Consider the following 108,669-nt stretch of genomic DNA (forward strand, 5'->3'; position numbering starts at 1 on the left):
CGCATGTTGCTGCGCAAGGACGTCGATCTCCTGCGGGACGCAAAGATCACGGAAGTCCAGCAGGCCGACGATCTGATCGTGCTGGGGCTTGAGGACAAGGATCCCGACGCGCCGGGGAAGATCAAGCTCTACCTGGCGACCAAGCCGAGCATGGAATTGAAAGAATGGGTGACCACCGACGCGCAGGGGCTGAACACGCGTGTCGAGCTCTCGGGACTTGAAAAAAGCGACGACCTAGATAGTAATTTGTTTAAAATTCAAGCACTTGGACCGCATCGTACGACGCCGAATTGACGATTTCCGTGGTGAATCAGTGTGTTGCGTATTTGCCCCGAGGCAATGCGCAACCTGTGGATATTGTTAGCCGCCACTTCACATTTTCGTGAAGGGCTTGCGCGGCCTCTATTGAATTTTCAGGCTTTGCGCTTAACTTACAGACATGCAGGTGGCGTCACCCTGTATTCGGTAGTGCCCCCCGTCTAGCCGAAGACGCCGCCTCTGGTATCGGTTTCCCTCCCGGTACCGAGCGCGTAAAGCGCATCGCGCCCAGTCCCTCCCCCCGGGACTGGGCGCACTCTTTTCTGGCCCATCCCATGGTCCGGGATTTTTGAGAGCGGGCGCATTCATGGCACAGCGCGCGCGCCTCCGCTTTGCTTAAAAGCAAGTCGCGAATTTAATGCTTTCGTAGCGGTCACGGAGCCTGACAGCAATGAATCGACGGCGAGCAAGTCGTCGGCTAGCGTGTGCAGGCGCTTCAGAATAAGCGACGAAAAGTGCGCCGCCATATCGACATCCTGCTGCATCAACTCGTGCATCCTCTCACGAGCGATTTTCAATGCTTTGACTTGATCTCGTGCAACGATTGTTGTCGGATGGATGACTTCGATCAGCATTGCGAGTTCTGCAACCAGCGATCCTTCGGGCAGAAATTCGTCGCGGGTTTTCTTCCGATCGACGGCGCGTCGAACGCAAGTTCCGGAGACGATCAGAATTGCAGCGTCGGCCGATTGACCCTCTGCTGCGATGACATCCCCGTTACGATAGACGATGCGTTCCGCATGGCGGGCGATTTCGCTGATCTGCAGCGGCTTGAGATCGCGAAAGAGCGGTAACGACAAAAACGGTCTGACGAGGGCGTCGATGGCCATCGGTCCAATTCGCAAGATAAACAGTTCATAACGGGACCGATATGCGACGCGCCCATGCCGCCGGTGCAGGCAGCAACACCTTCTAATACACGAGTCTCGCTATCACTGAACATCGATACGCAAGCCAACAGGCATGTGCCTGTGGATGGGTGGAACGATGCAACGGAGCGCTGTTTCTTGTTTTAAGGCGCCAGTTTGTAGCCGCCGCTTTCGGTGATCAAAAGCTCGGCGTTTGACGGGTCTTTTTCGATTTTCTGACGCAACCTGTAGATGTGCGTTTCAAGCGTGTGAGTCGTAACGCCGGCGTTGTAGCCCCAGACTTCGTGAAGAAGCACATCGCGCGAAACGACCTTGTCGCCCGAGCGATAGAGGTATTTGAGAATCGATGTTTCTTTCTCGGTCAGACGAATCTTGCTTCCCGACTGGTCGATCAAAAGTTTGGATGCCGGCTTGAACGTGTACGGGCCGATCGCGAAGACGGCATCCTCGCTTTGCTCGTGCTGGCGGAGCTGCGCGCGAATTCGTGCCAGAAGCACTGCGAATTTGAATGGTTTCAAAACGTAGTCGTTGGCGCCCGCATCAAGCCCCAGGATCTGATCGGCATCTGATGTATTTCCGGTCAGCATCACGATGGGTGTCTTGTAGCCGGACTTGCGCAAGAGCTTCACGGCCTCGCGACCATCCATGTCGGGCAATCCCACATCGAAGACCACCAGATCGAAACGTCCGTTTCGTGCGGCCTCCATGCCCTTGCTCGCGGTGCCGGCTTCATAGACCTCGAATTCGTCGTGCAGCACGAGCTGATCTTTTAAGGATGTACGCAAATCATCATCGTCATCGACGAGGAGGACCTTTCGGGCCGTGCTCATGGAGAATGGCTCCAGCATGATTGGACAGCATAAGAGGCGCAGAAGACTAGCATCGCGCGCTGGGGCAACATAGGCTTTGGTGGCAAACAGACAAGAGGAATGGGTGGTTCCCCATGTTGCCAGCAGCGCCGATACAACGACGTCGGTCGTCGGCAAAGCTCGTTGTCCGGGCATTGAACGCCGCGTCGCAACGGGGATACCTCGTGTTCGGGCCTTTTCGCGTACCGTGCGCGCTTGGGCGGGGCGGCGTCAAAGCGCTTAAGCGCGAAGGAGATATGGCAACGCCGCGGGGAAGGTTTCGCCTACGCGGCGTTGTCTATAATTCAGATAGAGGCACTCGCCCAAGGACGGCGCTCATGCTGCGCCGGCTCCGCAGAACCGACGGCTGGTGTGACACTCCGTCCGATCGAAATTACAATCGGTTCGTCTCGCTCCCTTATCCGAAAAGCGCGGAACGCCTTTGGCGCGAGGATGCCGTGTACGATATCATTATCGTACTCGGCTACAATGACGTGCCGCGCATCAGAAATCGCGGCAGCGCTATCTTCATACATCTTGCGCGACCGGGCTTTCTCCCGACAGAGGGATGTGTCGCGTTACGCGGCGGCGATTTACTGCGCGTGCTTCAAGCTGCAACGCGCCGGAGCGAAATCATCATCGAAATTTGAGGGCGCCATAAAAAGGCCCGGCAGCAGGTCTGTGCCGGGCCAAGTTGAGCACGTCCGGGTGGAGACTCGTGCTCGGGAGACGGTGGGTGAATCACTCGCAGCTCGCCCGAGCCGCGAGTGATCTTGGTCCTCAGTAGTGGTAAGCGCTTTCACCGTGATCGGTGATGTCGAGTCCTTCGCGCTCTCGGTCTTCCGACGGACGGAGGCCGACGACGATGTCAACCAGCTTGAAGAGGATCGCCGAACCGATGCCGCTCCACACGAGGGTCATGCACACCGCCTTGAACTGCGCCAGCATCTGCGCCGCCATGTCGTAAGTGCCAGCAACCATTTCGCCAGGCTTCGATACGTAATCGGCAATGCCGGCGCCACCCCAGTCGGGGTTGACCAGCAGACCGGTTGCCAGCGCGCCGACGATGCCGCCGATGCAGTGGACGCCGAAGACGTCCAAGCTGTCGTCATAGCCGAGAGCACCTTTGATCGCCGAGCAGAAGAGGAAACAGATCGGGCTGACGACCAAGCCGAGCACGATCGATCCCATCACGCCGGAAAAACCGCAGGCCGGTGTGATCGCGACAAGACCCGCCACAACGCCCGAGGCGAGGCCGAGGGCCGAGGGTTTACCCTTAGAGATCCATTCGACGATCATCCAGGACAGAGCCGCAGCTGCGGTTGCGATGAAGGTGTTGATGAACACTTGCCCCGCAAACTGGTTCGCCTCAAGGCCCGAACCGACGTTGAAGCCGAACCAACCGACCCACAGAAGGGCAGCACCGATCATGCAGTTGACCAGCGAGTGCGGCGGCATCGCCTCTTTTCCGTAGCCGATGCGCTTGCCGAGAATCAGCGCACCTACCAAGCCCGCGATACCGGCATTGATGTGCACGACGGTGCCGCCGGCGAAGTCAAGCGCGCCCCATTTGAAGGAAATGCCAGCGTCGTTCATGACGGCGTCGAAGGCAGCTTGCGCCTGGGCCTTCGTGTCGGAAGTTGCCGCGGCGAGGGCCTTTGCGGCGTTTCCGAAAGCATCCGGGCCACCCCAGTACCAGACCATGTGCGCAATCGGGAAATAGATGAAGGTCACCCAAAGCGCCATGAACAGAAGCATGGCGGAGAATTTCAAGCGCTCGGCAACGGCACCGAGGATCAGGGCTGGCGTAATGCAGGCGAAGGTCATCTGGAAGACGATGTAGACGTATTCCGGAATGTAGACGCCATTGGAGAATGTTCCGGCGACGCTATTCGCATTCACGCCCCGCAAAAAGGCTTTCGAGAAGCCGCCGACGAAATCATTGAGCGCGCCGCCGTTCGTGAAGGCCAATGAGTAGCCGTAGAACACCCAGATGAGCGCGACGAGGCAGAGCGTCGCGAGAACCTGCATGAACATCGACAGCATGTTCTTGGTTCGCACGAGTCCGCCGTAGAAAAGCGCCAGACCGGGAACGGTCATCAGCAGCACGAGGATGGACGCGATATACATGAATGCCGTGTCCGCCTTATTCGGCACGGGCGGCGTTGGAGCCGCGGTCTGGGCGAGTGCCGGATCGATAAGAAGCGCCGTCGCGCCGAGGGCTCCCAGGACCCCCGCGTACTGCGCTAAAGTTCGAAACTCCATGTTGTGTGCTCCCTGATTGAAGGAAAACGAAGTCGGGTTTGAAAATTCGCCTAGAGCGCGTCGTTGTCGGATTCGCCGGTACGGATGCGAACGGTGTGCTCGATGGAGGACACGAAGATTTTGCCGTCGCCGATTTGTCCGGTCTTGGCGGAGCGCTGGATGGCCGCGATGGCCTTGTCCACCTGGGCGGCGGGCACGACGACCTCGATCTTGATTTTTGGCAGGAAACTGACGGCGTACTCGGCGCCGCGGTAGATTTCGGTGTGGCCCTTCTGGCGCCCGTAGCCTTTGACTTCGGTCACCGTCATGCCCTCGAGACCAAGATCCGTTAAAGCCGAACGGACCTCCTCGAGCTTGAACGGCTTAATGACAGCAGTGATGAGCTTCATGGGTGCGCCCTCTCCTCTCCAACCGGATGTCTCGCGAGCCTGCTCGCCGCCACGCCGCGGCGAAGATGTCGAAAAGAGGAGTCAAGACGCGTGCCAATTTGGACGCTGGTGCTCAACGCATTGATTATTTGAGATAAAATTTGATCAGGCGCTTGCTGGACAACATCTGCGCTCGATCAATACGCATAAAATTTGTGCACTGAATAATGTTTGCCTACTATTTAATCTGAAAGGCGGTTTCTCGCGGCCGCATCAAGCCTTCCTGTACGGTCGACGCAACGAGGCGGCCTTGCCGATCGAAGATGGCGCCGCGACAGTAGCCTCGCGCACCGGAGGCACTCGGGCTGTCTTGGACGTAGAGCAGCCAGTCGTCGGCCCGGAACGGGCGATGGAACCACATCGCATGATCGAGGCTCGCGAGCTGGATGTCGCTGTCGAACAGGACCTTGCCGTGCGCGATCAGCGCCGTGTCGAGAAGCGTAAAGTCCGAGGCATAGGCGAGAATGGCTTGGTTGAGATGCGGGCTGTCCGGCAGCCTGCCGTTGGCACGCAGCCAGATTGCTTGGGCGGGCGTTTGCGGTTTGCGGCTCGCATAGCGCGAGGCATCGACGATGCGTACGTCGATCGGGTGCTCGCGGCGCCAGTAGGTGCGCATGTTTTCGGGCAAGTTGGCCATTACGCCGCTCATCAGCTCCTTGGCGCTCGGGAGCGATTCCGGCGGCGGCATGTCCGGCATCGTCGATTGGTGATCGTAGCCGTCTTCGGCCTTATGAAACGAGGCGCTCATCGAGAAAATGGCACGGCCATGCTGGATGGCGCGCACGCGCCGCGTCGTAAAACTCCCACCGTCGCGGATGCGCTCGACGTCGTAAATGATCTCCCGTTCGGGGTCGCCAGCGAGAAGAAAGTAGCCATGGAGCGAGTGGATCGGCCGCGCCGGATCGACGGTTAATGCGGCTGCGGCAAGCGACTGACCGAGCACGAGGCCGCCATAGACGCGCTGCCAGCCTTCGTTGGAGCGGGGGCCGCGGAATAGGTTGTCCTCCAGCGGCTCCGGTGTCAGCGTCGCGATCAAGTTCTCAAGAGCCGTGGGAGCCGCGGACATAGCTGTCATAGGGAGATTTCTCGGATCGTTTGCTAAAGGTGCAGACAGGCGCAGACAATCAGGCATCGGGCGGCCTAAGTTCTCACGCATAGCCTGAAAAGCAAGTTGGGGTAATGCCGCGCGATGAACGGCCGGAAAACAGCACAGAAATTCGATATCGCGGTCGCGGGCGGCAGCTTCGCCGGGCTCGCTTTTGTGCGGGGGCTGGTGCAGGCGCTGGGTCCGGACTTGCGCATCGCCATCATTGACCGGGCGGCTCCTCGTAGCGCTGTGCCGAACGATACCCGGGCGTTTGCGATTTGGGCCGGTGCCAAAGCTGTGCTTCAGAGCCTCGGCGTCTGGGAGGCCATTGCATCCGAAGCTCAGCCGATGACGTCGATCGAGATTTCGGATTCGGCTTTGTCCGATGGCATTAGGCCAACCCGTCTCACGTATGACGCGCTGACTGACGAGGGCGAACCTGCTGCCTACATGGTTCCTGCTGCGGTTTTAAGCGCGGCGCTCTTCAATTCGATTAAAGACGAACCGTCCGTGACTTGGATCGCGCCCGCGGAAGCTGAGAGTTTGACACTCGGCGAGCACGCGGCGGAAGTCGCGCTTCGCGATGGTTCGCTTATCAGCGCGTCACTCGTCGTTGCGGCCGACGGCAAGACATCGAAACTCCGCGATGCGGCCGGGATCAAGACGCTTCGGCGCTCCTATGATCAGACTGGTATTGTAACGACGGTCAAGTTCAGCGAACCGCATAACGGCGTCGCGATTCAACACTTCCTGCCCGGTGGGCCGTTTGCGATCCTGCCTCTCAAGGGCAATCGCGCATGCATCACGTGGAGTGCGGCGCGCGAAGAAGCGGCGCGCGTCATGGCGCTCGATGACGATGGCTTTCTTGCGGAACTCGATCTCAGGATTGGCGGGCGTTTCGGGTCGATCGCTCTCGATGGTCCGCGGCAGTCGTGGCCGCTCGATATCGTCATTCCGCGCGAGCTGGTCGCGTCCCGTTTCGCGTTGATCGGCGATGCGGCGCATGGCGTTCATCCGATCGCGGGGCAAGGCGTCAATCTCGCTTTTCGTGATGCGGCGGCTCTTATCGAGGTGATCGCCGATGCCGCGCGGCTTGGGCTCGATATCGGCGCTGGACCGCATCTCGAAATCTATCAGCGCTGGCGGCGGTTCGATTCGCTCATGTCGGCTTCGGTCTACGACGGGCTCAATCGTGTCTTTGGCGTTGACGACATCGTGATTCGGGCGGGCCGGGGTGCTGCGCTCGGAGCGCTCGATCACGTCGCGAGCGTCAAGAAGTTGATCCTTGCCGAGGCCGCCGGGCTGACGGGTGAGCTTCCGAAGCTCGCACGCGGTCAGCCAGTTTAACTCAGTCCCGATCCGGTTCGCCGGGCTCGGCGTCCTCGTTTTCATCGCCCGTCGAGGGTGGCCGTTTGATGATGACGGTGCGTGTCATGAGGTCGATCTGCGGCACCCATTGATCCTCAAAGGGAATGAATTCGCTCGAACCTGCAAGCGGCTTCAATTCGAGAAGATCGCCGGCGCCGAAGTTTTGAACGGAAACGATCTCGCCCAAATGCGCGCCGTCTTCGGCGAGAGCTTCGAGGCCGATCAGATCGGCGTGGTAGAATTCGGACGTGTCCGTTTCCGGCAACCGGGTGCGTGCAACGAAGAGCTTCGTGCCGCGCAAAGCCTCTGCGGTTGTCCGATCCGAAATTCCTGCGATGCGCGCGACCACGCCTTTGTCCGTTACGCGAACGACGGTGAGCGAGAATGCGCGTGCCCCCGTCGCGTCGGTCAGCGGCCCATAGCCCGCGATTGCTTCGGGCGTTGCCGTATAGGTCCGCACTAGGATGTCACCGCGAATGCCGTGCACGCCGGAGATTTCGCCGAGCAACACACGGCGGGTCTGTTCGTCTTTTGCCATCGGGTTCTGATGCCGCGCCTGGGCCGTTACGGCAAGGGGCCGAGATACGTTATCTTCACAGCGACGGTCTTGCGTCCGATGAGAATTTTGGTGTGCTGGCTTCGCGCCGTTGGGTCGATCTCGCCGGAGATCGAAACGATGCTCTGCATATCCACGGTCGTTCCGCAGCGAGGCTTCACTCTCGGCGGCGTCTCGTAGATTGCGTCGAGGAACCCTTTTCGGACGGTGTGCTTGGCATAAAGGCGAAGCCGCCCCTTGTAGATCCGTCCGCGGGCGTCTGCTCCGAACAGACGGCCGGATCGACAAACCAGGAGCGCGTGGCCCTCCGAACCGATCGGTTGCCTCTGCCGGTGTAAAACGATCTCGTAGAGTCCGTCCGCGTACATGGCCCTTACGGATTTGTATCATTTCAAATACAGCTTTTGGTCGGGTCCAAATCTCGGGCCAGTGAGATCGGCAACACAAAGCCTCCCGAGCAGATGCGCGGAAGGCTTTGGAAATTGGCTTGACGTTAATGGTTTAAGCGGCGTCGCCCTGCGCGCCCTCTGCAGCCTTCGCCTTTTCGGCGGCCGCGGCGGCGCGTTCCTGGGCCTTCTTCTTCGGCTTGGCCTTTTCCGGATTGTTGGATGGTGTCCGCTTGGCGAGGCCCTTCGCGTCAAGCAAGCGCAGCACGCGATCCGTCGGCTGAGCGCCGACACCGAGCCAATGCTTCACGCGCTCGTCGTTGAGCTTCACGCGGTTCGGGTCATCCTTCTTCAGCATCGGATCGAACGTGCCGATCTGCTCGATGTAGCGGCCGTCACGCGGGCTCACGCTATGGGCGACAACCACGTAATAGTAGGGCCGCTTCTTGGCGCCGCCGCGCGAGAGGCGAATCTTTACCGACATGTTTCCGTTCTCCTATGCGTTCGAAAAAGTGTGTTTTGAGAAGTCATCGTTTCTTTCCGGGGAGCCCCGGGAATTTCGGCATTCCACCACCCAAACCCGGCAGACCTTTCGGAAGACCGCCGCCAAGGCCCGGTAGACCTCGACCGAGACCGGGCAAGGAGCTGCCGGAAACGCCGGCCGTGCCCTTGGCGATCTGCTCTTTGAGATCGGCCGGAAGCTGTTCGAGTGCTTTCGGGTCGAGCTTTGCGAGTTCTGCTTGCATGGATTGGAGTTCGGCTTCGGACGGACCACCGCCCGTGCGGCCAAGAAATTTGTTCAGCATGCCGCCGTTGCGGCCCATCGTCTTCATCATATCCGCCATCTGGCGGTGCATCTTCAGAAGCTTGTTGATGTCCTCGACCTTGGTGCCCGAACCCGAGGCGATACGGCGTTTGCGCTTGGCGTCGAGCACCTTCGGATTGCGGCGCTCCTTCGGCGTCATCGACGAGATAATGGCGCGCTGATGCGCGAGGCTTTTATCGAGGCCGGCCTCGTTGATCTGGCCCTTGATCTTGGCGACACCCGGCAACATGCCGAGCACACCGCCCATGCCGCCGAGCTTCTGCATCTGCTTCAATTGTTCGGAGAGATCTTCGAGGTCGAACGACCCCTTCTTCATCTTCTCCGCGATCTTCGTCGCCTTCTCGACGTCGATCGTCTGCGCGGCCTTCTCGACGAGCGAGACGACGTCGCCCATGCCGAGAATTCGGGAGGCAATGCGGCCCGGATGGAAGTCTTCGAGCGCGTCCCACTTTTCGCCGACGCCGATGAGCTTGATCGGTTTGCCGGTGACGGCGCGCATCGACAGTGCGGCGCCGCCACGGCCGTCGCCGTCGGCGCGTGTCAGCACGATGCCGGTGACGCCGATGCGGCCATCGAAGGCTTTCGCCGTGTTGACGGCGTCCTGGCCAGTCAGGGAGTCGGCGACAAGCAAAGTTTCATGCGGATGGATCGCGGCTTTGACGTCGCGGACTTCGTCCATCAGCTCTTCGTCGACGGTGACGCGGCCGGCGGTGTCGTAGATGATGACGTCGTAGCCGCCGAGCTTTGCTGCATCTTCGGCGCGACGCGCGATCTGCAGCGGCGTCTGTCCGGCAATGATGGGGAGGGTTGCGACGTTCGTCTGCTCGCCCAGCACGCGGAGCTGTTCTTGTGCGGCGGGTCGGCGCGTGTCGAGCGACGCCATCAAAACTTTCTTGCGATCGCGATTCGTCAGGCGATAGGCGATCTTGGCGGTCGTCGTCGTCTTACCGGAGCCTTGCAGGCCGACCATCAGGATGCCGACCGGCGGCGCCGCGTGCAGGTCGATCGGCTGGGCGTCGGAGCCGAGCATCGCGACGAGTTCGTCGTTGACGATCTTGACGACCATCTGGCCGGGCGTAACGGAGCGCAGCACCTCTGCGCCGACGGCTTTCGTCTTCACCTTCTCGGTGAAGTCCTTGACGACATCGAGTGCAACATCAGCCTCGAGAAGGGCGCGGCGAACCTCGCGCATCGCCTCGACGACGTCACTCTCGGTCAGAGCGCCGCGGCGGGTGAGCTTGTCGAGGACGCCGGAAAGGCGATCTGAGAGCGATTGAAACATTCAGCCTTGTTTGCCGTTCTTCCTACTACTCGACGTGATGTGGGAACGCCCGCGCAAAGCACAAACGCACCCGGGAGCGCAACGCGCTGCCGGGTGTTAACCCCCCTGCCTCCCGGAGTTACCCATGTGCAGGGCGGCGGCTCTGAGGTCAGGGCCGTCGGAATGGCGGGTGTATGGGGGAAGGTGCTGCTAAAGTCAACCTGGAAGCCCATATCCTGTCTCGGACGCCAACGCTGCCCGTAAGAATGGCGGGTGGTGCGGCGAAATTACTCGAAGCTCGGGGAGGGGTTATTGCAATGGACATCAAGCGAAGCGGATCTCAGCCGTCAGCGGCAGGATCGGCGGACTATTTCACCGGCTCAGTCCGTATCGATCCGCTCTTCCAGGCGCCAAATCCGGCAAGGGTCGTCGGCGCCAGCGTGACATTCGAGCCTGGCGCGCGGACTGCGTGGCACACCCATCCGCTCGGTCAAACCCTGATCGTTACTGCCGGTTGCGGCTGGGTGCAGCGTGACGGCGGGCCGGTCGAAGAAATCCGGCCGGGCGACGTCGTCTGGTTTGCGCCGGGCGAGAAGCATTGGCATGGGGCAACATCCAAGACGGGAATAACGCATTTTGCCATTCATGAGGCACTGGACGGTAAAACGGTCGAGTGGATGGAAAAGGTCAGTGACGACCAATATCGGCGCTGAGCTGGCCCGACAGGGAGTAGCAGCGAACTAGAACCGGTATCCGTACCTGACGCCGATGCGGTCGAGGCCTTCGTTATACTTTTGCGTGTAGGCATTCGAGGTGTGCTCGAAATAGACCGACAGGTCGTTGTGCGCGTCGAGGTGGTAACCGATCTCTATCGGAATATGGAACAGGACCCGCGATCCGAGCCATTTCTTATCGGGATCAGCGCCAAGGCCACCGATCTCGCCGTCATGGACGGCAGCGCCGAGGCCGAGCCCGAAGAAGACTCCGGATGGAAGATCGCCTTGCCAGCGCGCGTCGATATAAGCGTGGCTGGTGTCGCCGCGGGTGTTGATCGTGCCGCCGATGACGGGACGGATCGCGCCCCAAGGCATCGCCCAGGCGGCGGCGAATTGCGCTTCGAGGTTGATATCGGCGGCGCTGTGCTCGATTTGAAAGCCGCTCCAAAGGTCCGGCACATCGTGGGCCAGGACGCCGATTTTCAGAGCGTAGAGCAGATCGTCGGCGAGCGCGGCGTTTGCCGTTCCAACAGTTAGAAATGCAGCGAAGCCGAGTATCGCGGTTGCCCGGACCGAAAAATTCATGACCTGCCCATATTTCCCATAGGCCGGCGCAAGCTCTGCGCCCTTTTGCTACGGTCGGCAAGCTGGCGCCTTTCGAAAATTCCAAAAGGGATGCGCCGGGGTCACAGGCGGTGCATTCAGCCTGAGGTTTGGGCAAGCCGTTCGAGGGCCTGCCTCCTGCGTTCTTTCTTTAAATAGCGGCCCCAGGCGTGAGCGATCCTGAAGACGCGGCGCTCGTAAGCCCTTTCTTCCCTCGTCAGACAGATGCAGCCATAGCAGTAGCAGGGGCGCGCTCTGGCGAAGGCGATCCGGAATAACAGCCGGTTGGGCCGTTGGCGCGGGCGGGTGCGTCGGACTGAGATGTGCGTCATAGGAATATCAAGGGGCGGGCTGGCTCACTCTGTTCGCAAATGCCGTGACGCGGCCTCCGTTCTACCCGCAAGGATATCCCTAGGTCGCGCAATTCGTTGGATAATTCTCCATGAACCGACGCTGAATTGTCAATTCGTGCGCTTCTCGCCATATAAGGCCCCATGAGTTCTGCCCCGCCCCTTCCCTTCGTCAAAATGAACGGTCTCGGAAACGAGATCGTCGTCGTCGACTTGCGTGGCAGTTCGAAGGTTTTCACGTCCGAGGAAGCGGCGGCGATCGCGGCCGATCCCCAATCGCATTTCGATCAGATGATGGTGCTGCATCCGCCAGCGGCGTCCGGGACGGAGTCGCTGGTTCGCATCTATAATACTGACGGCTCGGAGGCGGGTGCTTGCGGGAACGGCATGCGGTGCGTCGGCTGGGTCCTCGCGAAGGATCTCGGCCGAAATCGCTTCAAGGTCGAGACGCGGGCTGGCGTGCTCGATACGGTCGTCAGGGATCAGACGTCCATCACCGTCGATATGGGCGAGCCGAAGTTCGGCTGGCAGGATATCCCGTTGGCGGAAGAATTTCGGGACACGCGCGCCATAGAGCTGCAGATCGGCCCGATCGACAATCCCGTTTTGCATTCGCCGTCCGTCGTCAACGTCGGCAATCCACATGCGATTTTCTGGGTCGACGATGTCGAGACTTATGATCTGGCGCGTCTTGGGCCGATGCTCGAATGCCATCCGGTTTTTCCGGAGCGGGCGAACATTTCGCTCGCACAGGTGACGTCGCCTCAGTCTCTTCGGCTCAAGACGTGGGAACGGGGTGCAGGGCTGACGCGCGCCTGCGGCTCGGCGGCCTGTGCGGCTGCGGTGTCGGCGGCGCGAAAGCGTCTCACCGGAAGGACCGTCGATGTCACGCTTCCGGGCGGCGTGCTCAACGTCGCGTGGAACGACGACAATCATATTCTGATGACTGGGCCCGTCGAATTCGAATACGAGGGCGTCATCGATCTCTCGAAACTAACTAATGCGCCGGTTTAGCAAGTTTCATCGCGGTCAGCTAAACCAGCATCTTTACGAAAGTGCCACACACACCCGATGTCTGAACCCGAAGTCATAACGCTCGGTTGCCGGCTCAATGCCTATGAATCCGAGGTGATGCGTCGGCACGCGCATGATGCCGGGCTCGACGATGCGATCATCGTCAATACCTGCGCCGTCACGGGCGAAGCGGTGCGTCAGGCAGCACAGACGATCCGACGGCTTCGACGTGACAAGCCCCATGCGCGCATCATCGTGACGGGCTGCGCGGCGCAGACCGAAGCGCAACGTTTCGCCGATATGCCGGAAGTCGATCATGTCGTCGGCAATGCCGAAAAAATGCGTGCAGAAACATTCGTTGGCCTTTCGACGGCTTCAAGCGCACGCGTTCAGGTCAACGACATCATGGCCGTGCGCGAGCAGGCATCGCACATGATCGACGGTTTCGGATCGCGCACGCGCGCCTATGTGGCAATTCAAAACGGCTGCGACCATCGCTGCACGTTCTGCATTATTCCCTACGGCCGCGGACCGTCGCGCTCGGTACCGGCAGGCGAGGTCGTGACGCAGGTGCGCCGTCTTGTTGAGAACGGCTATGCTGAAATCGTGCTGACAGGTGTTGACATTACATCCTACGGACGCGATCTGCCGGGCATAGCGACGCTTGGCAAGCTCGTGCGGCAGGTCTTGAAGCATGTGCCGGATCTCGCGCGACTCAGGCTTTCGTCGATCGATCAGGTCGAAGCGGATGACGATCTGATGATCGCGCTCGGTGACGAAGAGCGGCTGATGCCGCACTTGCATCTATCAATGCAGTCGGGCGACGATCTCACGCTGAAACGCATGAAGCGGCGCCACAGCCGCGCCGATGCCATTGCTTTTTGCGAGCGGGCGCGGAAGCTCCGGCCCGATGTCGTATTCGGCGCCGATCTCATTGCAGGATTTCCAACAGAAACGGACGAGATGTTCGAGAATTCACATCGTATTGTTGACGAATGCGGATTGACGTATCTGCACGTGTTTCCGTTTTCATCACGGCGCGGCACGCCAGCGGCGCGCATGCCGCAAGTTCCCGGCGCCATCGTCAAGCAACGCGCGGCCGAGCTTCGGGCGAAGGGGCAGATCGTGCTTTCCTCGTATCTTGCCGCGCAGAGGGGACGTGTCGTCGATGTCCTGCTCGAAAGCGGCGGCAAGGGGCGCACGCCGCAGTTTGCCGAAGTCGACATGCTTGGCGAGAGCGCCCATGCTGCCGGCGATATCGTTCGAACCCTCGTTACAGGTGTCAGTTCTACGCGATTGATCGGCGAGGTTTGCGCGTGACCAATCAACGCGAAAAGGGCAAGGGCTTCTTCGCGCGATTTCGTGGCGGCTCGCAACCTGCGCCTTCGCCAGATGAAAAGCCGATTGAGGACGCATCGTCGCCCGTGGCCGACGCTCGGCCTCAGCCTGGCGGATGGTTGCAAAAGCTCAAGTCAGGTCTTGGCAAGACGTCGGCCAAGCTCACCTCCGGGATCACGGATCTCTTTTCCAAGCGCAAGCTCGATGCGGCGACGCTCGACGATCTTGAGGACCTGCTTATTCAGGCCGACCTTGGCATCGCCACGACAGGGCGCATCACGGATGCCATCGGCAAGGGGCGCTTCGAAAAAGGCATCTCGGCGGACGAGGTTCGCGGCATTCTCGCGACCGAAGTCGAGCGGGTTCTGACGCCCGTTGCGAAGCCGCTTGTGGTCGACGCCTCACGTAAGCCGCATGTCATCATGATGGTCGGTGTCAACGGTACCGGCAAGACGACGACGATCGGCAAGCTCGCGCAGAAGTTCAAGGCGGAAGGCAAGGCCGTGGTGCTGGCGGCGGGCGATACTTTTCGCGCTGCGGCAATCGATCAATTGAAAGTCTGGGGCGAGCGCACGGGGTGTCCTGTTGTCGCGCGCCAGGTCGGTGAAGATGCGTCGGGCCTCGCGTTCGACGCCTTAAAGCAGGCGCAAGGCATTGGTGCTGATGTGCTTTTGCTCGATACGGCGGGCCGCCTTCAAAACAAACAAGCCTTGATGGAAGAACTTGAAAAAGTCATACGCGTTTTAAAAAAGCTCGATTCGACTGCTCCACACGACGTGATCCTCGTGCTGGACGCGACGACGGGGCAAAATGCGCTGCAACAAGTTGAAGTTTTTCGCGACCGTGCAGGCGTGACGGGATTGGTGATGACGAAGCTCGACGGTACCGCGCGCGGCGGCATTCTGGTGGCGATCGCGGACAAGTTCGGATTGCCCGTGCATGCGATCGGCGTCGGTGAAGGGGCCGATGATCTGCAGCCGTTCGAGGCTGCGGAGTTTGCGCACGCAATCGCCGGCACATGAACGAGGAATTGAGGACAGGAATGACGCAAGACGCGAACGTGGGGAATAGAGTTCGGACGCGCCCGAGAAAGCGCTTCTATCCCTTCAACGCCGAACAGACGATCAATCTGTTGAGTGAATTCGGGCCTCTCGTCACGATGTTCGTCGTCAATGCCCTTTACGGCATCAACGTCGGAACGTGGGCGCTGATCATCACGACCGGCATGGCGATCGTCGCGATGCTTTACATCTTTCACCGGCCGCCGATTTTTCCGCTGATTGCATCAAGCGTCACCATCATTTTCGGCGCGCTGACGATCATCACCACGGATCCGATGTGGGTGCAGATCAAGGTGACGATCTTCAACACGCTGTTTGGCGTGTTTCTCGTTTCGGGGCTTTGGCTGAAGCATAATTTCTTCAAGTACGTCTTCGGCAAGACGTTCCACTATACGGAAGAAGGCTGGAACAAGTTCACGTGGAGCTTCGCGATTTTCTTTTTGTTCACGGCGGTTGCCAACGAGTATGTCCGACGCACGTTTCACGATGAGCAGTTCTATCGGATTCTCGGATACGAGATGAGCGGCGTGAACGTCTGGATCCTTTTCAAAGTGGCGATCGTGCTGCCCGTTTCGGGACTCTACGCTTGGGTTATCACGCGCCTCATGCAAAAATATCGTCTGCCGGATCCGGTCCACGACTGAAGGTTTGACATGTCGGACGAGAACAAGATCGTTGGGACGGAAGACGCGCAGTTGTTCGACCGCAAGCAGCTCATCAAGCTCGCGGTCGAGTTCGGCCCGCTCCTTGTCTTCTTCCTCACCAACAGCCGCTACGGCATCTACACCGGGACCGGCGCCTTTATGGCGGCAACGGTGATTTCCCTGGTCGCGTCCCGGACGTTGCTCGGGCGCATTGCGATCATGCCTTTAATTACGAGCGTATTCGTTCTGGTTTTCGGCGGTCTAACGCTCTGGTTGCAGGACGATCATTTCATCAAGATCAAACCGACGATCGTAAACGGGTTGTTCGCGGCCATTCTATTTTCTGGGTTGGCCACGGGGCGACTATTTCTGAAGATCGTCTTCGGCGAAGTCATGCGGCTTTCCGAAGACGGATGGCGAATCCTTACGCTGCGCTGGGCGTTATTCTTTGTTTTTCTCGCATTACTCAATGAAGTGATGTGGAGATTTTTTTCGACCGATACTTGGGTCGCCTTCAAAGTCTTCGGGATTATGCCCATTACATTTGTGTTCGCGCTTTGTCAGATCGGCCTTTTGAAGAAGTATGAGGTTTCAACCTCCGAGAGTAGATAATCGGGGTAAGCATTACTGCAGCATTTTCAGTAAGATATTCAGCATACGTCAGATGAACCACGTCTTTACTAAATTTTTCCCAGTCGAAAATTATTTTTGCTGGACGTAATGCTGTCTGTCGTGGTTTAGGGCGCCTACTTAAACTTCTCAAACACAGCGCTCGCAGCCTCAAATCTTGTGTGCCCCATCCTGAGGCACAACAAGGTTTCCCGTTCTCCGGAGCGGGGCGAAGCGTCAGGACGCGGAATGGCACGAGAACCTGCAAACAATCGTCTCGAACGGTCACCCCTTCACCTCTTGCACAGAGCCGGACAAAGCGCGGCCGAGATGTTCCAGATCGAGCTGGGTGGCGAGGGTCTGACTCCACGGCAATATGCCGTTTTGCTTACGGTCGCGCAGAACGAGGGACTAAACCAAACACAACTTGTCGAGTTGACGGGAATCGATCGTTCGACGCTTGCCGATATCATTCGGCGGATGCTCAAGAAAGGCATGTTGCAGCGGCGCCGTACGCGCGATGACGCGCGTGCCTATTCCGTCAAGTTGACGGAGCAGGGTGCACGAATCCTGAAGACACACGATCCGTTGGCTCGCCGTGTCGACGAACGCATTCTGGGGAGTCTGGCCAATTCGCAGCGCGAGCGCTTCTTGCAGGATTTGAACGCGATCGTGCAGGCGCTGATGCGTCTTAAGGCTGCAAAGTAACGAGGCTGGCGTTTCCGCCAGCCTGATGTCGCTGCCGATCCCTTTTTTGTGCCTGACCGCTCAAGCGGCCTTCGGCACCAGCCTTTGATGGATGAGGGTTTCGGCGATCTGCACGGCGTTGAGCGCCGCGCCCTTCAGAAGATTGTCGGACACGATCCACATCGTCAGGCCGTTTTCGACCGTCGCGTCTTCGCGGATGCGCGAGACGAAGGTCGAGAATTCTCCAGCCGCTTCGACGGGCGTCACATAACCGCCCGGCTCGTGCTTATCGACGACCATGATGCCTGGTGCGGAGCGGAGAATTTCGCGCGCTTCATCGGGGCTCATCGGCTTTTCGAATTCGATGTTGACGGCTTCCGAATGGCCGACGAACACAGGTACGCGGACGCACGTTGCCGTCAGGCGAATCTTCGGGTCGAGAATCTTTTTCGTCTCGGCCAGCATCTTCCATTCCTCTTTCGTGTAGCCGTCTTCCATGAAGACGTCGATCTGAGGAATGCAGTTGAAGGCGATCTGCTTGGGAAACTTCTTGGGCTCGACTTCCTGGCCGGGAACGTACTTGCCCTTGGTCTGGTGCCAGAGTTCGTCCATCGCATCCTTGCCGGCGCCCGAAACGGACTGGTAGGTCGAGACGACAACTCGCTTGATCCCCGCCACGTCGTGCAACGGCTTCAGGGCGACGACGAGCTGGGCGGTCGAGCAATTCGGATTGGCGATGATGTTCTTTTTTGCAAAGCCGCGCACCGCATCGCCATTGACCTCGGGAACGATCAGCGGCACGTCCTGATCGTAGCGCCAGCACGATGAGTTATCGATGACGATGGCGCCTTGTGCACCGATCCGCGGCGACCATTCTTTCGAGACGGTAGAGCCGGCCGACATCAGGCAGAAGTCGATGCCCTTGAAGTCGAACGTTTCGAGATCGCGACATTTGATGATGGAGTCTCCAAACGAGACTTCGGTGCCGATCGAACGGCGCGACGCCAGCGCATAAAGCTCGCTCACCGGAAACTTCCGTTCGGCGAGTACGTTCAGCATTTCGCGGCCCACATTGCCGGTGGCGCCAACGATGGCGACCTTGTAGCCCATCATCCATGTCCTTGAGTTTGCCGGTGCGCGCGATTGGCTCGCGCCAGCGCGGCAGATGATCCCAAGAAAATCACATACGCGGGCGGCTGGAGAGTTTCAAGATTGTTCGGGTTTTCGGGCGATCGTGGCATGCTCGGGTCATATTCTGCGGATCATTTACTTCTGCGGGTCATTTACCGACAGCTACCTATCAGGACGGCGCCATGCGTCTGAGACAATCCGCGTTGCTTGCCGGTTTCGTCGCGGCTGCGGCATATTTTTCGACGGGGCCGCTTGGAGCTGTGCCATCGCGGCTGGTGTGGCTCAACGACGGCGAAATCCTCGATCAGTTCAAGGATGCGACGATCGACGGCCGTTATGCGAGCGGCAAGGCGTTCACGGAACGGTATGCCGCAGACGGCAGGGTCGCGTACAAGGAGCCCGGCATGACACTCGCCGGATATTGGTCGGTTACCGAAGGGACGCTCTGCACGATTTACGACGGCGACCCTTCCGGAGGGTGCTATCGCGTCGCACGGGTCGATACCAACTGCTATGAATTCTATTTCGTCTCACGGACGGAAGAGGCGGCTCCCGGCCCACCTGACGGCAAGCCGGCCTGGACGGCGAGGGGCGCGTTACAGGGCAAACCGAGTGCTTGCCGCGATCAGCCGAGCGTTTGAGTGGATTCTTTGATTGCGCCTTGCGACTCCCCTGCAGGGAGCCAGCCGCAAGGCGCGGGCCTCATACCGCGAGCGTCTTGAGTTCGGCTTCGATGGCTTTGCCCATTTCGCCGGTTCCGACTTTCGTCATGCCCGGTTGCATGATGTCGCCGGTGCGTAGACCCTTGTCGAGGACACGCGCGATCGCGGTATCGACGAGATCTGCTTCCTTGCCCATGTCGAAGGAATAGCGCAGCGCCATGCCGAACGACGCGATCGTCGCGATCGGGTTGGCGAGGCCCTGGCCCGCGATATCGGGCGCCGAGCCGTGCACCGGCTCATAAAGGGCTTTGCGCCGGCCTGTCTTCGGATCGGGCGCGCCGAGGGATGCCGACGGCAGCATGCCGAGCGAGCCGGTCATCATCGCGGCTTCATCCGACAGTACGTCGCCGAAGAGGTTGTCGGTCACGATGACGTCGAACTGTTTCGGGTTGCGGATGAGCTGCATCGCGCAGTTGTCGGCGAGGATATGCTCGAGCTTGACGTCCAGAGCATAGGACTTGTGAACGTCGGTCGCGACCTGCTTCCACAGCACGCCAGTCCGCATGACGTTGTTCTTTTCGGCAGAATGGACGAGGTTGCGGCGCTTTCTTGCGAGATCGAAGGCGACCTTGGTGATGCGTTCGATTTCATGCGTGGTGTAGACTTGGGTATCGACTGCGCGCTTTTCGCCGTTTTCGAGCGTCACGATCTCTTTCGGCTCGCCGAAGTAGACGCCGCCCGTCAGCTCGCGAACGATCATGATGTCGAGGCCCTCAACAAGCTCGCGCTTGAGGCTCGACGCGTCGGCAAGCGCCGGGTAGCAGATCGCGGGTCGCAGATTTGCAAAGAGATCCAGATCCTTGCGTAGGCGGAGAAGACCTGCCTCCGGGCGATGCTGATAGGGAACGCCGGCCCATTTAGGCCCGCCGACGGCACCGAACATCACGGCGTCGGCTTGTTGGGCCTTGTCCATCGCCTCGTTGGTGATCGCGACGCCATGGGCATCGTAGGCCGCGCCGCCGACCAGATCGCGCTCGACGTGAAAGCGCACCGTGTTGCTTTTGGAATTGAAGAAGGTAATCAGCCGCTCGACCTCGGCGATCGTCTCGACGCCGATCCCGTCGCCGGGCAGGAGCAAAAGCGAATGCGTGGTCATGGCGGCCGTCCTTCGGGCAAATGTCAGGGAAATTCAGTCGCCGGAGTGCTAGCGTTCCGGGCGCCGCGGAGCAAGCGCCCGCCCGCAAAAAGGCACTTTGGCGCAGAGAACGCCGGGTGCATCTGTATTGGTTACTGAGGCGTTTGGTCAGCGTCAGCCTGCGAACGGCAAGGGAAAAGCCAACGTAAAGCCGCCGACCGTCGCCGCCGTTCCGAGTGCTCCAAGGATGAAGCTCAAGAACAGCAAGAGATTGCCGCCAGAGATGATCGCGACGGACGCGAGCACGATCGCAATCTGCAACAGAGCTTGGCCGTAATCGAAATAGGGTCCGCGTTTCAGGGATTCGTCGCGTTGCGCTTCGAGCGCCTTACCCTTGTTGAAGAGCTCATCAAGCCCTTCGCCGCCCGTCGTGTCACTGGTGAGCTTCTTGTCCTGCTCCTTGTAATCCGCGATTTTTGCTTCAATCGATTTTCTCACGTCGTCCGGCATCGCGGGCGTCGTCTTCAGCATCACATCGAATTCGTCGGCGTGAAGCCGAAGCGCTTGGCGGCGCGCGTTTTTGGCCTGGAAGAAAGCCCAGATATTCGATGCGGCGATGTTCTGCTGGGTTGCGTCCTGCTCGGCGTTGCTGCCGCCGAGGCTGCAGATTGCGAGGACGACCGCTAGGATGCCAATATAGACACCGACGAGCCTGTCCCGCGTTCTCGAGTTTTCGCGATCGGCGTCCCGTCCCAGCTCCTCCCACGCCATTCTCGCTTCCCCCGGTTGCTGTTTGTCAGACGATGCGATCCTCAGGCGGTGCCGCAAGCGACCGTGTCGGCAAGAGATCCTTGCGGTCGATGGCGCGACCATCGGCTCCGAGCCGGTAAAGAATCGGCGCTCCGGTCGCGAGCTCGCGCTTCAGGATTTCGTCGCCGTTCAGCCCTTCAAGAATCATGACGAGCGAGCGCAGGGAATTGCCATGGGCGACGATGACGACGTTCTTGCTTTGCGTGATCTGTGGCCAGATCGCCTGATCGTAGTAAGGTCTGACGCGCGCCAGCGTGTCTTTCAGGCTTTCCCCTCCTGGGGGGGCGATATCATAAGATCGCCGCCAGATCTGCACCTGCGCCTCGCCCCATTTCTTGCGCGCTTCGTCCTTGTTGAGTCCGGACAGCTCGCCGTAATCGCGCTCATTGAGGGCGGCATCGCGTATGATCGGAACGTCGGGCTGATTGAGCTCGGCGAGGATGATGTCGAGCGTGTGCTGGGCGCGTTTCAAAATACTTGTGAATGCAATATCGAACTTGACGCCGTTATCGCGGATCATGCGGCCGGCGACGCGGGCCTCGATCACACCTTTCTCGGTCAAGTCGGGGTTGCGCCAGCCGGTGAACAGATTGAGCCTGTTCCATTCGCTCTCACCATGGCGCACGAGTACAAGAATATTGTCTGTCAGAGCGTCTGTCATAGCCTCGTCGGTGCGGTTTCGGTGGTGTGGTCGTCAAGTGTTCATGAAATACCGAGCACGTCGCTCATGGCATACAGCCCCGGCGGCTTTCCTTGGGTCCAGATTGCAGCTTTCACCGCGCCTCGCGCAAATATGCCGCGGTCGGCTGCTCGGTGCGTCAGCTCAAGGCGTTCGCCTTCGCCTGCGAATATCACAGTGTGATCGCCGACGACGGTGCCGCCGCGGAGTGTCGCAAATCCAATGTCTCCGGCGTGGCGTGGCCCGGTATGTCCGTCGCGGGTGCGCACGGAATGCTCATCCAGGGCAATCTTGCGGCCTTTGGCAGCGGCTTCTCCCAACATCAACGCCGTGCCCGATGGAGCGTCGATTTTCATGCGATGATGCATTTCAACAATCTCGATGTCGAAGTCGTTCCCGAGGGCGGCCGCGACTTGGCGCGTCAGCGCAACAAGCAAGTTGACGCCGAGGCTCATGTTTCCGGCTTTGACGATCGCGATCCTGGTTGCAGTCTCTGCGATCGCAGTTTCGGAGGCCTTATCGAATCCGGTCGTCCCGATGATGTGAGCCGTGCCGGATTGCGCGGCGAGGCGGGCGAATTCGACGCTCGCCTTAGGGACTGTGAAATCAACGATTGCGTCGGCGGCGGCAATGACGGCTGCCGCGTCGCTTGAGACCGCGATACCCATGGGCTCAAGGCCTGCAAGCTCGCCGATATCTCTGCCGATGGCCGGCGAGCCTGCCGTTTCGGTTGCACCGCTGATCGTTACGTGGGGATCGGCTGCGATCGCGGTGATCAGCTGGCGGCCCATGCGGCCGGCCGCGCCCATGACTGCGATCTTCATCTGTTCTCCTAGCAGGTTCGTGGACCGGAACCGGGCGCGGCCGATATAGCAACGCCGTCGGGATAGAGGAAGTGCAGAGAGGCGGGAAATCGCCGCGCCCGCCGGGCATAGTCAACGAAAATCGGTGTAATGGGCCGTTCAACCTAGCCGTGCGCGCGCCCGAGCGCCTCGATGATCATGGCTTTGGCTTCATCGGCATGGCCCCAATGATCGATCCTCGCCCATTTGTTGGGTTCGAGATCTTTGTAGTGGCCGAAGAAATGCTCGATCTGATCGATCGAGATTTTGGGAAGGTCGGTATAGGTCTTCACCGAATCGTAGCGCTTGGTCAGCCTGCTGGAAGGGACTGCGATGATCTTTTCATCGCCCCCACCGTCGTCTTCCATCACCAGCACGCCGACCGGGCGGCAGTTGATGATCCCGCCGGGCACGATCGCTCGCGTGTTGCACACGAGAACATCAATGGGATCGCCGTCGCGCGACAGCGTATGGGGAATGAAGCCGTAGTTTCCCGGGTAGCGCATCGACGTGTAGAGGAAACGGTCGACGACGAGCGCGCCGGATGCCTTGTCCATCTCATATTTGATTGGTTCGCCGCCGACTGGAACTTCGATGACGACGTTGATGTCTTCCGGCGGCGTGTTGCCAGGCTTGATAGCGTCAAGACGCATGGACGACCTTCCAGTTGGGACAGGACTAGCGAACGATTACCTTTGCCGCGAAAGGGCGGATGAGACAACGCGGCTTAGGTTGAATTGCCGTCAAATGACCATGCTGCGCCGGGCCGTCACATCACCACTCGTAAGCGATCCGGGCGTTAACCGCGTTGCCGAACCGGACGCAGGCTCTACGCGTCGGCCTGCCCCCGCAGCGGACGTAGAAGGCGCGGGCACGTTCATTCTCGGCCAGGGCCCACACGATCAGCCGCTCAAGCCCTAGACGGTCGAGCGTCGCGCGGCATGCTTCGAACAGATATTCGCCGACTCCGATGCCCTGATAGACAGGCGCAAGATAGAGTTCGTAGATTTCGCCCGTGTCACGGCGGCCGCCGCGGGCGCGCCCGCAGGTGGCGTAACCGGCGATATATTCGCCATGCAGGATCACGAGAAGATTGTGTTCGGCGGCAATTGCGCGTCGCCACCATGTGGCATCTCGGCGTTGAATCTCATGTTCGAGATGTTGCCCCGGCAGGATCCCGGTGTAGGCGAGGCGCCACGACTCGCGAAAAATACGCGCCAGTGCCGGAGCATCGCTCGGACGGGCGTTACGCACGGTCACTTCAAGACGCTGGTTCAACATGAGCGCAGTGTAGCGCGACGCGCGCAAAAACGCACCTGTCTCTCATCGGCATTCGCAAATAAAAAACGCGAGGCTTTCGCCTCGCGCTAATGCACGTCAAAAAAGTGCCCCAAGATCGCTGCCCCAAGAAGGCAAGCCTTCGATCAGCCGGCGCTCTTGAACTGCTCGAAAGACTTCGTCGTGGCGGCGCCAACGGTCTCAAGAGCCTGCTTCGTAACCTTGTTCGAAAGTTCGAACAGCTCTTTCGACTGCGAACCGGCGACCGCGAACTGCTGCTGCCAGTAGTTGGCCTGCAGGCGCGCAATCTCCGGGAACGTCCGAGCGCGCGCAATCGCTTGAGCGGCTTCGAAAGCAGCTTCCGTGTTGGCGAGGGTGTTGGCGACGATCTTCTCGCCGATCGACTTGGCGCCGGCCTGGGTCGTCAGCAGAACTTCTTCGGCGACCTTGGCATTATCCTTCGCGAGCGCCGCGAACTTGTGATACGCGTCGCGCGATTTCGCGATCGCATCTTCAGCGAATGCTGAAATATTTTCCGGGACCTTGGCGTCCTTGCCAGCGGTAAACATTTCCTGCGCCTGACGTGTGAAGTCTTGAACTTGACGTGTAAAGGCATCGTTCATGGGGGATACTCCTTGGAAATTAGAAACGTGCTCTCAAATGCGGTCGACGCTCGACGGCGAAACCATACCCAAGTATATACCGGATTATTTTGTGCACCGCAACATCTTTTTTGCGGTGCTTCTCAAAAAATGTGAGTCTGCCCTCGTTTAATGCGTCTTACCGTCTACTAAAGTAGGATAGCTTAACCCTCATAGGCAGGCAAATACCTATCTTTTTCTTCGCAAATGCGAAACGGATTCGTCATCTCAAGGTTCCATCGGAAGCCGTGGAAATACCTCGCGATAGCCGAGGGCTGCAGAATCGAAGATGACGTCGCGCCGGGTCAGCGGACGTGCCAGCGCCAAGCCCTCCATCGTCCGACAGCGCGACAAAGCGACATAGGTCTGACCATGGGCGAACGTTCCGCGTCCGAGATCGACATAGACTTTATCGAGGGTCAGCCCTTGGGCTTTGTGGATCGTCAATGCCCAGGCGAGGCGTAACGGAAACTGCTTGAAGGTGCCGGCGACCGTCTCGACAATCTTTTCCGCCGATTGGTCAAAAGCATAGCGGCGATGCTCCCAGGCGACCGGCTCGACCTCATATTCGCGGCCGTTCACGTCGACGAACACTTGTTTGTCGGTTAGACGCGAAATACGCGCGATCGTGCCGTTGACCCAGCGTTTGTCCGGGTCGTTCCGTAGCATCATTACCTTGGCACCGGGTTTCAGCTCGAGGGCTGGATCGGCTGGTTCGATATTGGTGTTGAAATCGCCGGTGATCGTCGCGTTGAAGCGGACGGCGTGCTCGGGAAGCGCTTCGAGATAGCGGTTGTTGATGCGTTTGGCGGCGGCATTGGTGGTCGTCAAAATGACGTAGGGTTCGCCTTCGGCAAGGGTTCGGATCGGGCGGACGCGCGTGTTGATGAACTCCAGATCGGTGTCGCCGACGTTGCCGTCGCGAACGGCATTCAAAACGCGGATGAGATCGTCGTCCGTCTGCCGGAAGATCTGCTCAAGCTCGAGAAGCGAGGTGCCGCTCCCCTCGCGCAGCGCGTCGATCAGAAAGAAGAACGGGCTTCCGTGCGTGTCTGTGAGATGCGCAAGCACCTCCGGTTCCTGGATGACCGGCGGCAGCTGGTGAAGGTCCGCGAACAGCAGGACACGGGCGCCGCCGAATGGCTCTCGCTGGCGGCCGCGGTTAATGCGCATCGCGCGGTCTATGCCCCACATTAAATCCGACCGTACCATCGAGGCTTCGTCGATGACGAGAAAGTCGAGCTTGCGCATCACGCGGCCGTTGCGGCTGCGCTTGATGTCGTTCTCCTGGATCAGGCGTGGCGGAAAGCCGAAGAATGAATGGATCGTCTGGCCGCCGATATTGATGGCGGCGAGACCTGTTGGCGCCAGTACAACCATGCGGTCAGCGTAGGCATCGCGCAGCGCTTTGAGGAGCGTCGATTTTCCGGTTCCGGCTCGGCCCGTAACGAAAAGATTGCCGCCGGGTTGCTCGAGGAAGCGAGCTGCGCGCTCGAAGGCTGGTGTCGGAGTAACGCCTTTGGGCCAGATCACGGCGTTGTCTATTCCAGCAATCTTTCGGTTCGGGTCCACAAACCAAAGCTCATGGCCCAAGTCAATTGTAACGAAAACGCACGAGTCCCTTTGAGGATCTCGTGCGTCGCCAAAATTTTGGAACGTCAGAGTCTAGTGAGTTCAACGTCAGAGTCTAGTGAGTTCAGTGACTTAAGCAGCGCCGCTCGCGCGTTCCGATTCGCTCTTGCGGCTCTGACGCTTGCGCTCGTTGGGATCGAGCCAACGCTTACGCAGGCGAATTGACTTCGGCGTCACTTCCACAAGCTCCTCGTCGGTGATGTAGCTCATCGCCTTTTCGAGCGTCAGGCGCACCGGTGGGGTCAACAAGACGGCATCGTCCTTGCCGGAGGCGCGGACGTTGGTCAGCTTCTTGCCCTTCAAGACGTTTACTTCGAGATCGTTGTCGCGCGTGTGCTCGCCAACGATCATGCCTTCATAGACGCGGTCCTGCGGGTTGATCATGAACGGCCCGCGATCCTGCAGGTTGAAGATCGCATAGGCGACGGCTTCTCCGGTGCCGTTCGAGATCAGCACGCCGGTCCGGCGTCCAGCAATCTCGCCTTTGAACGGTTTGTAGGAGTGAAACAGCTTGTTGATGATGCCGGTGCCGCGCGTGTCGGAAAGAAGCTCCGATTGATAGCCGAGGAGGCCGCGCGTCGGGACGTGAAACACCATGCGCGTCCGCCCTCCGCCCGAGGGGCGCATTTCGAGGAGGTCGCCTTTGCGTTCGGAAAGCTTCTGGACGACGACGCCCGTGTAGTTGTCGTCGACGTCGATGATAACTTCCTCGATCGGCTCGAGCCGTTGCTTGGTTTCGGGATCGATCTCGAACACCACTTTCGGACGCGAGACGGTCAGCTCGAAGCCTTCTCGGCGCATGTTCTCGATCAGAATGGCGAGTTGCAGTTCGCCGCGCCCCGACACCGTGAAGCTATCCTTATCCTCATTTTCGACGACGCAGATCGCGATGTTACGCTCGGCTTCCTTGAGCAAGCGATCGCGGATGACGCGGCTTTGCACCTTGTCGCCTTCCTGTCCGGCGAACGGTCCGTCATTGATGCGGAAGGTCATCGACAGCGTCGGCGGATCGACGGGTTGCGCGGGAAGCGGTTCCTCGACGGATGGATCACACAGCGTGTCGGCAACGTTCGCCGAACTCATGCCCGCCAGCGCGATGATGTCGCCGGCGCCGGCCTGTTCGACGGGGGTCCGTTCGAGGCCGTGGAATGCAAGAACCTTTTGCACGCGGAACTGTTCCAGTAGCTTGCCGTCGCGGTCGAGCGCTTTCAGGGCCTGGTTCGGCTTGACGGTTCCCGACGTGATGCGGCCGGTCAGAATGCGGCCGAGGAATGGGTCGGCGTCGAGTGTCGTCGCCAGCATGCGGAAGGGGCCATCATCGACGGCAGGCGGCGGCACATGCGCAAGGATCAGATCGAACATCGGCGCCAGATTTTCCTGGGGACCCGATGGATCGCGCGCCATCCACCCGTTGCGGCCGGACCCGTAGAGCACGGGGAAGTCGAGTTGCTCATCGGTTGCGTCGAGGTTGGCGAAAAGATCGAAGACTTCGTTCAGCACGTCGAGGTGACGCTCGTCGGGCCGGTCGATCTTGTTGATCGCGACGATCGGGCGGAGGCCGCGCTTCAGTGCCTTCGAGACGACGAACTTCGTCTGCGGCAACGGACCTTCGGAGGCGTCGACCAGAACGATCACGCCGTCGACCATATTGAGAATGCGCTCGACCTCGCCGCCGAAGTCGGCGTGGCCGGGCGTATCGACGATGTTGATGTGCGTGCCCTTCCACTCGACGCTGGTGCATTTCGCGAGAATAGTGATGCCGCGCTCGCGCTCGATATCGTTCGAATCCATGGCGCGCTCCGCGACCTTCTGGTTCTCGCGGAAGGAGCCGGATTGCTTCAACAGCTCGTCGACCAATGTCGTCTTGCCGTGGTCGACGTGCGCGATGATCGCGATATTGCGAAGGGCCATTGGAAACCTGGTGTTGAAAGTGCCGGGCGCCGCGCTGCGGCGCAATATCGCCCGCACCTAGCATGTTCGGCCGGGCTGCCGCTAGGGTAGCGCGTTTCGGGCCGGGTGCGGCTTATCAGTCGGCGACGACAAATTCACCTCTCTACCGGTGTTTTTGCAGCCAGTGCCGCATTTTCCTCTTCAAGAGTCCGGATGGTTGTCAGAAAGACGTCGACGTCGGGTCTCGCCGCTGGCTCACGCTCCAGGCGGCGGCGCTGGTGATCCTGCATGATGCGTGCGGCAACCGCGGCACCAGGAACCTTCAGCCGGCGTGCTCCGGAAATCAGCAGCGGGCTCTGCGGTTCCTCCAGGTCGAGCTCTTCGAGAAACGTTTCCCGTAACGCGAAGAACGACTGCAGAATGGCGTCGCGGACTAAATTCTTTTGCTCCATCGTCGCTTCCGGCGTGATGCGCGGATCGAGCGTTTGCAGCGCCCGGCGCATATCGTGCAGCGGTGTGTAGGGATAGAGCCCGACTAGGCTGCCCGTCTCGCCAGAGTTCTTGTAGACGATGCGCATCGTGTCGATGGTCTCGCTGATCTTATAGAATGCGGCGAGATAATCGTCGGTCGCGAGATAGGGTTTCTCGCAGGTCGAGAGCAGAACCGATTTGGTGCGCACGATGTTGCGCCATTCTTCTTCCAGGCTTTCGACGAACTTGGAGCGCTTCTGGAAGATGTTCGACAGGTAGGCGACTCCGCCCGTCGCGATCAGCAACGACATGTCACGCATGAAGTCGTAGACCTTATTCGCGGCGGACACGACAAACGGCGGAAGGTCCGGGATGTCCTCGGCGAACTTCGAGGCCAGCAGTAGCAACAGCGCGATCGACAGCAGCCAATACAGGCGATTGAGCGTGCGATTGACGGAAACGCGGGTCATCGGTCAGACGTTCAAAGCTGGGTTTGCCGTGCGAAGATCGAAGGGAGTGTTCCGGACTTTCGTGACCGGGTAGCGACGGGGTGGTCGTGGATTGCCCGAGATATGGCCGGATGAGGCCTCTTTGGCAAATGTGTGTGAGTGCATTGCGGCAAGCATGGTGCGCTAAAGCTGCTCGGCATCTGCCGGTTGCTTCAGGATCGCCCAGTTCATAATGGCGATCTGGGCTCCGATCAGCATCAGGACGAGATCGATGCGGAAACCGGTGACGGCAGCCCAAAGACCGACAATGACGCCGATCCCGGCGATGATCTTGGCCGCAGCGACGCGGGACGCGAACGTCGCGATAATGTCCCGGTAGATGCGGCCGCCGTCGAGCGGGAACGCGGGCAGAAGATTGAAAATGGCCATGGCCAGATTGATGCGCGCGAGCGTTACCGCGGCATAGGCCAGCCAGGGTTTCTCGGCCATCCAGTCCGGCCTTTCGACATAGTGGAAATAGCCACCGCTGCTGACTTCCGGCGAACCGAGCAGATGCCAGAGAGCGAAGAAGAGCACGGCATTCGCCAATGGGCCGGCGAACAGGATGATGATGTTCGCCAGGGTCGAGCGCGGGTTTCCGAGCAATCGCGCGTAGCCGTAAAAGCCGCCGACGAGGATTTCCCCGACGGGAACGCCGAAAAGCCGTGCAAGTGTCGCGTGGCCGAGTTCGTGAAACAGCACCGATAGGAAGACGCCGACAACGATGGCTGCGAACGCCGGGCCGGCAGCCGCGAGCGGCGCCTGCTGCAGGATTCCGATCAGAAAGATCGGCACGAGAATGAAGGTCGCGTCGATTCTGATAGGAATGTTCCCTAGGCGGAATAGCTCCAGCCGCGGCGTGTCATCAATGAAGTTCATGGCCGCCAGCCTTCGGCAAGACGCATCGTTTCGTCAATGCCGAAGTCGCATGGACGTCATTCGCCGCGGCGGATTGCGAATTTGACCGTGTCTGCCGGAATACCACTTATTTCGATCGCCACCGGGCCCGGGCCGATATCGAAGCGAACGCTTTTGCGAACGCCGTCACAATCCATTTTGCTCGTATGAGCGGCGGGCTTGATCGTCTTTCCGCCCTGGACGACGTCGATCCAACCGGCCACCGGTAAAGAGACCTGATAGATGCCGGGGTCGCCGATGCTGTCGAATGTCACCATGCCGCCGTAGCGCTTGCCATCGGCGTTCTTCCGGCGGCTCGTGGGCGCAACCGGGAATGCTACCTTGTCCATCGGCAGCAGCGATAGAGAGACGGCTTTCGCAGGAAGCTCTTTAAGCGTCGACCCCGATATCACGGCTTCGCTGTCGGCGGCCTTCAGCCATTGCAGTTCGGTCGTTACCGGCCAAGCAAAACTCTCGCAACCGCCAGACGCGGCAGCGTAGGCGTTGAAGGACAATAGGAGCGTCGCCGCTCCAAGTGCTGTGAAAATCGATTTCTTCATTTTCGCTTTTATTCCACGGCCACCATGACGTCGGAAGCTTTAATGACGGCCGAGGCCGTCATGCCTTTGACAAGGCCCAGATCGTCGACGGACTCGTTGGTGATCGACGCGGTGACGATCGTGCCGTTGACGTCGATCCGGACGTGAGCAGTCGTCGTACCTTTGACGATATCGACCACTTTACCTTTGAGGATGTTTCTGGCGCTGATTTTCATGGCAACCTCGGGATTTGTCGCGTCGGTCTCTCTTTAGACGATGCTTTTCGCATAGAGATCGGTCCGGCGATCGCGGAAAAACCCCCAGTCGGCACGATAGCTTTCGATCAGATCGAGGTCAAAGGAATGGACGAGCACGCCCTCGTCGTCGGCACCGAAGGTTTCGACAAGCTCGCCGCGATGGTCGGCGATGAATGAGTGGCCGTAGAATTTCTGCTTTGTGCCGCCATTGTCCTCGAGGCCGATGCGGTTCGCGGCGACGATCGGCACGGCGTTCGAGACAGCGTGGCCCTGCATCGCGCGCTGCCACTGCAGATGCGTGTCGAGGGTCGCGTCGTAGGGTTCGGAACCGATGGCAGTCGGATAGAACAGGATTTCGGCGCCTTGCAGCACCATGGCGCGGGCGCATTCCGGATACCACTGGTCCCAGCAGATGCCGACGCCGATGCGGCCGTATTTCGTCGTCCAGGTTTTAAAGCCGGTATCGCCGGGGCGGAAATAGTATTTTTCCTGATAGCCGGGGCCATCAGGGATGTGGCTCTTGCGATAGATGCCGAGGATCTCGCCGTCCGCATCCGCAATCGCGATGCTATTGTAATAGCGCGGGCCGTCCTTTTCGAAGAATGAGATCGGAATGACGACGCCGAGCTGTTTCGCGATCTTCGTCAGGGCGAGCACGCCGGGATGCGCGTCCACAGCATGTGCCGTCTCGAACCATTTCGGGTCTTGCCGGGTGCAGAAATAGATGCCTTCGAATAGCTCTGACGGCAAAATCACTTGCGCACCCTTGCGCGCGGCTTCACGCACGAAGGCTTCCGTCTTCGCGATGTTGGCTTTGAGGTCGTGACCGTACGACGTCTGGATTGCGCCGACGGTGATCGATCGTTTCGACATCAGGCCGGCTCCTGTTGGGTGATGCAGTGGAACGATCCGCCGCCGGCGTCCCCGCATCCGAGCAGGCCGCGCGAGGAAACCCCGACAATGGCGCGATCCGGAAAGACAGCCTGCAGGGCCCGCAGTGCGGCCGCTTCGGTTTCGGTCCCGTAGATCGGCACGACGACGACGCCGTTGGCGATGACGAAGTTCATATGCGACGCGGGCGAGATTTCGCCAAGCGCATTGCGATAGAGGCCGACGCCGGGAACGCGGATCACATTGAGCTTGCGGCCCACGGCATCCGTTTCGCGCGCCAGCGTCGCTGCGATGGCATCGAGCGTCGCGGCGTTCGGATCGTCCGGTCCGGCGGGTGCCTGGCAGACGACGCGGCCCGGCCCCACGAAACGCGCGATGTTGTCGACGTGTCCGTCCGTGTGGTCGTTCTTCAGGCCTTCGTCGATCCAGATGATTTTTCTCGCGCCGAAGGCTTCGCGGAGCGCGGTCTCGGCAGCTTCTTTCGTCCAGCCATTGCGGTTCGGATTGAGCAGTGTTTGTCGCGTCGTCAGGATCGTGCCTTCGCCGTCGTGATCGACCGCGCCGCCTTCAAGTACGAAGTCGAAGCGGCGGACCGGCGTCTTGGCGAAACCCGCAATCGTGTCGCCGACCGTGGCGTCGTCGGGAAGGTCATACTTGCCGCCCCAGCTGTTCGTCTTGAAGCGGAGCGCGACAGCGCCTGCCGGCGTTCGGGCGAAGATGGGACCGGTATCGCGCAGCCAGATATCGCCGTACTTCGCCGGAATGATTTCCGCGACGTCGACCGGCAGGGCGGCACGCGCGGTCGTTTCCGCTTCGTCGCCGTTCGCGAGCACACGGACCTTGTTGCCGGCGATGCTCAGCGCACGGACCAGCGCCGCCACGTCTCGCCGCGGCGTTTCGAGATCGTCGTTCCACTCGCCGGGGTCAGCGGGCCACGCCGTCCAGATCGCTTTCTGCGGCGCCCATTCCGCCGGCGTCGTGATCGGGGTGTTGATCGGGGCCGTCGTCATATCAGTTCCTAGGACTTCTTGCGTCGCTCCGCCGGAGACGCAATGCAGGTCCATCCTGCACGAGACCGCCATGTCGTGGACGGGACCGCGGGTGTCAAGAGTTAGCTCGCTGTCACGCACGTGTCGCGTGTGCGGGCGCTTGGCGCAGCGTTAACGGTTTGCGAACATCGAGCCGAGCAATGCCACCACAATCACGGCTGGAATGGTGATCATCAGGACGGCGCCGAGTGTCACCGCCAGCCCGAGCATCAAGAACACCACAATTCCGAGCAGCAGAATCATCGCAAGGAACACGACGGCGCGAACGACCCATTCGCGCCATCCGGTAATGACAGTCGTCTCTCCGTTTCTCTCGATGACGATCATGGCCTACTCCCGCGCGGTCGTGCTTTTTTGGCGTTAGGCTTGAAGCTTACGATTTGTTCCGGAGCCCGAGCGTCCTGAGCCGCAGAGCATTGAGCTTGATGAAGCCCTGAGCGTCTTTCTGGTCGTAGGCGCCCTTGTCGTCCTCGAAGGTCACGAGGGTCGGCGAATAAAGCGATTTCGGGCTCTCGCGGCCGGTAACGATGACGTTGCCCTTGTAGAGTTCGAGCGTCACTTCGCCTTCAACGTGCTCCTGCGATTTGTCGATCAACGCCTGCAGCATCTCACGTTCCGGAGCGAACCAGAAGCCATTGTAGATCAACTCGGCATAGCGCGGCATAATCTCGTCTTTGAGGTGCGCGGCGCCACGGTCGAGCGTGATCGATTCGATGGCGCGGTGCGCAGCCAGCAGGATCGTACCGCCGGGGGTCTCGTAGACGCCGCGCGACTTCATGCCGACGAAGCGATTTTCGACGAGGTCGATGCGGCCGATGCCGTTGTCGCGGCCGAGATCGTTCAGCGCTTTGAGCAGCGTCGCCGGAGACTGCTTTTTGCCGTCGAGCGAAATGGCGTCGCCCTTCTCGAATCCGATCTTGATGGTCGTCACCTTATCGGGTGCGGTCATCGGCGAAATCGTGCGCTGATAGACGATTTCGGGTGCTTTCTTGGCTGGATCTTCGAGAACCTTGCCTTCCGATGACGAGTGCAGAAGGTTGGCGTCGACCGAGAACGGCGCTTCTCCCTCCTTGTCCTTGGCGACCGGGATCTGATGGTCGCGCGCGAATTTCAGAAGTTCTTCGCGGCCCTTGAAGCTCCATTCACGCCACGGAGCGATAATCTTGATCCCCGGCTCAAGGGCATAGTAGCCGAGCTCGAAGCGGACCTGATCGTTGCCTTTGCCGGTCGCGCCGTGGCAGACGGCATCGGCGCCGACCTTCTTGGCGATCTCGATCTGCTTTTTCGAGATGAGCGGGCGCGCGATCGATGTTCCGAGCAGGTAGACGCCTTCGTAGACGGCGTTGGCGCGGAACATTGGAAACACGTAATCGCGGACGAATTCCTCGCGCAAGTCTTCGACAAAAATGTTGTCAGGCTTGATGCCGAGCATCAGAGCCTTCTTGCGCGCAGGCTCCAGCTCTTCGCCCTGGCCGAGATCGGCGGTGAACGTCACGACTTCCGCGCCGTAGGTTTCCTGCAGCCATTTCAGAATGATCGACGTATCGAGACCGCCTGAATAGGCGAGGACAACTTTCTTCACGGCTTTGGGTGCGGCGGTCATACGGGCTGGCTTTCAAAGTTTGTGGGTCTGGAACGCGCGGCACTATAGGGGCGACGGTGTCGCTCGCAAGTGCGGGCGAAGCGGCAACGCGACACGCCGCTTGCCTTATCGTCATGACGCTTTAACGAAGGTTTGGGCCACACGGGGCGCGGGCATTGCCGCATATCGGCCGGTTTAATCGGGCCCCGGCCGCCCGCTCTCTATTGCGCTGATTTTGGGGCTCCCGAATCGCATCTTGCAATCGGCAATTCAAAGCACCGGGCGTCTGCTTTGGAGCCGCGATTCGCGGGGGTGATAGCTTTATGGAAGGTGCTTTATGGAAGGTGCTTTGCCGGATCTCATCCAAATAAAATGCCGTGCCGGGCGGTTGAAATCCTGGCCATATAACATTAGCCCACCGCATATTCTCCGCAAATTCCAGGTGTTAGGAGATGCGCATTGCCATTCCGCATCGCATCAATTCCATAAACATAAAAAAGTCATGGGAAGCGCTATTTGGCGTAGGTGTGCCGAGCGTGAAATGATAAGGAAACGGGAAGTTTTCTGGTGGGGGAGAGCGGTTGTGTCCAGACTGAACGGATACCTTGCTTTGCTATACTTGGCGGGTGGTACGCTCGCGCTGCCTCTCTCGGCCGAAGAAATAACGGTAACGATACCGCCCGATCCTCCGGCACAGACCGCGCCGTCCGACACGTCTGCTGCCCAGCAGCCGACACTGCCGTCGTTTGCAGCGGGCAACTCCGCACCGGCTTCGGTTGCGCAGGACACGACCTCTCCGCCGCCGGAGACTCAGCAGGAGGCAGCGCCTTCGCCGCCGCCTCAGCCGCCAGCGGCTGCGCCGCAAGCTTCGAAAAATCAAGCCAAGGCCAAGAAGGCGGCGCCCACCGAGACGCCGGCTGCAGCGGGCTCCACGGATAAACCCGCTCACACGACTGCCGCTCCGGCGAAACCCAAGACGAAAAAGGCGAGCGCGTCAGCATCTTGCAAGGGGCTCGATGAAAACGCGTGTGGCGGCAACAAAGCATGCATCTGGGTCGTCGGTACGCCAGCAGAAGGTTCGAGCAAGGGCACGAAGGCGGGTTGCAGGTCGCTTGCGGCTTTGAAGAAAGAGGCGGCAAAGGCCGATAAAGCAGCCAAATCCGGTGAGCCTGAGGTTCTTCCCTGGGCTTCGCACACAAGCACACCGTCGCAGAGCGGCGCTGGCACCGCGGCGACGGGCGAAACCGCTGCGAAACCGGTAACTGCCAAGAAGGCCAAGACCGTTGCCACAAAAAAGACAGCGAAACCCAAAGAGACTGCGCCACCGGCGCCTGCTGCTTCGGAGGGAGGAGATCAAGCTCCTCCATCGTCCGACGCGCCGCAGGCGGGGTCATCCGGCGCCGATTGATCGGCGGTGTTGGTCCGATTGCCGTCGGGTGCTTGGCACCCAGATCAGTGCAGATAGTTTAGCCGTCGGCGACGCGGCTCGAAGTTGTTATGCCGACTCTCGCCGGTAAACATCGAGCGCCATTGCGCGCATGCCGCGTCGGCGGCATCCATGGCGCATGTGCTTGCCCGTGCCGTCGGAGCGGCGACTGAGTAGGGCACGCCGTAGCTCAGCATCATCGCCATCAGTGGACCTTGATAGAAGCTCCACGGCGTCGCGTTCATGAATGCGTTTGCCGTGAGCGATGGCCAAGCCGATACTCCGGCTACGATTGCCGTCGTTGCGGGAGCAGCCCATGATTGCCAAACATCGGCAACTTGGTTGGGTCGTGGCGAGGCGCTTGGGTTCGTCCAACAATCGAGCCAGCTTTGCCACAGCGCAAAGGGGTCGACCGGATCCGGCACCGGCGGGGTCGTCGTCGCGTAAATCGTATTAACCAATTCTTCGTTAAAACGGCTTTGCCATGCAATTCCTGCCGCGAGCGAAGCTTGGCTCAATTCAAATAGGGCTTCGGTCGCTTTTTGCAGGCAGCGGAATGAAAGCGCGAAATTAATCACGGGCGAACTCCCCCCGAAAAAGTCACACCCTAGCAGATGTGTTGCATTGCAGCAATGATAATGCAGGACGGGAAGGTGGGGGCGGAAGCTCCGGTATTTGCTGGTTTGTTGGTTGCCGAGCTTTCGCGGCCGATAATTTCGGTTGCTGTCCGGATCGCGGATTTTTAGCGGTTGGCGTCGGATTTGTCGGAATCCGACAGACCGTCCCGGGATTCCGGTTCGGCGGTTGAGGTTTCCCGCTTTTTGAAGCTGAGGCGATTGAGCAGCGTGCGATAGGTGGGCCTTGGCGTTTCGAGCGGTGCAGGATGACGGATAACGACGCTTGTTTCCTCATCCCTATTTTCCGGGTGCGGGTCCGCGACCACTTCAGGTGAAGATGGTCCTAGAGCGACGGCCGCAACGTCAGTCGGTACCCGACCCGCAAACTGGCCCGATGCGAGCCAATAGACGAAACCCGCGAAGAAGCCGGTCGTCAGGAATGTTTTCAGAGCATAGTTATTGAGGATGGTCGGCTCGCCGGGAACCTCGCTCGCATATTGCGCAATGAAGCCGAGGAATGCGATCGCGACGCCGCCGCTTAGATAGAACGCAACGCCGCGAAGCGAGAACAGTTCGCCGAGACCGGCCACGATCAGCGCGAAGATGAAGGCGAAGACCGCAACGTGCGTGGCTGTCAGCAGCGCAAGTTCGAACGTTTCTCCTGCCGTGCGCGGCAAGCGGCTCACAGGCTGCGCGAGAACCTCGCTTGGAGTGTTGACGAACAACATCATCACGAGACCCGCCGCGATGCTTGCGAGGATAAACCCAAACGCCACCCGGGCGATTGATCCCAGGAACTTCAACACAATACCCTGCCCTGACCCGCCTTACACTGAGGGATCAATTTACAAGGGCTAAGCTCAGGGTCTCAATAGAATTATCCGAGTCAGGCAGGCGGAAGGTCCGGCCTATGCCTTCTCAGCACCAGCGCGGCGCTCACTGGCGCTCAAACGCAGGCTTTCCGACCGCAACTGCCCACAGGCTGCGAGAATATCGCGCCCGCGCGGCGTGCGGACGGGACTTGCATAGCCCGCCCGGTTTACGACCTCGGCGAAGCGTTCGATCGTTTCCCAATCGGAGCATTCGTAGCGCGTATTGGGCCACGGGTTGAACGGGATCAGGTTGATCTTCGCCGGGATGCCTGAAAGCAGCTTCACAAGGGCGCGCGCCTCCGCGAGGCTGTCGTTGACGCCCTTCAGCATGACGTATTCGAAGGTGATGCGCCGTGCATTCGAAAGCCCAGGATAGTTGCGGCAGGCGTCCATCAGCTCCGCGATCGGGTACTTGCGATTGATCGGCACCAATTCGTCACGCAGCGCGTCGTTCGTCGCGTGCAGCGAGATCGCGAGCATCGTGTCGGCTTCTTCTCCCCAACGCGGAATCTCGGGAACGACCCCCGACGTCGAGAGCGTGATGCGCCGTTTCGAGAGCGCCAACCCGTCGCCGTCGGAGGCGACCTCCATCGCGGCTTTGACGTTATCGAAATTATAAAGCGGCTCGCCCATGCCCATCAGCACGACGTTGGTGATCTTGCGTTCGCTTGAAGGAAGCAGGCGGCCGTCGTCTGGGCCTTTGGCGCCGGGCCAGTCGCCGATGCGATCGCGGGCCAGCATGATCTGGGCGACGATCTCTTCGGCTTCGAGATTGCGGACGAGGCGCTGGGTGCCGGTATGGCAGAACGAGCACGTCAACGTGCAGCCAACCTGGCTCGATATGCAAAGCGTGCCGCGATCGCTTTCGGGGATGTAGACGGTTTCGATTTCCGGCGGGCGGGCTTCGTGGCCGCGCTTTGCGAGGCGCAGAAGCCACTTGCGCGTGCCGTCGACGGAGATTTGCTCCGAGACGATCTCGGGGCGGTCGAGCGTGTAGAGCGCGGCGAGCTGGCGGCGCAGATCCTTCGAGACGTCGGTCATGTCCTCGAAGCGTGTGATGCCGCGCACGTAGATCCAGCTCCAAAGCTGGGTCACACGCATGTTGAGCTGTTTCTCCGGAACGCCTGCAGCGGCGAGGGCTTCCTTCAGGCGCGCACGCGTCAACCCCGCGAGGGAGGGCTTCGCGGCGGAGGCCAATGGTTCGGCATCGATTTTAACGAGTGGAGCAGCAGTCATAATTAAAAATGGCTTCGAGCTTCGGAAGTGCGTTCTTTTACAGGCGTTCGGCGCCGGTGGATAGCATGCCGGATGCCGCGCTCCCCCGCCCCCTCCCTGCAAGGGGGAATAAATAATTCGTCATCCTCGAACGGACGAGCGTTCGCGAGGGTGTTCGAGGATCCAGCGCAAAATGTGCCGAAGGCTCAATATTGTGCGTCTTCGACGGGTCTTGCGTTGGATCCCCGGTCATCGCTTGCGCTCGACCGAGGATGACGGGGATTACAAGATAAATCGGCTCAGGTCGGCATTTTTGGAAAGCTGGCCAACGCGTTCGGTCACGTAGGCGCCATCGATTGCGAGTGCTTGGCCGCTGCGGTCGGACGCCTCGAACGAGATGTCGTCCAGGACGCGCTCCAGAACCGTCTGCAGGCGGCGCGCGCCGATGTTTTCGACAGTCGAATTCACCTCAACGGCGGCATCGGCGATGGCGTCGATCGCATCGGACCTGAACTCGAGCGCTACGCCTTCCGTTTCCATCAACGCGACGTACTGCTTGATCAGGCTCGCCTGCGGCTCCGTCAGGATGCGCTTCATGTCGTCTCGCGTCAGCGCATTGAGTTCGACGCGGATTGGCAGGCGGCCCTGCAATTCGGGAAGAAGATCGGACGGCTTCGAGACGTGAAATGCGCCTGATGCAATAAACAGGATATGGTCCGTTTTTACCGGGCCGTGCTTTGTCGTAACTGTCGTCCCTTCGATGAGCGGGAGGAGGTCGCGCTGCACGCCTTCGCGGGAGACGTCCGCGCCGCCGGCCCGCGTGCCATCGCCGCGCGAGCAGATCTTGTCGATCTCGTCGAGGAAAACGATGCCGTTGTTCTGAACCGAGGTTACGGCTTCGGCCGTGATCTGATCGTTATCGATCAGCTTGTCGCTTTCATCTGCGATCAAGATCTCGAAACTGTCTCTGACCGTGACGCGGCGCGGCTTCGTTCGCTGGCCGAACGCTTTGCCCAGCATATCGCCGAGATTGATCGTCGACATCGAACCGCCGCCGGGAAGATCGAACATCGGCATCTGCGGAGCCGTATCGGCGACGAGGATATCGATCTCCTTGTCGTTCAATTCGTTGTTGCGCAGCTTCTTGCGGAAGCTTTCGCGCGTTGCGAGCGACGATCCGCTGCCGACGAGCGCGTCGATCACGCGTTCCTCAGCGGCCTTTTCGGCGCGTGCGCGGACCTCTTGGCGCTTGACGTTCTTGACGAGTGAGATCCCGACTTCGACGAGGTCGCGGATGATGCTGTCGACGTCGCGGCCAACGTAGCCAACCTCGGTGAATTTCGTGGCTTCGACTTTCAGGAACGGCGCGCCAGCGAGCTTCGCGAGACGTCGCGAGATTTCGGTTTTGCCGACACCCGTCGGTCCGATCATCAGAATGTTTTTCGGCAGGACTTCCTCGCGCAGCTCTCCGGTCAGCTGCTGGCGTCGCCAGCGGTTGCGCAAGGCAATTGCGACGGCGCGCTTGGCGTCGTTCTGTCCGACGATATAGCGATCGAGTTCGGAAACGATTTCGCGGGGAGAGAAGTTGGTCATTGCCTTGCCGGTGGAAGATAACGCGCGAACGGCAGGTTTTGGAAAAGCGGCAGCAAGCGTTGCCGCAGCGGATGCCAAAAGACGCCAAGGAGGAGAACGAAGCCGCCGACGAGGGCGAGCGTCAAGATAAATGATATCGGTATGCCGCCGCTGTTCGGCAAGGCGACGCCGCCGCTCAAAATGTCATAGACGGCGACGGTGAACGAAGCAAGCGAGGAGACAAGCAGAGCGCGGCGGTCGATGGCGAGCGCGAAAATTGCCAGCAGGAACACCGTCAGCAAAACGATTGCGGACGTCGCGCCGCTGTTCGTCGCGTGCTTGATCAGCATGAGGGCAGGCGACACGATCAGCGGCGCGGCGACGAGATGCAGCCAGAACGCGCAGTCGGACAATCGTGTAACGCGGCGCGGATCGCGAGCGTCATAGAGAAGTGCGACTGCGAGGACGATCAGCCCGTAGCCGATTGCGGCGAACGAGAAGCCGACGCCGATTTCGTAAAGGCTTCGGGCGGCGACGACGTAGCCAAAGCAGGCAATCAGCGCGAGTGTGAACGGCAGCCGGAAGCGAAGGTAATAGATCAGCGATGCGATCAGGGCGGGAAGGCCGAAGACCAGCGTTGGCTTTCGCCAGAAAGCAAGTTCGGAGGCAACGTCCCAGTTCGATGTCTTGAGGTTGTCCCAGTGCAACTGGATCACAACGGCCGCCGCGGCGAACACGACGAACAGAATGGCCAGCACCATGCCCGGCAATACGGCGCGCAGGCGGGCGACCAGAATTTCGCTCAAGACCCAGAAGACCGCTGCGCCGACGGCCATTGTAGCCGCCCAGCCGAGGCCGAAGAAACTTGTCGATGTTGCCGCGAGCACGGCTCCGGCGACGAGCAGCACACCGATTGTCAGGAAGACGTCATTGAAGCCATTGAGGAAGCGGAAACGTTCTTCGTCGGCGAGCGCCGGTTCGCCGTCGGGACCAATCACGGGTGCCGTGGAGCCGCGCATCGCCCGCAGTTTTTCAGCCTGCACGGCGTCGATGACGCCAGCGTCGACGGCAGCCTTCAGGTCGTCAGGGGATAATCCGTTGGCCATGATGGGATCGCGCGCCGCTCAGGAGGTTTTGGAATCGAGGGTTTCGACCACGATATTGGTGTTCGTGTAGACGCAGATTTCGGCGGCAATGGACATGGCTTTGCGCGCGATCGTCTCGGCGTCGAGCGGTTGATCGAAGAGAGCGCGGGCGGCGGCAAGGGCGTAATTGCCGCCGGAGCCGATGCCTGCAATCGCATTTTCCGGCTCCAACACGTCGCCTGTCCCGGTCAGGACGAGGGTCGTCGTTGCGTCAGCAACGATCATCATCGCCTCAAGACGGCGCAGGAAGCGGTCGGTGCGCCAGTCCTTGGCTAGCTCGACGCAGGCGCGGGTCAATTGTCCGGGGTACTGCTCGAGCTTGGCTTCGAGGCGCTCGAATAACGTGAAGGCATCGGCCGTGGCCCCGGCAAATCCGCCGATGACGTCGCCCTTGCCAAGGCGGCGGACCTTTTTCGCGTTCGATTTGATGACGGTCTGGCCGAGGCTGACCTGACCGTCGCCGGCAACTACAACTTTGCCATCCTTGCGAACCGTCAGGATCGTCGTGGCATGCCAGCTTGAATTGCCGGAATTTTGGCTCTCGTGCGTCATATGTATCGCGTCAGTTAAGCTCTTGGTGTCAGGATGCAAGGAGTCTCTGGATTGGCCTTGGCGACTCCCCTGGCGGGGAGCCGGCCGCCAAGACCGGGTATCCAGGGCTGCGGCCACGGAGCCTACGGTCGGCCTTGGCCGCCGGGGCTTTGTGCTGATAAACGCTCGGGCGGGCTCCGGCAACGCTTGCCGGGGTTGGAATGCTAACGATTTGGGTGGCGGAGACTGATTCACGTGAAGCGCCAGGCGACGATCACGCGCAAGACTAAGGAGACCGAGATCTCCGCGACCGTCAATCTGGACGGTTCGGGCGCATATGATATTTCGACCGGAATCGGCTTTCTCGACCATATGCTCGAGCAGCTGGCGCGGCATTCGCTGATCGACATCACACTCCGGGCCAAGGGCGACCTTCATATCGATTTCCACCACACCGCCGAGGATACGGGCATCGTTCTCGGGCAGGCGGTCGCGAAGGCGCTCGGCGACAAGGCCGGCATCGTTCGCTATGCCGACGTGCATCTGCCGATGGACGAGACGCTGACGCGCGTCGCGGTCGACGTTTCGAGCCGTCCGTTTCTGATCTGGAAGGTCGAGTTTTCGCGCCCCAAGATCGGCGAGATGGACACGGAACTCTTCCGCGAATGGTTTCAAGCTTTCGCGCAGAATGCCGGTATCACGCTGCATGTCGAGAATCTGTATGGCGAGAACAATCACCATATTGCAGAGACCTGCTATAAGGGTTTGGCCCGCGCGCTCAGAACGGCGATTGCGGTTGATCCACGCCAAGCCGGGCGTGTCCCTTCGACGAAGGGCACGCTGCAGGGCTAATCGGTCATGGAGTTTTGCTTTTGCGGGCGTCGAGGAGTTTGTCTTCCGTGGTGACTTACACTGTCCATGAACCGCCGGATCCCGGTTCCGATCGCGCCGATCGCGGCGTCGAACTGGAGTTCGTCAAAGACGGATTTTCGTGGCTGACGGCGATCTGCCCGCCGATCGGGTTTCTTGCCAACGGGCTTTGGCTTTTTACCCTCGCTTATTTCGTCGGCGCTGCCGCGCTCGGATGGGTGCTCAGCACATTGAAGCTCGGTCCGCAGATGACCGGTGTCGTGTTTCTGATAATCAATATCTACCTCGGATTTGAGATTTCGACGCTGAAGCGCTGGATGCTCGAACAGACCGGCTGGCAGGCGCTGGGTGTCGTCACGGGTAAATCGATTGCCGAATGCGAGCGGCGTTTCTTCGAAAGCTGGCTTCCGACCCAGCCGATCATCGCTGGTGAGGCGGCGGGGCAATCGGGAAGCTCCGTGCCACCCGTCCCGGTGCGGCGCGGCTCTCGCTTCTGGCCGTTCGGCACGCGGCGCTGATCCGAATCCGAAATGCAAAACGTCGTCATCATCGATTACGGATCGGGAAACCTTCACTCCGCCGCCAAAGCCTTTGAAAGCGCGGCGCGCGAGGGTTCGGTGCCTTCCAACATCATCGTCAGTCCGCGGCCTGAGGACGTGCTGGCGGCGGACCGCGTCGTGCTGCCCGGCGTCGGCGCCTATGCCGACTGCAAGCATGGTCTTGAGCGCGTTCCGGGCCTGATCGCGGCGCTAGAAGACGCCGTGCGTGCCAAAGGACGGCCGTTTCTCGGGATTTGCGTCGGGATGCAGCTTCTGAGCGAGCGCGGGCTCGAATTTGCGGAGACGCCGGGGCTTGGATGGATCAAAGGTGAAGTGCGCGCGATCGAGCCTAGGGATCCTGCGCTCAAAATCCCCCACATGGGCTGGAACACGCTTAACGTCGTCAACAGCCACGCACTGTTGGACGGCATTCCGACAGGCCCGGACGGATGGCATGCGTATTTCGTGCACTCGTTCGGGTTCGTGCCGAAAGAGCGCCGCGTCGTGGTTGCGGAGACGGACTACGGCGGACCGATTACGGCGCTCGTCGCGGACGGCAATATCGCGGGCACGCAATTTCACCCTGAGAAGAGCCAGAAACTCGGTCTCAAGCTGATCGCGAACTTTCTTGGCTGGAAGCCCTAGGGAGCGGCTCTTATTCTCCATCACTCCATGGCCGGTCTTGACCCGGCCATCCAGCTCTAGCTCCTTGAACCCGTGGCCTTGGATGGCCGCCTCAAGGGCGGCCATGACGTGAAGGGGCGGTATGGCGCAGACGATGCTGCGACGCGGCCGCGATGGGTCTTGGCTTCGCTGCAGCGGGTTCGCCGCGGATGACGATTGCGCAAATTACCGCTTCAGAATGAAGGGCGGGCGACGGCACTCACGGCAGACTGGAATGCGGTCCAGACGCCGCGCGGCAGTTGCCACGAGGCGGCCGGCTCTTCGTCTTCGAGGCGTCCCCGCATCCACTGCATACGAGCGGCAATGTGCTGGTCGGCGCGGCCTAGCTCGTGCACGGCGAGCTCATCGGGGTAGTCGAACAGGATCGCCAAGCGCCGCTTGATCTGATCGGCGCTGAGCCATGTCCGCACATACCAGACACCGTTTCCGACGGGAGCATATTCGGACGCGATATAGGGCAGCGAGAACGAGACCGCCCAGGTGTCCTGGTCGGGGGATTTCGGAGTGTGATGGACGAGATACGTTTTCATGGGCGTATTCCGGCGGCGTTGGGGGGACAGCGGAGCAAGGAACGCGGAACGCAACGCACTAAAAAACGCGAGTTTCGGCCGAGGGTCATGGCTGGTTTAGAAAAGGGAGGCCCGGGATCGGGGGAATCCCAAGGCTCTCCATCGTGGTCTTTGAGCGGGACGGACCCATTGGACGAAGAGGGGGGAGACGGACCGCCCCGCCCAAAGACCTGAAACTTAGCCAGCCCTGGCGAACGGCAGCTCGGGCTCAAGCGGCTCGGACACGGGCGCCGGCGGCGACGGGAAGGCGATAATGTTGCCATCCGGTGCGAGATCGAGGCCGGGCCGGCGCTGCCGGAACCATCGGAGCGAGGTATTGGTCAGCACTGCGTCGCGCTTGGTTGCCTGGATCAGTAAGCCGTCCTCTTCGGTAAGGAGTTCTCTCAGCTCGGCCTCAAGCTCGACTTCCTCCCGCTCCGACATCACGTACCAAGTGTTGACGAGCGGGCGGGCCCACTTGTCGCCGAGGCACATGATGAGCTGCGCGAGGACGTGCTGATTGCGGTTCGGCTTGGCGAGATCGTACGAGATCAGGTAGGTGCGCATCGTGGCTCTCCTAGGCGGTTCGAGAGAGGAGGGGTCGGTACGCTACGGTGACCCGGGACGGCGACTGATTTAGGATGCCGTGAACATAGGAAGAACATGCCACGACTCACGGTCGTTGTCCAGCTCTTGTTCCAAAAATGTTCTTGTAAAGTTCTTAATATTGATGTACTTGCATTTCCTGCAAGCCTGAGAAGGGCGCGAAGGCGCTCCGGAGAGTTGGGTGACCGTGTGAAGCGAAGGGGGCCCGCTGCCAGTGTGGCCCCTCCCGTCCGTTCTAAACAGTTTTGCGCTCGCTAAAAGTGGTAGTTGACGCCGACCTTCAGCATCGTTTCGGAGTTCTCGATGCTTTTTTTCGGCAACGGCTTACCGTCGGCCATCAGACCGAGTTGATAGTCATTGGTCCCGAAATCGGCATAAAGGCCCTCGACCTTCAGCGACACCCTTTCGGCAATCATCCATTCAAGGCCGCCGCCCACTACGTAGCCCGTATTCCATTGGCTCTTAGAAAGACTGTAAGGGCCATGACCGCCGTTGGCGACCGAACGGCACCAACCGGCAGTAACGGCCGAGGCGTCGGACGGACACGATTCCCCGTATTCCAGGTCTTGAAAAGCAACACCGCCCGTCGCGTAAGCAAGAAGCGCGGGCGTTAGAAGAAGACCTGCGCGCGCCCGGATGGTTGCGAAATGCTCGATCTTCGACGTTTCAACTAGATAGTTGCCGTCGCGCTGCGAGTCCGAGATGTTTGCAAAATTGAAATCACCCTCAACGCCGATCACAAATCTGTCGATCTGATGATTGTAGCCAACTGTGCCGCCCAGCATCGCGCCCGAAAGATTCTGGTTCGGAGGCCCGCAATCGCCACACGGTTTCGGGGGCGCTACGTAGGGATTTAAACTTGGCCAATCCCAATTGTTCCATGTGTATCCGGCATTAACGCCGCCGTAGAACCCTGACCAATTGTAGCCTTGGGCGACAACGGGGCCGTCCTTCAAACTTCCCCTGTAATATTCATCTGCTGAAGCGGTTTGCACCCCAAATATTAGCGCGGGCATAAGCGCCACGAACGCAAATGATCTAATCAACGCACACCCCACTCACTAGAACTCAACAGGTTATTAAGATGTTATTAACAATATCCGTAAACGGACAATATCGATGTGCAAATGAGGAGGATTATTGCGTGCGCGCCGTGTCCGCTATGCAACGCATCCGGATACGAAACGGTATCTGGGTCGGGCTTCTAAGCCTCGGGAAACAGGCTCAATTGACTGGGGTGCGGGGCGAGCGGGATGCGCCGGTGGGGGCCGGGATCGAAGCGGGCTTCGAGGCCGGGGAATCGGGCCCGGAATTCTTCGAGCGCCTGGGCACGGCTGCCTGGAAAGCGCGTTTCCTCCCAGATTTCGTAAAGGCGGCGCGGGTCGCAGACATGGCGGCGCTGCAGGTCGATCGGCCGGATGCGCAGCCAGCGTGCGATCCAGATATCGACAGCGTCATTCTCGGTCAGCGGACGGCGGGCGACCGGAGGCGGAGGCTCGACGAGGAACGCGGTGACCATGATGCCCTGTTTCGTATTGCGACTCTGCTCTGCGGAGCCGGACGCAGGATTTTCCCCATTTGCGCGTTGAGACTTGCCTTCGGGGAGCGGGCTGCAACGCGCACTTGACGCCGCGCGCGATCCGCGATTGATCGCGCCCAGAAGTTAGGAAACGAACATAGCAAACTGATGGCCGGAATTCCCGCGCAGTGAAATTCAGGCGCGGGTCGCCCTCTCCCTCAGGGGAGGGTTGGGGTGAGCGATGCCTCCCCTCATCCGGCCTTCGGCCACCTTCTCCCAAGGGAGAAGACATCCACCAGAGGTAGCGGTGATCCTTTTTCCGGCCATCGATTTGAAAGACGGCAAGTGCGTGCGGCTGAAGCTCGGTGAGATGGACGCCGCGACGGTGTTCAACGACGATCCGGCGGCGCAGGCGCTCGCCTTCGAGCGGCAAGGTTTCAAGTATCTGCATATCGTCGACCTCAACGGCGCCTTCGCGGGCAAACCGGTCAATGGTACTGCCGTCGAGGCGATCCTGAAGGCCATCAAAATGCCGGCGCAGCTCGGCGGCGGCATCCGCGATCTGGCGACGATCGAAGCCTGGCTTGATAAAGGGATTCGCCGCGTCATCCTCGGCACAGTCGCGGTGCGCGATCCGGTACTGGTCAAAGATGCCGCAAAACGGTTTCCAGGGCGCGTCGCCGTGGGCATCGACGCGAAGGGCGGCAAGGTCGCCGTCGAAGGCTGGGCCGAGACATCTGAACTGACGGCCGTCGATCTCGCGAAGCGTTTCGAGGATGCAGGCGTCGCCGCGATCATCTATACGGATATCGAGCGCGACGGCGTTCTGAAGGGGCTCAATCTGCCGGCGACGGCGGCGCTAGCGAAAGCGACGCGCATCCCGATCATTGCGTCGGGCGGGCTTGCGTCGATAGATGACGTGCGCGCGCTCTTGAAGCCCGAATACAAGATGCTCGAAGGCGCGATTACGGGCCGGGCGCTCTATGATGGGCGCATCGATCCAAGAGAAGCTCTCGAACTTTTGGGAACAGCATGAAGATTGGTGACAAGGTTCGCGTGGACCGTCTTCCCGACGGTCTTCCCCCCGGCAATCAACAATTGCAAAACCTATTTCGCGGCTGCCTCGGCAAGACGTTTCCGATCGTCAAGTTCGACGACGGTCTTGTCGAGCTGCATGTCGGGGAAGTGTTCGGCAAGCCTGCCGAATATCATCAAATCTGGCTCGAACCGGGTCAGGTGAAACTGGTCGAGGCCTGAATTTTGAATGTGATGTCGCAGACCGCGCCGGTCGGGCCCAAAATGCCGCCCGAAATCGCGCGACGCCGCACGTTCGCGATCATCTCGCATCCCGACGCCGGTAAAACGACGCTGACAGAAAAACTCTTGCTGTTCGGCGGCGCCATCCAGATGGCCGGTGCCGTCAAGGCGCGCGGTGAGCGGCGGCGCACGCGCTCCGACTGGATGCAGATCGAACAGCAGCGCGGCATCTCGGTGACGTCGTCGGTGATGACGTTCGAACGCAATGGCATCGTCTACAATCTGCTCGATACGCCGGGCCACTCGGATTTCAGCGAAGATACGTATCGCACGCTATCGGCGGTCGACGCAGCCGTCATGGTCATGGACGCCGCGAAGGGTATCGAAAGCCAGACGCGCAAGCTGTTCGAGGTCTGTCGGCTTCGCGATATTCCGATCATCACCTTCATCAATAAGATCGATCGCGAAGCGGAAGATCCATTGACGTTGCTCGATCAGATTGCGTCAGACCTGGCGCTCGATCTCGTACCGATGGCGTGGCCGGTCGGGATGGGCACGGACTTTCGTGGCGTGCTCGACCTGATGGGCAACAAAATTCTGCTTCCGGAAAATGGCGAGCGCGGCGCCTCTTTCGGGCATGCGGAAGCATTGAGCGAGCTTGCCGACATTCGCAAGATCGACGGTATCGACGAACGGATCGCCGACCGCGCGCTGGAAGGTGTCGAGCTTGCTCAAGGTGCGCTGCCGCCGTTTGATCTCGAAGCGTTTCGCGAGGGACATCTGTCGCCCGTGTTCTTCGGCAGCGCCCTCAAGAATTTCGGCGTCGAGCAGCTTCTCGACGCGCTCGCGCAATGGGCGCCGGGACCGTTGCCGCGCAAGGCCACGCAACGGACGGTCGAGCCCGGCGAAGATCAGGTGACCGGCTTCGTGTTCAAGGTGCAGGCGAACATGGACCCGAACCATCGCGACCGCGTGGCGTTCGTCAGGCTGTGCTCGGGTCGCTTCAAGCGCGGCATGAAACTTCTGCATGTGCGCGACAACAAACCGATGACCGTATCGTCACCGACGTTCTTCTTTGGGCAAGGCCGCGAAACGGCGGACGAAGCCTATGCCGGCGACATTATCGGCGTTCCGAACCACGGGACGCTGCGCGTCGGCGATACGCTGACCGAGAAAGAGAACCTGAAATTCACGGGAATTCCAAACTTTGCGCCGGAGCTTCTGCGCCGTGTCGTCATTCAGGATGCGATGAAGGCGAAACAACTCAATCGGGCGCTCGACGATCTCGCAGAGGAAGGCATCGTGCAGGTGTTCACGCCGGTCGCCGGAGGCCGTCAGATTCTCGGTGTCGTCGGTCAACTGCAGTTCGAAGTCCTGCAATCGCGTGTCGCCAACGAATACGGAGTGCCGGTGACGCTGGAGCAGTCGCCGTTCGAGCTGGCGCGGTGGATCTCAGCAGACGATCCGGCGAAATTGCAGAAATTCGTCGACGCGCATCGCGGCGAGATCGCGACTGACCGCGACGGGGCGCTGGTGTTTCTGGCCGAGAGTGCCTGGATGCTGAAGTACAAGGGTGAAAAATTTCCGGACATAAAATTCGCCGCGCTCCGAGAACGCGGCGAATGACGGCGTTGGAATTTAACTCGTTCAGACGGAAATGTTGGGGCCGCGTGGTGCGGGTTCGTTGTACCTGTGCTCGATCTTTTCCAGCCAGCGGTTGAGATCTTTCTCAAGCGCATCCGTCTGGGCAGACGCTTTGCCATGCTGCAGCTCCGTTATGGTCCCCTCGCTGTCGAGAGAACCGCGGATGGCGTCATGCTGATTGGCGAAATTCGTCAATTCTTTGGAGTGCTCTTCGATGGCGCCGTGCGCTTCGAGTTTCGTGCGCGCTTGCGCAATCCGGTCTTGCAGCGCCGAAAGGCGGGCGCGAAGGTTCAGCGGAGCAAAGTCTTCGACCATTGAGAGAGATTCCTTGTGCAAGTGCAACTCCAGAGTTTCACGCAATTATGCAAAACTCTACAACGACGATCCGTCGTAAATGGTTCCTCAGCAAATTGGTTTACGCGCTCGACGGCGCCCTAAGCACATGATAGCCGGAATCAGCTCAATCTCTGAGTAAAAAGAGCGCTAGTGCCATGCTGAAAGTCCGCATCATTCCGTGCCTCGACGTCAAGGACGGCCGTGTCGTCAAAGGCGTCAACTTTGTAGATCTCATCGATGCGGGCGACCCGGTCGAGGCAGCCGCGGCCTATGATGCGGCGGGGGCGGACGAGCTTTGCTTTCTCGACATTACCGCGAGCCATGAAAACCGCGACACGATTTTCGATGTCGTCGAGCGGACGGCGAACCGCTGCTTCATGCCTTTGACGGTCGGCGGTGGCGTTCGAACCGTCGACGATATTCGCAAGCTTCTCGAAGCCGGCGCCGACAAGGTTTCGATCAATACTGCGGCGGTCAGCAATCGTGCATTCGTCAAAGAGGCAAGCGAGAAGTTCGGCGCGCAGTGCATCGTCGTCGCCATCGATGCAAAGAAGGTTTCGAGCGAAGGCGAGCCGCCGCGCTGGGAGATCTTCACACACGGCGGACGCAAGCCGACCGGCATCGACGCGATTGCTTATGCGCGCGAGGTCGCGGAACTCGGCGCGGGTGAAATTCTTTTGACGTCGATGGATCGCGACGGCACGAAGTCAGGGTTCGACGTCGCACTGACGCGCGCGATTTCGGATGCGGTTTCCATTCCGGTTATTGCTTCCGGTGGTGTTGGGACATTGCAGCATCTGGTGGATGGCGTGCAGAACGGCCACGCCAGTGCGGTGCTTGCCGCCTCGATCTTTCATTTCGGGACGTACACGATTCCTGAGGCCAAGACGTACATGGCGAACGCCGGCCTCGCGATGCGGATGGATGCCTGAGTGCGAATTCCCCCTCTCCGCAAGGGGGAGGGGAGCAGATGGCTAAGGCTTAAGGCGCAGGTGTCTTGTCGGGATAGAGGCAGATGTCGTTGACGAGGCAATGCCAGCATTCCGGCCGGCGAGCTTTGCAGACGTAGCGTCCGTGCAGGATTAGCCAGTGGTGGGCGTGCAGCGCGTATTTGGGCGGCACAACCCGAAGCAAGTCGGCTTCGACCGCACGCGGCGTCGTTCCTTGCGATAAACCGATGCGGTTCGCGACGCGGAAGACATGCGTATCGACTGCCATCGTCGGATGGCCGAAGGCAATATTCATCACGACGTTGGCCGTCTTCCGACCGACTCCGGGGAGCGTTTCTAGAATATCGCGATCGCCCGGCACCTGGCCGCCGAACTCGTCGACGAGGCGCTTCGACAGCGCGACGACGTTCTTGGCCTTATTGCGATAGAGCCCGATCGTCTTGATATAGTCGCGCAGCTTTTCCTCGCCGAGCGCGACCATCTTGGCGGGCGTATCGGCGACCTTGAAGAGGGCGGGCGTCGCCTTGTTGACGCCGGCATCGGTTGCCTGGGCCGAGAGCACGACGGCGATCAGCAGGGTGTAGGGGTTAACGTATTGCAACTCCCCCTTGGGCTCGGGGCTCGCGGCTTGAAAACGGCGGAAAACTTCACGAATTTCCGCCTCCGTCAGCAGCGAGCGGCGGCCCCCTTTCGCTGCCGATTTTTTAAGCGGCGTCGCCTTTTTTCCTGACTTGCGTTGCGGTTTGGAACTGGGAATGCTTGACGGACTTCTATCCTTGGGTGCTTTGGCCATCAGAAAGTCCGTGTCTGCAATCGCGGCTGCCGGGGGTGAAGTGAGTCAGAGAAGCCAAGAGATGACTGACAGTCTCGCAGAAAAGCAATCCTCAAAAGAAACGCGATTTGTGCTGCACCCCTACCGGTCGCTGCCGCCTGCAGGCTTTTTAATGCTCATGATTGCGATCGGCCTCGTCAGCTTCATTGTCGGGATCATTTTCTTTTTCATGGGGGCTTGGCCGGTTTTCGGTTTCTTCGGCCTCGACGTTGCGCTGATCTACTATGCGTTCAAGCGCAACTATCGTTCAGGCAATCTTTACGAGACGATCACGCTCTCTCCCGAGCTTTTGAAGTTGACGCGCATCCATCCCTCGGGACGCCGCGAGGAGTTCGATTTCAATCCTTACTGGACACGCGTGCGCGTCTCGGTCGATCATCCGGACGGGCGGACGTCGATGCGGCTCATGGCTCAGGGGAAGGAAGTGTTGTTCGGTCAGTTTCTGACGGACGACGAGCGGCGCAATTTCGCCGATGCCTTGACCGGTGCGCTCGTCACGACGCGCGGGTCGCTGTTCTGATTTAGTCGTTGAGCATCGTCAGCGCGGCGCGGCGGTCACCGGGCTTCAGGCGCAAGAACTGTGTGCGCGCCGCCTTGATGTCTTTTTCCGCACCGGTCTCGGAGGCCGCCTTCAAGGCTTTGGTTGCGGCGTGATCGGCGCCGACGATGAATGCGAGGGCGCCTGCGAGACGCCCCATCATCGCCGCATCGAATTTGAAATCGTCGTCAGCCATCGGATTTATTGGAACCGGCCGCCACGCTGCAGAACCTCGATCTTGTAGCCGTCGGGGTCTTCGATGAAGAAGAACTTGCCGAACGGCTTGCCGTCGTGGGTCATCGTCTTGATGTCCTTCGGCTGATAGCCAGCTGCTGCGATACGGGAGCGTGCGGCTTCGAGATCATCGACGGCAAAAGCGACGTGACCATAACCATTGCCGAGATCGTAAGGCTCCGTGCGGCCTTTGTTGACCGTCAACTCAAGCTCGAAATCGTTCTCCGGGTTCTTCATGTAGATGAGTGTGAAATCGGGCCAGTCGCGGCGATCCGAGACTTTCAGGTCGAAGCAATCTTCGTAGAATTTCACCGAGCGCGCCTCATCGAGCACCCGCACCATCATGTGGATCGCTTTGGCCATCGTCACGCTTCTCCCACTGTTTTTCTGTTCGCTTCTCCCACTCCATGGCCGCCCTCCGAGGCGGCCATCCAGGGGTTCAACCAATATTTCGCTTTTTGGCTCTGGATGGCCGGGACAAGCCCGGCCATGACGTGTTGGTTGGTTGCGTCTCTCTCACAGCCACGGACGCGAGGAGGATGTCGACTTTTCGAACGACGAAATCGCGTTCGATTTCTCGAGCGTCAAGCCGATGTTGTCGAGACCGTTCAAGAGGCAATGCTTGCGGAACGGATCGATGTCGAACTTGATGACGCCGCCGTCGGGCCCACGAATCTCCTGCTTTTCGAGATCGACCGTCAGCGTCGCGTTAGCGCCGCGTTCCGCATCGTCCATCAGTTTGTCGACTTCGCTTTGCGGCAGCTTGATCGGCAAGATGCCGTTCTGGAAGCAGTTGTTGTAGAAGATGTCGGCGAAATCCGGTGCGACGACACAGCGGATGCCGAAATCGAGCAACGCCCACGGCGCGTGCTCGCGCGAGGAGCCGCAGCCGAAGTTCTCGCCCGCAACCAGGATCGTCGCCTTACGGTATTGCGGCTTGTTCAGAACGAAGTCCGGAATTTCTTTTCCGGTCTCCGGGTCATAGCGCATTTCATAAAACAGCGATTTGCCAAGTCCGGTTCGCTTGATCGTTTTCAGGAACTGCTTCGGGATGATCATGTCGGTATCGACGTTGCGGATCGGTAAGGGCGCCGCGACGCCGGTCAGAACCGTGAACTTGTCCATGCTATCGTCTCCAGTCAGGCGCGCAACGTATCTGCCAGCGCCCGGAAATAGCCCTCCGCCGAAGTCAGGCGCCGTGCCTGTGGAAAGGCACCGTACTCCCGGATGGCAGCTTCGAGATCGAAGGGCTTCAGATGCTCAAGGCGCCGTTTAACGCCAGCCCGCTTGCGCCCGTCAAGATGCACATCGAGCGCGGCCATAATGGTTTCAAGATAACCGGCAATGCGGCCGAGCTCGCGCGTGGCCGTTATGATGGCGGATCGGTCATCCGGGGTGGTTTCGAGTGTTCCGAGGGCGGCGGCTGCGCGCGACAGGGTTGCGGCGACCTCTTCGGCATAGAGAGCGACCTTTTCGCGGCGGAGCCCGTCGAGGCGGGCGAGTTCCCCTAGCCAACGGTGGACCGTTTCCGCGAAGCTCGAAAGGCGTCGAATGTAGGCGGCAAACCGCATGGTGAAGTCCTGAATGTGCGATCCAGGATTTTACGGCCGAAGATATGCGCGGGGATATTTTTTTGGCTCCGACGACCGGGTTGCGAAGCTTTGCTTCAACGGATCGTCGGATCCTCGTAGCATTTGCGCATGTAGGCACAACGATACGAGCCCGAGAAGTGCATCGAATCGCCCTTGGCGGGCGAAATGAACGTGCAAACCTCCTCGAGGCCTTCGGGCGTCAGCCAGCCCTGGCGGCGGCCACGCTGAACGGCGAAGCAATCGGCGGTTTCTTCATCCGGTCCGCGAAATTGATGGCCGCATTCGTGCGCGTAGATCCATTGCTTGACTGGAGTCGAGACTTTATCGAGGTACCTCGGATTCATGATCAGAAATCCGGGATAGGCGGCGCCATAGTCATCGAGCTTGTTATCGATGACAGTCGGGCGCTGGCCGCAATACTGCGTATTGCCATCGAGCTTGAATTCGCCCGGCCGGAGGACACGGCTGTCGCCGCCGACCGTCGCGACATACTGCTCCGGCGTCGGAATGCCGTCGCCAAGGTTCTTGGCGTCCTGCGCATCGGCGCCGGGCGCAAAGACAAGCGCCACGCCCATGCAAAGACTCAAGGCGAACCGATGAAAGAATCCCCGCGCAGTCATCCCCGATTCCGTTTTCAACAATTACTCGCCGTCCCTACAACATGGCGCGAAACGCCTTGCGGCTCAACCATAGCCAGCTTGTGATATCAAGGAGGTTAATGTGATGTGATCGACTTCACACCGAGACTTCGGCTTCAATAGCCTCCATATCCTCGTCGGAAAAGCCGAAATGATGGCCAATCTCATGTACGAGCACATGGGCGATCAGATGGCCCAGTTCTTCGCCGTTTTCCGTCCATTCATCGAGGATGGCGCGCCGATAGAGAAAAACCATATCGGGTTCACGCGCGCTTTCCATGACGCTCTGTTTCGTCAGGCTAACGCCTTGATAGAGGCCCGTGAGTTCGAATGGGTCTTCGATGTCAAGACTTTTGAGAACCTCGTCGGTTGCGAAATCCTCGACGCGGATCAGAAGATCGCCGGCCATCTCGCGGAACTCGGCCGGCAGATTCTCCCAGGCGTCCGCTGCGAGCGCTTCGAACTCGGCGAGCGTTGGCGCTCTGGCGGCAACCCAGTCCAATGACACTTCGTGCTTCCCTATTCTCGCGACGATCTGCAATCACGGAGATAGTGTCATGGCGAGCGAATGGAAGGGTTTCCTCCTTCAGGCGATTTTGTCCGCGATCACCAGCAACTCCTGCAGCGTAAAATGCAACGCGCCAGTCTCATCGCGGCGCGGCTTCAAGAACGATCGCAAGTTCTGCGGTCCGCTTACCAGAATGCGCTCAAGTTCCGTGATGGTTTCCGGTGTGCATCGCATGCGCGTCACCCATGATTTGAAATCGAGTTCTTTGCCGAATTGCTCACGCGCAACGATCCTGAATCCTGCATTTTCAAGCAAGCCGATCCATGTTTCCGGCGGTGGCGCGTGCCCATGACTTGGGTCTCGTAATTTTTCGAAGGTGTTGTAGGCCGCCGTCGCGTCCACGATTTCGCTCGGCGACGCGCCAAGCAGTTGCTGCGCGTCGGGTGCAACGTTGTCGACCAGAGCGAAGCGTCCGTTTTCTTTCAAAACGCGGCGCGCTTCGCTGACGAAGCGCCCCAAGTCCGGAAAATGATGGGCTGCCAAACGGCAGCAGACGAGGTCGAAGCTTGCGTCCTCAAAAGGAAGCGCGCCGGCTTCCGCCTTCGCGGTTCCTATGTTGTCGAGCTTTTTGTCGGCGGCGAGCTTCGCCGTTTGTGCCAGCATCTCGTCCGTGATGTCGCTGGCAACGACATTTGCGACGTGCGGCGCGAATGCGGCCGCCATGTGCCCGGCACCCGTCGCTATATCGAGAACCCGCCAGCTATGCTGCGGCGCAGCAAGCTCCACGATGCGAGCGAGGCTTTCGCCCTTGGCGTGGACCTCGGAGGTGGCGTAATCGGAGGCGGCTACACCAAACTGCGATCGGACGAGGGCTGTGGCATCTTTCGTCATGCTAATCTCAGCTAAGATTTAATTGTTTCCTAAAAATCCTTTTATACTCAGGCGCTCGGCCAATAATCTTAATACCCTGCAAGAACATTTGCCGCATCGTCCCGTAGCGGCAGCAAGCCTATGTTCTGCACCACTTTTTTACGGGGCATTCCCATAACAAGATCGAGAATTGCATGTCGCAGACGTTAGCGTTCCGCCCACGGCAGGATTCGTTGCCGACAGAAGAGGGCTCATGGCACGGGAACAGCAAATCCTTCGAATTGCGCATTCTCGAAGACGACAATGACATCCGCGAAGCATTACGGCTCCGGGGCCGGGCCTATTCGGCAATCGGCTATGACATCGAAAAATCCGACGGCCAATACACGGACCATTTCGACACTCTAGCGACAACGGTTTTGTTCGGTGCCTACGATAGCGGCCGGTTGGTCGGGTCGGTGCGCCTATGTTTTTCGCTGCCCCAATCCCTCGCGACGCTTCCGTGCGCCTCACACTATCCGGCTCTGAAGGACATGCATCGCTCGCAGAGCCATGGGTTCGTTGAAATATCGAGGCTGTCTATCGAGCCCAACGTCAATAACATTTCCTATCGGACGACACTCTATGCATTTCTGGTGCGTGCATCGTTGACAGCGGCGCTGGCGACGGGCGTTTCGATGCTGCTGATCGCGACGCGGCCCGATTGGGTCAAGTTCTATCGTTATATGCTGGGCTTCCAGCAGATCGGTGAGCCGGCGTTCTATCCTCCCGGCGATTTCAAGATCACGCTGCTTGGCGGGAGTCTTGAGCAGGCGCGTATGCGCCAGCGGCTGCAGAACCGCTTCTTCAAGATTACGGAAGAAGAAATCGCCAGCATGCAGAACGCGATCGGACGGGCATTGAGCCGGACCGATCACGCGGAAGAGATCAAGATCGCTGTTTAATTTGGCGCCGGCGACTCTCCTCCGGAGAGCCGGCCGCCGGCGCAGTCGTGCCTCGCTTAGTCCTGCCAGTTCCGCACGTCGACGAAGTGGCCTTCGAGCGCGGCGGCGGCGGCCATGATCGGCGATACGAGGTGCGTGCGGCCTTTGTAGCCCTGACGGCCTTCGAAGTTGCGGTTCGAGGTCGAGGCGCAACGCTGGCCCGGCTTCAACTGATCCGGGTTCATGCCGAGGCACATCGAGCATCCGGGCTCGCGCCATTCGAAGCCCGCTGCCTTGAATATCTTGTCCAAGCCTTCGGCTTCCGCCTGCTCTTTGACGAGGCCCGATCCCGGCACGATCATCGCGTAGGCGAGGCGTGAGGAGATCTTCTTGCCGTCGACAACTTTTGCCACGGCGCGCAAGTCTTCGATGCGACCATTCGTGCAACTGCCGATCCAGACCACATCGAGAGGAATGTCGGTCATCTTCGTACCCGGCGCGAGACCCATGTAGTCGAGCGCGCGCTGCATCGAAGCGCGTTTATTTTCGTCGTGGACGTCGGCTGGGTTCGGGACTGCGCCGGTGATCGACGTTACGTCCTCGGGGCTCGTGCCCCAGGACACGATCGGAGGCAGCTTTGCGGCATCGAGGCGGACTTCGAGATCGAAGTGCGCCCCGTCGTCGGAATGCAGCGTTTCCCAATACTTCATCGCCATGTCCCAGGCCATGCCTTTCGGCGCCTTGGGGCGATCCTTGATGAAGGCGAATGTCTTTTCATCGGGTGCGATCATGCCGGCGCGGGCGCCCCCTTCGATCGACATGTTGCAGACGGTCATCCGGCCTTCCATCGAAAGCGCGCGGATGGCGTCGCCGGCGTACTCGATAACGGAGCCCGTGCCGCCGGCCGTGCCGATTTCTCCGATGATCGCCAGGATGATGTCCTTGGCGCCGACGCCCCGCGGCGCGACACCATCGACGGTGACGCGCATGTTCTTGGCTTTCTTCTGGATCAGCGTCTGCGTTGCGAGCACGTGCTCGACTTCGGAGGTGCCGATGCCGTGCGCCAACGCGCCGAACGCGCCGTGGGTCGAGGTATGGCTGTCGCCGCAGACGATCGTCGTCCCCGGCAGCGTGAAGCCCTGCTCCGGTCCGACGACGTGGACGATGCCCTGCCGCTTATCAAGCTCGTTGTAATATTCGATGCCGAAGTCGCGCGCGTTTGCCGCCAGCGTTTCGACCTGGACGCGGCTCTGCTCGTCGGCGATGCCTTTCCTGCGGTCGGTCGTCGGGACGTTGTGGTCGACGACGGCCAGCGTCTTCTCGGGTGCGCGTACTTTGCGGCCTGCCATCCGCAGCCCCTCGAACGCCTGCGGGCTCGTCACCTCGTGGATGAGGTGGCGGTCGATGTAGAGGAGGCACGTTCCGTCCTCGGACTGCTCGACCACGTGATCGTCAAATATCTTATCGTAAAGCGTTTTTGCCATGTGTTCAGGGGCCTTAGCGCGGCGTCGAAGGGGTGAAACGGTTAGATAGCGTCAGACCGGCATTTTCGCAAATCAGCCATGGTCGCAGGTTCGATAAGGAAAGCTTTGCGTCTCATCGCGCCCGGCTGATCTTGGATACCAGAAAGTCGCGCAAAAGCTGGACTTTTTTCGAGGACTTCAATTCCTCGGCGTACGCGAAGATCAGGTTGAGCGACGGCTGTTCGATCTCCGCCAGCACCGGCACGAGGTCCGACTGCCCGTCGCTCATGTAGTCCGGGATCATCCCGATGCCGATACCGGCCTGGATCGCGTATTTGATCGCCACGACGCTGTTGACCCTGAGGGCGGCTTCGCGCGGCTGCGTCCCTTCGCGGCCCGCCGTTTCAATCCAGGACATGGCGTCGAGGTGCTGGGCGGGGATGCCGGTATAGGCGATGATCCGGTGGTGATCGAGGTCGGCCAGCATCTTCGGCGTTCCGTGCTTGCGCAGATAGTGAGCGGAAGCGAACGCGCGTACGCGGCTTTCAAACAGGGAGCGGCGGATCAGGTCGGCCTGTTCCGGTTCACGTGTCCAGATCGCGACGTCGGCAGCACGCATGCCGATATCGACCTGATCGTCATTGAGGATCAGCTCGACTCGAATATCCGGATAAAGATCGCCGAATTCCTGAAGCCGCGGCGTCAGCCAGATCGTGCCAAAGCCGATCGGCGCTGTAATGCGAAGATCGCCGGATGGTTTCGTGGTCGAATCCGACAACAGCGTTTCGGCGGTCTGCAGCTTTGCGAAAACTTCCGCTACGGTGCGGTTCAAGAGTTCGCCCTGCTCGGTCAGGACAAGGCCGCGCGCATGACGATGGAAAAGCGTGACTTTGAGGTTGGCTTCCAGCGCCGATATCTGACGGCTGACGGCAGACTGGCTCATGTGCAGCTGCTCGCCGGCGTGCGTAAAACTGCCGGCCTCCGCCGCCGCGTGAAAGATACGCAGTTTGTCCCAATCCATTCTCGACGCTTTCAGTGATTGGCCATGTTGCGCCGGATCGGGCGCGGCCCATAAGCGGCGCCGAAGTCTAGCGAAACCCGGTTACGTTGCAATGCGGTGCTGATGGGTCAACGCATTATTCGGCTGCGTCCGCTTGAGCTTCGACTTTGGCAAGATAGCGTTCGGCCTCGAGCGCGGCCATGCAGCCCATGCCGGCTGCCGTGACTGCCTGACGGAAAACCTCGTCTTTGACGTCGCCTGCCGCGAAGACGCCTGGAATCGCCGTTGCGGTCGAGTCAGGCGCGGTAATCAGATAGCCGGAGGACGTCATCTCAAGCTGGCCTTTGAATAGCTCGGTCGCCGGCGCGTGGCCGATGGCAACGAAAAAGCCGTCCGTCCCGATTTCAGATTTGGCGCCGGTCTTCACGTTTTTCAGAACGACACCTGTGACCGACTTCGGCGATTGCGTGCCGACGACTTCTTCGACGACGCTGTCCCAGATGACCTCGATCTTCGGGTTCTTGAAAAGGCGCTCCTGCAGGATCTTTTCAGCGCGCAGGAAGTCGCGGCGATGAACGAGCGTCACCTTGTTCGCGAAGTTCGTCAGGAACAGTGCTTCCTCGACGGCCGTGTTGCCGCCGCCAACAACGACGACGTCCTTGCCCTTGTAGAAAAAGCCGTCGCAGGTGGCGCAGGCAGAAACGCCGTGACCCTTGAAGTGGACCTCTGACGGGAGATCGAGCCAGCGGGCCTGCGCGCCCGTGCAGATGATCAACGTATCGCAGGTATAGGTATCACCGCTGTCGCCTTCGAGCCGGATCGGGCGGGCGCGCAACTCGACCTTGTTGATGTGGTCCATGATGATATTGGTGCCGACGTGCTCGGCCTGCGCCTGCATCTGCTCCATCAGCCAGGGGCCCTGGATCGGCTCGGCGAATCCCGGATAGTTCTCGACGTCGGTCGTAATAGTGAGCTGGCCGCCGGGCTGCGAGCCCTGAATCAAGGTGGGGGCGAGCATGGCGCGGGCGGCGTAAATGGCGGCCGTGTAGCCGGCAGGGCCGGAGCCGAGGACGATCACCTTGGAGTGGTGGGGTTTCTTGGTCATGATTCAAAGCTCCGGGAAGGGCTGATAATTAGGGGAGCCGGGACCGGAACGTCAATGACGGGCAGGGTTAGCCGCGGCAATAGGGGCATCCGTCAGGCGACCTTGGGCGCGGCACGACCTATTTTGGGGCAAAATCGAGGGGTTGATCGCGTGGATGAGGCCAAAACGCCGTCGACTCTCAGCATGCCTGAGCGAATCAAGGCCATTCTCATCGGCTCTTCCGGCAACCTCGTCGAGTGGTACGATTTTTATGTCTACGCGGCGTTCTCGCTCTATTTCGCAAAGGCGTTCTTTCCGGCGGGCGACCAGACGGCGCAACTCTTGAACACGGCGGCCATATTCGCCGTCGGTTTCCTGATGCGCCCGATCGGGGCGTGGTTCTTCGGGCGCATGGCCGACCGGCACGGCCGGCGCGTCGCGCTGACAACCTCGGTTCTGCTGATGTGCTTCGGTTCTGCACTGGTCGCCGTTACACCAGTCTACGCAACAATCGGCATTGCGGCGCCCGTCATCCTGCTTCTTGCGCGGATGATTCAAGGTTTGAGCCTCGGCGGCGAGTACGGCACGAGCGCCACATACCTCTCGGAAATGGCGACATCCGATCGACGCGGCTTCTATTCGAGCTTCCAATACGTGACGCTGATCGGCGGGCAACTCGCGGCCATGCTGGTGCTTGTGGTCCTGCAGAAGTTCGTACTGATGCCCGCCGAGCTTGATGCCTGGGGGTGGCGCATTCCGTTCGCGATCGGCGCTGGGCTTGCCGTCATCGCCTACGTCATGCGGCGCGATCTTCACGAGACGGAAGCATTCAGCCGGGCGACGCGGCGAGAAGGCTCGCTCAAAGCGCTTCTCGCACATCCGCGCGAAGTTGCGATCGTCGTCGGATTGACGCTCGGCGGTACGCTCGCGTTCTATACCTACACGACCTACATGCAGAAATTTCTGGTCAACACGTCGGGCTTCGCGAAGGATACCGCGACGTTGGTCTCAGCGTCGGCGCTGTTCATTTACATGCTGATGCAGCCCGTTGTCGGCGCTATATCCGATGTGATCGGACGGCGTCTTGTGCTGATCGCATTCGGTGTCCTTGGAGTATTGTGCACAGTACCGTTGCTCATGACTTTGCAGGCAACGAAGGACCCGTTCGCAGCTTTCGCCCTGATCGTCGCGGGTTTGGCTATCGTGTCGTGCTACACGGCGATCAATGCGGTCGTCAAAGCAGAGCTTTTTCCAACGTCCGTGCGGGCACTCGGCGTCGGGTTGCCTTATGCGCTGACGGTCGCGCTTTTCGGAGGTACGGCTGAGTATGTTGCGCTGTGGCTCAAGCAGGCGGGTCGCGAGACGGACTTCTATTGGTACGTCACGGCCTGCATCGGGGTTTCTTTGATCGTCTATGCGACGATGCGTGATACGCGCGACGACAGCGCGATCAACAAGAGCTGAAGCGATTAAATCAACCTCAACGCCTTCAAGCTGGCGTGGCCGTTGCGGCCGACAATGATGTGGTCGTGAACGGTGATGCCAAGGGGTTTCGCGGCATCGACGATCTGCTTCGTCACGTCGATATCGGCGCGCGAGGGTGTCGGGTCGCCCGACGGGTGATTGTGGATCAATATACTCGAAGACCAGTTTCTGTTATTTTTCAACATATTGCCGACACGCTAAAATCAACAGGGGTCGTTAATTGGTATATGTGGTGCGTGACTGGTCGTGATGAATAATTCCTGATCATGTAGGATCTTAGATGATATTCCAACGTCACGCCGGATCACGGATTCCGCATCATAAGTCTCGTCATATCGCATCGCCTGGGACTTAAATAGCCAGCTATGACGATTCGGATCAACCGACCGAAGCGTATTCCTCCAGCGACAAAGATCGGGAGGGTCTGCAAACCAGAGATTGAATTTGTCCCAGCGATCGAGTTCGCCGACGGGATAGAGGACCGCCTTGCCGATCTTGATGAAGGACGGTCCGATACGCATGGCTCTCTAATTTCGTAGCGTGCCTTCGCTGACCTCGCCACGGTAGCAGGTAATGACTTCTTCGAGTGTTAGGTAGACGGGGGACGGCACAGGGTCTCCTGAGGACAAGCGATTGTGCAGCAGCCTGTTGCACAATTGGGTGCGCCTTTGGGAGGGCGTCGAGCAGCTTTGCGAGGGGGGCGATTTTGGCGCTCTCCAAGACAGCCGCTCGGCGAGCTCAGCGGCCACCCGCATAAAGATTGCGGCAAGCCTCGTCTTCGGCTTCCTGCAGTTTCCGGACATAGGCGACGAGGCGCTCGTCGGCGTCGAGCGCATAGAACCTCGAGGGTCGGGGGCCGACCGTCAAGCCCACCGCAATTGGCCGCGCGTTCGTATCTACGAGGAACAGAACGTCACCGCCCGGCGAAATCGGCCGGTGCTTTGGGTTATCATGCAGTGGGGTTACGTCGACCAATTGACCCGTCGGTGTATGCCAAACTGCATGGTGCACGGCGATGAGGTAGCCGGGCCCGGGAATGTCCTCCACCACGCGATAATGGAACATCCAGCCGAACAGCGCGCGGCCACCCTTCTGTTCCGCTTGACAGACGGCGTTCTCAAAACATCGGGTCGGCGTGGCCCAAGCTTCCGGTCGATGAACGGCAAGACCAAGTGGTTCCCGGCTAATGGTGCGAGCGAACGCTTCCAGATGCGGCTGAACATCGAAGGCATTTGGGGCGGCGGATTCAGGCACGAGAAGGTCCTATTGGAAGGGTAGGTACAGCGCAGTCTGTCCTACAGGTACGCGATGCCTTGATTGAGAAGGTTGGCCAACACGTCCGCCCGCGAGCGGGCCGGGTGCACAGCCAGCGCGACCAACGCGCGTGCCACACGTCGCGCGAGATTACGCGCCAGGACGCGCTGCGGCGTCGAGATTTTTTGTAGTCCAGACCGGCCGTGGACGAACGCGCTTCGCAGCTCGAACAGGTCCTTATAGTCCTGCACTGCCTTCGCATCTGTGATCGCCGCACCGATCCGGGCAGCAACACGTTCGGTCGCCGACAGCTTTGGATGCGGGTCGGGCTTAGGCCGTAGCTGGCGCTTGTGATCGCTTTCCAGGCCGAGCGCCGCCTCGATCGCGGTCATGTGAGCCATCACCTCGTCGATGCCGTCGGCGAGGAAGGCCCGGACAAGGAAATGCACGACCGGCGTCTCAAAGAGTGGCGTCGAGCGCGCTGCCTGCAACTCGGTCCAAGCTGCGTCGGTGAAGAGCTGCAGCTCCGTCTTGGCGCTGTCGTCGAGCGGCAAGGTGCTCGGCCGCTCCAGCTCGATCTCTTCACCCCAATGGTCTTCGACGATCCAGGGCTCAAGCGTGAGGCTGTCTGGATTGGGTGGCCGCGCCGGCCGGACGAAGAGGTCTTCGTCTAACGTGTAGATCCACGGCACGCGAAAGCCGCGCCAGTCGACCTCCTGCATTGTCGACCATTCCTCCCATCGGGCCAGCAGTAGGAAAAAGAGTGCGCCTTCAACGGCTGGAGGGAACCGACCGAGATGGGGTTCGATTTCGCCGAAGTCCCGGCGCATATCGACGAACATAAACGGGGTCGCGCGCGCCTCGGGTCTCGGATCGACCTCGATTTCTTCCTCAACGACCAACCAATGGAACTGAGCGAGGCGCTTGGACTCGAACAACAGCGACGGGAAGTTGCGCGCGAGCCTCGGCGCATCGAACAGCTTCTCCAATTCCTCGGCGGTGAACTGGGCAACTCGCGCGCCGCCGAACGTCATCGGCGGCAAATCGTCGGCCAGATCGAGCGGGCAGATGTGTCGGCGCACCGTCATCACACGCGTGTAGGCTGCGTCGAGCGCGGCCGCGGCCGTGAGCAAGTCGAGCGCGCGCCCCGATTGGTCGAGCGGCAGCTCGCATGGCAGGCCGAGTGACCTGAGCGCGCTGCTCAGCGCGAACGTGGCCTTGCCGCGACCATAGCGCCGATCGCAGAGCTCGCTCAGTGCGACGAAGGCCGGCGCTGACAGCAGATTGTCCGGGCCCGGCCGCGGAATGCGCCATAGGGTGGCCAGGGCGTCGAGGAACTGCTGATCCGCCGCCATCGCTAGGCGCCGCCATCGGGCGTCGCCTGTGGCCGCCAGTTCCGCTCTGTACGTTCTCGCGCGAGCTTGGCTTCGAGGCTCGGATGCTTCCGCTCGATGCTCTCGTTGTAGATATACTCCGCATCGTCCCAGAAGATGGCGACCGCCGCGACGAACTCCCTGAGCCGTTCGACGGGCACGTCCATCAGCGCGATGGGCGGCAGCCCGGAGTCACGCGGCTGATCCTCGAACGGCATCGGCGGATAAACCCGCCACAGCTCGGGACAGCGCATGGCCACCTCAATGGCTGACGACCCGTCGCCATGCCGGCAGGCGTTACCGAGGAGTTGCAGCGTGTCCAAGTCGGCGAAGCTTGGGAAGGCGTTGAGCCGGATGCCGCGCAGTTCCAGAAAAAGCTCGCAGAGCTGCGTCCAGTTCGCCTTTGTCACCTGCGCAGCCAAAGCGTTGCTGGGCATAAGCTCGCTCGCGCATCCGCGCAGATAACCGCGGAGTTGGCGCTCCCAGATGGACTGGATTGCAAGGCCGAACGCCATTTTCGTCTCTTTGAGCACATCCTCCATGTCGGCCTGGGCGAAGGCGTCGCCAGGATCGCCACTGCGACCCAGTGCGGAAATTTTATCCTCGAGGGCGCAGATCGCGGGGGCGATCACGTCGTCGAAGAATGATTGCACGGTGATTCCGTGCTTCGATGCCGCCACGTCGGCGTAGCAGTTCTTCCAGCGGAACACCTTCATGCGACTTGAAGACATGAGCTTGTACTCGCTGACTGGCTATTTTGTCAGCCATTGGCCATAAGCTTCGACATCGATCATCGGAACGGTCCCGCTGAACTGAAGCTGCGAAATCAGCTTGAACAGTGAGGTGGTCCCGGGAAATCGGACAGGAGGTTAAGGTGGGTTCGACCGAGAGGAAGGACGGACCCGATGACGGGCAAGCGGAAGCGGTATTCGGCTGAGTTCAAGGCGAAGGTTGCGCTGGAGGCGCTGCGGGGCGAGCGGACGATTGGGGAACTGGGGGCCAAGCATGGCCTTCATCCGACGATGATCGCCGCGTGGAAGCGGCAGGCGGTGGAGGGTATGGCCGCGGTGTTTGCCGGCAAGGCCGGGGCGGCGGAAGTTGCCCGCGAGAGCGAAATCGACAAGCTCCACGCCAAGATCGGCCAGTTGGTGGTGGAGCGAGATTTTTTATCGAAGGCCTCCGGTCGTTGAGCCTGGATCGGAGGCGTCAGATGATCGATCCGCAGCACCCGCGGCTCTCGATCCAGCGGCAATGCCGGCTGGTGTCGATCAGCCGTTCGGCGTTCTACTACCGCCCGGCAGGCGAGACGCCGCTGAACCTGGAGCTGATGCGCCGGCTCGATGCCCAGTTCCTGGAGGCGCCGTGGTACGGCTCGCGCCAGATGGCACGCTGCCTGCGCCGGCAGGGTTACATGGTCGGCCGCAAGCGGGTGCGGCGGCTCATGGCCAAGATGGGCCTGGTGCCGATCTACCAAGCCCCGCGCACGACGGTGCCGCACCCCGAGCACAGGACCTATAAGTACCTGCTGCGCGATCTGGTGATCGAGCGGCCCAACCAGGTCTGGTGCGCCGACATCACCTATATCCCGATGCGGCGCGGCTTCCTGTATCTGGTGGCGGTAATGGACTGGGCGGCGCGGAAGGTGCTGAGCTGGCGGCTCTCCAACACCATGGAGGCGGACTTCTGCATTGAGGCCCTCGAGGAGGCGCTTGCCCGCCACGGCGCGCCGGAGATCTTCAACACCGACCAGGGCAGCCAGTTCACCTCGCCCCGGTTCGTCGAGGTGGTGCAGGCTGCCGGCGCCCGCGTCTCGATGGATGGGCGCGGTCGATGGATGGACAATGTCTTCATCGAGCGGCTGTGGCGCAGCCTCAAATACGAATGCGTCTACCTGCACGCCTTCGAGACCGGTTCCGAGCTACGGGCAGGCCTCGCCCGCTGGATCGGATATTACAACACCGAGAGGCCCCACTCGGCGCTCGGCGGCAGGACCCCCGACGAGGCCTATGACCCGGCACCCGGCGACACCAGATTGGCGGCATAAGACAGACCTGAATCCACCTTAGCCAAGCCGCCAAACTGTCCAAATGAAGGGGACCACCTCACGCTTCGCAGCGATGACGGACGATGAGCTTCGAACTGAACTGGCTCAGAAGCCCTGTCCCGTTCGCCGGCTTCGGATCAACGCAGCGCCAACATTGACGGCTCTCTACGACGCGCCAGAGGTGATGCTGGACGGCGTTGATATCGATGCGATTGAAGCGCGAGCGCGCCGGGTGAAGGATAATCCGGCGCTCTGCTCCCGGCTTGTCTTGGCTTACACTTCAACGCGCGAACCCCGCACGCCTTCACGGCATGCCGAGGAGCGCCTCTATGACGGATTTCCTGGTCCGCAAGATGAAGCCCGCATGGTCGAGTTCCACGATGCGGATTGGGGAGACAGATTATCGATTATTCAAAATCTCGATGACGAGCGCTTGCGGTTTTTTGGCCTTCGTTTGCTCTACTTCGAGGCGCGTTCGGTTCTACCAGAAGCTCTCCGACTTGAGCTTGAACATACCCTAAGTGGTCGCTTGGTTGATGTTGACGCCGGTGGCTTAACTCTCGAACAGGCCCTGCGCGAGATCGACGAAATGCCAAGCGACGATGCATCGGATGCGGGAGGACTCCTGGCGGACTACCGGACATATCTTGTCGGTCGGATGACGCGAGTCACCGACTTCCGGGCGAAGCAGTTCGCCATCTAGATACGCTGATGGCGCGGCCGGCTAGCGCGCGAGGGAAGAGAGATGGCTGCATCGTTTAGCTTCGTCAAAAAGGTTGCGCCAAAATCAATTGATGCGATGGCCATCGCGGAAGTAGTCGATCGGATCGAGACCTTGAACCAAGGCATCGCCAAGTTCTGGTCAAAGAGCGACGGCTGGGCTCCTGTTGTCGCCGCCGGCCTGCTCGGAAAATCACGGCTCGATTGGCAAGCATCATTGTCGGGCTCGCTTAGGCTCTGGATGCGCGAGCCATCCAACGCGCTCACGCCGGCGGAACTCATCCTGGCCTGGGCCAATCTGGGAAGCCTCGTCGAAGGCACGATCAAGACGCTTCTGTCAGTTTGGTACGAAACCTATAAGGCCGACATCGACAATCTCAAGAAGGCGAACGCTTACGACAACGCAAAGCAGATGGCACACGCCCCGGACGGTCTCGGGCTGGAGAAGCTGCGCAACTATTGCAAAACGAAAGAGCTGCTCGGCGCCGAAGGCGACGCGCTTGTCGAACTCGTGCAGCAGCGTCGAAACGCTATCCATGCATTCAAAGACCGACCGATTGGTGACGGGATCGAATTTCAGAAGGCCGTGCGCAGCTATCTCGCACTCCTTCGGACGATCAACGGCAGACTTCCATATCCGGATGCGATGTATGAACCGCACGAGCACTAGGTGAATTTTTGCGAGATCTGAGAGACCTAACGCCGCCTGAATTGCTCGTGATGCACGCTGCGGTATCGGAGGAACTCCGGCGGCGCGGCGTCATCCGCAGCTCGAACAATCCAGTCGGCGATCTTGCCGAGCATCTGTTTTGTCGCGCCTTCGGTTGGAAGCAGGCGCCCAACTCAATGCGCGATGCCGACGCCACGGATGCCGCCGAAGTGCGATATCAGATCAAGGGGCGGCGCTTGACGTCGCACAACAACTCGCGGCAGCTCGGGGCGCTTCGCGATTTGCCGGCGCAGGCCTTTGATGTGCTTGCCGCTGTTCTGTTCCAGGAAGACTACCGAGTTCTTAGGGCTGCGCTGATCCCGCACGTCCGCGTCGTGGATCTGGCAAAGCGTGTCGAGCGAACCAACAGTTGGCGGTTCCTGCTTCGTGATGCCATCTGGTCGGTGCCTGGCGTTCGCGATGTAACCGCCGACCTCCAACGGGCAGAGGCCTCCTGGGCATTGGCATTGACCGAGGGCCCGAAAGCATCAAATTCACGCTCGATCACTGACCAGGAATGACGGTCCGTGATTGAGCGTGAAGATGGGTACCGAGAAGGATAGTTGTGGACCAATATACTCAAAGACGGCTTTCTTTTATTTTTCAACATATTGCTGGCACGTTGAAATCTACGGGGGCCGCTAACTGGTATATGTAATCCGTGACTGGTCGTGAAAAATAATCCCTGAGCACGCACGCACTTTAATGATACTCCAAAGTCATGCGGGATCACGGATTCCGCATCAAGACTCACTGTCATATAGCGTCGTCCGGGACTTGAATAGCCAGCCACCGCGATCCGGTTCAAGCGATCGACGCGTCGTCCTCCAGTGGCCGGGATCGGGGAAGTTCTGCAAACCACCAGGTCGGATTGGACCCCCAACATTCGCTTGCGGGATAGAGGATTGCCTTGCCAATCTTGATGAACGATGACCCGACGCGCATGGCTCTCCACTTTCGGAGCGTACCTTCGCTGATCTTGCTGCGGTGGCAAGTAATGACTTTTTCGAGCGTTAGATACGCGGGTGACGGCACGAGGTCTCCTGACAAGCGATTGTGCACCAGCCTGTTGCACAATTGGATGCGCCTTTGGGAGATCTTTAAAATTGCCTGCCGGGTCAGATCGCAGTCAGCTTGACGCCCGCGGCAAGCTGCTCTGCCGCTTCCTTGCGCTCGCTGTAGCGGCGGGTAAGGTAGGCGGAGCGGCCGCGAGTCAGCGGGATGAAAGGTGACGCCTTGTGAATCGGCGGCTGCATTGGGAAGAGGACCGACCTAGCTTCGCTGACTGGCTGCTTCGCGAGCCATTCCCTCCAAACTGAACAGCGTCTTGATCAATGGATATTCCGCCATAGCGCCCCCTGCGCTTGGGCGCGACCATATTCTTGAGCACGCGAGATCCGCGGCCGCCCGGCGCGCAGTACATCGGCCCCCGCTTGTGGGAGTCAAACAGCGCGGGAATGCTTGGAAGCCGTACGCGGCAGATATTTGTCCAATCCCCAAAGCAAGAGCCCAAACAGGAGATGCGGGACGAACGATGCCGGAATGAGCTTCGCGTTGATGTTGATGCCCGCAAAGCCCCATCCGACAACTGGGAAGAAGACAAGGAGGATCAACAACCAGAGCGCTCCGGCGAGCGCCAATGCCGTCTTGATGTTGCGTCGCTGGAAATAGCGCACGAAGATCACCGACCAGAACGTCACGTACGCGATGTGGAATAGCAAACCAACCGGCAACGGTAGCGGTCGGCGCAGCAAGGTCTCCGCAAAAGCGAGCGAAGGCGGCTCGGGAAAAGGCGATACTCCAGCGGAGGCCAGTGCGAGCATCACGATCGCGGTGGCTACGGCGACCGCGACGCCGATACCGGCGGCTTTGGGCCATGAACGGCCACCACTCTCTGCGTCAATCGTCATCACCTTCTCCTCGAACCATCGAGCGTGCTCGGCGGGTTAGCGTGCTGTGAGCGCCGCGACAGCGAAGGGCGCGATCGTTGGCCAGAAATAAGCAACGGCCAGCATCGCTGACGCTGTGAGCATCATCAGCACGGTCGCCGCCGCAGGCCTCTTTCGAGTTCGCAACGACTGCCGCGCGACCCAGATCCACGCGGCCGCGACGAGCACAACAGCAACGATGATCGATCCTTCATAAATGCTCGCCAGCCAGGCCAATGCACTACCGGTGACGGCTAGTGCGGCGGCGGGCAAAGCGAATGGCAGAATGCAACACACAGCGCAGGCGAGGGCACCCGTCGCGGCGCCGCCAGCAGCGGATGCGGCGATTGCGGCGCCACGGCTGTCGACCCCAGATTGTGCTGTTTCTGTCATTGTGCTGTCACCGTCGTGCATCCGCAGCCGCCACTCGACTTCGATCCCGTCAGGAAGGGATTGAATAGGGCGTCAAGGGCGTCGTGGGCCGCTTCCGGCGCTGTGATGGCAAGCGTCAAGCTCTTCTCGCGTTCGTTCAGCTCGAGGGCGAGAAACGCGCAGCATTCCTGCTCGCGGCGAACCATCTCGCGAATGCGAGCGCCGGCACGCGGATCGTACGTGAGGACTAAGCGCGCGCCCTCGCGCCGGACGCTTTGCAGCGCAGCTCGGTTAAGCTCCGCAATCCAGACGAGGCGTTCCTGATACGCGCCCGTGCCCAACGTGCAGGCAATCGGTATTACCGACGATTCAGGAACTTTCATACTTGCTCCTCCTTCTGGCGATCGGCTATCACCACAAGATAGAACTTCAAGTAACTTGAGGTTCAAGCCCCTTTTTCTAGGAGCCGCTTGTGTCATGAAGATCGGCGAACTTGCGCGACGCACCCGCACGAATGCGCCCACCATCCGCTATTACGAAGAAATCGGGCTGCTGCCTGTCCCAGCGCGCCGCGACGGTGGTCAGCGAAGTTATGGCGACAGCGATAACAGGCGGTTGACCTTCATCAGGCAATGTCGCGCGTTCGGCTTTCCGATCGAACAGGTTCGCTCACTTGTCGCCTTAACGGAGGATCAAGATCGATCGTGCACGGAGGCGCGGTCCATCGCGCTGGTTCATCTCGAGGCGGTGCGTGAGAAGTTGGCGCAATTGAAAGGCCTTGAACGCAACTTGGCCGATTTCATTAAACGCTGCGACGCGATCTGCTTCGGCGGTCCCGGACCGGAATGTGTGATTCTCAAAGACATGGCGGAACCGATGGCCGACGGCAAATGCTCGGTAGGCGGAAGGAAGTGCCGGTGACCAAAACCGCAATCGTCTATGTCGCCGCCGCGTTCTTTGAGATAGGTGGGTGCTTCAGTTTCTGGATTTGGATTCGCGAGGGCAGATCGGGCTGGTGGCTAGCGCCTGGCGTCATTTCGCTGATGCTCTTTGCTTGGCTTCTCACTCAAGTTGATGCTTCAGCCGCCGGGCGTGCTTATGCGGCCTATGGCGGCGTCTACATCTTTGCCTCGCTGCTGTGGCTATGGACTGTCGAACACGTTCGGCCGGATCGGTGGGATGTTCTCGGGTCCGCGATTTGCATCGTGGGCGCGGCGGTCATCCTGTTTGGGCCGCGCCTCCCCGCCTAGTCATCCTGCCGGTCGGCTGGCGCCCTCGCGAGGATCATTCCCGTCGTCCCTTGAAGTCCAAGCCGCTTGAAGTGCCAGATCAAAGCTAACGTCGCACAACAACTCGCGGCTGCTCGGGGTACCTCGCGATTTGCCGGCGTAGGCCTTTGATGTACTTGCCGGTGTTCTATTCCAGGAAGACTACCGAGTTCTTAAGGGTTGCGCTGATCCCGCACGTCCGCGTTGCGGATTACCAGGACGGCGGCCGAAATACGACGTGCCGGCGATCTCGGTTGTTATTTCTCGGTCAACGCCGAGATGCTTGCGAACGAAAAGCGGGCCGTCGCGAACCGCGCATTCCCGTTAGGTCGCGTCCTCACAGAGACCCGATGGCCCGTTCACGCGAACTGGTGCTCGCCCATCGGAGCCCGGTGATGTCTGGCGAGCGGTCGAAGGCTTGGCGAGGCTGCTGGTTTGGAGGCGGTCGATGTTGGTTGCCGGATCGGCGCCAACCTTAAAACCCTGTTGGACGAAGTCTCACAGCGGGCGATGCTTGAGTCGGCAGTAGTCCGAGGCTTCCAGGACATGATCTCAGACAAGCTGACAGCGGCTCTGCGTGCTCGCTTCGCACCGGAGCACGCCGCGTCAAACTAATATCGAAAGCACAAGCCATGATGGGCGACATGGGATCAATGATGTGGGGAATGGCCTGGTTTGGGTGATTGTCATCATCGTTCTTTTGTTGGCAGTCACGGCGCTCGTGAAATACATATTCTTCAGATGAACGGCCGCGCATTTGGCACATGCAAGAGTATCGGTCCTTCCGGTAGCAGAAGTCGGCTCATCTTCTGATGCGAGACGACGACCTGAACGACGGCGGAGAGTGCGAACCCGAGGATCAGCGGCCAGAGTATTTTCCATCCCATGGCAAGCGCCATTTCCAGTGAGCGTATGACAGCATCGATTATCCGTCGCTCCCGTGCTTCTACTTATCCGAGGATCTTTGAAACCTATACAGGCGAGAGTGCCTCAATGATCCGGCATTCGGCGATGGTGCCGCAACTACACTGGCCGATGATGCTGTCGAGCTCTCTCCGCAATGCTGTCAGGTCAGCGATCTTGCGATCAACGTCGGAAAGGTGCTGACGGGCGATCGCATCCACTGCCCCGCAGGATCGATTTTTCTGGTCTGAAAGGCTCAGGAGCTCACGGACTTCATCGATCGTGAAACCCAGATCCCTGGCCCGGCGGACAAAGCTCAGTCGTCCGACCTGATCGTCGGAATAGACGCGGTAATTGCTGCTTGTGCGCGCCGGCGGCGGTAGGAGGCCGATCCGCTCATAGTAGCGGATCGTCTCGATTTTCGTCTCTGTGAGCTTGCCGAGCTCACCGATCGTCACAAACTCTGGAGCCATGGCCCTTGACCCTGTAGTTGCTACAGGGTCCATGTGGGAGGTTGCGTCGCAAAAGTCGAGGTGGCCATGCTTGCGGAACCGGAAATCGTTGGGGATCCGCTCAAGATGCGCGTCGAGGGCATGGACTGCGGCAGTTGCGCCCTGAAGATCGAGAACGCGTTAAAGCGCCTTCCCGGGGTCAGCGACATCGCTATGACCTACGCTACCGAAACCCTGGTGTTCCGTCTCGACAAAGATCGCACCAAGCGCGCCGTTGTCGAGGATAAGATCCGAGCGCTCGGCTTCACGCCACTGCCAGCGGCCGGGACCAGGATGCTTCGCTCGGAGCAAGCGAGCGACGCAGACGATGGTAGGGATCGGCTCTGGTGGCGCACGCGCAAAGGCGTGTTTGTCCTCGGCACGGGGGCACTCCTCGCGATTGCCTATGCAATCTCCATCGCGGTTCCCAGCGCTTCCTATTGGGCTTATCTCGGCGCGGCCATTGTTGGGCTTGTCCCGATCGCGCGCCGGGCGGTCACCGGCGCCTTGTCGGGCACGCCCTTTGGCATCGAGACTTTGATGACCGTTGCAGGGATCGGCGCCGTCTCGATCGGCGCGGCCGAGGAAGCAGCAGTGGTCGTTTTCCTGTTCGCTGTCGGCGAGGTTCTTGAAAGCATCGCCGCAGGCCGGGCTCGGGCTGGCATCAAGGCATTGATGAACTTGGTGCCTCGTACGGCGCTCGTCGAACAGGCAAGCGAGACGCGCGAGATACCTGCCGAAAAGCTCGCTGTCGGCGACATCGCCCTCGTCCGTCCCGGTGATCGCATTCCGTCCGACGGCGAGATCATCGAAGGGAATTCCGACATCGACGAGGCGCCGGTGACTGGAGAATCGGTCCCCATCGCCAAGGCGGCCGGCGATGCCGTGTTTGCTGGCAGCATTAACACCAGCAGCAGCCTTCGCGTCCGTATCTCACGAACGGCCGCTGACAACACGATCGCACGCATCATCCATCTGGTCGAGGAGGCGCAGGGTTCGAAGGCCCCCACCGCGCGGTTCATCGATCGTTTTGCGGCTTATTACACGCCGGCGGCCATGGTGGTCTCGGCTCTCATCATCCTGGCGCCACCGCTACTGTTTGCGGCTGAATGGTCGACCTGGATTTACCGTGGGCTCGCGACGCTGCTCATTGCCTGCCCGTGCGCGCTCGTCATCTCAACGCCGGCAGCAATTGCCTCCGGTCTCGCGGCGGGCGCCCGGCGCGGCCTGCTGATCAAGGGCGGGGCCGCGCTCGAAACTCTCGGAAGGGTCGTGACGGTCGCCTTTGACAAGACCGGCACCCTAACCGTCGGCAGACCGGAAATCACCGACATCGTCGCGGTCGATGGGGAAGAGGCGGAGCTTCTCGCGAAGGCTGCGGCTGTGGAGCGCGGTTCCAGTCATCCGCTCGGGCTCGCCATCATCTCGGCGGCGGAAAAGAAAGGCCTTTCCATCCCACAGGCTTTCGGTGGTAGCACAGCGGTTCCAGGCAAAGCGGTGACGGCACGGCTAAAGAGTGGATTCGTGTCAGTCGGTTCGCCCCGCTATGCCGCAGAGGTGGTCTCGATTCCGGTCACCATCGACAGCCGCATCGATGCTCTAGAGGCCGAGGGCAAGACCGTCGTTGTCGTGCTCGCTTCCAAGCGCATTGCCGGCCTGATTGCGCTGAGGGACGAGCCGCGCCGAGACGCCGCCCAAGCCGTGACCGCGCTCAAGAGGATCGGCGTCCGCGTGCTGATCCTGACCGGCGACAATGAGCGCACAGGAAACGCGATCGCTGATGGACTTGGTCTTGAGGCCAAGACCGAGCTGCTACCTGACGCGAAGCTCGCCGAGATTGCCGCGCTAAAAGAACGCGGTCCGGTCGCCATGATCGGTGACGGTATCAACGACGCGCCGGCGCTCGCAGCCGCGTCCGTCGGTATCGCCATGGGCGGCGGCACCGATGTCGCCTTGGAGACGGCCGACGTGGCGTTGCTCAAGGATCGTGTCGGCGGTGTGGTCGAGCTCATCCGGCTATCGAAGGCGACGCTTTCCAACATTTGGCAGAACATCGCGCTGGCGCTTTGCCTCAAGGGTGTTTTCCTCGCGACTACCCTGTTCGGGGTGACGTCGCTCTGGATGGCGATCCTCGCGGATACGGGTGCGACTGTGCTCGTAACGGCGAACGCGCTGCGGTTGCTGCGCTTTCACTCAGAGGCGTCTGCCGGCTCCTAAGAGAACCTCTGCAACAGCGGGGGCATGTAATGTCGCCATGTGCGACAGCGCCTTCAAAGACCGACCGATTGGTGACGGATCGAATTTTAAAAAGCCGCGCGCGACCATCTCGCGCTCCTTGGACGATCAACGGCAGGCTTCCATATCCGGATGCGATTATGTGCCGCGCGAACGCTAGACGAACTTGTGCGAGATCTGAGAGACCGGACGCGGCCGGAGCTGCTCCTGATGACGTTTTTATATCCGCAGAAGTCACGCGATGATTGAGCGTGATTACGTTTTCATCGCATCCTCATTCAGCGCTAATGCGCACGCCGCCTCAGCTCTTCGAAGATCGGCGGTCACATCTCGAACACCGGCACCGACCGGACGCGTCGCGAAGCGATAAGCGAGCGTGAGCCTCACTCTTGTTCACGGTCAGTCACATCAAGTTTGCGCGAGGCACGACAGATCACGAGATTCTTTTTATCCCATTCGTCGAGCCCTTGTAGGGGGTACAGCACCGACTTTCCCACTTTAACGAAAGGCGGCCCCACGCGCTGAGCACGCCAGTTTCTGAGGGTTCCCACAGAGATCTCGCCGCGGTAGCGTTCCGCTACTTCGTCAGCGGTAAGAAACTTGATATCAGCCATTTTACCTCGTCCCGCTGCCAGGATCGTCGAGTCGGTGTGAAGGATAATTTCGACCTCGAGCGAATGGGTTGAAAGCCGGTTCGGGGCGGCATGATTGACACCGATCCGTGCCTTCCCGTCACGCTAGGGCATGATGAGGAATGCCGTGTGCGCGAACGGGACAAAAGTAATTTCTGATGAGGAGAGGTTCGCCGGGTGGCGCCGGCTAAAAATCGGAGGGTTATTCGTTGTTCATCACTTCCCGGACTCTGTCGTCGGTTACTCTATCGTGTAATGCGACGGGGCTCGGGAGGGCTACGCCTCGCCCACCTCGAGCGCCACGTCCGAACCGCTGCGGCCTCTGTTCGTTTCACCATGAACCGCGTGCGCCGGAACTTGGCCCGCCTAGACATTGTTCTTGATCCGAACTGTTGCACGTCCGATGTGGGGCCGCCCAAGCTTAACCGCACGTGGGAGCCGAAATTGAATGAGACCGTCAATCTCGATCCTGGAACTCTAACGGAACCATCAGCTTCAAAGCCTCCGCGGCGATTGAGATGCGGATCGGCGTCCGGGCCGTGACTTCGCCATCGACCGACACGTATTGCGGTGTGTCCGTCTCCAGCACGGCATCTCGAACGGTGAGTTCGTGCGCGATCGACATGTCGAGCGGCCTGCCCCTCGCCACGCCGAGCCAAGCGCGGACGAGGTTCCACCGATTGGCGGCGGTGACGATCTGAACCAGGACGTCTCGGCTCTCGACATCGGCACGATGGGCGACCAGCACGCCGCCATGATACCGGCCATTGGCTAGGATCACTTGCAGCGCATCGAGCTCCGTCACCCTGCCATCCTCGGTGATACGGCACCGGAACGGGCGATGGGAGGGGAACTTAGCGGCGCCAATGATGCCATAGGCGAGCGCGCCGAGATGACGCTTCAGCCAAGCCGGCGTCGCCCGGGCGACGCTCGCGGAGATGCCGAGTGCCGCCGTGTTCAAGAAATAGTCTTGATTCACTAGAGCGAGGTCGATATCGGCGACCTTTCCCTGAGTGATGGCTTGGACGGCGCCGTCGAGCGACAGCGGCAAGCCGATCGTCCGGGCAAAGCTATTCGCGGTGCCGAGCGGCAGCAGCCCGAGCACGACGTCGCGGTGTGCGAATTCATCGACCACCGAGCTCAGTGTGCCATCGCCGCCGCCGATCACGATTAGCCGATGACCCTCTGCGACGACCTCGTGCACGATCTCCTGCAAGCGCACCGGATCACGCACCGGATAGGATGCATCGAGGGTGAATCCATGCTTGGCGAGCAGATCCCTGGCGCGCCCATAAGCACGAGCACCGTGCCGCGAGTGCGTGTTGACCACCAGCACGGCTCGTCGCTCGCGGCGGATCTGTTCTTCGCGCGATTGCTTACGGGTGGTGGCCATTGAGGTCACGGAAGTTCCTGAGAGGACGTCGGAGCGGGTCGCGAGGCGGTCAGGTTGCGAGCCGCAGGTGGCTGCGGCGGTCCAAGCGCCGCGGTCCAGAGCGGCACGAGCGCAGCGAGGCCCGCGCAGATGGCGACGATGTCTAACGACACCGCAGCGCCATGAAGCGCGTCCCGCAGCGGCGCAAACCAGAGGAGGCCGGCCGCGAAGAGGAAGGCGGCGCCGATCCACATGAGCAGCACGCCGTTTCGCAGGAGGCTGACTGGGTTCCGCACCCCGCCTGCCATTGCCAGGCCGAGCGCGGCGTGGCCGATCATCCAGGTCACGAGCGCCACCGTGCGCGCCCCGGAGAGGCCGAAGCGGTCGAGGCCGATCCAGAAGGAGGCGAAGACGATAGCCGCAAGCGTAACGCCACCCGCGAGCAGCCCCAGGACCATGCCGTGATCGAAGAAACGGGCGTCGGGGTCGCGCGGCGGCCGGCACATGACATCTGGCTCGGCGGGCTGACCGACGAAGGCGAGCGAGGCGCCGAGATCCATGAACAACTCGAGCACGACGATCTGGACCGGCGTGAAGGGCAACGGCAGTCCCAGGATCGCCGCCGCCGCGCTCGCCAGCACAAGGGCGACCTTGACCGCCAGATAGTAACGGATCGCTTTGCGGAAGTTGTCGTAGAGCCTTCTGCCCTCGCGCACGGCTTCGACCAGCGTGGCGAAGCTGTCGTCGGTGAGGACGACCTGCGCCGCCTGCCGTGCAACGTCGCTGCCGACCCGCCCCATCGCGACGCCAACGGCGGCGGCGCGCAAAGCCGGCGCGTCGTTCACGCCGTCGCCGGTGACCATCACGACCTCGCCAGCCTCGGTGAGCGCCGAGACGATGCGCAGCTTGTCCGCCGGCTCCGCTCGCGCCACGATGGCGCCGTCCGCAGTCCGTCGCGCGAGGGTATTGGCGTCGAGCCCCTGCAGCTCGGCGCCAGTAAGTATGTGTGCGTGACGGATGCCCGCCTCGGCGGCAACCGTCAGTGCCGTGCTCGGCTGATCGCCCGTGATGATCGAGACGCTAATGCCCGCACTGCCGAGGGCTGCCATGGCGGCCGGAACCGCGGCGCGGACCGGGTCCCGCAACACGACAAGTCCCTCCAGAACGAGCTCGGTCTCCGAGACGTCGCGCGAGGGCGGTTGGGCAGCGAGCATCCGCGACGCGATCGCGAGGATGCGGCCGCCGCGCCCGCGCTCGGCAGCGGCCCGAAGAAACGTCGCACGCATCGGCTCGTCGAGGGGGCGAACGCCGTCGCCATCGCGCCAAGCCGAGCAGCGCTCAAGCACGGCTTCGGGCGCGCCCTTGATGCCTATCTCGACGCGGCCATCGGCGACCGCCGCGTAGCCGGAGGCAAGGCGACGGGTTTGGTCGAATGGAAAATGTTGCTCGGTGGCCCGCGTGATTCCGTGCCCTTCGGCAGCCGACCTGATGGCCCGGTCGATCGGGTCGATCATGGCGGGCTCGCTCGCCAGCGCGGCGCTGCACAGAACCCGATCGATCGTCTCTGGCGGCGTTGCGCGGTGCCCGGCCAAGGTGACGGCAGGGATTGTGTCGGTGAGCGCCATCCGGTTCTCGGTCAGCGTGCCGGTCTTGTCGGTGCAGACGACAGTTACCGCGCCGAGCGTCTCGGCGGCTACGAGGCGACGGACGATGGCGCCGCGGCGTGCGAGCCTCAGGCTGCCCAGCCCAAGCACGACCACGATCAGCACAGGTAGCTCCTCCGGAATCGTGGCGAAGGCGAGCGATAGGCCCGTGAGGAGCATCTCCTTGGGGGATTGCCCGGCGGCAATGCCGATCAGCGGAATGAGCACACTGACGCCGATCGCCGCCCACAACAGCGTCCGCGCGAGCTCGCCCATGCGCAGCTGCAGCGGCGTCTTCGGCTGCTTCGTCTCCGCGACCAGCCCGGCGATGCGCCCGAGCGTCGAAGCTGCACCGGTGGCGGTGACGACCGCGCGGCCGGCGCCGCGCACGATTGCGGTGCCGGCCAGAAGGGCGACGGACTCCGGATCGCCGGCTCCGCGGGGCACGGGCTCCGATTCGCCGGTAACCAGGGACTCGTCAGCGGCTAAATCCTGGCTCTCGACCAGCCGGGCGTCGGCCGGCACACGCGAGCCGGCGCGAAGCTCGATCAGGTCGCCCGGCACGAGCGCCTCGATCGGGATGTCGGCGAGCGCGCCGTCGCGCCAGACCAGGACCTTTGGCTCGGCAAGGGCTGAGAGCGCGGCGACAGCGCGCCCGGCCCGCCACTCTATGGCCGCCTCCGTCAGCGCGACCAGGCCGATCACGCCGAAGACGATGAGGGCATCGTGCAGCTCGCCGAACACGGCGTAGAGGCTGCCGACGGCGAGGAGCAGGAGCACAAGAGGTTCGCGCAGCGACTCGAGAAGCTCGCTCCACAGGCTTTCCCGATCCCGGGCTGGAATCCGATTAGGTCCGATCTCTGCGAGACGTCGGCCTGCCTCCGCTGTCGTCAGTCCCCTTGCTTCGACAGCAAAATCGGGGTCGATCACGGCTCTTCTCACATTGCCGGATTGGGAAGCAATCGAAGAGCCGGCTGAGGCCGGGGCGTCAGCCGCAGGGTTCCCCGCATGGCTATGGCGACGGCTCCGCATCATCCGCGGCTCCGACGCCCGAGGAGGCGAGCTGCGAGCTCGGTCAAAAGGAGAATGGCCGCCGACACAGCGAGCCACAGCAGCGCCAGGATGGGACCGCCGAAATCCCGAACGAGGTGCAGCGCCCAAGTGATCGGTTCGGCGAGAACAATGGGTGCGCCCAAGTCTTTCCGGAGGCTCATCGACTGCGCCAGCAGCCAATCGCTGGACACAGACCAAAGTCCGTAAATGCCCACGCTCAGCAGCGACCACGCCAGGAGCAGGACGATGCCGCCAATCCAGATCAGAGCGACTGCTCCGGCACTCCGAGATCGGAGATACGCGTCCGTGGTGGCAGGCGCCCACGGTGTTCCGGCCGATACAGGATGGTTGATGACCAAATCACGCTCGCGGCCGGACTCACTCCGGAAGGCGCGGTTGATCCACTCCAGGATGCGGGCGGGGGTTCTCGGGTCATGTGCAAAGCGCTGCAAGAGCGCGAGCAGGGTCAGTCTCATGGCCGTATTCCCGGGTTGGAGGTTGCGATTGCACTCGGCGCGGATCGCAGGGCGGCGGTCGCCGCAGCCTGCCGGTGGCGCTGCCGCTGCCGGCGCAGCAGGAGGATCGCGAGGAACCCGGCCGCCAGCGCCGGGACAAGAAGCGCGCCGAGCATCAGCCAGTCCTGGCTGCTGAGACCGGCCTCGAGTAGGCGGTCGAGACCCATGCCGACGAGTGCTCCCGGTGCGAGCACGACAGGCGCCCAGAGCACGGCCGAGCCGATATTGGCGGCCCAGAATCGGACGGGCGGCAACACCATAATGCCTGCGGCAAGCGGGATGATGGCGCGGACCGACCCGAAGAAACGGCCGATGAAGACGCTCTTGCCGCCATGCCGCTCGAAGAACGCCAGTCCCCTCGCGAGGACGGCGGGGTACCGGCTGAATGGCCACACTCGCCGGATGCGGACGCCGTAGCGGCGGCCGATCCAGTAGGAGATCGCGTCGCCGAGCGCGGCGCCTGGCACGGCGCCGAGCAGCAGCAGCTCGAGCCTACCGCTCGGCACGAGTGCGCCGGCCGCGGTAAGGATCATGCTCCCGGGCACGATCAGGCTGACGAACGCGAAGGACTCGGCGAACGCCACGACGAAGGCGAGGAGGAAAGCCCAGTTTTCGAATCGCACGATCAAGTCGAGCGTGTGCTGGGCGCTCATGGCGTGCCCCTCGACGCGTGCAGCCGAACCCACTCCGCAAGACCGAAGCCGACCAACAGCCAGAAACCGCCGACCATGAAGCCGCTCAGGACGTCCGTGGTGTAGTGGACGGAGAGAAAGATGCGGCTGAAACCGATGAGCAAGATCAGCACGCTCGTCCAATATACGACCTCGAAGCGCCCCCGCGGCTCCGGCAGCGCGCGGGCGAGCGCATAGGCGAGAAAGCCGAAGACGGCCATGGCACCGGTCGCATGGCCGCTGGGGAAGGAGGGCGACGCGGCCGAGACGGCGTCGATGAACATCGGCCGATGTCGGTCGATCGCATATTTGCCGGCCCAGGTGGTCGCCTCCGCGCCGAGGAAAACGACCCAGAGCGGCAGGGTGGCGCCGCGCCGTCCGCCGGCCCACAGAAAGGCGGTCGCCGTCACCGCCACCGCGGTCAGGGTCGGGCCGGCGCCCAACGCGGTGATCCAGAGAAAGCCCTTGACCAGCAGAGGCTCGGTCCGCCACGACGTGAAGAAGGCGTTGATCGCCTGATCGAAGCGCAGCACCCCGCCGGCCTCGAGCACCTCCTCGATCAGCCCGCCGAGGAGGGCGGCGATGTAGATCGCACCGACGACCAGGAGTGTGAGCGGCAGCCCCGTGAAGAGATGCGGATCGAGGCGCACCGCAAGGACGGCATAGAACCGGGGATGCCGCAGCTTCAGCCAGGCGCGGACCGGTCGCACTCGCGCCCAGGCGCGTGACGTGCGGATGCGGGGCGCCCAGCCCGATGCTTTCAGCGTGAGGTGGCGGACGCCCCGCCAGCATAGCGCATCCAGCAAGAGGACCGAGGCAACGAGACCGATGACAAGCGCGGTCGTTGAAAACGTCAACGGGGCGCCTCGTCCCGGTCGGGTGCGTTCTCGGCCTGCGCCTCGAAGACCTGTTTCGAGAACGCTTCGAGCAGGGTTTCGCAGCGGTCGAGGCGGGTTTGCGCCTCCGCGCCGAGCGGGGCGTGGTAGAAGTCGAGCGCGGCAATCTTGGCGTGCCACGCCTTTAGCTTCTTCAGGTCCTCGTCATTCTCCTCGAGCTCGGCGTAAGTGAGCTTGCCAGCCGCCGCCTCCCGGGCGATCTCTCCCTCGAAGCCGTCGCAGCGCTCGATGAGCTCGCGGTACTCGGCGTCGCGGTCGGCTCGGAAGCGTTCGACCACCCGGACGCGCTGGGCGGCATCGAGGGGCGTCGCCTCAAGCAGCACCGCCTCGCCTCCCATCTCGGCGATCTCGTGCTCCAAGATCTTAAGCTGCCGAAGATGGTCGGCGGTGCGCGGCAGAAGGCAGAGCCCATTCAGCAGGTATACCGCTCCGAGGCTTTTCAGCTTGCGCCACAGTGCCATCCGGCGCCGCGCTGGCTCCGGCGGGACCTTGTAGGTAAGCAGCAGCCAATCATCGCGCTCGATCATGAACGTGATTTATGTCACGGCCGCTACAAATCAAGTGTCGCGATAGCGAATTCCTGCTTATCCCGCTCCCAAGAGCGGATATGATCCGGATCACGGCCTTACCCAACCGCGGCCAATCAGCTTGGCGAACAGAAATCGATAGAGAGGCTCGGCCAGTTTCGGCGTGACGAGCTGCGTGAAGAGGGTCCGGAGAGGCAGCAATAAGACGACGCAGACGGTCGCCACGGACACCGCCCCCACCATGTCGAAAGGGAAGTGGACACCGACGAAAACCCGCGCCCAGGCGACGACCAACGATAGGAAGAGGAGGAAAAGCCCGGCAATGCGCAACCGCGTCTCCAGCGCGAGACTCAGCCCCACGGCCCACAAGAAGGTGACGTGATCGCTCGGGAACGAACTGTCGGCGGCGTGCTTCAGCAAGGTGTGCCCGATCGGCACCATCATCGGACGAGGGTGGAACCAAAACAGCGCAATGATCTGGTTGACGAACAGAGCCAGCTCGCCCGCGCAAAACGCGGCGAGCAGACCGCTGCGCCACTCTCTTTTCCCCCAGAGCCATAGAGCGGCGAGAAGGAGCGGCACCCCGTAGATGATGTCATCCGCAAGGAACGAGGCTAGGGCAACGAGCCACGGATTGGGATGCCCCGAGGCATTGATCGCCAGAAACAGCGTGTCGTTCAACCGTTCCATTTCTTTCTCTGCTTCAGTTGGACCCGAGCATTCGTTCAGGGCCGAGACTACTTGACCCGCGGCGGCCGCAATGGGCCGGGGAGCGCACGTTCGGCCTCGTCCTCGAGTTGCGCTTCGTGCCGGCGCAGGAGAACAAGCGAGACGAGGATGACGATGGCGGCGATCACGCCGACCGCGATCCCGATCGGCTTGGCCAAGTGCTCTACCGTCTGGCCGAGATAATAGGCGCCCACCCCGTAGAGCGTCGCCCACAGGATGCCACCGCCGGCATTGAATACCAGGAAGCGCGGCCAGTTCATGCGGTTGGCGCCAGCGAGAAACGCGGCAAGAGCGCGGAGCACGGCAACGAAACGGCCGAAGAAGACGACCTTGCCCCCGTGGCGCTGGAAGAGGTATTGGCCGAGTTTGATCCGTCGCTCATTGAGCCGGACATAGCGTCCGTATCGCAGCAGCAGTCGATAGCCCACCTCGCGCCCCACCCAGAAGCCGATATTGTCGCCCAGGATGGCGCCTGCCGCAGCAGCGGCAATCACGAACCAGATGTTCAGATGATGGGTCGTGCCGGCGTAGAGGGACGCAGCGATCAGCGTCGTCTCGCCGGGAACGGGAATGCCCATACTCTCGAGACCGACGATCCCGATAACAACCCAGTAGCCATAGGTCGAGATGAGATGGGGGAGCTCACCATGCGACAAGAAGGACAAGGGAGCGACCTCCGTCGGTAGTGACGCGTGGCCATGTCATTTCCCGAACCGCCGCTTGCGGCGCTGATAATCTCTGACGGCGCGCAGGAAATCGATCTTCCGCAAAGCGGGCCAAGGGACATCGCAGAAATAGAATTCGCTGTAAGCGCTCTGCCACAGCAGAAAGCCGGACAGCCGGATTTCGCCGCTCGTCCGAATGATCAGGTCCGGATCCGGCTCTCCTGCCATATAGAGGTGACGCCCGATCGCCGTTGTCGTGACTTCTTTGATGGCATCGGGCAACGTCACTTTCCGCTGGATCAACTCCACCAGCAAAGCGCGGACGGAATCAACGATCTCTTGCCGACCGCCATACGCGACGGCAATAGTTAGGATCATGCCGTCGTATTTAGCTGTGGACTGCCGAGCTGCACGGATCGCCGTGATGACGGAACCGGGCAACAATTCGAGCTTGCCGATCGCCTGAACCTGAACGCGTCGGCAGTGAATCTGTGGATCGTGTGCGAGAGCCCAGAGTTTTGCCTCGATGGCTGCCAAAATGCCTGCTACCTGGTCGACCGGGCGTTCCAGATTGTCCGTGGAGCAGACCCAAAGTGTAACGGCAGGAATCGCCAGTTCGCCACACCAATCAAGAACAGCGTCTAGCTTGCGGGCGCCCATGGCGTAGATTTCGTGCGGGTCGAGAATGCCATGGCGTTCGCCATACCGCCGATTTCCATCAAGGATGATCCCGATGTGGCGCGGAAGGGGCTGGTTCTGTACTTCGCCGAGGAGCCTGTGCTCATAGAAGCGATATAAGACGCGGAGCGGCGAACGTCTTGGGCCGACGCTGAAATGGTCGTTTACGTTTCCAGATGCCGGAAAGGCTGCGCGGCGAGTTGTGAGTCGAGCCTTACCCGTCTCGCTTCGGCCAGTGAAATTGAGGCCGTGGGTCATCTTCCAGCGGCTAAGGCCTGCGTTGAGGTGAGCTAGCCTAGGCATTGATGGGCACCTCAGTCATCCCGTGTACTTGCTGTCGCAAGCTGGTTCTCATGGAATTCGTCCGTGACGGGTGCAAACCTTCCGTAGCGCAAAGCTAGGGTCGGCAACACGAGCAGATTCAGCACCATCGAGGTCAACAGGCCGCCAAGGATGACGATGGCCATCGGACCCTCGATCTCCCGCCCTGGTGCTCCGCTGCCAAACGCCAATGGCAAAAGCCCAAGCCCGGTTACGAGTGTAGTCATCAGAATCGGCGTCAACCGGTCACCCGCGCCTTTGATGGCTGTTTGCAGTTCCCAAGTCATACCTTCGGTCTCGACCAAATGCTCGTAGTGGGAGATGATCAGAATTGAGTTGCGTACCGTGATGCCGAACACGGTCACGAAACCGATCATCGAACCGAGCGTCAGCAGGCCTCCCGTGCCGAACACCGCCAGGACGCCGCCGACCAAGGCGAACGGCAAATTGATCAGAACGAGTACAAGATTGCGCCAGCCCCGGGTAACGATGGACAACAGGATCACAATACCAATGCCGATTATGATGGAATTCAGGATCAGCTTGTTCTGCGCTTCGGTTTGGGCCTGGGCACTGCCGGCAAACTGGATGTAGGTGCCGGCCGGCAGCTTGACCTGCGCTCCAATCCACGCACGAGCTGCCTGCACGACTGCCGCGGTTGATCCGCCGGCGATGTTGAAGGTCACGCTTGCCATGCGCTGCCCGCCTTGATGCATGATCTGATAGCGGCCGCTGTCCTCGTAGATATCGGCGACTTGTTTGAGTGGGACGAGCGTGCCGTCAGGGGTCCGAAGCGGGAGATGGCCTATATCGCTGACGCTGTTGCGATCCTTGGGATCGAGGATCAGCATTACGTTGAAGACCTGATCGCCTTGGTACGTTTGTCCAACGGTGTCGCCGGCATAGGCGGCGCGCACCGTATCGAGGACATCGACAGGATCGAAACCCCAGCGGACGAGCGCGGCCTTGCGTAACCTGATCGTCAACTGCGGAAGGCCAGGCGGCGATTGCACCGTGACTTCCGTGACCCCAGCCACTCCGTTGAGCGCGCGTGCGACCTCTTGTGCTTTTTGATCGATGACATCGAGATTGTTGCCGAAGATATTCACCGCCACCGCAGCGGTGTAGCCGGACAGGGTTTCTTCGATCCGTTCGCTCAAAAAGGTCTTGACTGAAAAATTCACCCCGACGAAGCGGGCAAGCGCATGGCGAATATCCGCTTGCGCGTTCTCCTGCTCGTCCCCTGAGAGGCCAGGTTTGAGATCCACCTCGAATTCGCTGTAGTGCGTTCCGTACACATCGCCGGCAAGCTCCGCACGCCCCACCCGTTGCGCTACGGACCGTACCGTCGGGATCTTCCGAAGCGCCTCCGCTACGCGCCCCCCGATAGCCAAAGATCGTTCGATAGACGTGCCCGGCACCGCCGACATGTGGATGATGAAATGACCTTCCTTCAATTCCGGGATGAAGCTAGCGCCGAACAGCGGCAAGGTCGCACAGCCAATGATCGTGAAAGCTGCCGCCAAGGCGATAACCGTGCGCGGCCGGTTCGAAATGCGCAACAGGAGCGCCTCGTAACGCGCACGGGACCAGCGAACGATTGGAGGCTCATCCGCTTTCGCACGCCGCGCCAGCAAGGCCATGCTAAGTGCCGGAACGACAGTCAAGGCGACGGCAAGGGAAGCCAAAACCGCCAAGCTGTAGGAGATCCCGAGCGGCGCAAACAGCGCACCGGAAATGCCCGGCAGCAGAAGGATTGGCACAAACACCAGGAGCACCGCGAAGGTCGCGTAGACGACGGGCCCCCGGACTTCGAAAGTGGCGTCGAGAACGACACGAGCTGCGGGCCGTGGATCGGAAAGCTGCCGGTTTTCACGCAAGCGCCGGACGATGTTCTCGACCCCGATCACGGCGTCGTCCACTACCACGCCCACGGCGATCGCGAGGCCGCCCAGCGTCATCGTATTGAGTGTGCCGCCGAGCCTTTCGAGGACGATAATGCCGGCGAGCAACGAAAGCGGTATGGCAGCAACGGCAATTGTTGCCGTACGCAAATCGAAGAGGAAGAGAGTGAGGACGATGACAACGAGGGCGCCCCCGATATACATTGAGCTGCGGATGTTGCTCATTGCCGTGTTGATAAAATTTGCCGGGCGGAAGAGATTCGCGTGAAGTTCGATCTCTTGTGCTTTGAGGTCGGGTGCTAGTTCCGCGAGCGCCGCTTCGACCCCGCGCGTAACTTCCACGGTATTTGATCCGTATTGCGCTTCGACGTTCATCACGATACCGGGCTTACCGTCGATTGCCGCGGCGCCGATCGGCGGCTCGGGAGCCTCCACCACCTTTGCGACGTCGCCAAGCGTTACCCTAGCCGCACCTTGGGCAAGCAAAACGGTGCGCGCGAGCTGATCGGGCGTCAGCGATTGTCCTTCGCTCTGAAAGACGATTCGTTGATTGGGCGTATCGATGAACCCGGCGCCGCGCACGCCCGTAGCCTTTTGGGCTGCGGTGAGGACGTCATTGAGCCCGAGTTGGTAGCGCGCGAGTTGGTCGGGTCGGACTTGGATTTGGAGAGAGCGCGTGTCGCTGCCAAAGACTGAAACGTTAGCGACACCCGGCACCGCAAGTAGTCGTCGGCGGATCGTCCATTCTGCCACCGTTTTCAGATCCATCAGTGACCGAGTGTCGGAGGTCAGGCCCGCTACCAGCACGACCCCCGTGGACGATGTAAGGGGCGTCATAATCGGGGCCCTTGTCCCTCCCGGGAGTTGCTGCGCTGCGACGGCGAGGCGTTCCGCGACGACCTGCCGATCTAAATAGATATTGCTCCCGGCATCGAAGAAGACTTTCACGACGGAGAGCCCTTGGATGGAGGTCGATAGCAGTTTCTGGATACCTGGTACGCCGTTGATCTGAGTTTCGATCGGAGTGGTGACCAGCATCTCGACCTGCTCCGGCGTCAGGCCCGGCGCTTCGGTCTGGATACTGACCTGGGGCGGAGCGAATTCCGGAAAGACGTCGTATTTGGCGCCGAGCAGGCTGAAGATCCCATAGCCGAGCAGTAGGCACCCGAGAGCGATAACCACGCCCGGAAAGCGGATGGAGAAGGCGATGATTGCCGCTTGCAGGCCCGAAGGGCGGGTGCCGTGGGACGAGACCATTCCTAGTCCCCCCCGCCCTGGATCTGCGAGCTGAATTCCTGCGACAGCAGCACTTGCGCGCCGCTCACGACAAGGGATTCGTTCTTCGGAAGAGGCGGCTCGGCACCATCCACATCTGATGTGGGCAGTTCAGACCGCTGCGGGTTCGCGAGCGCGGGCACGACATAGCCGCCGCCGGGCTGCGGCTCCGTCGTGGGAATTTCGCGACGGATAAACGTGTTGGTCGCTACCTGAAGATAGACCCATGCGCGGCCCTGCAGCCAAACCACCGCGCTGGCCGGAATGGCGATGCCTGACGTTGACTGTCCAACGGGAAGTTGGGCGGTCACGTTCATGCCGGGCAATGCGCCGCTCGCGGCATCGGCGGTGTAGAAGAAGCTGATACCCTGAATTTTTGGATCGGTACGGGTAGCCGGAGAGACGAACTCGATCCTAACACGTTGTCCCGTGGTGGTTTCGATCGACGCTGTCTGCGGCGCCCGCCCGAGCGAGACCCCCACCGGCAGCGTGATCTGAATCAGCACTTCTTCGCGTTGAATGAGGCCCCTAGCTAAGGGTGTGCCATCCGCAAGCGAGCGGCCAAGCACCTGACCCCAAGCTTGGTATGCGCTCGCTGTGGCGTTTTGCGTTTGTACTTCTGCGGCCTTTACGCTTGCTTCGTCGGACCGGTAGGTTGCCTCGGCCGCTTGGAATTGGGCTGTCGAGACGTTTTGGTTTTTGTGGAGGACCTGTGTTCGCTGAAATGCCGCCTGTGAAGCAGCAAGCTTGGCTTCAGCTATGGCGAGCTGAGACTTGGCATTGGCAATCGTGTTGCCGAGGTCGGTAAAAGTCTGGAGATCAAGCACACTGCCGTAGGCCTGCACCTGCTGCTGATAGGGCGCAGTGTTCGGCCGCTTCACCTGGAGGTCGGCCTGCTTCTGCAAATTGGGGTCAAGCGTGATCGTGGGCAGCCCGGTATTCGCGCGCGAAACCTGGACGGCGGCCTTGACCGGCTGCTCACGCTGCGCTTCCGCTGCCGCTCCGTCGCGACCTTTGATAAAACCCCAGACGAGGAGCCCGCTCAGACCGGCGGTCGAGATTCCTAAGATAAGAATCCAGAACAGCGGCCTCGCCCCGGAAGCGGGGTATCTACTCATGAAGAGGTCTCCGAATGGGAAAGGCGCGGATCGTGCCGGGGCACCACGGGCCAATGGCCGGGATCGAATAACGGTTGCTGGAGTGCATCCTCCAGGGCGCCGATGGCCTGCCGCTGCTGCACCACCGCGTCGAATCGCGATAGCGCGGTCGCAGCGACTCCAAGCTTCGCTGTCACCAGCGCTACCCGATCGACCTGACCGGCACGGAACTGGCTTTCGATTTCATGGACGCGGCGCTCGTCCTGGGACATCAGCGTATCGCCGGTTCTGAGGCTTCGGGTCGCGGTCCGGTAAGCCGCCGCCGCTTGGTCGATCGCGCCTATGATCTCCGCCTGAAGAGCAGTGAAGGTTGCGGCTGCCTGTCGTCGGCTGGCGAGCGCCTGGGCAATCGGTCCTTGATTCTGGTTGAAGATCGGAAGCGAGTCCGCGCCAAGGCCGAGTACGTACTTGTTGACGCCAAAGTCATAGTTGTAGCCGGGGCTCAAGGTGATGTTCGGGTATTGGTTTGCGATCTGAAGCTGCAGCGCCGACTGGGTAGCCTCATACTCTTGGAGGCTGGCTTGCACGTCAGAGCGTTGCGTGAGCGCCTCCTGGCGGAGTGTGCTTGTGTCGGGATTCGGAGGAATCGGCGGCGGGTGGTCGAGGGCGCCAAGCGACAGGCCGACACCATCGAGTGCGCGCACCGGAATGCCCAGAGCGGTCGCGAGTTGGGTACGAGCGGCAGCCTGTGCCTGCTCGACGTTGCTGAGAGCGAAGGTGATCTGCGCCCGGGCGACTCGCACGATCATGACGTCCACAGAAGATGCCTCGCCCATGGTAAGCCGCTGTTCGAGAAGTCGGACTAGCTGGTTCTGGAGGTCCAATTGACGATGGGTCAAGACCAGCCGCTGCTGAGCCGCCCAGAGATTCAGAAGAGCGGTACGCACGCGAGCGCGCACTTGCCAGCCGGCTAGGGCGAGATCCCAGCGCGCTGAGCTGAGAAGGTGCTGGGCTTGTGCGGTGCGGTCCTCGCGCTTACCGAAGGTCTCGAGGAGGAAGTCGATCGTGGGGCCGATCGTGATCGCCGCGACCCCCGCCGGTGGTGCCGCCGCGGCGATGGCAGCTTGGCCGAAAACATTGGTGAGGCTGAACGTCGGGTTCGGGCGCTGGCGAGCGGTGATCACGCCCGCCTCAGCACCCACTAGCTTGGCATGCGCGATCGCGATATCGGGGTGGTAGTAGATTGCGGCCAGGGTAAGCGTTGAAAGATTCCAGGTCGGGGGCCGGTCTACCTTCCCATTGTCGCCAAGCTCTGCGGTGATGAATTGCTGGAGGCGCTGATCGTTCAGGGTACGGCTATCGAGCGAGGCTGCATTTTCAATCGGAGAGATCGGCTCCGAGTGATAGCTTGCGCAGCCGACGAGAAGCGCTGTGGCGCTACAAATGGATAGGATCTGGCGCGGTAATAGCAATACAAGCCCCCGCGGGCCCGACCCGCGCTTAATTACGGAGCTATGGAAGCTAGAAAGCCCAACTGAAGAATCGGTGACGCAGAGATGACGGAAACGTCACCTTGGGACAGATTCGCCTCGGGCGGGCGCATTGAAACGGATTGCCGCAAAAATGCGGAGTCCGAGGCAGACCGTTCTGACAGCCTCCGCTGTTTTGCTAACGTTGTGCGCTCGTTAGATTTTGATTTCGGGCGCCAGACCACGGCGTCTGTCTCGGTTAGAAGTGCTCAGCCAGAGAGCACGGCAGATTTTTCCGCTATACTCGGAAATCTCAACGAGACGCAGGTCCCCTCGCCGGGTTTGCTGTCGAGAACGACGCAACCGCCGTGCCATTCGACGATGCTCTTTACAACTGCAAGCCCTAATCCGACGTTCTGGCGAGAACCGGTCCGGGCGCGGTCGACCCGATAGAACCGGTCAAGTACGTACGGAAGATGCTCCGGCGCAATCCCGCAGCCGCTATCGATTACGCTCATCTTTAGCATCGGACCGTCCTCGCAAGCTACGACGCGAATCATACCCCCTGCTGGCGTATGGGCGATTGCGTTTGAGACGAGGTTGCCGACCGCCTGCTGAAATAACGACCGGTCGAGCGGCGCGCAAAGATCGGACGGCGCCGATATGGTCAGATCTAACCCGGCGTCGGAAGCTGCGGCTTCGTAGAACTCTTGAACCCTAGTCAATTCTTCGCGGATATCGATGCGCTCTAGTCGGAGCACTTCCGGCGTTTTGTCGGCTCTGGCGAGAAAGAGCAGGCTTTGAATGACGCGCGAGATCCGCCCGCATTCCTCCAAGCACGAGCCAAGGGTGTCGCGGTAGTCCTCGCTTGATCGCGATTTACTCAGGGCAACCTCAATCTCGCCGCGCAGATTATGGATAGGCGTGCGGAGCTCATGCGCTACATCATCGGAAAATTGCGATATGCGCGCGAACGAATCCTGGAGCCGATCGAGCATGGTATTGAACGTCTTTGCAAGCCCCGCCAATTCCGCTGGTAGTTCCGGCGTCTCGATGCGTTCGTGGAGCGTGGCCGACCGGATCCTCTCTGCGGTGCCGCTGATGCTTTCGATCGGCCGCATCCCGCTCCTGGCGATGGCATATCCCACTAGCGAACAAAGTATCACAGACACGCTCAGCACGATCCAAATCTGTTCGCGATAATGTGCGAGGAGATCCTCGTCATTGTGGCGATCCATGGCGATCTGGAGGTATCGTGCTGGCACCCCTTCGCCGCCGGCACGCGCCGTCACGGTCTGAAGCAGCTTGCCGGAGCGCGACACGGCTTCGTGGTTTACCGTGCGCTGCGAACCTAGGCTCGCGAGGTCCGCTGCGGTGGGCGGAGGCAGTTCCTCCGGCATCCCCGGCGTTTCGACGATCGTTCGTGCATTCCCATCTAGAAGTCGAATATAAATCTCCGGCCGCCGTTCCGACGACCATACAGGCTCAACTTCGTGCCGGCCCGAAGGCAGGCCGGACGCGGAAGATCGCAACATGAGCTGCGCATTGTTCAAATTGTCCTGAAGGGCGCCATCATCCTCTTTCTGGAGATTGGTCGCGAGCACCCAGTATAGAAACCCGGTAGCTGCGAAAATAAGCATGAAGGTCGAGAGCGCATACCAAGTCGTCATACGAAACGCGATAGATGGCGGCCGACGTCCCGGGGATATCGTATGGAAAGTCATTTAGGCTCGCTTTTCGAGTACATAGCCGATGCCGCGGACCGTATGGATCAACTTGCTTCCGTAGGGATCATCAACCTTTGAGCGGAGACGGCGCATATGAACATCGACGACATTGGAGTCGCAATCAAAATTGATATCCCATACCTGTTCGGCGATCAGCGACCGAGACAGTGCATCGCCTGCGCGTCGCATTAAGAGCGACAGCATCAGGAACTCCTTTGGTGTCAGCTCCAGAGAGCGGCCAGCGCGCGTTGCGCGATGCCGATGGAGATCAATCTCGAGGTCAGCGACCTTTAGAATGGGCGCCTTCCGAGCAACGGCGCCGCGCCGGAGAATGCTGCGTATGCGCGCAAGGAGCTCCGAGAAGGCAAAGGGCTTGACAAGGTAGTCGTCGGCGCCGAGTTCCAGTCCCTTGACGCGGTCGTGAACCGCGTCCCGGGCGGTCAAGAACAGCACCGGCGTTTGCACGCTACGGCGGCGCAGGTCCGCCATGATGGTCCATCCGTCGCGGCCTGGAAGCATGACATCAAGAATAATCACGTCGTATTGGCCGGTATATGCAAGGTGACTGCCGTCCTCGCCGTTCTCCACCACGTCGGCGACAAATCCATTCTCTTCCAATCCCTTTTTCAAGGTGGACGCGGTCTTCACCTCGTCCTCGATAACGAGAATCTTCATAACCGCCTCGACCGCAGTTTGAGTAAAGCCTGCCGCAGTGACGCCGTTTAGGGCCAGCTTTGGCAAGAGGCTGTCCGGGCGAACCGTGATTGGATCTCACGAGGGGCGCACTCGGGCTCGAACTTCTGATTGTAGCATCGGATGTGCTCCTCGCCATCATTGCGGTGAGCGCGAAGATGACGGCTTCGTCATTTGGTCGTCACCCTTTCGTCAGGCTGGTCGGCAACGCTGCTGGAAGCAATCAACGGTTGAGTTGAGGCGCGGCGATGCATCGCGTCTTCCAAACCTTTGTCGAGCGGCTTGTGGACAGTGTCGATGCTCCGGCGCTTTGCGCTGCGATGGCGGAGGCAGCGATTGCGCTCGATGTCCCCACATTCGCGTATCTAACGGCTCCGCGCCGGCCCGATGCTGAGCCGGGCCTGATTTCGAGCTATCCGCCCGAGTGGACGAGCCACTATCTCCAGAGTCGGTACGACTGGATTGATCCGGTCGTATCATATGCGCGCAATCATCTGGAGCCATTCGAATGGGGACCAGATGTCGGCCCGATACGGTTATCAAAACAGCAACAACAGTTTTTCGACGAGGCGAGCGAATTCGGCATTCGATACGGATTTACGATTCCGATCCACAATGGTCGTGGCACAGTCGCGGTTGTGAGTTTTGCCACGGAGCTGCGCCAGCCTGCGTTCTGCCGTTCTGTCGCGGAGCATGCACGGGTATTGCAGCTCATGGCGATGTACTTTCATGCGCAGGCGCGTAGGAAGCTTAACGGCGATCGGATCGTGGATGGCGTGCTCTTGTCACCGCGAGAATTTGAATGTCTCGAGTGGGCTGCACGCGGCAAGAGCGCGTGGGAAATGGCGCGCATTCTCGGCGTTTCTCGCCGGACAGCGGCCTTTCACCTCGACAATGCGAAGTCCAAATTGAGCGTCCGGACGATTTGTCAGGCCGTCGCCAAGTTGGCTGCCTCTAAGCCGGCGACCCGATAAGTTTCGCCTCCGCCCCTGTGCAACTGCACAGGATGAGAATACCCCAGCCGATCGCCTTCTATTGCGCAGGCCCAAACCTGCCAGGAGGCGAATATGCTCCAACTCATCACCCCCGACCGCTATGGCGAGTTTATCGACGACCTCGCCGAAATGCACCGGCTTCGCTACCGGATCTTCAAGGAACGGCTTGGCTGGGACGTTCAGACCAGCGGCGACATGGAAATCGACGAATTCGACGCGTGCCGACCTGTCTATCTTCTGCAGAGGGACGAGGACGGTCGTGTTCAGGGCTCTGTACGTTTGTTACCAACGAGCGGCCCTACCATGGTTCGCGACACGTTCCCGGCGCTACTGGACGGAGAGGCTGCGCCATCATCCGATGCCATCTGGGAAAGCAGCCGCTTCGGTGTGGATCTCGGTACCAGACAGGCCAAGACGGCTGGCAGCATCGCACGAGCGACTTATGAACTCTTCGCCGGCATGATCGAGTTTGGCTTGATGCGTCATCTCTCCGATATCGTCACCGTGACGGACGCCAGAATGGAGCGCATTCTCTGCCGCGCTCACTGGCCTTTGCGGCGTCTAGGTTCGCCGCGACCGATCGGGAGAACGCTCGCGGTCGCCGGCTACCTCGAAGTGTCATGGGACCAGCTTAGGTGCGTCCAGGAAGCCGGTGGTCTCCGAGGAGTCAGTGATCAACTCGGCGCGAAGCTCGATTTCGCGATGTCTGAGAGCATGATTGTGCGGTCGACAGCGTCATCTCTTGATCCTGCCTCGGTTGCCGATAGTCGCGAACAACGCGTCGAGTAGTTGCCGCAAAGCGGTTTCCGCCATGGAGATCCGTGATCTCATGTATCTTGAGGCTTCGGCAGCCGCCGGCAACTTTACGCATGCGGCTGAGTCTCTCGGAGTTAATGCGTCGACTATTAGCCGCCATATGGGACGACTGGAGGACGAACTCGGGCTCGCGCTGTTCGAACGCGGGCACGCTGGGGTTCGGCTGACGACCGGCGGCAAGGCAGTGCTGCCACACATCCATCGGGCCTTGGCCGAACTCGACGCCATCCGTCATGCCGGCAACCAAAACGGCAACGGCGTGTTGGGCGAAGTCCGCCTCGCGGTAAGAATGCCGCCCGTCGGGGAGCCGTTACGAGGCCTGCTGTACGGATGGCGAGAAAGGCATCCACAAATCTTGCTCACGATTGCGGAGATGAATGAGTGGGAGATCCAAAGAGCCGTGCGGGAGCGCCGCATCGATGTTGCTCTGATGACGAGCCACACGTTGTGGCCCGAAGCAGCAACCACGCCGCTCTATCGCGAGCGTCTTGTCGCAGCGATGCCGGGCGAACATCCACTGTCGGTGCGACGGACGCTCGATTGGAAGAGCTTGCGCAACGAAACCTTCCTCGTTCAGGGCTGGGACGATAGTCAGTCGGCCCGCGAATTTTACGCCTCGTTCATGGGTAGCGGTGTCAGATTTCAATCTCACGCCGGCAGCAAGCAGTGCGTGTTCGCGCTGGTGGCGGCGTGGTTCGGGATCACCCTCGCCACGACGAGTCAAGCGGAGGTCGCCTTTCCGGGTGTTGTCTATCGACGAATTCACGAGGAAAACGCCTGGGTGCAGGTCGAGCTGGTGTGGTGCCCGGAGGCCGAAGATCCGGCCGTCGGACGGTTTGTCGCCTTCATGCGCGATGAGGCGCGCTCACGTCAGCTTTTCTGAGCCCGATTTTCAGAGTGTGGTCGCTGCGCCACAGCTTCCGCGCGGCGCAGTTTGGCGAAGGCGCGGTCGGTCGCCATGAACCGCAACAGCATGGGACCGATCAGCTTAGCCGGCTCCACGGCTCCCTGGTCGGTTTCGCGGCCAAGCGCATTGCCATAGGCGACGAGGTCGCGATGAACAACGGCCGGCAATTCGATCGTGAGCTTGACCGGCTTGTCATCGGGGATCGTTCCAAGCTTCAGCTTTGCCATGTTACTTCCTCATACGCGGTAGGGTTCGAGAACGAGATCGTGCGTGACCATCACGCGCACGGGAAAGCCCGGGCGGATAGTGATCGTCGGCTGAATGTTGAGAGAGCGCCCGACGACTTGTTCGCCGACCCGACTGAAGCTCTGCGAGGCGCCCTGTCGGATCGCCTGCGCCAGATTGTTCTCGCTGTTGCTCGTGCCCGCTTCGGAGCCCACGCTCAAGAGCGTGGAGAGGATCGCCGCCTTGAACAGCATGCCCCAATGGTTGTCGACCTCGTCCTCGAGGCCGGCGTAGCCTTCGGTGTCGGCGCCCGGCTGACGTTCCAGGACGATTGAGTGGCCGTTTGGCATGATCAGGCGATTCCAGACGAGCAGCGCGCGCGTCTGCCCAAAGGCGATCTGCGCATCGTACTGCCCGACCAGGCGCGCGCCTTGCGGGATCAGAAGGATCTTTCCCGTCAAGCTGTCATAGACGTTTTCCGTCACCTGAGCGGTAACCTGACCGGGAAGGTCGGAGCGCAGGCCGGTGATCAGGGCAGCGGGGATCACTGCGCCCGCTTGCAGAATGTATTTGCTGGCGGCGGGCTGGACGCGATCTGAACTCGTGGTGCGTCGGTCGACGGCGCCGTTGAGAAACGCGAGCTTGTGATCCTGCGAGGTCAGGTCGCTTGTACCGGCGGCCGCGACGGTAGGCGTCGCGCCGGACGGAGTTGCTGCCGATGCTGTTTGCGCAGTTTGCTGGACATTCGTCGTCGTGAAGAGACGGCTCGTGCGCGCGGCCTCTTGCTCTTGCGCGATCCGCTGCTGTTCGGGATCGGTGCCGGTCGGCATGCCAGAGGTTGCGGCTCCGCTCTTGAGGATCGGCCGGCCGAGATCGCCGGGAAGCGGCGGCCCGAGCTGCGGCGCGGGCTTGGGTAGCCCCGTGTAATCCCGGGGAAGATTGGCCAGGCCATCAGGCGTGTTGCGATTGTTGGTGTTGTAGAGCTCGGAGCCCGTGGTCTGATGCTGGGGTTTGAGCGCTAAGAAAAAGGCGCCGCCGATGCCGAGCGCCGCGGCCGTGCCCAGGCCGAGAAGCACTTTTCGCGACAGGCGAGTGACCGGCGGCCGGCTCGACCGCAGCCGCATCTCCTCGGCTGGGCGACTGCCTCCGCTCGGCTCGCCTACTTGACGGGGGTCATCCGTCACGACTGCGGCCTCCCATCGGTGCGGACAATCCGCACGAGCTGCTGATGCTTGCCGCCGAGCTTGAGCTCGGCGGCGGCGAACAGCCGATCGACGATCATGTGGTTGCCTTTGACGCGGTAGTTGACGAGCTGGCCGTCGCCTTCGGCGCCGATGACCCAAAGCGGCGGCAACTCGCCCTGGCTGATGCCGCTCGGAAACTCGATGAACACCTGCCGGCCATCGTCGAACGCGCGAAGCGGCCGCCAGGCGGGATTGTCGCCCTCGATGCGATAGCGAAAGTTCAGCGCGTTGATATCGACTCGGGTCGCCACGGGCATCGCAGCGTCGGCCGCCGCGTTCTGCTGACGAAGGGCGATGAGCTGGTCTTGCGCATAGGCCCAGGAGACCGATGCCATGTAGGTCTTCTCGTCGGAATGCAGCTCGAGGTGATAGGTCCGCCGATCGGTGTTGATGACGAGGTTGCTGATGAGATCGGCGCGCGTCGGCTTGACGAGAATGTGGATGCGCTTGGCAGCGCCGGCGCCGCTCTCCGTATCCCCGATGATCCAGCGCACGGTGTCGCCCGCCGCGACGGGGCCGGAGCCGACAAGCTGTTCGCCCGGCTCGAGCGCGATGTCGGTGATCTCACCGGGTGCGGCGTAGACTTGGTAGAGCGCGCCGTCGGAGAACGGATAGACCTGAATGGCATTGAGATAACCCGCTCGCGTTGGCTGAATTCTGGCCGCGCCATTAGCCTGGTCGACGCGCGCGTGCGGATCGGCGGGTTCGGGTGGCGGTTTCGTCGATCCGGGAAGCCGCTTGAGCTGGCCGGGTAGAGGTAGCGGCTTGGGCAGCTCGACAATCTGCACGGGTTTGGGTGGATCGGGCTGAAGCACAGCCTGCTTCGGCGTGTCGTCGTAGCTGATCTCGGGCGGCTTCCACGTCGAGCACGCTGCCAGCGACGTCGAAACAAGCAGAAGGGTTGCGAGAGGCAGCGAGCGCATCAGCCGAGCTCCTTTGACCAGTTGAGGGCGTGGACGTAGACGCCGAGCGGATTTTTCTTCAGCCGATCGGCGTCGGTCGGCGTCTGCACAACGATGGTGAGGATGGCGCTCCAGCGCTCCGTGGCGGCGAGCGCGTTGTCGACATAGCGCCGCTCGACCCATTCGACGCGGAAGCTGCTGTCGGAGGCGCGGATCACGCTCGCCACCTCGACGGACACCTGCGTCTTCCCGACCTTCGAGAATGGATCGTTGGTGCGGGCGTAATCGTTGAGCGCCAGCGCGCCCTTGTCGGTGACGTAGTTGTAGGCGTCGAGCCAGTCTTGCCGCAGCACGACGGGGTCGGCAGGAATGCTGCGCACCTCATCGATGAACCGAGCGAGATGCCAGGCGATCTGCGGATCGGTTGGCTGATAGTCGGCGACCGCCGGTGCGATGGCCTGCGCCTGGCCCAGCCTATCGACCTGCACCACCCACGGCGTGATGGTCCCCCGGGCCGATTGCCAGACCAGCCCGCCAGCGAGGCCGCCGCTCAGCGCCAGCGCGCCGAAGAACGCGAGCCGCCAGCTTTTCGCCTGCACACGGGCGGAGCCAATGCGCTCGTCCCAGACTTGGCCGGCCTTTTGATAGGGTGTCTCCGGCTCGGGCGTCTTGCCGTATCGCACGGTGGATCGTTTGAACATGGGCTAATCCCCCTCCGAGAGGTCGATCTGGTGACCGCCGCTCGCCCGATCGCCGGACCGGATAGCGTGGTCGGCGGCGGACACGCCGCGGCTGATGGTCTGACTGCGCTTCATGCGCTGCGCCCAGGCCGGCGGACCGTCTGAAGGTGTCGAGGATCCCGCACCGCCGGCGCTCGCTGGCGCGCTTCCGCGCATCACGGCGAGCTCGCCCGATGCGAAGCTCTCTTTCAGGCCGGCCGCCGCGCGGCGAAGCGGGCTCATCGCCACTGACCCGGCGGCTTGAGCGACACCGGTCGCCCCGCCGGCGCGATAGGCGGCGGTGGCGCCGCCCGCGAGGGAAGCGCCCGCGCGCGCCGTGCCCGCGATCGCACCACCCGCGGCGGCGAGTCCGCCCGCCGTGGCTGCGATTCCAGCGGCGCCGATGCCTGCCGCCGCGAGACCGGTGCCGACCGCGGCGCCAGCGCCCAGTTGCGGGCCTCCGGCGATCAGGCCGTTGGCGATGCCGGGACCGAAGATCGTGAGGCCAAGCAGCGAGAGCGCCGCCAGGATAAGCGTCAGCGCGTCGGAGATCGTCGGCGGATTGTTGAAGCCGCTGGTGAACTGACTGAAGATCGTCGAGCCGATACCGATGATGACGGTGAGCACCAGGATCTTGATCCCGCTCGACACGACGTTGCCGAGCACGCGCTCGGCGAGAAACGCGGTGCGGCCAAAGAGTCCGAAGGGGACGAGAACAAACCCAGCGAGTGTCGTCAGCTTGAACTCGATCAAGCTGACGAAGAGCTGAATCGCCATAACGAAGAAGCTGATGATGACGATCAGCCAGGCGACCAGCAGGATGATGATCTGCACCAGGTTGGCGAAGACGCTGGTGAAACCCATCATCCCGGAGATGGCGGTCAGGATCGGCTTGCCGGCGTCGATCCCGACCCCGGCGATCTTGCCGGGCTGAAGAAGCTGCGCGGCGCTGATGGTGCCGCCGCCCGCTTCGATGCCGAGCCCAGCGAAGCTGTTGTAGATGATCTGCGCGAGGTTGTTGTAGTTGCCGATGATGAAGGCGAAGATGCCGATATAGAGCGTCTTCTTGATGAGGCGCGCGAGCACGTCCTCGTCGGGCGCCATCGCCCAGAAGAGGCCAGCGAGCGTGATGTCGATGGCGATGAGAACGCCGGCGAGCCAGCGCACATCGCCTTGGACCAATCCAAATCCGGAATCGATGTATTGGGTGAACGTCCCCAGGAAATTGTCGATGACGCCGGTGCCGCCCATGGTGTTTACCTGTCGGGAGATTTGGCTGATGCCGCGGGCGGCGCAGTCGTGCTGGGCGGCTGATAGGTGAAGAAGCGGCGGCGGCTCTCGGCCCAGGCAGCTTCGCAATCGGCGTCATCCTTCGCCTGCGCGGCGAGCACCTGGCATCGTTTCAGTTCGTCCGAGAGCGGATCGGAGGCCGTTGCGGGACCTGCAGGGTGGTCCAGCAAGCGCGATGGAGCCTCACGAAAATGCAGCGTGGCAGCAACGATGGCGATGGCGACCAGGGCGAAGCCGATGGCGCGCGCGATGGCGGGAAGATTAAGGAAACGGCCGCGCATCAGTGGAACATCTGCGCGTTGCCGGGTTGATAGCCCGCGCCGTAGTTGAGGAAGTTCTGCATCTGCGCTTGCGCCTGAGCCTCGGTCTCGAGTTGGCGAGCGGCATCCAGACTCTGGGCGCGCGAGATCGAGGCCATGATAGCGGTGAGGTCGGCGAGCTGCTTAGTCTGGATGGCGACGAGCTGATTGCCCGACTGCGCAGCTTGGAGCGCGCCGGTCGCGCCTTGGCTCGCCGTCACCAACGCGTCGATCTGGGTGCGCGTCGAGTCGAGGTTCTGCACGACGCCGGCCTGCACGCGCATGGTGTCTTGAAATCCGGCGCGGGCGTTCTGCCAGCGTGACTGCGCGTCGGAAAGAAGTTGCTGCGATGAAGTTCCGCTCGAATAGGCCAGCGGGTATTGCTGCGTGAACGCCTGGTCGATTGTGCTAACGCTATAGGCGATACGTTGCGCCTGCGTGAGAAGCTGCTGCGTCTGGGCGATCGACTGTTCGAGTGTGGCAAGCGAGGAGTACGGAAGACTCGCGAGATTGCGCGCCTGATTGATCAGCGATGTCGCCTGGTTCTCCAGCATCTGGATTTCATTGTTGACCTGCTGGAGCTCGCGCGCGGCGGTCAGGATGTTTTGCGCATAGTTGGTCGGATCGAACACGATCCACTGGGCGCGCGCAGGAACGCCGAGGGTGACAATCGACAAGGCGGCGACGCCAGTGACGAGACCGGCGCGCAGGCGACGGGCGATCATGAGGAAACCTCCTGGTTGCGGGTGAGCATGTCGGCCGCCCAGTCGAGGTTCGTGCGGCGCAGCCACGCGGCGGCGAAGCCTTCGCGGCCATGGGCCGCGAGGGTCTGTTCGATCGCGGTCTGGTCGGTCTTTGAGGACGCGGCGGTGAAGGCGAGCGCGACTTCGGAGAGTCCAAGCTCGAACAGGCGGTTGCCCCGGCGGGACTGGCAGTAGTATTCGCGCTTGGGCGTGGCCCGGCTCAGAATCTCGATCTGCCGGTCATTGAGACCGAAACGCCGGTAGATCGCTGCGATCTGCGGCTCGAGCGCGCGTTCGTTCGGCAGCAAAATCCGTGTGGGACAGCTCTCGATGATCGCGGGTGCGATGGCGCTGCCATCGATGTCCGCGAGCGATTGCGTGGCGAAGATGACGGAGGCGTTCTTCTTCCGCAGTGTCTTTAGCCACTCGCGAAGCTGCCCGGCGAAGCCGGGATCGTCGAGCGCGAGCCAGCCTTCGTCGACAATGAGCAAGGTCGGCCGGCCGTCGAAGCGATCTTCGATCCGGTGGAACAGGTAGGACAGCACTGCGGGCGCCGCGCCGGCGCCGATCAGGCCCTCGGTCTCGAAGGCCTGCACCTCCGCCTCGCCAAGGCGTTCGGTCTCCGCATCAAGCAGCCGGCCCCAAGGTCCGGCGACCGTATAGGGCTGCAACGCCTGCTTGAGCGCATGGGACTGCAAGAGGACGGAAAGACCGGTGATCGTTCGCTCCGAAACCGGCGCGGAGGCGAGCGAGGTCAGAGCGGACCATAAGTGCTCCTTCAGTTCTGGAGTGACGGTGACGGACTCACGGGCAAGCAGCGCCGCGATCCATTCCGCGGCCCAAGCCCGCTCGCCGGCGTCATCGACGCGCGCGAGGGGCTGGAGGGCGGCGGGCGCGCTTGCGTCGTCGGCCAGCGCACCGCCGAGATCGTGCCAGTCGCCGCCCATCCCCAGCGCGGCCGCACGGATCGAGCCGCCGAAATCGAAGGCAAAGACCTGGGCGCCGGGATAACGCCGGAACTGCAACGCCATCAGCGCGAGCAGGACGCTCTTGCCGGCGCCGGTCGGGCCGACGATCAGCGTGTGACCGACATCGCCGACATGGAGGCAGAATCGGAACGGCGTCGAGCCCTCGGTCTTGGCGAAGAACAGCGGGGGCGCCTGAAAATGCTCATCCCGTTCCGGCCCGGCCCAGACCGCCGAGAACGGCATCATGTGCGCGAGATTCAGCGTCGAGACGGGCGGTTGGCGCACATTGGCGTAGACGTGGCCCGGGAGCGATCCGAGCCAGGCCTCGATCGCATTGACGCCTTCGCGCATGCAGGTGAAGTCGCGGCCCTGAATGGTCTTCTCGACCAGGCGCAAGCGCTCGTCGGCGACGCGGGAGTCCTCGTCCCAAACCGTCACGGTGGCGGTGATATAGGCCTCGCCGACCAGGTCCGTTCCGAGCTCCTGCAGCGCCGCGTCGGCGTCGAGGGCCTTGTTGGCGGCGTCACTGTCCATCAGCACCGACGCCTCGTTGGTCATCACCTCCTTCAAAATCGCCATGATCGACTTGCGCTTGGCGAACCATTGGCGGCGGATCTTCGCGAGCAGCTTGGTCGCGTCGGTCTTGTCGAGACAGACCGCGCGGGTTGCCCAGCGATAGGGAAAAGCGAGCCGGTTCAGATCGTCGAGCAGGCCGGGCCAGGTCTGCGACGGAAAGCCCATGATGGTGAGCGTGCGCAGATGGGCGCGGCCGAGCTTGGGCTCGAGGCCGCCGGTCAGGTCCTCGTCCACCAGGATGGCGTCGAGATACATCGGCGTCTCGGGCACGCGCACGCGCTGGCGGCGTGTCGAGACGCAGGAATGCAGGTAGCTGAGAGTCTCGCCGTCATCGAGCCAATCAGCTTCGGGCATGAAGCCTTCGACCAGGGCGAGCACGCGATCGGTGCGGTCGATGAAGCCTTCCAGCGTGGCGCGCCAGTCAGCGGCGCCCTGTGCGCGATTCTCGTAGAGCCAAGCCTCTGCCCGCGCGGCATCGTCAGCCGGCGGCAGCCAAAGCAGCGTCAGGAAGTAGCGGCTTTCGAAATGCGCGCCCTCTTCCTGAAACTGCGCGCGCCGTTCGGCGTCGACCAGAGCCGAGGTCGCATCGGGAAATTCGCCGACGGGATACCAATGCGCCTGCACGCGCTGGGCCTCAATGAACACAGCCCAACCGGAGCCGAGGCGGCGTAGCGCGTTGTTGAGGCGCGACGTGATGGCGACGAGCTCGGCCGGTGTCGAGGAGTCGAGATCGGGCCCACGAAAACGCGCGGTGCGCTGGAACGAGCCGTCCTTGTTGAGGACGACGCCCTTCTCGATCAGCGCCGCCCAAGGCAGGAAGTCGGCGAGGCTTTGCGAGCGGCGACGGTACTCGGTGAGATTCATCATCGTTCGAACCTCACGCGACCAGATGCTGCGGGTAGCGCAGATGGTGACGCACCACATCGACGAAGGCGGGATCGCGCTTCGCGGCCCACACGGCGGCGAGATGGCCCAGCAACCAGATCGCGCCTCCGACGATCCACAGACGAAGGCCGAGGCCAACGGCTGCCGCGAGCGTGCCGTTGACGATCGCGACGGCGCGCGGCGCGCCGCCGAGCAGGATCGGTTCGGTCAGCGCGCGATGAACAGGCGCGTAGAAGCCGGGGATGGCCGCATCGTGCTCCATCACACCAGCGCTCCGCCGCCGAACTGGAAGAAAGTCAGGAAGAAGCTCGACGCAGCGAAGGCGATCGAGAGACCGAAGACGATCTGGATCAGCCGCCGAAACCCTCCAGACGTCTCGCCGAAGGCCAAGGTCAGGCCGGTGACGATGATGACGATCACGGAGATGACCTTGGCCACCGGCCCCTGGATCGACTCGAGGATCTGATTGAGCGGCTGCTCCCAAGGCATGTTGGAGCCGGCGGCGTAGGCGGGAGCCGTCGCAAGCGCGACGAAGACGAAGGCTGAAGCCATGGCGAACGCACGGCGAGCACGGTTGAGCAGCATCACGAGTCTCCTGCGGGGGTGAGGACGTAGTCGCCGGTCGGGCCAAGGCCCTTCACCACCGCCAGCTCGGCGAGCTGGCGCGCGGAGCCGCGGCCGGCGAGGACCGCGATGAGATCGATCGTTTCGGCGATCAGCGCCCGCGGGACCGTGACCACGGCCTCCTGGATGAGTTGTTCGAGACGGCGCAGCGCGCCGATCGCGGATCCGGCGTGCAATGTCCCGACGCCGCCGGGGTGGCCGGTGCCCCAGGCTTTCAAAAGGTCGAGCGCCTCCGCGCCGCGCACCTCGCCGATGGGAATGCGGTCCGGGCGGAGACGCAGCGACGAACGGACGAGATCGGAAAGCGACGCCGCGCCATCCTTGGTGCGAAGCGCGACGAGGTTCGGCGCCGCGCACTGCAGCTCGCGTGTGTCCTCGATCAGGACGACGCGGTCGCCGGTCTTCGCGACCTCGGCGAGGAGGGCGTTGACCAGGGTGGTCTTGCCTGTGGAGGTGCCGCCGGCGACGAGCACGTTCTTGCGTTCATGCACAGCGACGCGCAGCAGCTCAGCCTGCGCCGCCGACATGATGCCGGAATCGACGTAGTCGCCGAGCGTGAAGACCGCGACGGCGGGGCGCCGGATAGCGAAGCACGGAGCAGAAACCACCGGCGGCAACAGCCCCTCGAACCGCTCACCACTTTCCGGCAGCTCCGCCGAAACGCGGGGGCTGTTGGCATGCACTTCGACGCCGACATGATGCGCGACAAGTCTTACGATCCGCTCGGCGTCGGCTGGCGTGACACGGCTGCCGGTGTCCTCGAGCCCGCCCGACAATCGATCGATCCACAACCGTCCGTCGGGGTTGAGCATCACCTCGACGATACTTGGATCTTCGAGATGGGCGGAGATCGCCGGCCCGAGCGCGGTGCGCAGCATGCGCGCGCCGCGGGCGAAAGCTTCAGACCGGAGGGAGATTGTCGTCACATGAGCCCCGCAAGGTCGCCTCAACTCAGAGGCGGATGTCAGCGGGGTTGATTAGAAAGAGCCGGAAATGGGACTTCGCAACAACGATGATGAGGCAGGAGGGCTCCCGGATAGAAAGACAGGTCGCTGGTACGACTGGCCGTCAGGAGCTCTTGTCGGCCCGACCTTGTTCGGACCCAGGGGCGATATCCTGGCTCACCTCGTCGGCAAGCTTGCGACCGCGCGCCAGCCTTCGGCCAAGCGCCTCGACGAAGCCGTCATAGCGCTCGCGCCCTTTAGTTTGGGCGGCTGCAAGCGCGGTGTCGGGTAAAGCGGGCGTGCTGGTCAGCCAGAAGCGCACGAAGACTGCCAGCGCCTCGTTCGAAATGGTGACGTGCCGTTCGATCATTTCCATCTGTCGCGTCATACGATCGAGCCGTCTCGCGAGCGCGGCCTCCAAGCGGTCGGCGCCATCGGGTGACAGATGCGAGGCAAGTGCCGCTTCGACAACAAGGGCCTGCGGCACGCGCTTGCGGGCGGCATAGTCCGCAAGCTGGCTCGCGAGGTCTGGCGGCAGGCGAAAGGTGTGCTTGGTCCGCATGGCCGTCACATCTGCATGTCATCGCCGGGATCGAGCGAGACCTGGCGCGTGACAGCTCCGAACGTGCGCTGCATGATGCGCTGGCGCTGGACCTCGTCGTCGGGCTCCTCGTCCATCGGCTCGAATTCCTGAATGGGTGCCTTGGACTCCGGCACGATTTCCTCATGCTCCGGCAATTCCGGTTCACGCCGGATGCCAGCGTTGGCGGGATCTTCCGTGGCGGGCTCTGTGGGCAGCGGCACAACCGCACCGGCCCAATCGCCGTCTGGCGGGAGTGATGGAGCGTCGTCGCGTCGGGTCGGTCTTGGGTTGGACAATTTCGGTGGCTGGAGGATGCGCGCCTTCAATTCCGGATCTTCATAGTAGCGCGCCTTCTTTGCGCGGATCGGCGCGCAGCCGGACATCAGCACCAGCTCGTCGTCGGGCGGGAGCTGCATCACCTCGCCGGGTGTCAGCAGAGGGCGTGCCGTTTCCTGTCGCGAGATCATCAAATGTCCAAGCCATGGGCTGAGCCGGCTGCCCGCATAATTCTTCATCGCGCGCAACTCGGTCGCCATGCCGAGCGCGTCTGAAACACGCTTGGCAGTGCGCTCGTCATTCGTCGCGAAACTCACCCGCACATGGCAGTTGTCGAGGATGGAGTTGTTTTGGCCGTAGGCCTTCTCGATCTGATTCAGCGACTGCGCGATCAGGAAACTCTTCAGACCGTAGCCCGCCATGAAGGCCAAGGCGCTCTCGAAGAAGTCGAGACGACCGAGTGCCGGAAACTCATCGAGCATCAGCAATAGCCGATGTCGGCGGCGCTTCGAGTCCAACTCCTCGGTGAGGCGGCGCCCGATCTGATTGAGGATCAGGCGTACGAGAGGCTTGGTCCGGCTGATGTCAGAAGGTGGAACGACCAAGTAGAGCGTCATTGGGCGCTCGGCCTCGACCAGATCACGGATGCGCCAGTCGCAGCGCCGCGTGACGGTTGCGACAACTGGATCGCGATAGAGCCCGAGGAACGACATGGCGGTCGACAAGACGCCGGAACGCTCATTCTCGCTCTTGTTCAGCAGCTCGCGCGCGGCGCTCGCGACGACGGGATGAATGCCCTTCTTCCCGAGATGCGGGGTCGTCATCATTGCTCGCAGCGTCGTCTCGATCGGGCGCTTCGGATCGGACAGAAAGTTGGCGACGCCGGCGAGCGTCTTGTCCGCCTCGGCGTAGAGCACGTGCAGGATGGTGCCGACCAACAGCGAATGGCTCGTCTTCTCCCAGTGGTTCCTCTTCTCCAGCGCACCTTCGGGGTCGACGAGCACGTCGGCGATGTTCTGCACGTCGCGCACCTCCCACTCCCCGCGACGGACCTCGAGCAGGGGATTGTAGGCAGCGCTTTGCGTGTTGGTCGGGTCGAACAGCAGCACGCGGCCGAACCGCGCTCGCCAGCCGGCGGTCAGCCCCCAGTTCTCGCCCTTGATGTCGTGGACAATCGCCGAGCCCGGCCAGGTCAGGAGAGTCGGCACGACGAGGCCGACGCCCTTGCCGGAACGCGTCGGCGCGAAGCACAGCACATGTTCCGGGCCGTGGTGGCGGAGATACGCGCCGCGCCAGCGACCGAGCAGAACGCCATCGGGATGGAGAAGGCCCGCCCGCTTGATCTCGCGCGTCTCGGCCCAGCACGCGGACCCATAGGTCGTCACCTTCTTCACTTCGCGCGCCCGCCATACCGACATCGCGACGGCCACGACGAACGCGGCTATCCCGCCGGCCCCCGCGATGAAACCTCCCGTAACGAAAATCTCATGGGCATAGGCGTCGTAGGCGAACCACCACCAGAAGAACGCAGGCGGCTGGTATATCGGGCAGCCGAACAAGATGAACCAGGGGCGCCCGAGCTGGGGTTGGAAGGCGAGCTGCCAAGCGGTCCACTCCGTCGCCGTCCACAGGAAGGCGAGCACGGAAGCGCAGACGAGGAGAATCTGGACCCAGAGGATCTTGGTCGCGTTCATGGCGACAAAGGACCAGACGAGCCTCCCACGATGAACTCAAGCCCAAACGAGAGGGCGGCGCGCGGTCGGATACCTTCGGTAAAGAATCGGATGGAGCGGCGACACGGCTCGTCCACAGCACTCACCGGAACGCGCGTTATTCCAGAGGCTCTCAAGCAAGGAGCACGGCGAGAACGAATAGCGGATAGGCGCCCAGCAGAACGACGCCTGCGACACGACTGAGGCTGGCTTTCGGTGCTGCCAAAACGACAACGAGGAGAAGCGCAGCCAGCATGGCGAGCCAAGGGAAGTGCAAGCTCGCAGCGTCCACGATCGCAAGCGGCCGCGCGAGCGCGCCGGCCCCTAAGGTCATCGTGACGTTATAGGCAAACGAACCAACGACGCCGGCGACAACGGCCTCGGAAGCTCCGCGTCGCGCGGCCGACCAAGCCAGGACCACCAGCTCGAAGGCGGTGGCGAACCCGACCAGTGTCAAGCCGAGCGAGGTCTGCGTCGACTCGACATGCGTGATCTGTTGCATGGCTTCGACGAGCAGGCTGGCGCCCGCCGCCATCGCGGCCACTCCGGCAAGCACGAGCAGTAGTTCACGGCTGATGCGTCGCCGTCCGCCCGGGTTCGATGCGGCGTTCTCTGCTTCCTCGAGCTCATGCACCTCTCCGAGCGCCGGCGGTCGACGTTGGACGATCCAGATGGTGCCGACATAGACGATATAGAGTCCGACAAGGATGGCGCCCTCGAGCCGTGTCACCACGCCGTCCCACGCGATCCACGCGGCGATCGCGCCGAGCGGCAGGCCGAGGATGGCGTAGCGCATGACACTCGTGCGGAACGGCAGCGGCGCGATCACGGCGCCGACGCCGAGAGCGACGAGGCAGATGGCGACGTTTGCGCCGATGACATCGCCGAACGCAATGCCTGGTGATCCCCGCAGCGACGCCACTACGACGGTCGCGAGTTCCTCGGGTTCGGCGCCGGCGAGCAGCAGCGCCAAGGCGAAGGCGCTCACGCCCAGGCGTACTGAAGCTGCGCCAAGATGTTCGGCAAACGCCTCGGCTCCCCAGACGATGAGAGCAACACCCGCGAGAAAGGCCAGAATCCAGACGACAATCATTCCGCGAGGCACCCCCTGCTGTCGTCACCAACGGCAAGGTGACGGAAGGTAGTCAAACGGGCGCCTGGTCAGAGTCCAAGCCCACGCTTTCGGCCGAA

Annotated in this window: 122 protein-coding genes and 2 pseudogenes (2 of these 124 running past the window's edge); 32 read left to right on the forward strand and 92 right to left on the reverse strand. The window is 61.2% G+C overall.

Annotation, left to right across the window (positions count from 1 at the left end; genetic code table 11):
• On the forward strand, positions 1-294 hold the final stretch of the coding sequence (locus HYPDE_RS16430) for a LolA family protein (RefSeq protein WP_041321450.1). It extends 462 nt beyond the left edge of the window; the window shows 294 of its 756 coding nt (coding positions 463-756); its start codon lies off the left edge, out of view; the stop codon is at positions 292-294.
• A 329-nt stretch (positions 295-623) separates the two neighbouring features.
• On the opposite strand, the gene HYPDE_RS16435 is transcribed toward HYPDE_RS16430, so the two are convergent.
• A complete protein-coding gene (locus HYPDE_RS16435; RefSeq protein ID WP_015599657.1) occupies positions 624-1,148 on the reverse strand; it encodes a cyclic nucleotide-binding domain-containing protein in 525 nt (174 codons plus the stop codon).
• Positions 1,149-1,330: 182 nt separating this feature from the next.
• Entirely contained in the window at positions 1,331-2,017 is a 687-nt protein-coding gene (locus HYPDE_RS16440; protein WP_015599658.1) for a response regulator transcription factor, read from the reverse strand.
• A gap of 113 nt (positions 2,018-2,130) precedes the next feature.
• Between HYPDE_RS16440 and HYPDE_RS16445 the strand changes: the two genes are divergently transcribed.
• The gene (locus HYPDE_RS16445; RefSeq protein WP_015599659.1) at positions 2,131-2,685 is read left to right on the forward strand and encodes a L,D-transpeptidase family protein; all 555 of its coding nucleotides are present in this window, start codon (positions 2,131-2,133) and stop codon (positions 2,683-2,685) included.
• Between the two features lie 130 nt (positions 2,686-2,815).
• Here the strand turns inward: HYPDE_RS16445 and HYPDE_RS16450 are convergent, their stop codons facing one another.
• The 3 genes from HYPDE_RS16450 to tesB all read right to left on the reverse strand — a co-directional run bounded on the left by HYPDE_RS16450 (position 2,816) and on the right by tesB (position 5,803).
• Positions 2,816-4,300: an ammonium transporter gene (locus HYPDE_RS16450; protein ID WP_015599660.1), complete on the reverse strand. Its 1,485-nt coding sequence runs from the start codon at positions 4,298-4,300 to the stop codon at positions 2,816-2,818.
• Between the two features lie 50 nt (positions 4,301-4,350).
• The gene (locus tag HYPDE_RS16455) at positions 4,351-4,689 is read right to left on the reverse strand and encodes a P-II family nitrogen regulator (protein WP_015599661.1); all 339 of its coding nucleotides are present in this window, start codon (positions 4,687-4,689) and stop codon (positions 4,351-4,353) included.
• 217 nt (positions 4,690-4,906) lie between these two features.
• The gene (gene tesB / locus HYPDE_RS16460; RefSeq protein WP_041320594.1) at positions 4,907-5,803 is read right to left on the reverse strand and encodes an acyl-CoA thioesterase II; all 897 of its coding nucleotides are present in this window, start codon (positions 5,801-5,803) and stop codon (positions 4,907-4,909) included.
• 114 nt (positions 5,804-5,917) lie between these two features.
• On the opposite strand from tesB, the gene HYPDE_RS16465 reads away from it, so the two are divergent.
• Complete coding sequence (locus HYPDE_RS16465; RefSeq protein WP_015599663.1) at positions 5,918-7,162, forward strand: FAD-dependent monooxygenase; 1,245 nt, start codon at positions 5,918-5,920, stop codon at positions 7,160-7,162.
• A 1-nt stretch (position 7,163) separates the two neighbouring features.
• Here the strand turns inward: HYPDE_RS16465 and rimM are convergent, their stop codons facing one another.
• The 4 genes from rimM to ffh form a co-directional block, all read right to left on the reverse strand.
• Entirely contained in the window at positions 7,164-7,721 is a 558-nt protein-coding gene (rimM, locus tag HYPDE_RS16470) for a ribosome maturation factor RimM (RefSeq protein ID WP_015599664.1), read from the reverse strand.
• 26 nt (positions 7,722-7,747) lie between these two features.
• Positions 7,748-8,107: a hypothetical protein gene (locus HYPDE_RS16475; protein ID WP_015599665.1), complete on the reverse strand. Its 360-nt coding sequence runs from the start codon at positions 8,105-8,107 to the stop codon at positions 7,748-7,750.
• 133 nt (positions 8,108-8,240) lie between these two features.
• A complete protein-coding gene (rpsP, locus tag HYPDE_RS16480) occupies positions 8,241-8,609 on the reverse strand; it encodes a 30S ribosomal protein S16 (RefSeq protein ID WP_015599666.1) in 369 nt (122 codons plus the stop codon).
• Between the two features lie 43 nt (positions 8,610-8,652).
• Positions 8,653-10,233, reverse strand: coding sequence for a signal recognition particle protein (gene ffh / locus HYPDE_RS16485; RefSeq protein WP_015599667.1), 1,581 nt, complete (start codon positions 10,231-10,233; stop codon positions 8,653-8,655).
• Positions 10,234-10,529: 296 nt separating this feature from the next.
• Between ffh and HYPDE_RS16490 the strand changes: the two genes are divergently transcribed.
• A complete protein-coding gene (locus HYPDE_RS16490) occupies positions 10,530-10,925 on the forward strand; it encodes a (R)-mandelonitrile lyase (RefSeq protein WP_015599668.1) in 396 nt (131 codons plus the stop codon).
• Positions 10,926-10,952: 27 nt separating this feature from the next.
• Here the strand turns inward: HYPDE_RS16490 and HYPDE_RS16495 are convergent, their stop codons facing one another.
• A complete protein-coding gene (locus tag HYPDE_RS16495) occupies positions 10,953-11,513 on the reverse strand; it encodes an acyloxyacyl hydrolase (protein WP_015599669.1) in 561 nt (186 codons plus the stop codon).
• A 512-nt stretch (positions 11,514-12,025) separates the two neighbouring features.
• Between HYPDE_RS16495 and dapF the strand changes: the two genes are divergently transcribed.
• The 6 genes from dapF to HYPDE_RS16525 all read left to right on the forward strand — a co-directional run bounded on the left by dapF (position 12,026) and on the right by HYPDE_RS16525 (position 17,255).
• Entirely contained in the window at positions 12,026-12,895 is an 870-nt protein-coding gene (dapF, locus tag HYPDE_RS16500; RefSeq protein WP_015599671.1) for a diaminopimelate epimerase, read from the forward strand.
• A 57-nt stretch (positions 12,896-12,952) separates the two neighbouring features.
• Positions 12,953-14,215 carry a tRNA (N(6)-L-threonylcarbamoyladenosine(37)-C(2))-methylthiotransferase MtaB gene (gene mtaB, locus HYPDE_RS16505; protein WP_015599672.1) on the forward strand — a complete coding sequence of 421 codons (1,263 nt, stop codon included), beginning with the start codon at positions 12,953-12,955 and terminating at the stop codon, positions 14,213-14,215.
• A complete protein-coding gene (gene ftsY / locus HYPDE_RS16510) occupies positions 14,212-15,255 on the forward strand; it encodes a signal recognition particle-docking protein FtsY (RefSeq protein WP_041321451.1) in 1,044 nt (347 codons plus the stop codon). The genes mtaB and ftsY overlap by 4 nt, the downstream gene beginning before the upstream one ends.
• A 20-nt stretch (positions 15,256-15,275) precedes the next feature.
• Positions 15,276-15,938: an inner membrane-spanning protein YciB gene (locus tag HYPDE_RS16515; RefSeq protein ID WP_041321452.1), complete on the forward strand. Its 663-nt coding sequence runs from the start codon at positions 15,276-15,278 to the stop codon at positions 15,936-15,938.
• Between the two features lie 9 nt (positions 15,939-15,947).
• Positions 15,948-16,550, forward strand: coding sequence for a septation protein A (locus HYPDE_RS16520; RefSeq protein ID WP_015599675.1), 603 nt, complete (start codon positions 15,948-15,950; stop codon positions 16,548-16,550).
• A gap of 246 nt (positions 16,551-16,796) precedes the next feature.
• A complete protein-coding gene (locus HYPDE_RS16525; RefSeq protein ID WP_041320597.1) occupies positions 16,797-17,255 on the forward strand; it encodes a MarR family winged helix-turn-helix transcriptional regulator in 459 nt (152 codons plus the stop codon).
• A 60-nt stretch (positions 17,256-17,315) separates the two neighbouring features.
• Here HYPDE_RS16525 and HYPDE_RS16530 read toward each other — a convergent pair whose 3' ends face one another.
• Positions 17,316-18,344 carry an aspartate-semialdehyde dehydrogenase gene (locus HYPDE_RS16530; RefSeq protein ID WP_015599677.1) on the reverse strand — a complete coding sequence of 343 codons (1,029 nt, stop codon included), beginning with the start codon at positions 18,342-18,344 and terminating at the stop codon, positions 17,316-17,318.
• Positions 18,345-18,547: 203 nt separating this feature from the next.
• Here HYPDE_RS16530 and HYPDE_RS16535 point away from each other — a divergent pair, with 203 nt between their 5' ends.
• Positions 18,548-19,006 carry a hypothetical protein gene (locus tag HYPDE_RS16535; protein WP_041320599.1) on the forward strand — a complete coding sequence of 153 codons (459 nt, stop codon included), beginning with the start codon at positions 18,548-18,550 and terminating at the stop codon, positions 19,004-19,006.
• A 61-nt stretch (positions 19,007-19,067) separates the two neighbouring features.
• Here HYPDE_RS16535 and leuB read toward each other — a convergent pair whose 3' ends face one another.
• The 17 genes from leuB to HYPDE_RS16620 all read right to left on the reverse strand — a co-directional run bounded on the left by leuB (position 19,068) and on the right by HYPDE_RS16620 (position 34,129).
• Positions 19,068-20,183 carry a 3-isopropylmalate dehydrogenase gene (gene leuB / locus HYPDE_RS16540; protein ID WP_015599679.1) on the reverse strand — a complete coding sequence of 372 codons (1,116 nt, stop codon included), beginning with the start codon at positions 20,181-20,183 and terminating at the stop codon, positions 19,068-19,070.
• A 153-nt stretch (positions 20,184-20,336) separates the two neighbouring features.
• Entirely contained in the window at positions 20,337-20,933 is a 597-nt protein-coding gene (locus HYPDE_RS16545) for a DUF4337 domain-containing protein (RefSeq protein WP_015599680.1), read from the reverse strand.
• A 25-nt stretch (positions 20,934-20,958) separates the two neighbouring features.
• Positions 20,959-21,621 carry a 2,3-bisphosphoglycerate-dependent phosphoglycerate mutase gene (locus HYPDE_RS16550; RefSeq protein WP_244437842.1) on the reverse strand — a complete coding sequence of 221 codons (663 nt, stop codon included), beginning with the start codon at positions 21,619-21,621 and terminating at the stop codon, positions 20,959-20,961.
• A gap of 53 nt (positions 21,622-21,674) precedes the next feature.
• Positions 21,675-22,475 carry a 4-hydroxy-tetrahydrodipicolinate reductase gene (gene dapB, locus HYPDE_RS16555; protein WP_015599682.1) on the reverse strand — a complete coding sequence of 267 codons (801 nt, stop codon included), beginning with the start codon at positions 22,473-22,475 and terminating at the stop codon, positions 21,675-21,677.
• A gap of 143 nt (positions 22,476-22,618) precedes the next feature.
• Positions 22,619-23,146, reverse strand: a complete 528-nt coding sequence (gene ppa / locus HYPDE_RS16560) for an inorganic diphosphatase (protein ID WP_015599683.1) — start codon at positions 23,144-23,146, stop codon at positions 22,619-22,621.
• A 121-nt stretch (positions 23,147-23,267) separates the two neighbouring features.
• Positions 23,268-23,801 (reverse strand): GNAT family N-acetyltransferase, encoded by a 534-nt coding sequence (locus HYPDE_RS16565; protein ID WP_015599684.1) that lies wholly within the window; start codon positions 23,799-23,801, stop codon positions 23,268-23,270.
• A gap of 116 nt (positions 23,802-23,917) precedes the next feature.
• Positions 23,918-24,394 carry a phasin family protein gene (locus tag HYPDE_RS16570; protein ID WP_015599685.1) on the reverse strand — a complete coding sequence of 159 codons (477 nt, stop codon included), beginning with the start codon at positions 24,392-24,394 and terminating at the stop codon, positions 23,918-23,920.
• A gap of 246 nt (positions 24,395-24,640) precedes the next feature.
• A complete protein-coding gene (locus HYPDE_RS16575; RefSeq protein WP_015599686.1) occupies positions 24,641-25,984 on the reverse strand; it encodes an ATP-dependent DNA helicase in 1,344 nt (447 codons plus the stop codon).
• Between the two features lie 132 nt (positions 25,985-26,116).
• On the reverse strand, positions 26,117-27,955 hold the full coding sequence (gene typA, locus HYPDE_RS16580; protein ID WP_015599687.1) for a translational GTPase TypA: 1,839 nt from the start codon (positions 27,953-27,955) through the stop codon (positions 26,117-26,119).
• Between the two features lie 134 nt (positions 27,956-28,089).
• Complete coding sequence (locus HYPDE_RS16585) at positions 28,090-28,875, reverse strand: hypothetical protein (RefSeq protein WP_015599688.1); 786 nt, start codon at positions 28,873-28,875, stop codon at positions 28,090-28,092.
• A gap of 162 nt (positions 28,876-29,037) precedes the next feature.
• Positions 29,038-29,772: a M50 family metallopeptidase gene (locus HYPDE_RS16590; RefSeq protein WP_015599689.1), complete on the reverse strand. Its 735-nt coding sequence runs from the start codon at positions 29,770-29,772 to the stop codon at positions 29,038-29,040.
• Between the two features lie 56 nt (positions 29,773-29,828).
• Positions 29,829-30,350, reverse strand: coding sequence for a hypothetical protein (locus HYPDE_RS16595; RefSeq protein WP_015599690.1), 522 nt, complete (start codon positions 30,348-30,350; stop codon positions 29,829-29,831).
• Between the two features lie 8 nt (positions 30,351-30,358).
• The gene (locus tag HYPDE_RS16600) at positions 30,359-30,565 is read right to left on the reverse strand and encodes a TOBE domain-containing protein (RefSeq protein ID WP_015599691.1); all 207 of its coding nucleotides are present in this window, start codon (positions 30,563-30,565) and stop codon (positions 30,359-30,361) included.
• 33 nt (positions 30,566-30,598) lie between these two features.
• Positions 30,599-31,459, reverse strand: coding sequence for an N-carbamoylputrescine amidase (gene aguB, locus HYPDE_RS16605; RefSeq protein ID WP_015599692.1), 861 nt, complete (start codon positions 31,457-31,459; stop codon positions 30,599-30,601).
• A complete protein-coding gene (locus tag HYPDE_RS16610) occupies positions 31,459-32,487 on the reverse strand; it encodes an agmatine deiminase family protein (RefSeq protein WP_041321456.1) in 1,029 nt (342 codons plus the stop codon). Before HYPDE_RS16610 ends, aguB begins: the two co-directional genes overlap by 1 nt.
• Positions 32,488-32,637: 150 nt before the next feature.
• Positions 32,638-32,853 carry a hypothetical protein gene (locus HYPDE_RS16615; RefSeq protein WP_015599694.1) on the reverse strand — a complete coding sequence of 72 codons (216 nt, stop codon included), beginning with the start codon at positions 32,851-32,853 and terminating at the stop codon, positions 32,638-32,640.
• 46 nt (positions 32,854-32,899) lie between these two features.
• Positions 32,900-34,129 (reverse strand): argininosuccinate synthase, encoded by a 1,230-nt coding sequence (locus HYPDE_RS16620; protein WP_015599695.1) that lies wholly within the window; start codon positions 34,127-34,129, stop codon positions 32,900-32,902.
• 562 nt (positions 34,130-34,691) lie between these two features.
• Here HYPDE_RS16620 and HYPDE_RS16625 point away from each other — a divergent pair.
• On the forward strand, positions 34,692-35,516 hold the full coding sequence (locus tag HYPDE_RS16625) for a hypothetical protein (RefSeq protein ID WP_051112020.1): 825 nt from the start codon (positions 34,692-34,694) through the stop codon (positions 35,514-35,516).
• Positions 35,517-35,560: 44 nt separating this feature from the next.
• Here the strand turns inward: HYPDE_RS16625 and HYPDE_RS16630 are convergent, their stop codons facing one another.
• The 6 genes from HYPDE_RS16630 to hslV all read right to left on the reverse strand — a co-directional run bounded on the left by HYPDE_RS16630 (position 35,561) and on the right by hslV (position 41,507).
• Positions 35,561-36,112 (reverse strand): hypothetical protein, encoded by a 552-nt coding sequence (locus HYPDE_RS16630; protein WP_015599698.1) that lies wholly within the window; start codon positions 36,110-36,112, stop codon positions 35,561-35,563.
• A gap of 164 nt (positions 36,113-36,276) precedes the next feature.
• Positions 36,277-36,927, reverse strand: a complete 651-nt coding sequence (locus HYPDE_RS16635; RefSeq protein ID WP_187290840.1) for a hypothetical protein — start codon at positions 36,925-36,927, stop codon at positions 36,277-36,279.
• Positions 36,928-37,059: 132 nt separating this feature from the next.
• Positions 37,060-38,259, reverse strand: coding sequence for a 23S rRNA (adenine(2503)-C(2))-methyltransferase RlmN (rlmN, locus tag HYPDE_RS16640; protein ID WP_015599700.1), 1,200 nt, complete (start codon positions 38,257-38,259; stop codon positions 37,060-37,062).
• 261 nt (positions 38,260-38,520) lie between these two features.
• Entirely contained in the window at positions 38,521-39,831 is a 1,311-nt protein-coding gene (hslU, locus tag HYPDE_RS16645) for an ATP-dependent protease ATPase subunit HslU (RefSeq protein ID WP_015599702.1), read from the reverse strand.
• Complete coding sequence (locus tag HYPDE_RS16650; RefSeq protein WP_015599703.1) at positions 39,828-40,916, reverse strand: hypothetical protein; 1,089 nt, start codon at positions 40,914-40,916, stop codon at positions 39,828-39,830. The genes hslU and HYPDE_RS16650 overlap by 4 nt, the downstream gene beginning before the upstream one ends.
• A gap of 18 nt (positions 40,917-40,934) precedes the next feature.
• Positions 40,935-41,507: an ATP-dependent protease subunit HslV gene (gene hslV, locus HYPDE_RS16655; RefSeq protein WP_015599704.1), complete on the reverse strand. Its 573-nt coding sequence runs from the start codon at positions 41,505-41,507 to the stop codon at positions 40,935-40,937.
• A gap of 234 nt (positions 41,508-41,741) precedes the next feature.
• Between hslV and hisB the strand changes: the two genes are divergently transcribed.
• The 3 genes from hisB to hisH are packed head-to-tail and all read left to right on the forward strand — an operon-like array spanning position 41,742 to position 43,540.
• Positions 41,742-42,338 (forward strand): imidazoleglycerol-phosphate dehydratase HisB, encoded by a 597-nt coding sequence (gene hisB, locus HYPDE_RS16660; RefSeq protein ID WP_015599705.1) that lies wholly within the window; start codon positions 41,742-41,744, stop codon positions 42,336-42,338.
• 47 nt (positions 42,339-42,385) lie between these two features.
• A complete protein-coding gene (locus HYPDE_RS16665; RefSeq protein WP_015599706.1) occupies positions 42,386-42,874 on the forward strand; it encodes a DUF2628 domain-containing protein in 489 nt (162 codons plus the stop codon).
• Between the two features lie 12 nt (positions 42,875-42,886).
• Positions 42,887-43,540, forward strand: coding sequence for an imidazole glycerol phosphate synthase subunit HisH (hisH, locus tag HYPDE_RS16670; RefSeq protein ID WP_015599707.1), 654 nt, complete (start codon positions 42,887-42,889; stop codon positions 43,538-43,540).
• A gap of 212 nt (positions 43,541-43,752) precedes the next feature.
• On the opposite strand, the gene HYPDE_RS16675 is transcribed toward hisH, so the two are convergent.
• The 4 genes from HYPDE_RS16675 to HYPDE_RS18915 all read right to left on the reverse strand — a co-directional run bounded on the left by HYPDE_RS16675 (position 43,753) and on the right by HYPDE_RS18915 (position 46,252).
• The gene (locus HYPDE_RS16675; protein ID WP_041320601.1) at positions 43,753-44,109 is read right to left on the reverse strand and encodes a hypothetical protein; all 357 of its coding nucleotides are present in this window, start codon (positions 44,107-44,109) and stop codon (positions 43,753-43,755) included.
• 216 nt (positions 44,110-44,325) lie between these two features.
• Positions 44,326-44,694, reverse strand: coding sequence for a hypothetical protein (locus HYPDE_RS16680; protein ID WP_015599709.1), 369 nt, complete (start codon positions 44,692-44,694; stop codon positions 44,326-44,328).
• A gap of 293 nt (positions 44,695-44,987) precedes the next feature.
• Positions 44,988-45,728, reverse strand: a complete 741-nt coding sequence (locus tag HYPDE_RS16685; protein ID WP_187290841.1) for an outer membrane protein — start codon at positions 45,726-45,728, stop codon at positions 44,988-44,990.
• A gap of 209 nt (positions 45,729-45,937) precedes the next feature.
• A complete protein-coding gene (locus HYPDE_RS18915; protein ID WP_081625137.1) occupies positions 45,938-46,252 on the reverse strand; it encodes a hypothetical protein in 315 nt (104 codons plus the stop codon).
• A 307-nt stretch (positions 46,253-46,559) separates the two neighbouring features.
• On the opposite strand from HYPDE_RS18915, the gene hisA reads away from it, so the two are divergent.
• The 3 genes from hisA to HYPDE_RS16705 are packed head-to-tail and all read left to right on the forward strand — an operon-like array spanning position 46,560 to position 49,135.
• Positions 46,560-47,288 carry a 1-(5-phosphoribosyl)-5-[(5-phosphoribosylamino)methylideneamino]imidazole-4-carboxamide isomerase gene (gene hisA / locus HYPDE_RS16695; RefSeq protein ID WP_015599711.1) on the forward strand — a complete coding sequence of 243 codons (729 nt, stop codon included), beginning with the start codon at positions 46,560-46,562 and terminating at the stop codon, positions 47,286-47,288.
• Positions 47,285-47,509, forward strand: coding sequence for a hypothetical protein (locus HYPDE_RS16700; protein ID WP_015599712.1), 225 nt, complete (start codon positions 47,285-47,287; stop codon positions 47,507-47,509). Before hisA ends, HYPDE_RS16700 begins: the two co-directional genes overlap by 4 nt.
• 12 nt (positions 47,510-47,521) lie before the next feature.
• The gene (locus HYPDE_RS16705) at positions 47,522-49,135 is read left to right on the forward strand and encodes a peptide chain release factor 3 (RefSeq protein WP_015599713.1); all 1,614 of its coding nucleotides are present in this window, start codon (positions 47,522-47,524) and stop codon (positions 49,133-49,135) included.
• Positions 49,136-49,156: 21 nt separating this feature from the next.
• Here HYPDE_RS16705 and HYPDE_RS16710 read toward each other — a convergent pair whose 3' ends face one another.
• A complete protein-coding gene (locus HYPDE_RS16710; protein ID WP_015599714.1) occupies positions 49,157-49,468 on the reverse strand; it encodes a hypothetical protein in 312 nt (103 codons plus the stop codon).
• A gap of 176 nt (positions 49,469-49,644) precedes the next feature.
• On the opposite strand from HYPDE_RS16710, the gene hisF reads away from it, so the two are divergent.
• Positions 49,645-50,421, forward strand: coding sequence for an imidazole glycerol phosphate synthase subunit HisF (hisF, locus tag HYPDE_RS16715; protein ID WP_015599715.1), 777 nt, complete (start codon positions 49,645-49,647; stop codon positions 50,419-50,421).
• A gap of 49 nt (positions 50,422-50,470) precedes the next feature.
• Here the strand turns inward: hisF and nth are convergent, their stop codons facing one another.
• Entirely contained in the window at positions 50,471-51,232 is a 762-nt protein-coding gene (gene nth, locus HYPDE_RS16720; protein ID WP_015599716.1) for an endonuclease III, read from the reverse strand.
• A 61-nt stretch (positions 51,233-51,293) separates the two neighbouring features.
• Here nth and HYPDE_RS16725 point away from each other — a divergent pair, with 61 nt between their 5' ends.
• Positions 51,294-51,791 (forward strand): DUF2244 domain-containing protein, encoded by a 498-nt coding sequence (locus tag HYPDE_RS16725; RefSeq protein ID WP_041321459.1) that lies wholly within the window; start codon positions 51,294-51,296, stop codon positions 51,789-51,791.
• Position 51,792: 1 nt separating this feature from the next.
• Here the strand turns inward: HYPDE_RS16725 and HYPDE_RS16730 are convergent, their stop codons facing one another.
• From HYPDE_RS16730 to HYPDE_RS16760, 7 genes are all read right to left on the reverse strand, one after another.
• Complete coding sequence (locus HYPDE_RS16730) at positions 51,793-52,005, reverse strand: hypothetical protein (protein WP_015599718.1); 213 nt, start codon at positions 52,003-52,005, stop codon at positions 51,793-51,795.
• A 5-nt stretch (positions 52,006-52,010) separates the two neighbouring features.
• On the reverse strand, positions 52,011-52,406 hold the full coding sequence (locus tag HYPDE_RS16735; RefSeq protein ID WP_015599719.1) for a VOC family protein: 396 nt from the start codon (positions 52,404-52,406) through the stop codon (positions 52,011-52,013).
• A gap of 153 nt (positions 52,407-52,559) precedes the next feature.
• A complete protein-coding gene (leuD, locus tag HYPDE_RS16740) occupies positions 52,560-53,168 on the reverse strand; it encodes a 3-isopropylmalate dehydratase small subunit (protein ID WP_015599720.1) in 609 nt (202 codons plus the stop codon).
• A 14-nt stretch (positions 53,169-53,182) separates the two neighbouring features.
• Positions 53,183-53,614, reverse strand: a complete 432-nt coding sequence (locus HYPDE_RS16745; RefSeq protein ID WP_015599721.1) for a hypothetical protein — start codon at positions 53,612-53,614, stop codon at positions 53,183-53,185.
• Positions 53,615-53,709: 95 nt separating this feature from the next.
• Complete coding sequence (locus tag HYPDE_RS16750; RefSeq protein ID WP_244437716.1) at positions 53,710-54,210, reverse strand: hypothetical protein; 501 nt, start codon at positions 54,208-54,210, stop codon at positions 53,710-53,712.
• Between the two features lie 160 nt (positions 54,211-54,370).
• Entirely contained in the window at positions 54,371-54,775 is a 405-nt protein-coding gene (locus HYPDE_RS16755) for a metallopeptidase family protein (protein WP_015599723.1), read from the reverse strand.
• An 84-nt stretch (positions 54,776-54,859) separates the two neighbouring features.
• Positions 54,860-55,672 (reverse strand): class I SAM-dependent methyltransferase, encoded by an 813-nt coding sequence (locus tag HYPDE_RS16760; RefSeq protein WP_015599724.1) that lies wholly within the window; start codon positions 55,670-55,672, stop codon positions 54,860-54,862.
• Positions 55,673-55,845: 173 nt separating this feature from the next.
• Between HYPDE_RS16760 and HYPDE_RS16765 the strand changes: the two genes are divergently transcribed.
• Positions 55,846-56,595, forward strand: coding sequence for an N-acyl amino acid synthase FeeM domain-containing protein (locus HYPDE_RS16765; RefSeq protein WP_015599725.1), 750 nt, complete (start codon positions 55,846-55,848; stop codon positions 56,593-56,595).
• Positions 56,596-56,651: 56 nt separating this feature from the next.
• Here HYPDE_RS16765 and leuC read toward each other — a convergent pair whose 3' ends face one another.
• The 3 genes from leuC to trxB form a co-directional block, all read right to left on the reverse strand.
• Entirely contained in the window at positions 56,652-58,058 is a 1,407-nt protein-coding gene (gene leuC, locus HYPDE_RS16770; protein ID WP_015599726.1) for a 3-isopropylmalate dehydratase large subunit, read from the reverse strand.
• 112 nt (positions 58,059-58,170) lie between these two features.
• Positions 58,171-59,058 carry a LysR family transcriptional regulator gene (locus HYPDE_RS16775; protein WP_015599727.1) on the reverse strand — a complete coding sequence of 296 codons (888 nt, stop codon included), beginning with the start codon at positions 59,056-59,058 and terminating at the stop codon, positions 58,171-58,173.
• Positions 59,059-59,173: 115 nt separating this feature from the next.
• Positions 59,174-60,142 (reverse strand): thioredoxin-disulfide reductase, encoded by a 969-nt coding sequence (trxB, locus tag HYPDE_RS16780; RefSeq protein WP_015599728.1) that lies wholly within the window; start codon positions 60,140-60,142, stop codon positions 59,174-59,176.
• Between the two features lie 183 nt (positions 60,143-60,325).
• Here trxB and HYPDE_RS16785 point away from each other — a divergent pair, with 183 nt between their 5' ends.
• Positions 60,326-61,585 (forward strand): MFS transporter, encoded by a 1,260-nt coding sequence (locus HYPDE_RS16785; RefSeq protein ID WP_144061301.1) that lies wholly within the window; start codon positions 60,326-60,328, stop codon positions 61,583-61,585.
• A gap of 5 nt (positions 61,586-61,590) precedes the next feature.
• Here the strand turns inward: HYPDE_RS16785 and HYPDE_RS16790 are convergent.
• From HYPDE_RS16790 to HYPDE_RS16805, 5 genes and pseudogenes are all read right to left on the reverse strand, one after another.
• Positions 61,591-61,767 (reverse strand): annotated as a pseudogene (locus HYPDE_RS16790) (JAB domain-containing protein); the annotation flags it as partial.
• A 217-nt stretch (positions 61,768-61,984) separates the two neighbouring features.
• Positions 61,985-62,217, reverse strand: a pseudogene (locus HYPDE_RS19670) (hypothetical protein).
• A gap of 127 nt (positions 62,218-62,344) precedes the next feature.
• Entirely contained in the window at positions 62,345-62,860 is a 516-nt protein-coding gene (locus HYPDE_RS19200; RefSeq protein ID WP_144061302.1) for a hypothetical protein, read from the reverse strand.
• Between the two features lie 41 nt (positions 62,861-62,901).
• A complete protein-coding gene (locus HYPDE_RS16800; RefSeq protein ID WP_015599733.1) occupies positions 62,902-64,215 on the reverse strand; it encodes a hypothetical protein in 1,314 nt (437 codons plus the stop codon).
• A gap of 2 nt (positions 64,216-64,217) precedes the next feature.
• Complete coding sequence (locus HYPDE_RS16805) at positions 64,218-64,949, reverse strand: hypothetical protein (RefSeq protein WP_144061303.1); 732 nt, start codon at positions 64,947-64,949, stop codon at positions 64,218-64,220.
• A gap of 189 nt (positions 64,950-65,138) precedes the next feature.
• On the opposite strand from HYPDE_RS16805, the gene HYPDE_RS16815 reads away from it, so the two are divergent.
• The 4 genes from HYPDE_RS16815 (at position 65,139) to HYPDE_RS16830 (ending at position 68,227) form a co-directional block, all read left to right on the forward strand.
• Positions 65,139-66,277, forward strand: a protein-coding gene (locus HYPDE_RS16815; protein ID WP_144061304.1) for an IS3 family transposase whose coding sequence is annotated in 2 segments (ribosomal slippage) — positions 65,139-65,403 and positions 65,403-66,277 — 1,140 coding nt in all. Because the reading frame shifts where the segments join, the coding sequence is not laid out codon by codon here.
• Positions 66,278-66,350: 73 nt separating this feature from the next.
• A complete protein-coding gene (locus tag HYPDE_RS16820; RefSeq protein WP_244437843.1) occupies positions 66,351-66,980 on the forward strand; it encodes a hypothetical protein in 630 nt (209 codons plus the stop codon).
• Between the two features lie 42 nt (positions 66,981-67,022).
• A complete protein-coding gene (locus HYPDE_RS16825) occupies positions 67,023-67,667 on the forward strand; it encodes a hypothetical protein (protein WP_015599738.1) in 645 nt (214 codons plus the stop codon).
• Between the two features lie 50 nt (positions 67,668-67,717).
• Complete coding sequence (locus HYPDE_RS16830; RefSeq protein WP_051112022.1) at positions 67,718-68,227, forward strand: hypothetical protein; 510 nt, start codon at positions 67,718-67,720, stop codon at positions 68,225-68,227.
• Between the two features lie 283 nt (positions 68,228-68,510).
• Here HYPDE_RS16830 and HYPDE_RS16835 read toward each other — a convergent pair whose 3' ends face one another.
• The 5 genes from HYPDE_RS16835 to HYPDE_RS16850 form a co-directional block, all read right to left on the reverse strand.
• Complete coding sequence (locus HYPDE_RS16835; protein ID WP_187290842.1) at positions 68,511-68,741, reverse strand: hypothetical protein; 231 nt, start codon at positions 68,739-68,741, stop codon at positions 68,511-68,513.
• Between the two features lie 83 nt (positions 68,742-68,824).
• Positions 68,825-68,962, reverse strand: coding sequence for a hypothetical protein (locus HYPDE_RS19205; protein WP_015599741.1), 138 nt, complete (start codon positions 68,960-68,962; stop codon positions 68,825-68,827).
• 186 nt (positions 68,963-69,148) lie between these two features.
• Positions 69,149-69,616 (reverse strand): hypothetical protein, encoded by a 468-nt coding sequence (locus HYPDE_RS16840; RefSeq protein WP_015599742.1) that lies wholly within the window; start codon positions 69,614-69,616, stop codon positions 69,149-69,151.
• A 36-nt stretch (positions 69,617-69,652) separates the two neighbouring features.
• Entirely contained in the window at positions 69,653-70,027 is a 375-nt protein-coding gene (locus tag HYPDE_RS16845) for a hypothetical protein (protein WP_015599743.1), read from the reverse strand.
• Complete coding sequence (locus HYPDE_RS16850) at positions 70,024-70,389, reverse strand: hypothetical protein (RefSeq protein ID WP_015599744.1); 366 nt, start codon at positions 70,387-70,389, stop codon at positions 70,024-70,026. Before HYPDE_RS16850 ends, HYPDE_RS16845 begins: the two co-directional genes overlap by 4 nt.
• A gap of 94 nt (positions 70,390-70,483) precedes the next feature.
• Between HYPDE_RS16850 and HYPDE_RS16855 the strand changes: the two genes are divergently transcribed.
• Both HYPDE_RS16855 and HYPDE_RS16860 read left to right on the forward strand, forming a co-directional pair.
• The gene (locus HYPDE_RS16855) at positions 70,484-70,927 is read left to right on the forward strand and encodes a MerR family transcriptional regulator (protein WP_015599745.1); all 444 of its coding nucleotides are present in this window, start codon (positions 70,484-70,486) and stop codon (positions 70,925-70,927) included.
• Positions 70,897-71,256 carry a YnfA family protein gene (locus HYPDE_RS16860; RefSeq protein ID WP_051112023.1) on the forward strand — a complete coding sequence of 120 codons (360 nt, stop codon included), beginning with the start codon at positions 70,897-70,899 and terminating at the stop codon, positions 71,254-71,256. Before HYPDE_RS16855 ends, HYPDE_RS16860 begins: the two co-directional genes overlap by 31 nt.
• 755 nt (positions 71,257-72,011) lie before the next feature.
• On the opposite strand, the gene HYPDE_RS19430 is transcribed toward HYPDE_RS16860, so the two are convergent.
• Complete coding sequence (locus HYPDE_RS19430; RefSeq protein ID WP_187290843.1) at positions 72,012-72,161, reverse strand: hypothetical protein; 150 nt, start codon at positions 72,159-72,161, stop codon at positions 72,012-72,014.
• 84 nt (positions 72,162-72,245) lie between these two features.
• Positions 72,246-72,650 carry a MerR family transcriptional regulator gene (locus HYPDE_RS16870; RefSeq protein ID WP_015599748.1) on the reverse strand — a complete coding sequence of 135 codons (405 nt, stop codon included), beginning with the start codon at positions 72,648-72,650 and terminating at the stop codon, positions 72,246-72,248.
• 66 nt (positions 72,651-72,716) lie between these two features.
• Between HYPDE_RS16870 and HYPDE_RS16875 the strand changes: the two genes are divergently transcribed.
• Positions 72,717-74,885: a heavy metal translocating P-type ATPase gene (locus tag HYPDE_RS16875; protein WP_041321464.1), complete on the forward strand. Its 2,169-nt coding sequence runs from the start codon at positions 72,717-72,719 to the stop codon at positions 74,883-74,885.
• A gap of 401 nt (positions 74,886-75,286) precedes the next feature.
• Here HYPDE_RS16875 and HYPDE_RS16880 read toward each other — a convergent pair whose 3' ends face one another.
• The 15 genes from HYPDE_RS16880 to HYPDE_RS16950 all read right to left on the reverse strand — a co-directional run bounded on the left by HYPDE_RS16880 (position 75,287) and on the right by HYPDE_RS16950 (position 92,752).
• Positions 75,287-75,517, reverse strand: coding sequence for a helix-turn-helix domain-containing protein (locus HYPDE_RS16880; protein WP_015599750.1), 231 nt, complete (start codon positions 75,515-75,517; stop codon positions 75,287-75,289).
• 475 nt (positions 75,518-75,992) lie between these two features.
• Positions 75,993-76,928 carry a diacylglycerol/lipid kinase family protein gene (locus tag HYPDE_RS16885; RefSeq protein WP_015599752.1) on the reverse strand — a complete coding sequence of 312 codons (936 nt, stop codon included), beginning with the start codon at positions 76,926-76,928 and terminating at the stop codon, positions 75,993-75,995.
• Positions 76,929-76,933: 5 nt separating this feature from the next.
• Complete coding sequence (locus tag HYPDE_RS16890) at positions 76,934-79,480, reverse strand: cation-translocating P-type ATPase (RefSeq protein WP_051112024.1); 2,547 nt, start codon at positions 79,478-79,480, stop codon at positions 76,934-76,936.
• A 101-nt stretch (positions 79,481-79,581) separates the two neighbouring features.
• Positions 79,582-80,079, reverse strand: a complete 498-nt coding sequence (locus HYPDE_RS16895) for a hypothetical protein (RefSeq protein ID WP_015599754.1) — start codon at positions 80,077-80,079, stop codon at positions 79,582-79,584.
• Positions 80,076-80,771 carry a DedA family protein gene (locus HYPDE_RS16900; protein ID WP_015599755.1) on the reverse strand — a complete coding sequence of 232 codons (696 nt, stop codon included), beginning with the start codon at positions 80,769-80,771 and terminating at the stop codon, positions 80,076-80,078. The genes HYPDE_RS16895 and HYPDE_RS16900 overlap by 4 nt, the downstream gene beginning before the upstream one ends.
• Entirely contained in the window at positions 80,768-81,646 is an 879-nt protein-coding gene (locus HYPDE_RS16905) for a phosphatase PAP2 family protein (RefSeq protein ID WP_015599756.1), read from the reverse strand. Before HYPDE_RS16905 ends, HYPDE_RS16900 begins: the two co-directional genes overlap by 4 nt.
• Positions 81,643-82,212 carry a Chromate resistance protein ChrB gene (locus tag HYPDE_RS16910; protein ID WP_015599757.1) on the reverse strand — a complete coding sequence of 190 codons (570 nt, stop codon included), beginning with the start codon at positions 82,210-82,212 and terminating at the stop codon, positions 81,643-81,645. Before HYPDE_RS16910 ends, HYPDE_RS16905 begins: the two co-directional genes overlap by 4 nt.
• A gap of 90 nt (positions 82,213-82,302) precedes the next feature.
• On the reverse strand, positions 82,303-82,893 hold the full coding sequence (locus HYPDE_RS16915) for an undecaprenyl-diphosphatase (protein ID WP_201764373.1): 591 nt from the start codon (positions 82,891-82,893) through the stop codon (positions 82,303-82,305).
• 56 nt (positions 82,894-82,949) lie between these two features.
• Entirely contained in the window at positions 82,950-83,606 is a 657-nt protein-coding gene (locus HYPDE_RS16920) for a DedA family protein (protein ID WP_041320611.1), read from the reverse strand.
• Between the two features lie 36 nt (positions 83,607-83,642).
• Positions 83,643-84,341 (reverse strand): polyprenyl diphosphate synthase, encoded by a 699-nt coding sequence (uppS, locus tag HYPDE_RS16925; protein WP_244437844.1) that lies wholly within the window; start codon positions 84,339-84,341, stop codon positions 83,643-83,645.
• Positions 84,342-84,598: 257 nt separating this feature from the next.
• Entirely contained in the window at positions 84,599-87,766 is a 3,168-nt protein-coding gene (locus HYPDE_RS16930; protein WP_015599761.1) for an efflux RND transporter permease subunit, read from the reverse strand.
• A 2-nt stretch (positions 87,767-87,768) separates the two neighbouring features.
• Complete coding sequence (locus HYPDE_RS16935) at positions 87,769-88,902, reverse strand: efflux RND transporter periplasmic adaptor subunit (RefSeq protein WP_015599762.1); 1,134 nt, start codon at positions 88,900-88,902, stop codon at positions 87,769-87,771.
• Positions 88,899-90,353, reverse strand: coding sequence for a TolC family protein (locus HYPDE_RS16940; RefSeq protein WP_015599763.1), 1,455 nt, complete (start codon positions 90,351-90,353; stop codon positions 88,899-88,901). Before HYPDE_RS16940 ends, HYPDE_RS16935 begins: the two co-directional genes overlap by 4 nt.
• A gap of 266 nt (positions 90,354-90,619) precedes the next feature.
• The gene (locus tag HYPDE_RS16945; RefSeq protein WP_081625140.1) at positions 90,620-92,074 is read right to left on the reverse strand and encodes a heavy metal sensor histidine kinase; all 1,455 of its coding nucleotides are present in this window, start codon (positions 92,072-92,074) and stop codon (positions 90,620-90,622) included.
• The gene (locus HYPDE_RS16950) at positions 92,075-92,752 is read right to left on the reverse strand and encodes a heavy metal response regulator transcription factor (RefSeq protein ID WP_015599765.1); all 678 of its coding nucleotides are present in this window, start codon (positions 92,750-92,752) and stop codon (positions 92,075-92,077) included.
• A gap of 266 nt (positions 92,753-93,018) precedes the next feature.
• On the opposite strand from HYPDE_RS16950, the gene HYPDE_RS16955 reads away from it, so the two are divergent.
• From HYPDE_RS16955 to HYPDE_RS16965, 3 genes are all read left to right on the forward strand, one after another.
• Positions 93,019-93,744, forward strand: coding sequence for a helix-turn-helix transcriptional regulator (locus HYPDE_RS16955; RefSeq protein ID WP_015599766.1), 726 nt, complete (start codon positions 93,019-93,021; stop codon positions 93,742-93,744).
• Positions 93,745-93,837: 93 nt separating this feature from the next.
• Entirely contained in the window at positions 93,838-94,554 is a 717-nt protein-coding gene (locus HYPDE_RS16960; protein WP_015599767.1) for an acyl-homoserine-lactone synthase, read from the forward strand.
• A 22-nt stretch (positions 94,555-94,576) separates the two neighbouring features.
• Positions 94,577-95,464: a LysR family transcriptional regulator gene (locus HYPDE_RS16965; protein WP_015599768.1), complete on the forward strand. Its 888-nt coding sequence runs from the start codon at positions 94,577-94,579 to the stop codon at positions 95,462-95,464.
• On the opposite strand, the gene HYPDE_RS16970 is transcribed toward HYPDE_RS16965, so the two are convergent.
• The 15 genes from HYPDE_RS16970 to HYPDE_RS17040 all read right to left on the reverse strand — a co-directional run.
• Positions 95,452-95,715: a DUF2274 domain-containing protein gene (locus tag HYPDE_RS16970; protein ID WP_015599769.1), complete on the reverse strand. Its 264-nt coding sequence runs from the start codon at positions 95,713-95,715 to the stop codon at positions 95,452-95,454. The two genes, HYPDE_RS16965 and HYPDE_RS16970, sit on opposite strands and share 13 nt — an antisense overlap.
• A 9-nt stretch (positions 95,716-95,724) precedes the next feature.
• Positions 95,725-96,897: a TrbI/VirB10 family protein gene (locus tag HYPDE_RS16975; protein WP_015599770.1), complete on the reverse strand. Its 1,173-nt coding sequence runs from the start codon at positions 96,895-96,897 to the stop codon at positions 95,725-95,727.
• Complete coding sequence (gene trbG, locus HYPDE_RS16980; RefSeq protein WP_015599771.1) at positions 96,894-97,880, reverse strand: P-type conjugative transfer protein TrbG; 987 nt, start codon at positions 97,878-97,880, stop codon at positions 96,894-96,896. Before trbG ends, HYPDE_RS16975 begins: the two co-directional genes overlap by 4 nt.
• Positions 97,880-98,560: a conjugal transfer protein TrbF gene (gene trbF, locus HYPDE_RS16985; RefSeq protein WP_015599772.1), complete on the reverse strand. Its 681-nt coding sequence runs from the start codon at positions 98,558-98,560 to the stop codon at positions 97,880-97,882. Before trbF ends, trbG begins: the two co-directional genes overlap by 1 nt.
• Before the next feature lie 3 nt (positions 98,561-98,563).
• Positions 98,564-99,829 carry a P-type conjugative transfer protein TrbL gene (gene trbL / locus HYPDE_RS16990; protein WP_015599773.1) on the reverse strand — a complete coding sequence of 422 codons (1,266 nt, stop codon included), beginning with the start codon at positions 99,827-99,829 and terminating at the stop codon, positions 98,564-98,566.
• A 5-nt stretch (positions 99,830-99,834) separates the two neighbouring features.
• Complete coding sequence (gene trbK-alt, locus HYPDE_RS16995; protein ID WP_015599774.1) at positions 99,835-100,149, reverse strand: putative entry exclusion protein TrbK-alt; 315 nt, start codon at positions 100,147-100,149, stop codon at positions 99,835-99,837.
• Positions 100,149-100,892 (reverse strand): P-type conjugative transfer protein TrbJ, encoded by a 744-nt coding sequence (gene trbJ / locus HYPDE_RS17000; protein ID WP_015599775.1) that lies wholly within the window; start codon positions 100,890-100,892, stop codon positions 100,149-100,151. The genes trbK-alt and trbJ overlap by 1 nt, the downstream gene beginning before the upstream one ends.
• Positions 100,889-103,321, reverse strand: coding sequence for a conjugal transfer protein TrbE (gene trbE, locus HYPDE_RS17005; RefSeq protein ID WP_015599776.1), 2,433 nt, complete (start codon positions 103,319-103,321; stop codon positions 100,889-100,891). Before trbE ends, trbJ begins: the two co-directional genes overlap by 4 nt.
• Before the next feature lie 10 nt (positions 103,322-103,331).
• Positions 103,332-103,601: a VirB3 family type IV secretion system protein gene (locus tag HYPDE_RS17010; protein WP_015599777.1), complete on the reverse strand. Its 270-nt coding sequence runs from the start codon at positions 103,599-103,601 to the stop codon at positions 103,332-103,334.
• Positions 103,601-103,924 carry a TrbC/VirB2 family protein gene (locus tag HYPDE_RS17015; protein WP_015599778.1) on the reverse strand — a complete coding sequence of 108 codons (324 nt, stop codon included), beginning with the start codon at positions 103,922-103,924 and terminating at the stop codon, positions 103,601-103,603. The genes HYPDE_RS17010 and HYPDE_RS17015 overlap by 1 nt, the downstream gene beginning before the upstream one ends.
• On the reverse strand, positions 103,924-104,841 hold the full coding sequence (trbB, locus tag HYPDE_RS17020; RefSeq protein WP_041320613.1) for a P-type conjugative transfer ATPase TrbB: 918 nt from the start codon (positions 104,839-104,841) through the stop codon (positions 103,924-103,926). The genes HYPDE_RS17015 and trbB overlap by 1 nt, the downstream gene beginning before the upstream one ends.
• 190 nt (positions 104,842-105,031) lie before the next feature.
• Positions 105,032-105,469 (reverse strand): CopG family transcriptional regulator, encoded by a 438-nt coding sequence (locus HYPDE_RS17025; RefSeq protein WP_187290844.1) that lies wholly within the window; start codon positions 105,467-105,469, stop codon positions 105,032-105,034.
• A gap of 5 nt (positions 105,470-105,474) precedes the next feature.
• On the reverse strand, positions 105,475-107,460 hold the full coding sequence (locus HYPDE_RS17030) for a conjugal transfer protein TraG (protein ID WP_015599781.1): 1,986 nt from the start codon (positions 107,458-107,460) through the stop codon (positions 105,475-105,477).
• 151 nt (positions 107,461-107,611) lie between these two features.
• Positions 107,612-108,571, reverse strand: a complete 960-nt coding sequence (locus HYPDE_RS17035; protein WP_015599782.1) for a sodium:calcium antiporter — start codon at positions 108,569-108,571, stop codon at positions 107,612-107,614.
• 68 nt (positions 108,572-108,639) lie between these two features.
• Positions 108,640-108,669, reverse strand: the final stretch of a protein-coding gene (locus HYPDE_RS17040; protein ID WP_015599783.1) for a relaxase/mobilization nuclease domain-containing protein. Its footprint extends 1,722 nt past the window's final position; 30 of the gene's 1,752 nt are visible here — the last part of the coding sequence; the start codon falls outside the window, past its right edge; the stop codon is at positions 108,640-108,642.

This window comes from Hyphomicrobium denitrificans 1NES1 (assembly GCF_000230975.2).
GTDB lineage: Bacteria > Pseudomonadota > Alphaproteobacteria > Rhizobiales > Hyphomicrobiaceae > Hyphomicrobium_B > Hyphomicrobium_B denitrificans_A.

Bases quoted from the DNA above. Each gene is read 5' to 3' on its own strand.
- HYPDE_RS16435 (WP_015599657.1), bottom strand. From the start codon at position 1,148: ATGGCCATCGACGCCCTCGTCAGACCGTTTTTGTCGTTACCGCTCTTT.
- HYPDE_RS16440 (WP_015599658.1), bottom strand. From the start codon at position 2,017: ATGAGCACGGCCCGAAAGGTCCTCCTCGTCGATGACGATGATGATTTG.
- HYPDE_RS16445 (WP_015599659.1), top strand. From the start codon at position 2,131: ATGTTGCCAGCAGCGCCGATACAACGACGTCGGTCGTCGGCAAAGCTC.
- HYPDE_RS16450 (WP_015599660.1), bottom strand. From the start codon at position 4,300: ATGGAGTTTCGAACTTTAGCGCAGTACGCGGGGGTCCTGGGAGCCCTC.
- HYPDE_RS16455 (WP_015599661.1), bottom strand. From the start codon at position 4,689: ATGAAGCTCATCACTGCTGTCATTAAGCCGTTCAAGCTCGAGGAGGTC.
- tesB (WP_041320594.1), bottom strand. From the start codon at position 5,803: ATGACAGCTATGTCCGCGGCTCCCACGGCTCTTGAGAACTTGATCGCG.
- HYPDE_RS16465 (WP_015599663.1), top strand. From the start codon at position 5,918: ATGAACGGCCGGAAAACAGCACAGAAATTCGATATCGCGGTCGCGGGC.
- rimM (WP_015599664.1), bottom strand. From the start codon at position 7,721: ATGGCAAAAGACGAACAGACCCGCCGTGTGTTGCTCGGCGAAATCTCC.
- HYPDE_RS16475 (WP_015599665.1), bottom strand. From the start codon at position 8,107: ATGTACGCGGACGGACTCTACGAGATCGTTTTACACCGGCAGAGGCAA.
- rpsP (WP_015599666.1), bottom strand. From the start codon at position 8,609: ATGTCGGTAAAGATTCGCCTCTCGCGCGGCGGCGCCAAGAAGCGGCCC.
- ffh (WP_015599667.1), bottom strand. From the start codon at position 10,233: ATGTTTCAATCGCTCTCAGATCGCCTTTCCGGCGTCCTCGACAAGCTC.
- HYPDE_RS16490 (WP_015599668.1), top strand. From the start codon at position 10,530: ATGGACATCAAGCGAAGCGGATCTCAGCCGTCAGCGGCAGGATCGGCG.
- HYPDE_RS16495 (WP_015599669.1), bottom strand. From the start codon at position 11,513: ATGAATTTTTCGGTCCGGGCAACCGCGATACTCGGCTTCGCTGCATTT.
- dapF (WP_015599671.1), top strand. From the start codon at position 12,026: ATGAGTTCTGCCCCGCCCCTTCCCTTCGTCAAAATGAACGGTCTCGGA.
- mtaB (WP_015599672.1), top strand. From the start codon at position 12,953: ATGTCTGAACCCGAAGTCATAACGCTCGGTTGCCGGCTCAATGCCTAT.
- HYPDE_RS16515 (WP_041321452.1), top strand. From the start codon at position 15,276: ATGACGCAAGACGCGAACGTGGGGAATAGAGTTCGGACGCGCCCGAGA.
- HYPDE_RS16520 (WP_015599675.1), top strand. From the start codon at position 15,948: ATGTCGGACGAGAACAAGATCGTTGGGACGGAAGACGCGCAGTTGTTC.
- HYPDE_RS16525 (WP_041320597.1), top strand. From the start codon at position 16,797: ATGGCACGAGAACCTGCAAACAATCGTCTCGAACGGTCACCCCTTCAC.
- HYPDE_RS16530 (WP_015599677.1), bottom strand. From the start codon at position 18,344: ATGGGCTACAAGGTCGCCATCGTTGGCGCCACCGGCAATGTGGGCCGC.
- HYPDE_RS16535 (WP_041320599.1), top strand. From the start codon at position 18,548: ATGCGTCTGAGACAATCCGCGTTGCTTGCCGGTTTCGTCGCGGCTGCG.
- leuB (WP_015599679.1), bottom strand. From the start codon at position 20,183: ATGACCACGCATTCGCTTTTGCTCCTGCCCGGCGACGGGATCGGCGTC.
- HYPDE_RS16545 (WP_015599680.1), bottom strand. From the start codon at position 20,933: ATGGCGTGGGAGGAGCTGGGACGGGACGCCGATCGCGAAAACTCGAGA.
- dapB (WP_015599682.1), bottom strand. From the start codon at position 22,475: ATGAAGATCGCAGTCATGGGCGCGGCCGGCCGCATGGGCCGCCAGCTG.
- ppa (WP_015599683.1), bottom strand. From the start codon at position 23,146: ATGCGTCTTGACGCTATCAAGCCTGGCAACACGCCGCCGGAAGACATC.
- HYPDE_RS16570 (WP_015599685.1), bottom strand. From the start codon at position 24,394: ATGAACGATGCCTTTACACGTCAAGTTCAAGACTTCACACGTCAGGCG.
- typA (WP_015599687.1), bottom strand. From the start codon at position 27,955: ATGGCCCTTCGCAATATCGCGATCATCGCGCACGTCGACCACGGCAAG.
- HYPDE_RS16585 (WP_015599688.1), bottom strand. From the start codon at position 28,875: ATGACCCGCGTTTCCGTCAATCGCACGCTCAATCGCCTGTATTGGCTG.
- HYPDE_RS16590 (WP_015599689.1), bottom strand. From the start codon at position 29,772: ATGAACTTCATTGATGACACGCCGCGGCTGGAGCTATTCCGCCTAGGG.
- HYPDE_RS16595 (WP_015599690.1), bottom strand. From the start codon at position 30,350: ATGAAGAAATCGATTTTCACAGCACTTGGAGCGGCGACGCTCCTATTG.
- HYPDE_RS16600 (WP_015599691.1), bottom strand. From the start codon at position 30,565: ATGAAAATCAGCGCCAGAAACATCCTCAAAGGTAAAGTGGTCGATATC.
- aguB (WP_015599692.1), bottom strand. From the start codon at position 31,459: ATGTCGAAACGATCGATCACCGTCGGCGCAATCCAGACGTCGTACGGT.
- HYPDE_RS16610 (WP_041321456.1), bottom strand. From the start codon at position 32,487: ATGACGACGGCCCCGATCAACACCCCGATCACGACGCCGGCGGAATGG.
- HYPDE_RS16615 (WP_015599694.1), bottom strand. From the start codon at position 32,853: ATGATCGTCATCGAGAGAAACGGAGAGACGACTGTCATTACCGGATGG.
- HYPDE_RS16620 (WP_015599695.1), bottom strand. From the start codon at position 34,129: ATGACCGCCGCACCCAAAGCCGTGAAGAAAGTTGTCCTCGCCTATTCA.
- rlmN (WP_015599700.1), bottom strand. From the start codon at position 38,259: ATGACTGCTGCTCCACTCGTTAAAATCGATGCCGAACCATTGGCCTCC.
- hslU (WP_015599702.1), bottom strand. From the start codon at position 39,831: ATGACCAACTTCTCTCCCCGCGAAATCGTTTCCGAACTCGATCGCTAT.
- HYPDE_RS16650 (WP_015599703.1), bottom strand. From the start codon at position 40,916: ATGGCCAACGGATTATCCCCTGACGACCTGAAGGCTGCCGTCGACGCT.
- hslV (WP_015599704.1), bottom strand. From the start codon at position 41,507: ATGACGCACGAGAGCCAAAATTCCGGCAATTCAAGCTGGCATGCCACG.
- hisH (WP_015599707.1), top strand. From the start codon at position 42,887: ATGCAAAACGTCGTCATCATCGATTACGGATCGGGAAACCTTCACTCC.
- HYPDE_RS16675 (WP_041320601.1), bottom strand. From the start codon at position 44,109: ATGAAAACGTATCTCGTCCATCACACTCCGAAATCCCCCGACCAGGAC.
- HYPDE_RS16680 (WP_015599709.1), bottom strand. From the start codon at position 44,694: ATGCGCACCTACCTGATCTCGTACGATCTCGCCAAGCCGAACCGCAAT.
- HYPDE_RS18915 (WP_081625137.1), bottom strand. From the start codon at position 46,252: ATGGTCACCGCGTTCCTCGTCGAGCCTCCGCCTCCGGTCGCCCGCCGT.
- HYPDE_RS16700 (WP_015599712.1), top strand. From the start codon at position 47,285: ATGAAGATTGGTGACAAGGTTCGCGTGGACCGTCTTCCCGACGGTCTT.
- HYPDE_RS16705 (WP_015599713.1), top strand. From the start codon at position 47,522: ATGTCGCAGACCGCGCCGGTCGGGCCCAAAATGCCGCCCGAAATCGCG.
- HYPDE_RS16710 (WP_015599714.1), bottom strand. From the start codon at position 49,468: ATGGTCGAAGACTTTGCTCCGCTGAACCTTCGCGCCCGCCTTTCGGCG.
- hisF (WP_015599715.1), top strand. From the start codon at position 49,645: ATGCTGAAAGTCCGCATCATTCCGTGCCTCGACGTCAAGGACGGCCGT.
- nth (WP_015599716.1), bottom strand. From the start codon at position 51,232: ATGGCCAAAGCACCCAAGGATAGAAGTCCGTCAAGCATTCCCAGTTCC.
- HYPDE_RS16725 (WP_041321459.1), top strand. From the start codon at position 51,294: ATGACTGACAGTCTCGCAGAAAAGCAATCCTCAAAAGAAACGCGATTT.
- HYPDE_RS16730 (WP_015599718.1), bottom strand. From the start codon at position 52,005: ATGGCTGACGACGATTTCAAATTCGATGCGGCGATGATGGGGCGTCTC.
- HYPDE_RS16735 (WP_015599719.1), bottom strand. From the start codon at position 52,406: ATGGCCAAAGCGATCCACATGATGGTGCGGGTGCTCGATGAGGCGCGC.
- leuD (WP_015599720.1), bottom strand. From the start codon at position 53,168: ATGGACAAGTTCACGGTTCTGACCGGCGTCGCGGCGCCCTTACCGATC.
- HYPDE_RS16745 (WP_015599721.1), bottom strand. From the start codon at position 53,614: ATGCGGTTTGCCGCCTACATTCGACGCCTTTCGAGCTTCGCGGAAACG.
- HYPDE_RS16750 (WP_244437716.1), bottom strand. From the start codon at position 54,210: ATGGGCGTGGCGCTTGTCTTTGCGCCCGGCGCCGATGCGCAGGACGCC.
- HYPDE_RS16760 (WP_015599724.1), bottom strand. From the start codon at position 55,672: ATGACGAAAGATGCCACAGCCCTCGTCCGATCGCAGTTTGGTGTAGCC.
- HYPDE_RS16765 (WP_015599725.1), top strand. From the start codon at position 55,846: ATGTCGCAGACGTTAGCGTTCCGCCCACGGCAGGATTCGTTGCCGACA.
- leuC (WP_015599726.1), bottom strand. From the start codon at position 58,058: ATGGCAAAAACGCTTTACGATAAGATATTTGACGATCACGTGGTCGAG.
- HYPDE_RS16775 (WP_015599727.1), bottom strand. From the start codon at position 59,058: ATGGATTGGGACAAACTGCGTATCTTTCACGCGGCGGCGGAGGCCGGC.
- trxB (WP_015599728.1), bottom strand. From the start codon at position 60,142: ATGACCAAGAAACCCCACCACTCCAAGGTGATCGTCCTCGGCTCCGGC.
- HYPDE_RS16785 (WP_144061301.1), top strand. From the start codon at position 60,326: ATGCCTGAGCGAATCAAGGCCATTCTCATCGGCTCTTCCGGCAACCTC.
- HYPDE_RS16800 (WP_015599733.1), bottom strand. From the start codon at position 64,215: ATGGCGGCGGATCAGCAGTTCCTCGACGCCCTGGCCACCCTATGGCGC.
- HYPDE_RS16805 (WP_144061303.1), bottom strand. From the start codon at position 64,949: ATGAAGGTGTTCCGCTGGAAGAACTGCTACGCCGACGTGGCGGCATCG.
- HYPDE_RS16820 (WP_244437843.1), top strand. From the start codon at position 66,351: ATGACGGACGATGAGCTTCGAACTGAACTGGCTCAGAAGCCCTGTCCC.
- HYPDE_RS16825 (WP_015599738.1), top strand. From the start codon at position 67,023: ATGGCTGCATCGTTTAGCTTCGTCAAAAAGGTTGCGCCAAAATCAATT.
- HYPDE_RS16830 (WP_051112022.1), top strand. From the start codon at position 67,718: ATGCACGCTGCGGTATCGGAGGAACTCCGGCGGCGCGGCGTCATCCGC.
- HYPDE_RS19205 (WP_015599741.1), bottom strand. From the start codon at position 68,962: ATGCAGCCGCCGATTCACAAGGCGTCACCTTTCATCCCGCTGACTCGC.
- HYPDE_RS16840 (WP_015599742.1), bottom strand. From the start codon at position 69,616: ATGACGATTGACGCAGAGAGTGGTGGCCGTTCATGGCCCAAAGCCGCC.
- HYPDE_RS16845 (WP_015599743.1), bottom strand. From the start codon at position 70,027: ATGACAGAAACAGCACAATCTGGGGTCGACAGCCGTGGCGCCGCAATC.
- HYPDE_RS16850 (WP_015599744.1), bottom strand. From the start codon at position 70,389: ATGAAAGTTCCTGAATCGTCGGTAATACCGATTGCCTGCACGTTGGGC.
- HYPDE_RS16855 (WP_015599745.1), top strand. From the start codon at position 70,484: ATGAAGATCGGCGAACTTGCGCGACGCACCCGCACGAATGCGCCCACC.
- HYPDE_RS16860 (WP_051112023.1), top strand. From the start codon at position 70,897: ATGCTCGGTAGGCGGAAGGAAGTGCCGGTGACCAAAACCGCAATCGTC.
- HYPDE_RS19430 (WP_187290843.1), bottom strand. From the start codon at position 72,161: ATGGGATGGAAAATACTCTGGCCGCTGATCCTCGGGTTCGCACTCTCC.
- HYPDE_RS16870 (WP_015599748.1), bottom strand. From the start codon at position 72,650: ATGGCTCCAGAGTTTGTGACGATCGGTGAGCTCGGCAAGCTCACAGAG.
- HYPDE_RS16875 (WP_041321464.1), top strand. From the start codon at position 72,717: ATGCTTGCGGAACCGGAAATCGTTGGGGATCCGCTCAAGATGCGCGTC.
- HYPDE_RS16880 (WP_015599750.1), bottom strand. From the start codon at position 75,517: ATGGCTGATATCAAGTTTCTTACCGCTGACGAAGTAGCGGAACGCTAC.
- HYPDE_RS16885 (WP_015599752.1), bottom strand. From the start codon at position 76,928: ATGGCCACCACCCGTAAGCAATCGCGCGAAGAACAGATCCGCCGCGAG.
- HYPDE_RS16895 (WP_015599754.1), bottom strand. From the start codon at position 80,079: ATGAGACTGACCCTGCTCGCGCTCTTGCAGCGCTTTGCACATGACCCG.
- HYPDE_RS16900 (WP_015599755.1), bottom strand. From the start codon at position 80,771: ATGAGCGCCCAGCACACGCTCGACTTGATCGTGCGATTCGAAAACTGG.
- HYPDE_RS16910 (WP_015599757.1), bottom strand. From the start codon at position 82,212: ATGATCGAGCGCGATGATTGGCTGCTGCTTACCTACAAGGTCCCGCCG.
- HYPDE_RS16930 (WP_015599761.1), bottom strand. From the start codon at position 87,766: ATGGTCTCGTCCCACGGCACCCGCCCTTCGGGCCTGCAAGCGGCAATC.
- HYPDE_RS16935 (WP_015599762.1), bottom strand. From the start codon at position 88,902: ATGAGTAGATACCCCGCTTCCGGGGCGAGGCCGCTGTTCTGGATTCTT.
- HYPDE_RS16945 (WP_081625140.1), bottom strand. From the start codon at position 92,074: ATGACTTTCCATACGATATCCCCGGGACGTCGGCCGCCATCTATCGCG.
- HYPDE_RS16950 (WP_015599765.1), bottom strand. From the start codon at position 92,752: ATGAAGATTCTCGTTATCGAGGACGAGGTGAAGACCGCGTCCACCTTG.
- HYPDE_RS16955 (WP_015599766.1), top strand. From the start codon at position 93,019: ATGCATCGCGTCTTCCAAACCTTTGTCGAGCGGCTTGTGGACAGTGTC.
- HYPDE_RS16960 (WP_015599767.1), top strand. From the start codon at position 93,838: ATGCTCCAACTCATCACCCCCGACCGCTATGGCGAGTTTATCGACGAC.
- HYPDE_RS16965 (WP_015599768.1), top strand. From the start codon at position 94,577: ATGGAGATCCGTGATCTCATGTATCTTGAGGCTTCGGCAGCCGCCGGC.
- HYPDE_RS16970 (WP_015599769.1), bottom strand. From the start codon at position 95,715: ATGGCAAAGCTGAAGCTTGGAACGATCCCCGATGACAAGCCGGTCAAG.
- trbG (WP_015599771.1), bottom strand. From the start codon at position 97,880: ATGCGCTCGCTGCCTCTCGCAACCCTTCTGCTTGTTTCGACGTCGCTG.
- trbF (WP_015599772.1), bottom strand. From the start codon at position 98,560: ATGTTCAAACGATCCACCGTGCGATACGGCAAGACGCCCGAGCCGGAG.
- trbL (WP_015599773.1), bottom strand. From the start codon at position 99,829: ATGGGCGGCACCGGCGTCATCGACAATTTCCTGGGGACGTTCACCCAA.
- trbK-alt (WP_015599774.1), bottom strand. From the start codon at position 100,149: ATGCGCGGCCGTTTCCTTAATCTTCCCGCCATCGCGCGCGCCATCGGC.
- trbJ (WP_015599775.1), bottom strand. From the start codon at position 100,892: ATGATCGCCCGTCGCCTGCGCGCCGGTCTCGTCACTGGCGTCGCCGCC.
- trbE (WP_015599776.1), bottom strand. From the start codon at position 103,321: ATGATGAATCTCACCGAGTACCGTCGCCGCTCGCAAAGCCTCGCCGAC.
- HYPDE_RS17010 (WP_015599777.1), bottom strand. From the start codon at position 103,601: ATGGAGCACGATGCGGCCATCCCCGGCTTCTACGCGCCTGTTCATCGC.
- HYPDE_RS17015 (WP_015599778.1), bottom strand. From the start codon at position 103,924: ATGCTGCTCAACCGTGCTCGCCGTGCGTTCGCCATGGCTTCAGCCTTC.
- trbB (WP_041320613.1), bottom strand. From the start codon at position 104,841: ATGCTGCGCACCGCGCTCGGGCCGGCGATCTCCGCCCATCTCGAAGAT.
- HYPDE_RS17025 (WP_187290844.1), bottom strand. From the start codon at position 105,469: ATGCGGACCAAGCACACCTTTCGCCTGCCGCCAGACCTCGCGAGCCAG.
- HYPDE_RS17030 (WP_015599781.1), bottom strand. From the start codon at position 107,460: ATGAACGCGACCAAGATCCTCTGGGTCCAGATTCTCCTCGTCTGCGCT.
- HYPDE_RS17035 (WP_015599782.1), bottom strand. From the start codon at position 108,571: ATGATTGTCGTCTGGATTCTGGCCTTTCTCGCGGGTGTTGCTCTCATC.